The organism is Amycolatopsis sp. NPDC045836, from assembly GCF_056431745.1.
In genome coordinates, this window is record NZ_JBWKKF010000010.1 from 57,672 (window position 1) to 147,815 (window position 90,144).

Consider the following 90,144-nt stretch of genomic DNA (forward strand, 5'->3'; position numbering starts at 1 on the left):
CGCCTGCGCGCGGGCGATCGCTTCCTCGTCGCTCTGGCCTTCGACCGTCAGCTGGAGGACGTTGTTCGTCACCCCGAGCCCCTGGTAGGTCTCGAGGAACTCCTCCGGTGACTGCGTGCTGTTCAGCCGCTTGAGCGCCTCACCGGCGATCTTCGTGGTCTCCAGCACGGCGACGTCGGTGCGCATCAGCGTTCCGCTGTCGGTCGGCGAGTCGTCGGGGTGGATGACCAGCAGCTGCGCGACCGCGGTGGGCGGCGACGGCAGGAGCACCGCGACCAGCCCGCCGGCGAGCAGGCCCAGCAGTGCGGTGGCCAGCCAGAGCCGGCGCCGCCGCCGGACCGAGACGACCAGCCGGTGCAGGTCGATCAACGGCTCCGAATCGCGCACCGTGCTCACGGTGCTCACGGTGCGCCCGCCAGTGCTTCGTCCCCGGCGGTGACCGGGCGGGTGCGGGCGGGCCGCACCGGCCGGACCAGCGCGGCACCCACCACGGCGAGCCCGGCGTCGGCACACGCCTCGGCGATCCCGACCAGCTCCCACGCCGTCCGCGAACCGGGGCACAGCACCACGAGCACCCCTTCGGCGTCGGTGTCGCGGACGACGGGCCGGGCCGGGTTCACCGCCACCGCGGTGAACCGGCCGCCCGCCAGCTCGACGATCCGCTCGGCGGCCTTCTTCCCGGCGGGGTCGTCCTCGGCGGTCAGCACGCGCAGCCGTTGCGGCAGCCGGGCGACCAGCCGCTCGAAGTGGATGTCGCTCTCGATCTCGTCGGGGAAGACGTCGACCCGGGGCACGTTCCACGGCCGGTCGTCGTCGAGCAGCCTGGCTCGCCGGGACCGGGCTCCGCCCGGGGCTGGCGGCTCTTCGGCGACCTCCACGGTGGCCAGCACCGGCACGCCGATGGCCGCGGCGATCTCCCGCTCGTCCCGCGGCCTCGGGTCGATGCGGGCGGTGAACAGGTGGCCGAACAGGCCGAGCAGGAAGCACAGCGCCGCACCACCGAGGGTCAGCTGCGGCAGCGTGGGTGCGGCGGGTGACTCCGGCAGTTCGGCCGAGCCCAGCACGACCATGTCACCGAGCCCGCTGGCGGTGTCGGCCGCGTTCAGCGCGGACATCGCCTGCTCCAGCGACGAACGCAGCCCCTGCAGTTCGGTGCGGAGCTGGAGGCTTTCCACGGTCGTCCGGCCTTCGTCGACCTTCTCGGAGAGCTCGCTGATCCGCTGGTTTGTCTGCGCCACCTGCTGGCGCAGCGTTTCGCGGCGTTCCTGCGCCAGCTGCACCGCCGCGTCCCCGGAACCGGCGATGATCTGCGTGGAGTACTCGACGAACTCCTGCGCGAGGCGGTCGGCCGTCCGACGCGCCTGCTCGGCGGTGCCGCCGGTGGCTTCGATGGTCACCACGTTGCCCTGCGCCACCGACGTGGTCACCTTGTCACGCAGATCGGCACCGGCTTCGCCGAGTGCCGCGGCGGCGCGGTCGAGCACCACCGAGCTGGTCGCCACCTCGGCCTGGGTGAGCAGTTCGTCCGCCTCCCGCGGGCCCTGCAGCAGCACGCTGGCCGTGGTCCGGTAACCGGGGGACAGCACGACCGACGAGGCGGCACCGAGCAGCGCGCCGGCCACGGCGAGGGCCACCAGGGTCCGCCACCGCCCGCGCAGCACCCGTCCGAGCACGGACAGGCGCACCGTGTCGTCAGCCAAAACCAGGATCTCCCCTCGGTGCCCGCGGTCGTCCCCGTCAACTCCGTCGGGCAGCTCGCGGCTTTGGTTACCGGATCAGCCGGTTCTTGTCCGAAACGAAAGCCGATCAACGCACCGCCGCCGCATAGGCCGCGAGCAACGCCTTCTGGGAGTTCTCCCAGGAAAGCGGCCCGGCCACGCGGGCCCGGCCCAGCTCCCCCATCCGCTCCCGGTCACCGGGGGCATCCAGCAGTTGTGCGATCAACTTCGCGAATTCGGCTTCGTCGTTGGCCCTGGCGTACAGCGCGGCTTCGCCCGCGGAGACCCGGGCCTCGCGCAGGGCGAAGGAAACGATCGGGCGGCTCATCGCCATGTATTCCATGATCTTGTTCATCGTCGACACGTCGTTGAGCGGGTTCAACGGGTCGGGCGAAAGGCACACGTCCGCCGCGGAGAGGTAGCGCAGCAGGTCCTCGTCGGGGATCCGGCCGGTGAATTCGACCTGGCCGCCGAGCCCGAGTTCCCCGCTCAACGCCACCATCGCGTCGTAGGCGTCACCGGCACCGATGAACACGGCGTGCCAATCGGTGCGGCCGAGCTCGTCGCGCAGCGAAGCCAGCGCGCGCAGGGCGTAGTCGACGCCGTCCTGCGGGCCCATGACGCCGAGGTAGGCCAGCAGGTGCGGTTTGCCCCGCTTCAGTCCGGGCTCGACGGGGACCTGGTGGAACCGTTCGACCACCGGTGCGCTGCGCACCACGAAAACGTCCTCCGGCGCCTTCCCGCCGCGTTCCACCGCGACTTCCCGGTAGCTTTCGTTGGTGGCGATGACGACGTCGGCGGCCCGGTAGGTCCAGCGCTCCAGCGCGCGGACCGCGCGGTACAGCAGGTCTTCGCCGCGGCCGAACCGGGAAAGGTACAACTCGGGGCAGAGGTCGTGCTGGTCGAAGACGAACCTGGTGCCCCGCGGCTTGAGCAGGCGGGCCACCAGGAACAGCAGGTCCGGCGGGTTGCAGGCGTGCACGACGTCGATCCGGCCGCCGCGGGCCACCCGGCGGGCGAGCCGGAAGGTGTGCCACAGCGCGGAACCGTATTCCGCGACGTATCCCGCCGGGCCGCCGGTGGCGGCCTTGAGCGGGTAGCGGAGGATGCGCACCCCGTCCACGGTGGCCTCGGCCTCGGTGTCGCGGTTCGTCCCTTGTGGACAGATGACGTGCACCTCCCAGCCGGCGTCCCGCAGCGTGGTGCACTCCTGCCAGACCCGGCGGTCGAAGGGCACGGACAGGTTCTCGACGAGGATCAGCGCTCTACCAGGCAAGGCCGACGTAACCTCCTTCAACCCGGCGTCGCACGGCGTCGGGTACGCGGACGAGATCGATGATGTGGTGGCCGCGTCCCGGCGGCAGCGCCGCGAGCACGTCCGGATCGGTGCAGCCGATCAGGCAGACCTCGGCGTGGTCGAGCACTTCCTCGACCGAACCGGCCAGCAGCTGGCCGAGGTGCGGCAGCCTGCTCTCGATGTACTCGCGGTTGGCCCCCATCAGCCGGGACAGGCTGACGTTGGCGTCGTAGATGCGGAGCTCGTAGCCCTTGCCGTGCAGGCGTTCCGCGAGTTCGACCAGCGGGCTCTCGCGCAGGTCGTCCGTACCGGGTTTGAAGGACAGGCCGAACAGCCCGATCCGGCGCTTCCCGGCCCGCACGACCAGGTCCAGCGCCCGCTGGAGGTGTTCCTCGTTGGAGGGCAGCACGTGCGAGAGGATGGGGATCGCCACGTCCGCCCGGCGCGCGGCGTAGACCAGGCCACGCAGGTCCTTGGGCAGGCAGGAGCCGCCGAAGGCGAACCCCGGCCGGAGGTAGGCCGGGCTGATGTTGAGCTTGCGGTCGGTCAGGAAGACGTCGATCACCTCGTGCGAATCGAGCCCGAGCGCGCGGCAGATGGCCCCGAGTTCGTTCGCGAAGCCGATCTTGAGCCCGTGGAAGGAATTGTCGGCGTACTTCGTCATTTCGGCGACCGGGATCGAGACGCGGAAGACCTCACCGGGCAGCCCGGTGTAGAGTTCTGCCACGACGTCGCCGCTGGCGGTGTCCAATTCACCGATGACGGTCTTCGGCGGGTCGAAGAAGTCCTTGACGCTGGTGCCTTCACGCAGGAATTCCGGGTTCACCGCCACGCCGAAATCGGCACCGGCGCTGAGCCCGGATGCTTTCTCCAGGATCGGCACCAGCAGTTCGAGGCAGGTGCCGGGGAGCATGGTGCTGCGGAAGACGACGGTGTGCCTGGTGGCCTTGGCGGCCATGGCCTCGCCGATCTGCTCGGCCACGCGCTCGAGGAAAACCGTGGACAGGCTGCCGTTGCTGGAGGACGGGGTGCCGACGCACACCAGCGAAACGTCGCTGTCCGCGATCGCCTGCCGCACGTCGGCGGTGGCCCGCAGCGCTCCGCCGCCGACCACCTCGGCGGTCAGTTCGCCGATGCGCTCCTCCACCACCGGCGCTTTGCCGCGGGAAACGAGCTCGATCTTCACCGGGTTCACGTCGACCCCGACCACCTGGTGCCCGCGACCGGCCAAGCACGCCGCCGAGACACAACCGACGTAACCGAGCCCGAAGACGCTGATCTTCATGAAGGATTCCTCCAGCCGCGTTCCGCTGCCCGTTGTTCGCCGGGCACCGGGATTTTGTTACCGGCGACTGCATTTGGCGGAACCCGTTGCCTGTATCAGGTTAATCCATTCTACCGAGAAAAGAGACAATTTAAGATCAACCGAGAAACGGCGGCGCGCGTCGGCCCGCCGAAATGGATCTTCGAGCAAGCCGGAACAGTGATCGGCCGGGGACGGTCCGCCGGACCGTCCCCGGCCGCGTTCCCGGCCTCCCGGGTCAGTGGACCTGGTTGCCCGGCAGGCGCCACCGGTTGTCGGTGGTGCCGTTGTCGGAGTCCTGGACGGCGAAGGCGCCCGCACCCGTGGAGCCGTTTTCGATGCCGAGCAGCTTGCCGCTGTGGGCGTTGCGGATCTTGACGGTGCCGTCCCCCTGGTCGAGCAGCGTCCACCGGTGATCGGCGGTGCCGTTGTCCGACCACTGCAGGACGTGCGCGTGGTCCGCGGCCGACATGTCCCGCACCCCGAGCACCTTGCCGCTGTGGGCGTTGCGGAAGCGCACCGCGTCCCCGTCGGGGATCAGTTCCCAGTTGTGGTCCGCGGTACCCGAGTCGTGCCACTGGAGCGCACGGCCACCGTCGGCCGTGGACATGTCCTGGATGCCCAGCACCAGCCCGCTGCGCACGTTGACCAGGCGGGAGGTGCCGCCTGACTGGCCGCCGGTGTTCCAGTAGACGTTGTAGTTGTGGCCGTGGGCGTCGTGGAACGGGCCGAGGTCGACCGTCGAGCCGTTCGCGGTGGCGGTGAAGGCGAGTGAGCTGCTGCTGGTCCTGGTGATCGACGCCGGGTTCAGCGCCGGCGGGGAGCTGAGCGGGGTGTTCCCGTAGTTCCCGGACAGCACCGCCGGGCCGTAGGTGACCGCGGCGAGGTTCGGGTTGTCGTTGGCCGGGCGCAGGATGACGCGCATCGGCAGGCGCAGGGTGACCGTGTCACCCGGGCTCCACGACCGGGTCAGGGTGGCGTAGCTGCCCGGGGTGGTGGTGATGTCCTGGACCGCGCCGTTGACGCTGATGGTGGCGCCGGTGGTCCAGCCGGGAATGCGCAGGCGCATCGGCCACGTTCCGCCGACGTTGCCGGTGACCTGCAGGCTCGTCGTGTCGCCGACCGGGAACGACGTGGTCTGGGTGACCGTGATCCCCCGCTGGGCCCAGTTCAGCACCGAGGGCAGGAACATGTTCACGATCAGCGTCGTGCCGGTGTGGAAGTAGATGGAGTCCATCAACGAGGTGTGCACCTCCAGGCCCGTGCCCTGGCAGCACCAGAACGAGTCGTAGTCGGTGCTCCACGTGCCGCCGCCCCACGCCGGTCCCACCCCGCGGCGCCCTCCCGGGTTGAGCGGGGTGAAGTAGGTGACGTGCCCGCGGGGACTGGCCGGGTCCTGCTGGCCGATCATCTGGTTCAGCCACGCCCGCTCGTAGTAGTCGAACAGCTGGGCGCGCGTGGGGTCGAGCGCGAACAGCTCACGGGTCAGTTTGAGCATGTTGTAGGTGTTGCAGCTCTCGCAGGTGTCCTTGGTGAGGTACCCGGCGATCGCGTGGGGCGGCCGGAAGTGCTCGGCCTGGCTGTTGCCCCCGATGACGTAGGTGTGCGCGTTGACGCAGGTGTTCCAGGCGTTGCCGGCGATGTCGCGGTAGCGGGTGGTGCCGGTGGCCTTGTACTCCCTGGCCGCGCCGATCCACTTGGGCACCTGCGTGTTGGCGTGCAGCCCGCTGAGCTTGTCCTGGTTGGCGGCCAGCGGGTCGAACACCGCGGCGTGGTCGAACCGCTGGGCGGCGGTGAGCCACCGCTGGTCGCCGGTCTGCTGGTACAGGTCGGCCAGCACGGCGTTCATGCCGCCGAACTCCGTCTGCAACATGGTCTGCATCTGCTGGCCGGTCAGCCTGCCGGTGCGCCAGTCGACCCAGCCGGCCAGCCGCAGCAGCACGTCGCGCGCCTGCGTGCTCTCCATCAGGCGCCACACGTCCAGCAGGCCGGCCAGCGTCTTGTGGATGCAGTAGTACGGCACGTTGCCGTTGGTCAGCGTCCGCGCCTCCAGTGCGCTGAACTCCGACTCGGCGAAGCCGGACAGGTACCCGCTGTTGAACCCGGCGGCCCCGTTGTTGGCCTGGCACCTGGCCAGCTCCGCCACCACGTGGGCGGCCTTGTCCCGGCAGGTGGTGTCCCCGGTCACCGCGTACACCTGCGCCCAGGCCGAGAGGAAGTGGCCCTGCACGTGGGTGCGGAAGGGGAACGTCGGCGCGTCCCAGCCGCCGTTGGCGGCCGCGCCGTTGGTGGGGAGCCGGTGGTTGGCGCGGAAGTTGTACAGCAGCCGGTCGACGTCGACGAACCGCAGGTAGTTCACCGTGCGGTTCTGGTTGTCCAGCCACCGGCTCGCGGTCAGCCGCACCTCACCGAGCTGGAAGGGGTACGCGGACACCCCGGTGTCCGGGCGAACCGGCGGGACCGCCGCGTGGGCCGTCGAGCCGCCGGGGTGGTACCCCGCGGCGGAAGCGACCGCCGCGGCCCCGGTGGCTTGCAGGAGCCGCCGCCTGCTGAACGAGGAAGACATCCCGTACCCCTTCACTGCTTCGTCCACTTCGGATGCTGGGGGCGAGGCCCGGCTCCCGCCCGGAGCCGGGCCGGTCGATCAGCGTTGCAGGGTCAGCAGGCCCGGCCGGTAGGGCAGGAGACCGTAGTCCCCACCGGAGTTGGGATTGCGCCCCTGGTAGAGCAGCTGCAGGTGGCAGGGGTCGATGGTCTTGGTCTGGTCGGGATTGGTGCGGATCAGGTCGCCGTGGCTGATGTCGTTGGTCCAGGTGGCACCGCTGTTGGCCTTGCCGGCGAAGGGATTGCTCTCGGTGGCGGCCTGCGGGGTCCACGAACCGCTGAGGCTGCTGGAGGTGAACGAGCGGAAGTAGCGCCCGTTGTTCCCGATCGCCTCGACGATCATCAGGTACTGGTTCTGGCCCTGCACCTTGTAGACCTCGACGGCTTCGAACAGGTTGTTCGTCGTGTCGCTCATGATGGTCGTGTAGGACGAGCCGAAGTTGCCGGGGAAGTTCCCGATGGGCATGCTGGCGCGGTAGATCTTGCCGTTGTCCCCGGCGAAGAACAGGTACATGTTCGTGCCGTCGGCGATCAGGGTCTGGTCGATGGGGCCGGTGCTGGAACCGGTGATGCTCCCGGTGAACAGCGTCTGCGGTGCCGACCAGCCGTTCGGGTTGGTGGGATCGCTCGACGTCCGGTAGCTGAAGGCGGGCCCGCCCCACTGGTAGGCGAGCACCCAGATGTTCTTGGGGGCGAAGTACAGCAGCGTGGGCGCGACGGTGCCGGAGTTCATCGCGTTCTGGCTGGCCGAACCCATGTCGGACCAGTTGGTGAACGGGGTGAAGTTCATCGAGCCCCAGGTCGTACCCGTGTCGTGCGTGGTGCCGTAGACCAGGTGCTTGCCGTTGTGCACGACGTGGGTGAAGTCCTTGAGCGAAACCCAGCCCTGCTTCGGGTTCGCCAGCTGCCCCGTCGACGACCACTTGTACGTCGACGGCAGGGAGCACGTGCCGGGGGTGTCGTCCAGGCGGACGAGTTGCCACTGCTGGTTGGTCCCGTTCCAGTCGTCGTACTGCACGACGGCGGCTCCGTCGGCGGTCGACGCGCCGGTCACCTCCACGGCTTTGCCGCTGTTGCGGTTGATCAGCCTGACGTGACCGCCGTCGGAGTCGGCCAGCTGGAACTGCTGGTTGGTGCCGTTGAGGTCGGTCCACTGCTGGACCTTCCCGCCGGCGGCGGTCGAGAAGTTGGCGACGTCGAGTACCTTGCCGGAGTTCTTCGACTTCAGCCGGTAGTAGCCCCCGCCGGAGTCCACGAACTGCCACTGCTGGTTGGCTCCGTCGTGGCGGGCCCACTGGTGGATCACCGCGCCGTCGGCGGTGGACACCCCGGACACGTCCAGCGCCTTGCCGCTGTTGCGGTTGACCAGCACGTACCAGGCATTCGTGTCGACCGACGCCGCCGACGCCACCCCGGTGTGGAACGCCACCGCCGCGGTGCCCGCGAGGGCGGTCGCGAGCAGGGCGGCCAGGCCGCGCCCCCAGCGGCCGCGCCAGGCTCGGCCCGCCCGGCGGGGTGACCCGGCCGGGGGAGATTGGCCCATCGAACTCATCATGACTCTCCTTCGGACTCAGGGCCGCACGAGGGCCCGTGACGGGGTGCGCCGCTCCGGCCGGAATGGCGCTGTTCGAGGTGATCGCGTGGACGGCGGCGAAGCCGAAGCGCCTCCACGTCGCGGGCCCGCCTAGGCGGCCTCGTCGTTCCAGCTCATGGCAACTCCTCGTCGAGTCGAGCTTTGGTGTTAGCGCTAACATTTCGGCCCGCGAAGCAGGATTCGAGTGTCCGGAGCGGAACACGTCACCGCTTGGCGCGATTGCCGGATCGCGTCTTGAGCCACGCCGGCCGAAAGGGCCGACGGTCGATCGTTTCGAGCTGTTGACCTCAAGTTTCGGCTCAGTTTAGCCAGCCGTGTCGCCCCGGGTCAACGGGTCAATCACCGAGGCGACCGGCTGGATCACTGCCCGTGTCGAAGGCTCCTCGATCGAAAATTTCGGTCACGTGATCAGCACGAGCTTCCCCGTGGTCCGCCCCCGCGCGATCAGCCGGTGCGCCTCCGCCGCCCGCGCCAGGGGGAACTCGGCTTCGACGTGGACCGTCAACCTGCCCTTGCGCACGAGGTCGGCGAGCGCCACCAGTCCGGCATGGTCCGGCTCCACGAGGAAGTCGCTCGCGCGCACGCCCAGTTCGGCGGCGCGCCGGTTCATCCCCGGCGTCCACGCCGCCTGCCCGCTGACCAGGATTCCGCCCGGCCGCAGGGTTTCCAGCGCACGCAGGCCCGCCTCGCCGCCGAACAACTGGATCACGACGTCGATGTCCCGGACCGCCGTGGCGATATCGGTGGTGGTGTAGTCGATGGCCTCGTCCACCCCCAGCCCGGCCAGAAAGGCGTGCTTCCCGGCGCGGGCGGTGCCGATCACGTGGGCGCCGAAGTGCTTGGCGAGCTGGACGGCCAGGTGCCCGACGCCGCCGGCCGCCCCCGCGACCAGCACCCGGTCGCCCGGCCGCACCCCGGCCACGTCCACGAGCATCTGCCACGCCGTCAACCCGGCCAGCGGCAGGGCCGCGGCTGCGGCGAAGTCCAGTTCCCCGGGCATGGCGGCGAGATGCCGGGCGGGCGCGGTCACGTACTCGGCGTAGGCCCCGGCCGCACGCGGGAACCACGGCATTCCGAACACCCGGTCCCCCGGGCGGAACAAGGTCGTGCCGTAGCCGACGCGCTCCACCACGCCCGCCACGTCCCAGCCGTTGACGAACGGGAGGCTCAGCACGCGGTTGTAGGCCACGCCCTGCCGGGTGTAGGCGTCGACGGGGTTCACCCCGGCCGCGGCGACCTTCACCAGCACCTCACCGAAAACCGGCTCGGGCCGGTCCACTTCGGCCAGTCGCATGGTTTCCGGGCCGCCCCATTCCTCCTGCCGCACCGCTTTCATCCGCTCGGTCATCCCGGTTCCCCTTCCGCTCGGTCCAGCAGTGCGCTCGCCAGTGCGCCGGGTGCGTGCACCAGCACCTGGTGCCCGGCCGCCACCTCGGTCACCGGCCAGCCGAATTCCGCCGCCAGCGCGGCGAACGGCATCGGCCCGCCCGGCACGCACAGCACCGCGGGGGCCGGGATCCGTTCCACGGCACCGGTCAGCCTGGCCGGCTCCGAGAACGTGCGCCGCGGCTGCGGGGTCAGGCGTGGTTCGAGGAACGCGACGTCGGCCGGTTCGGTGAGGCCGAGCTCGGCCGCGGTCGGCGCGGCGATCACCCCGTCCACCGTCGCCGCGTCCACCCAGTCCAGAAAGGACCGCGGTGCCCGGCTGTCCGTCGATTCGCCGTCGTGGCCCGCCCAGGCGTCGACCATGACGATCCGCGCGATCCGGCCCCGGGCGCTCTCCGCCGCCTCGCGCACCACAAAACCGCCGTAGCCGTGCCCCACCAGGACGACGTCGTGCAGGTCCTCGTAGTGCAGCACCGCGACCAGGTCCTCCACGTGCTCCCGCAGCCCGATCTCCGCCACCGGACCGCGGGCGCGTTCGGCGATCCCGCTCAGCGTCGGCGTGAAGACCCCGTGCCCGGACCGCCGCAGCAGTTCCGCCACGCGCCGCCAGGACCAGCCACCCTGCCGGGCCCCGTGGACGAGTACGCAAGTCGCCACCTTGCCTCCTCCGCTCACCCCGAGGGTAAACTTCAAAAACAGGAAGTACAAGGTTCTTGTTTGCGAACTTCAAGGTCGGGAAGCGCGGAGTTTAGGATGAGGAAGTGGACCAGCGGACCTACAACCAGTACTGCGCCGTCGCGCGGACCCTCGACCTGGTCGGGGAGCGGTGGACGCTCCTGCTCGTGCGTGAGCTGCTGACCGGCCCCAAGCGCTTCGGGGACCTGCAGCACAGCCTGCGGGGCCTGGGCACCGGGCTGCTCGCGGCCCGGCTCAAGCACCTGGAACGGGAGGGCCTGGCCCGCCGGACGACCTTGCCGCCACCGGCTCGCACGCCGGCCTATGCGCTGACCGAGGCCGGTCAGGAACTCGGCCCGGCCGTGCTGGCGCTGTCCCGCTGGGGGATGAAGTGGGCGATGGGCGAGCGGCGCGAGACCGAGGTGTTCCACCCCGGCTGGGGACTGCTGGCCATGGAAGCCGCTTTCGACCCGGAAGCCGCCGCGGGCGTGCGGGCGGTCTACGAGTACCGCATCGACGAGGAGGTCTTCCACGTGCGCGTGGAGGACGGCACGGTCGAGGCCGCGCTCGGTCCCGCGCAACGGCCCGACGTGGTGATCGAAACCAGCGGTGACCGCTTCGCCGAACTGGCCGAGGGCCGCTGGCGGCTGACCGACGGCCTCAGGGACGGCACCGCCACCGCGACCGGCGACAAGCAACTGCTGCGGCTGCTGGGCAAGCTGTTCCGCCTGCCCCGGCCCGCCTCCCGCTGACCCCGGTGAAGCCGCAGGGCCGGGAGCGGGTGACCCGTTCCCGGCCCGATCAGCTCCAGCGGGCCTACTCGGCGGCCATCCGTTCCCGCAGGCTGCGGGGGCGCATGTCGGTCCAGACCCGGTCCACGTGGTCCATGCACTCCTGGCGCGTGCCGGTCGTGCCGTCCGGGCGCCAGCCCGCCGGGACCTCCTTGTCCGCCGGCCACAGCGAGTACTGCTCCTCGTCGTTGACCAGGACCTGGAAGGTGGTGTTCTCGTCCATCGTGTTTCCTTTCTCCGGAACTTACCGGCCGGGGGTCTTTTCGAGTTCGTGCGCCGCGAAGCCGCGGAGCGTGCCGCTGAAGGTGGTGAGCAGGGTGACCACCGCGATGGCGGCCGCGCAGGTGAGCACCGCCGGGTGCCCCGGCAGGACTTCGACCAGCCAGCCGCCGAGCGCCGGGCCGAGCGCGGCGGCCAGGCCACCGGTCACCCCGAGCACCCCGCCGAGGCGCCCGCGCAGTTCGTCGGGGGTGGCCAGCAGCTGGTAGGTGCTGATGGTGGTGTTGACCGCCGGGGGCAGGAAGGCGATGGCGGCGAACAGCACGCCCATCAGGTAGCCGCTGTGGATGAACACGGCCAGCGGGGTCAGCGCGGTCAGCGCCCAGAACACCCCGGTGACCAGCACGTACGGGCTCAGCCTGCGGTGCAGCCACGGCGCGGCCAGCGCCCCGAGGATGCCACCGGCGCCCAGCATCGCCGCCATCACGCCGATCTCCCCCGGTGGTACCCCGCGCTGGTTCGCCAGCACGATGATCACCAGGTAGTAGGCGGAGAAGAACAGGTTGAGGCCGACCACGCAGAAGGTGGTCACGCGCAACCGCGGCTGCTGCCACACCCAGCGCAGCCCTTCGGCGATCTCGCGGCCCAGGTGCGCCGGGGGCCGGTCCGCCGGGGCGCGTGCGGGCAGGCGGACGAACAGCAGCGAGACGAACGCGAAGACGTGTGCGATGGCGTCGAAGACGAACGGGACCACCCGGCCGACGGCGAACAGGAAGCCGCCGAGCGCGGTCCCCGAAAGCTGTCCCGCGCTGGTCCTCGCCGCGTTCATCGCCACCGCCGAGGAGACCTGCTCACCGGGGACCAGCCGGGGCAGGCTGGCGTCCTCCGCCGGTTCGAACAGGGCGCGGCACACCCCCATCACCACGGCCACGGCGACCAGCAGCCCGATCCCGGCCACCTGCCACCACAACGCGAGCACGAGCCCCGCCGCCGCCACCGCCTGCGCGGCTTCGCAGCCGAGCATGACCCGCTTGCGGGACCAGCGGTCCACCAGCGCCCCGGCGGGCAGCCCGGCCACCAGCTGGGCGATCGCGACGGCGCCGACGACCAGCCCCGACTGGGCCGCGGACCCGGTGATCGCCAGCACCAGCAGGGGGAAGGCGATCATCGTGGTGCTGAACCCGGCCTCGGAGACGACCTGCCCGGTCCACAGGAGCCGGTAGTCGCGGCCGAGCCGGGTCACGCCCGGTCTCCCCGGCAGTCGGCCGCGATGGCACGCAGCGCGTCGGCGAAGTCGGCGGCCACCGCCGTCACGGTGGTGCGCTCGTGCAGGTCGGGCCGGTAGAACCAGGAGAACTCCAGCCGCCCGTCCCGCACCCCGCCGACCACTTCGAGCACGTGCGGCGGCTGGTTCGCCGGATCCTGCTCACGCCCGATCGGCGCGTGCGCACGCAGGTAGAGCCCGGCCCCGTCGCCGGTGTGGCCACCCTGCCCGAGGTAGTTGAACGCGACCTCCGGCGTCCCGCCGGCCGGGTCGAGGTTCCGGTAGGTCCGCAGCGCGCCGTAGCCGAAACCGTTGCCCGGCACCGCACGCAGCTGCCGCCGGACCGCCTTGACCAGGTCCCGCCACCCCGCGTCCGGGTCGACCGTCAGCGCCACCGGGAACAGCGTGGTGAACCACCCGACCGTCCGGGTCAGGTCGACGCCGTCGAGGATCTCCTCCCGGCCGTGCCCCTCCAGGGCGACCGCGACGGCCTGCGCCCCGCTCCAGCGGGTCAGCGCGCGGGCCAGCGCGGCGAGCAGGACGTCGTTGATCCGCGTGCGGTAGGCGCCGGGGGCGGAGTGCAGCAGCGCGTCGGTGGCCCGTTCGTCCACGGCGACGGTCACCACGTCCGGCGGGCCCGGCGGTGCACCGGTCCGGTCGCGCGGGACCGCGAACCCGGGCAGTTCCCGCGCCCAGTGCGCGGCTTCGGCGTCCAGCCCGCCGCTTTCGGTGAACTCGCGCAGCCGCAGCGCCCAGTCGCGGAAGGAGGTCGTCTTCGGCCCGAGGTCGGCCTTCTCCCCCACCTGGGTCTGCCGGTACGCCCGTTCCAGGTCCTCCAGCAGGATGCCCCACGACACCGCGTCCACGACGAGGTGGTGCGCGGCGAGGAACAGCCGCGGGTTCTCGCCCTCGGCGGGTTCGGTCAGCAGTGCCCGCAGTTGCGGTGGGCGCGCGAGGTCGAAGCTCGCCTGCGCGTCGTCCGCGGCCCGCTCCAGGTCCTCGGCGGGCACCACCGCCAGCGGGACCGCCTGCTCGGCCGGGGCGTTGTCCTGCCGCCACCCGCTGCCGGTCCGCTCGAACCGCAGGCGCAGGGCGTCGTGGTGGGCGACCACGGCGTCGAGCGCCTGCCGCAGCGCTTCCTCCTCCACCGGACCGGCCAGCTCGACCAGCACGGACTGGTTGAAGTGCGCCGGATTGGCCGGGCCGGAGTCGAAGAACCACTGCTGGATCGGGGTCAGCGGTACCGCGCCGACGACGGTTTCGCGCTCGTCGCCGTCGGTGCCGGCCGCGGTGACCACGGTGGCCAGCTCGGCGACCGTCTGGTGCGCGAACAGGTCCCGCGAACGCATCGCCAGACCGGCCTGCCTGGCGCGGTGGACCACCTGGATGCTCAGGATCGAGTCGCCGCCGAGGTCGAAGAAGTTGTCGGTCACGCCGACGCTGTCCAGGCCGAGCACCTCGGCCCACAGCGCGGCCAGCAGCTTCTCCCGGTCCGTGCGCGGGGCCACGTGCTCCGCGGTGACCACCGCCGACGGGTCCGGTTCCGGCAGCGACCCCCGGTCCACCTTGCCGTTCCTGGTCATCGGCACCGCGTCGATGGGCACGAACACCGACGGCACCAGGTAGTCCGGCAGGGTGCCGGTCAGGTACGGGCGCAGTTCCAGCTGCCGGCCCGGCTCGCCGACGACGTAGGCCACCAGCCGGGCGTGGCCACCCGTTTTCCGCGCCACCACCACGGCGTCGCGCACCGCCGGGTGACGCCGCAGCACCGCCTCGATCTCACCGAGTTCGACGCGGAAGCCGCGGATCTTGACCTGTTCGTCGGTGCGCCCGACGAACAGCAGTTCCCCGCCTGCCGTCCAGCGGACCACGTCCCCGGTGCGGTACATCCTGGTGCCGGGGGCACCGAACGGGTCGGCGACGAACCGGTCCGCGGTCAGGCCCGGCCGGCGCAGGTACCCGCGGGCCAGACCGGCACCGGAGACGTACAGCTCGCCGGGGGTCCCGATCGGCACCGGCCGCAGGCCGGCGTCCAGCACGTGCACCGCGGTGTTCGGGATCGGGCCGCCGATGGGCGGGGGGCCGCCGGGGGCGAGCGGGCCGCTCCACGCGGTGACGACCGTGGCCTCGGTCGGCCCGTACGCGTTGATCATCCGGCGGCCGGGTGCCCACCGGCGCACCAGTTCGGCCGGGCACGCGTCCCCGCCGACGAGCACCGTGCGGAAGTCCGGCAACCCGGTCTCGGGCACCGTTTCCAGTGCGACCGGCGGGATCAGCGCGTGCGTGACCCGGTGCCGCCGCAGCACGCCGGCCAGTGCGGTTCCGAGCAGCGGCCCTTCGGGCGGCACGACGAGCGCCGCTCCGGCGGGCAGCGACAGGCACAGTTCCAGGACCGACGCGTCGAAGCTCGGCGAGCTGAACGCCAGGACCCGGTCCCCCGCCCGCACACCGCAGTGCTCGACCACGGCGGCGGAGAACGACGCGATGCCGCGGTGCGGGACGACCACGCCCTTGGGCCGCCCGGTCGAGCCGGAGGTGTAGATGACGTACGCCGGCTGGGCCGGGTCGACCGGCACGCCGAGGTTCGTGTCCTGGTGATCCGCCGCGTCGAGTTCGCGGTCGACCACGAAGATCGGGTCGGCGTCGGCCAGCATGAACTCGATGCGTTCGGCGGGGTAACCGGGGTCGACCGGCAGGAAGGCGGCACCGGTCTTGGCCACGGCCAGTTCGGTCACCACGAGCGCCGTCGACCGCGGCAACCGCACGGCGACGATCCGTTCGGGCGCGGCACCCCGCCGCACGAGCAGCCGGGCCAGCCGGTTCGCCCGCGCGTTCAGCTCGGCGAAGGTGATCGCGCCGTCGTCGGACAGCAGCGCCACCGCGTCGGGTGTGCGGACCGCTTGCGCCTCGACCAGCTGGGCCAGTGACGCGGGCTCGACGGGGCGTGCGGTGTCGTTCCAGGCGCGCAACCGGTCGAGTTCGGCCGCGGGTACCAGCGGCAGGGTGGCCATCGGCCGGTCCGGATCGGTGACCAGTGCGGTCAGCAGCGCACGCAGCCGGGCCGCCAGGCGGTCGATCGTCGCGGCGTCGAACAGGCCGGTGCTGTAGTTGATCGCCCCGTGCAACGCGCCGTCGTCCTCCTCGAACTGCACGAGCAGGTCGAACGGCGCCGACACGGCGGGCAGCGCGACCTCACCGGCCACCAGCGCGCCACCACCGGGCCGGTCGCCGGTGTTCTGCAGCACCACCATGGCCTGGAACAGCGGCGTCCGGCTCGGGTCGCGCACCGGGTCCACCGCGTCCACCACCCGTTCGAACGGCACGTCCTGGTGGGCGAACGCGTCGAGCACGGTTTCCCGGACCTGGGCCAGGAACTGCCGGAACGACCGCCGCCTGTCCACTGTGGAGCGCAGGGTCAGGGTGTTGACGAAGAAGCCGACGAGCCGGTCCAGTTCGGCCCGGTCGCGCCCGGCCGTGACGGTGCCGACGGCGACGTCGTCCTGGCCCGCCCAGTGGGCCAGCAGCACCTGGCACGCGGCGACCAGGGTCATGAACAGGGTGCCGTTCTGGGCCCCGGCCAGTTCCCGCAGCTTCGCCGCGACCCCCGCGGGGACCTCGAAACCCAGCCACTGCCCGTCCGTGGTGCGCTCGGCCGGGCGCGGCCGGTCGGTGGGCAGTTCGAGCGGGGCGAGCCCGGCCAGCCGGTCGCGCCAGTGGTCCAGCAGCCCGGCCACCTCGGCGCTGTCCAGGTGCTCGCGCTGCCACGCCGCGAAGTCCGCGTACTGCACACCCAGCGGGGGCAGTTCGGGTTCCACGCCCTGGCGGTGAGCCGCGTAGCAGGTGTCCAGTTCGGCGGCCAGGACCCCGGCGGACCAGCCGTCGGTGACGATGTGGTGCGCGGCGAGCAGCAGCACGTGCTCGGTGGCCGACCGCCGGTACAGCCGGGCCCGCAGGAGCGGGCCGGTGCGCAGGTCGAACGGCCGCAGCGCCTCCGCGGCCAGTGCGTCCTCGTCGAAGTCCTCGACCACGAGGTCCACCGAGAAGGGTTCGTGCACGTACTGCACACCGCGGCCGTCGACCGCGCCGAACGTGGTGCGCAGGGATTCGTGCCGGGCGACCAGCGTGTCCAGCGCCCGCCGCAGGGCGTCGAGGTCGAGGTCACCGCGCAGCAGCAACGCCGTGGGCGAAAGGTATTCGGTGCCTCCCGGGGAGAACTCGTCGAGGAACCACAGGCGCTGCTGGTTGAACGACAGCGGCAGCGCCCCCTCCCGGGCCACGACCGGGATGGGCTTCGCACTCGCCCGCCGGTCGGGCAGCGCGGCGGCGAAGCCCGCCGGCGTCGGTGCGGTGAACAGCGCTCGCGGGGACACCTCGACCCCGAACTCGGCCCGCACCCGCGAGGTGATCCGCATGCTCAGGATGGAATCGCCACCCAGCTCGAAGAAGTTGTCGGTCACGCCGACCCCGTCCAGGCCGAGCACCTCGGCCCAGATGGCGGCCAGCCGGCGTTCGGTGCCGGTGCGCGGTGCCACGTACTCGGCGGTGGTGTCCCGGCCGGGGGCGGGCAGCGCGCGCCGGTCGAGCTTTCCGTTGCGGGTCAGCGGAAGCGCGTCGAGGGTGACGAACGCCGTCGGCACGAGGTGGTCCGGGAGGCGCTCCCGCAGCCAGGCACGCAGCCCTTCGCTGTCCCCGACGACGTAGGCGACCAGCCTGCCGTCGCGGGCGGCCACCGTGGTGTCGGTGACCGCCGGGTGCTGCCGCAGCACGGTTTCCACCTCGCCGGGCTCCACCCGGAACCCGCGGATCTTGACCTGGTCGTCCACGCGGCCGAGGTAGTCCAGCCGCCCGTCCTCGGTCCAGCGGACGCGGTCACCCGTCCGGTACAGACGGCTTCCCGGCGGCCCGAACGGATTCGCCACGAACACGGTCGCGGTCAGGCCCGGCCGTCCGAGGTAACCCCGCGCCAGCTGGACACCGGCGAGGAACAACTCGCCCGGCATCCCGACCGGCACCGGCTCACCGGCCGGGTCCAGCACGTACGCCCGCAGGTTGGCCAGTGGCCGCCCGATCAGCGGCCGGTCCCCGGTCACCGGCGTGTGGACGGAGTCGACGGTCACCTCGGTGGGGCCGTAGTAGTTGTGGCAGGTGACCCCGGAGGCGGCCAGTTCCCGCCAGAGCGCCTCGCCGGTCGCCTCGCCGCCGACGAGCACGGTGCCGGGCCGGGCCGGGCCGGACAGCAGCCCGGCCGCGAGGAGTTGCTGCAGGTGCGACGGGGTCAGGTCGATCAGGTCGATCCGCTGGTCGCGGAGGTAGCGCACGGTGGCACCGGGATCGAGCCGGGTGTCCTCGTCGAGCACGTGCAGCTCGTGCCCGTCGATCAGCGCGAGCAGCCCTTCCCACGAGGTGTCGAACGACAGCGAGGCGGTGAGCCCGACGCGCTTCCGTGGTGGGCCGAGGAAAACGCGGCGGTGCGCGGCGAGCATGTTCACCAGGCCGCCGTGGTCGACGACAACACCCTTCGGCGTGCCCGTCGAACCCGAGGTGTAGATGACGTAGGCGGCCGAGTCGGCACGCGGCCGCCGCGCCTCCGGCACGGTGGCCGCCGGTGGTTCCAGTTCCCGGCCCAGCACGACCACCGGGCGCGCGTCGCCGAGCAGGAAGCGCACGCGTTCCTCCGGCAGGCCCGTGTCGATCGGCAGGTAGACCGCGCCCGCCTTGAAGATGGCGAGGATCGCGATCACGGCTTCGGCCGAGCGCGGCAGCAGCACCGCCACGACCCGTTCCGGCCCGGCCCCGCGCGCGAGGAGGTCCTGCGCGAGCCGCGTGGCACGCGCGTCGACCTCGGCGAAGTCGAGCACCGTGTCCCCGCAGACGAGCGCGGTCTCGTGCGGAATCCGGGCGGCGGTCGCCTCGAACACGTCCAGGACCGTGCCCGCCGGGACCTCGATCGGCTCACCGGTGCCCAGTTCCAGCAGGTCCTGCCGTTCCTCCGGGGTCAGCGGCGACAGCGCGTCGAGGCGGCAGCCCGGGTCGGCGGCGAACGCGCGCACGAGTGCGGCGAGCTGACCGGCCAGCCTGCGAGCCGTGGCCGGGTCGAACAGCTTCGGGTCGTAGGACAGTTCCAGCCCGAGCCGGTCGTGCAGGTAGGCGGTGAGGTTCAGTGGATAGCTGGTGGTGTCCAGCGAGTCGGACTCCAGCACGCGCACGCCGTCCTCGCCGCTGTCCTCGATCGGGTAGTTCTCGAACACCACGACGCTGTCGAACAGCGAGGTGCCCGCCGGCACGTCCGCGAACTGCCCCAGCCTGGACAGCGCGAGGAAGTCGTGGCGGCGCGCCTCGGCCTGGGCCGACTGCAGCTCCCGCAGCCACTGGCCCACCGCCTGCCCACTTCGGACTTCGACCCGGGTGGGCACGGTGTTGATGAACATGCCGATCATCGACTCGACCCCGGCCAGTTCCTCCGGGCGGCCGGACACGGTGGTGCCGAACAGGACGTCGGACTCCCCGCTGTGGCGCGCGAGCAGCAGCGCCCACGCGCCCTGCACGACGGAGTTGACCGTGAGCGCGGCCCCCTTCGCCGCCTCGTGCACCCGCGCGGAGTCCTCCGGGGACAGCTCGACCAGCACCGCTTCCGCGGATTCGGCGCGGTGGGCCTCCTGCGGCCTGCGGTCGTAGGGCAGCGGGGTGGGGGTGGTGAACCCGTCCAGCACGCGCCGCCAGAACCGCTCGGCCCCGGCGTGGTCCTGGTCGGCGAGCCAGGCCAGGTAGTCGCGGAAGGGTCGCCGGGGCACCAGCCGCGCGGCCCGGCCGCCGACGATCGCCGCGTACTGCTCGCAGACCTCACCGAAGACCTGCGCGGTGCTCCAGCCGTCCAGCAGCACGTGGTGCGAGGTCCACAGCAGCTGCACCTCGTCGTCGGTGAGCCTGCCGATGGCCAGGCGCATCAGCGGCGGCTCGGTCAGGTCCATGCCCGCCGCCAGGTCGGCGGCCATCAGCGCGGCCAGTTCCGCCCGCTGCCCGGCCGCGTCGAGCCCGCGCCAGTCGTACTGCCCGATCGGCACGCGCACGTCGTGGTGCACCCGCTGGACCGGCTGCTCGACGCCCTCCCACACGGTGCTCGTGCGCAGGATCGGCGTGCGGTCGACGACGCGCTGCCACGCCTCGGCGAGCGCACGCGGATCACGCACCCCGGCCAGCCGCAGCCGGAACTGGTCGAAGTAGGCGTTCGAACCGTGGTCGACCAGGCTGTGGAAGACCATGCCCGCCTGCAGGGGCGTGAGCGGGTAGATGTCCTCGACGGTCCGGCCGTCCCCGGCCAGCCGGTCGACGCCGGCCTGGTCGAGGCGCGCCAGCGGGAAGTCCGACGGCGTGCGCCCGCCCGCCCCGGCGCAGTGCTCGACGATGCCGCGCAGCGCGTCGAGCATCGCTTCGGCCAGCGCCTCGATCGTGGCCCGCTCGTGCACCTCGGCGGAGTACTCCCAGCTCAGGTGCAGCCTGCCGCCTTCGACGACGCCGACGACGTCGAGCAGGTACGGCCGGGTGCTCTCCGGGTCCAGGTCGTGCCCGAGTTCCTCACCGCGGCCCCGGTACCAGCCTTCGCCGGGCGCGCCGACGTCCCAGCGGCCGTGGTAGTTGAAGGAGATCCGCGGCGCGGGGTCCTCGCGCAGCGCGGCACCCGGTGCGTCCGGCCGGCTCAGGCTGCGCAGGGCTTCGTAACCGGCGCCCTTGTCCGGCACGGCACGCAACTGCTCCTTGACCGACTTGAGGACTTCGCCCCAGTCCCCGTCCGGCACCGTCAGCGCGAGCGGGTACTGGGCGGTGAACCAGCCGATCGTGCGGGACAGGTCCAGCGGGCCGGTGAGCTCTTCACGGCCGTGGCCTTCCATCGCGACGAGCACGCGAGACCGGCCCGTCCAGCCGGCGAGCACCCGGCCGAGCGCGCTGAGCAGGACGTCGTTGACCTCGGTCCGGTAGGCCGGTGGCACGTCCTGCAGCAGCGCGGCGGTCTCGGCCCGGCCGAGGGACGCCGAGACCACGCGCGCCGTTTTCGCCGCGTTGTGGCCGGGGCGGTCGAACGGGATTTCCGGACGTGCCTCGCGGAGTGCGGTCTTCCAGTACTCCACCTGCTCGTCGAGGCGCCCCGTTTTCACGTGCTCGTCCAGTGAACGCGCCCAGTGCGTGAACGACGTGCCCACCGGGGCGGGCTGCTCGCCGTGGTAGGCGCGCTCCAGGTCGGCCAGCAGCACGCGCCACGACACCCCGTCCATGACCAGGTGGTGCGCGGTGAGGAAGAGCTGGGGCGGGCGGCCGGCGAAGGTGAACAGCACCGCACGCCACACCGGGCCGCCGACGATGTCGAGCGATTCCTGCGCCCGCAGCGCCTCGGCGTGCAGAGCCGCGCTCACGTCGTCCGCATCGGACAGATCGACCTGGCGGAGCAGGGTGGCGGACTCCCGGCCGGCCGGTTCCTGCTGCCAGCCGCCGCCGGTGGCGGAGAATCGCATGCGCAGTGCGTCGTGCCGCTCCGCGACACGGTACAGCGCCGCGTGCAGCGCTGGTACGTCCACCGAGGACAGTATGAGGTGGACGGACATGGTCAGCCGCCACGGCCGGTCGAGCCGCTCGAACAGCCAGGACTGGATCGGCCCGAGCGGCGCCGGCCCGGCGGGTTCCACCGGCGCGGGTGCCGCGGGCTGGGCGGCGGTGACCACGCGGGCCAGTTCGGCGACGGTCTGGTGCTGGAAGAGGTCCTTCGACGACAGCGTCAACCCCGCCTGCCGGGCGCGGGCGACGACCTGGATGCTGAGGATCGAGTCACCGCCGAGGCCGAAGAAGTTGTCCTCGACGCTGACCCGGTCGAGCCCGAGCACCGCCGACCACACCTCGGCGAGGGCGGTTTCGACGTCCGTGCGCGGGGCCACGTAACGGGTTTCCGGCCGGGCACCGGGTTCGGGGAGCGCCCGGTGGTCGAGCTTGCCGTTGGCGTTGAGCGGCAGTTCCTCCAGCGGCACGAACATCGCGGGGATCATGTGCGACGGCAGCGAAGCGGCGAGGAACTCGCGCAGCGCGGTGGTGCCCGGCACGGCTCCGGTCAGGTACGCCACGAGGCGCCGCGCGTCGCCGGTCCCGTGGGCCACGACGGCGGCCCCGGTGAGGTCGGGGTGCGCGATCAGCGCGGCCTCCACCTCACCCGGTTCGATCCGGAAACCGCGGATCTTGAGCTGCTGGTCGGCGCGGCCGCGGTACTCCAGCTCACCGCCCGCGGTCCACCGCAGCAGGTCGCCGGTGCGGTACATCAGGGTGCCCGCCGCGCCGAACGGGTCGGCGACGAACCGCGACGCGGTCAGCCCCGGCCGGTTCAGGTAGCCGCGTGCCAGGCCCGCGCCCGCCACGTACAGCTCACCGGTCACCCCGGGCGGAACCGGCTCGAGATCGGTGTCCAGGACGTAGGCGCGCAGGTCCGGGATCGGCACGCCGACGGTGCCGGTGCCGCTGCCGTCGAGGACCCGGTGGGTCACGTGCACCGTGGTCTCGGTGATGCCGTACATGTTCACCAGCCGCGGGCCGTCCGGGTGGCGCCGCAGCCACCCGGTGAGCCGGGACGGGTCCAGCGCCTCCCCGCCGAAGATCACGTACCGCAGGCTCAACGGCGGGGACGGCAGGGCGCTGAGCTGGTAGAACGCCGACGGGGTCTGGTTGAGCACGGTCACCCGCTGCTCGGCCAGCAGGGCGAGGAAGTGCTCCGGTGAGCGGGTGACCTCCTGCGGCACGACCACCAGCCTGCCGCCGTGCAGCAGCGCGCCCCACAGCTCCCACACCGAGAAGTCGAAGGCGTAGGAGTGGAACAGCGTCCACACGTCCTGCTCGCCGAAGCCGAACCAGGGTTCGGTGGCGGAGAACAGCCGGGTCACGTTCGCGTGCGGGATCAGCACGCCCTTGGGCACCCCGGTGGACCCGGAGGTGTAGATGACGTAGGCGGTGTTGCCCGGCGCGGCCCGCACCCCGGGATCGGTGTCCGGCCACTGCCCGGCGGCCACCTCGTCGACGACGCACACCGGGCGCGCGTCGGCCAGCGTCGCCTCGATCCGCGCCGCCGGGTAGGCGGGGTCGATCGGCAGGTACCCGGCGCCCGTCTTGAGCACCGCGAGCACCGCCACCACGAGGTCGGCCGAGCGGGGCAGCCGCAGGGCGACCAGCCGTTCCGGGGCCGCGCCCTCGGCGATCAGCCGGTGGGCGAGGCGGTTGGCGCGCCGGTCCAGCTCGCGGTAGGTCAGCTCGGTGGTCCCGCTGGTCACGGCGATCGCGTCCGGAGCAGCCGCCACGCGCTCGGCGAACAGCTCGGTCAGGGTCGGCGCGGGCTGGGGCGCGGCGGTGCCGTTCCACTGCTTCACCACGAGCTCGCGTTCGGCGGCGGTGATCCAGGGAAGCCGGCTCAGCGGCCGCTCCGGGTCGGCCGCGATGCCGTCGAGCAGGGTGGTCAGCCAGCCGGTGAGCCGCTCGACGGTGGCGGTGTCGAACAGGTCGGTGTTGTAGTTGACCAGGGCGTCGAGCCGCCCGCCGGTCTCCTGGAAGTGGATCGTCAGGTCGAACCCGGCGGTCACCACCGGCGGTGCCAATTCCTCGGCGGTGAGCCCCGGCATCACCGGCCGGGCGTCCGGGGTGTTGTGCAGCACGACCAGCACCTGGCACAGCGGGGTGCGGCTGGTGTCGCGTTCGGGCTGCAGGTCGTCGACGATGCGGTCGAACGGGACGTCCTGGTGGGCGAACGCGTCGAGCACGGTGTCGCGCACTTCACCGAGGAAGTCGCCGAAACCGCTTCGGAGGTCCACTGTGGACCGGATGACCAGCGTGTTGACGAAGAAGCCGATCAGGTCCTCCAGTTCGGTGCGTTCGCGCCCGGAGACGACGGTGCCCACGGCCACGTCGCGCTGCCCGGACCACCGGGCGAACAGCAGCTGGCAGGCCGCGAGCAGCGTCATGAACAGGGTGCCGCCGTGCCGGTGGGACAGCTCCTTGAGCCGCGCGGCGGTGCCCGCCGGAACGCTGAACGCGTGCAGCGCGCCGTTGGTGCTGCGGACCGCCGGACGCGGGCGGTCGGTGGGCAGGTCCAGCACCGGCACGCCGTCGAGCCGGTGCCGCCAGTAGCTGAGCTGCTCGTCGAGTTCGCTGCCTTCGAGCCGCTGCCGCTGCCAGACCGCGTAGTCGGCGTAGTGCACGGGCAGCGCGGGCAGCACCGGCTCGTCTCCGCGGGTGAAGGCCGCGTACAGGGCGGCCAGTTCACGCAGCAGCACACCCGTCGACCAGCCGTCGGTGACGATGTGGTGCAGCACCAGGCTGAGCACGTGGTCGCCGGGGGCGAGCCGGGTGAGCGCGAGCCGCAGCAGCGGGCTGGTGTGCAGGTCCACCGGACCCGAGGCGCCGGCCAGCGCGGTGGCCAGGTCGCCGTCGGTGACGGGGACCTCGACGGCGTAGGGCGGGTGCACGACCTGCACCCCGTGGCCGTCGACGGTGGCGAAGGTGGTGCGCAGGGACTCGTGCCGCGCCACCAGCGCGGTGAGGGCCCGGTTCAGCGCACCGGTGTCCAGCTCACCACGCAGGCGCAGCACGGTCGGTGAGACGTACTCGGTGCTGCCCGGTTCGAACTCGTTGAGGAACCAGAGCCGTTGCTGGGCGAAGGAAAGCGGCGCTTCGAGTCGGCCGCCGTCGCGGGGCAGCACGGAAATCGCCGTGCGCGACGCCGCCGCGTCGGGCAGCCCGGCGGCGAGCTGGGCCGGGGTCGGCGCGGTGAAGACGAGACGGGCGGGCACGTCGGCGCCGAGCGCGTCCCGCAGGCGCGCGACCACGCGGATGCCGAGCAGGGAATCGCCGCCGAGGTCGAAGAAGTTGTCCTCCACCCCGACGCGCTCGACGCCGAGCACCTCGGCCCAGACGTCGGTCACCAGCTGCTCGCGCTCGTCGCGGGGGGCCACGTACCGGGCGGAGGCGGCCGGTCCGGGTTCGGGCAGGGCACGCCGGTCCAGTTTGCCGTGCCGGGTCAGCGGCAGCCGGTCGAGCGCGACGAAGGCCGACGGCACGAGGTGGGCGGGCAGGGTTCCGGTCAGCGCGGCACGCAGTGCGGCGGGGTCCGCGCCGCCGACGACGTAGGCGACCAGCCTGCCGTCACGGGCGGCCACGGCGGCGTCGGTGACACCGCGCTGGCCCCGGAGCGCGGCTTCGACCTCACCCGGTTCGATGCGGAACCCGCGGACCTTCACCTGCTCGTCGGTGCGGCCGAGGTGCTCCAGCTGCCCGTCTGCGGTCCAGCGGACCCGGTCGCCGGTGCGGTACAGCCTCGCGCCGGGCGCGCCGAACGGGTCGGCGGTGAACCGGTCCGCGGTCAGGCCGGGGCGGCCGAGGTAACCGCGGGCGAGCTGGGCCCCGGCCAGGCACAGCTCCCCCGGCAGGCCGGGCGGCACCAGGCGCAGCTCCTCGTCGAGCACGTAGGCGGTCACGCCACCCAGCGGGCGGCCGATCCGCGGCCGGTCACCGGTCACCGGGGCGCGGGTGGCGTCCACAGTGGATTCGGTGGGCCCGTAGTAGTTGTGCGCCGCGGTACCGGCGGCGGCCAGCTCGCGCCACAGGTCCGCGTCCAGCGGCTCACCGCCGACCATCAGCGAGCGCGGGCGGTGGGCGCCGGACAGGAGTCCGGCGGGCAGCAGCTGCCGCAGGTAGGACGGCGTGACGTCGAGGAAGTCGATGCGCTGCTCGCGTACGTAGCGGGTCAGCGCGGCCGGATCGAGGCGGGTTTCGTCGCCGATCAGGTGCAGTTCGTGCCCGTCGGCCAGCAGCACCGGGCCTTCCCACGAGGTGTCGAACGACAGGGTGGCGGTGAGCGCGACGCGCAGCCGGTCGCGGCCGAACACCTCGCGGTGGTTGGCGAGCAGGTTCACCAGTGCCGCGTGCTCGACCACCACCCCCTTCGGCGTCCCGGTGGAACCGGAGGTGTGGATGAGGTAGGCGGCGTCCGACGGGTGCGGCCCGGCGGGACGCGCGCCACCTGCCGTCACGGTGGTGTCGTCCAGCACCAGGTGCGCGTCTTCCAGCAGGATCCGGATGCGGTCCGCGGGCAGTCCCGGATCGACCGACAGGTGAGCCGCACCGGCCTTGAGCACGGCGAACAGCGCGACGATCGCCTCGGCGGTGCGGGGCAGCAGCACCGCGACGACCCGGTCCGGGCCCGCACCACGGGCGGCCAGCTCCGCGGCGAGGGCGTCGGTGCGCGCGGCCAGTTCGGCGAAGGTGAGCCGGGTGCCACCGCAGACCAGCGCGGTGGCACCCGGCCGCGTTCTGGCCTGGTGGTCGAGCAGGTCCACGATGGTCCCGCCGGGCACGTCCAGGGTGCTGCGCCCCCACGCCAGCAGCTGCCGCTCGTCCGCGGCGGAGGGCGGTGCGAGGTCGGCGATCCGCCGGGACGGGTCGGCCGCGATGCCGGCGAGCAGCCGCCGCAGGGCCTCGACCAGCCGGTCGATCGTCGCCTGCTCGAACAGTTCGGTGCTGTACTCGACCAGCCCGGCCAGCTCGCCGCCGGATTCCTCGAACTCCACGGTGAGGTCGAAGTTGGCCGAATCACGCGCGACCGGAGCCGGTTCCACCGCGAGCCCGGGCAGCGACGGACCACCGCCGGTCGCGGTGTGCAGCAGCACCATGACGTCGAACAGCGGGTTGCGTCCGGGGTCGCGCCCGGCCTGCACGGCGTCGACCAGTTCGTCGAAGGGCACGTCGTCGTGGGCGAAGGCGTCCAGCACGGTCTGCCGCGCACCGGCCAGGTGCTCGGTGAACGGCGCCCGCTGGTCCACGGGCGAGCGCAGCACGACGGTGTTGACGAAGAACCCGACGACGCGCTGCAGCTCCGGGCGGTCACGGCCCTGCACGACGGTGCCGAGCGCGATGTCCTCCTGCCCGGTGTACCGCGCGAACAGCGCCTGGCAGGCGGCCACCAGCACGGTGAACAGCGTGGTCTCCGACGTCCGCGCCAGCTCCGCCAGCCCGCGGGCGACGCCGGCGGGCACGGTGAACTCGGTGACGGCCCCGGCGGTGCCGCGGGCCGCCGGGCGGGGCCGGTCGGTGGGCAGCTCCAGCGGTTCGATCCCGGCGAGCTGCCGCTTCCAGTGCTCCAGCCCCGCCTTCCGGGTCGGGCGACCGTGCTGCCAGGCGGCGAAGTCGGCGTACTGCAGCGGCAACGGCGGCAGGGCGGCGTGCTCGCCGTCGCGGTAGAGCAGGCCCAGTTCCTCGGTGAGCACGCCCATCGACGCGCCGTCGGTGGCGATGTGGTGCACGCTCACCAGCAGCACGTGCTCGGCCGGGCCGAGGCGGGCGAGCAGCGCCCGCAGCAGCGGCCCGCGGGTGAGGTCGAAGGGCCGCGCGTACTCGGCTCCCAGCACCGCGTCCAGGTCTTCGGCCGCGACGTCGACGACCGGCAGCGCCACCTCGTACGGCGGCCCGACGAGCTGCACGGGCTCCCCGCCTGCCTCGTCGAAGGTGGTGCGCAGGGGTTCGTGCCGCGCGACCAGCGCACGCAGCGCAGCCGCCAGTGCCGCGGTGTCCAGTTCGCCGCGCAGCCGCAACGCGAACGCGCTGTTGTACTCCGGGTCGTCCGGCCGCAGCCGGGCGAGGAACCACAGCCGTCGCTGGGCGGCGGACAGCGGCAGCGGGCGGGAACGGTCGGCGGCCGGGATCTCCGGTGCCGCGCCCGCCGTTCCCGCCATCCGCGCCCGCAGCACGTCCCGCAGGTGGGCGGGCAAGGCCGCGATGCGGTCCTGTCTGGAGGAGGTCATGGTGTGCGTCCTCACGATTCCTGGTCGGAGGCGAGGCTTTCGAGCTCGCCGAGGATGAGTTCTTCGACTGTTCCGGCGAGCCCGGCGACGGTGCGCGCGGTGAGCACGTCGGCCGGGGTGATCCGCACGGTGAACAGGGCGCTGGCCTTGGCCGCGATGTGCAGGCCCTTCAGCGAATCGCCGCCGAGGGCGAAGAAGCTGTCTTCGGCGCCGATGGGGGTCACGCCGAGCACGTCGGCCCAGATCGCCGCGAGCGCCCGTTCGGTGTCGGTCTCCGGCTCGACGTGCCCGGTCTCCGGCACGACGGGCGCGGGCAGCGCTCGCCGGTCCAGCTTCCCGTTGGCGCTCAGCGGAAGCCGGTCCATCGCGACGAACGCGGACGGCACCAGGTAGTCCGGCAGTTCCCCGGCCAGGAACGCGCGGAGCGCGGCTTCGCCGGTGCCCGAGACGACGTAGGCCACCAGCTGCTTGACCCCCGGCTGGTCCTCGCGCACCACGACCGCGGCCTGCCTCACCTGCGGGTGCCGGGCCAGCACGGCTTCGACTTCACCGGGCTCGACCCGGAACCCGCGCAGCTTGACCTGGTCGTCGGCGCGGCCGAGGAATTCGAGGGTGCCCTCGCCGGTCCACCGCACGATGTCACCGGTGCGGTACATCCTCCCACCCGTCACCCGGCCACCACCCCCGGAGGAGGCGCTTCGCGCCACAGCATCGTCTGTCCCAGTGGGATCGGCGAGGAACCGGTCGGCGGTCAGCCCGGGGCGGTCCCGGTACCCCCGCGCCAGTCCGGCACCGGCGAGGTACAGCTCACCGGGCACACCCGGCGGCACCGGGCGCAGCTCGGCGTCCAGCACGCGGGCCCGCATCCCGTCCAGCGGCCTGCCGATCGGGATCCGGTCCGGCACGGTGACGTCCATGGCGTCCATGGCGTCCATGGCGTGCGCGGTGGCGAAGGTGGTCGTCTCGGTCGGCCCGTAACCGTCGACGACCCGCAGTCCGGGGCAGGCGTCGAGCACCCGCCGCACCGCGGCCGCCGGCACGACGTCCCCGCCCGTCCACACCTCACGCAGACCGGCGAAGCAGTCCGGCGCTTCCTGGGCCAGCACCCGGAACAGGCCCGCGGTGCACCACATCGCGGTCAGGCCGTGCCCGCGGACCAGTTCCCGCACCGCCACCGCGTCGAGGTCGGCGTCCGGCGCGGCGACCACCCGGCCGCCGGTGAGCAGCGGCACCCACAGCTCGTAGGTGGTCGCGTCGAACGCCAGCGGCGAGTGCAGCAGCACCCGGTCGTGCGCACCACCGCGGAACCGGGTGTCCGCGGCCAGTGCGGCGACGTCGCGGTGGCGGACGGCGACCCCCTTGGGCTTCCCGGTGGAACCGGAGGTGTGCATGACGTACGCCAGCTGCTCGGGATCGACGGCGACCGCGGGATCACCGTCGGGCTCGTCGGCCACGGAGGACATCAGGATGGTGCCGGCGAAGGGCTGCTCCACCTCGGCCACGACGAACCGGACGCCGTCGAGCAGCGACCGCTGCCGTTCGGCCGGGGCGCGGGTGTCCAGCGGGAGGTAGGCGCCACCCGCCTTGACCACGGCCAGTTCGGCCACCACCGCACCGGCCCGGCCGACGGCGAGGCCGACCGGTTCCTCCGGCCGCAGCCCGAGCCCGACCAGCCGGTTGGCCAGCCGGTTGGCCCGGCGGTCCAGCTCGGCGTAGGTGAGCTCCTCACCGTCGAGCACGGCCGCGACCGCGTCCGGGCGGGCCCGGACCTGGTCGGCGAACAACCCGGGCAGCGAACGCGCCGGGGGTGCCGCGGTGGTCCCGGTCCACTGCCGCAGCAGCCGGTCCTCGGCCGGGGTGCTCATCGGGACCGCGCCGAGCACCCGGTCGCCGTCGGCGGTCAGCTCGGCCAGCAGGGTCAGCAGGTGCCCGCCGAGCCGTTCGGCCGTCGCGGCGTCGAACAGGGCCGGGTCGTAACCCAGGTCGACCGTCAGCTCGGGGCCCGGCGAGGCGACCACGGTGATCGGGAAGTTCGTCGTCTCCCGTGCCGACAGCTCGCGCACGGTCAGGCCGTGCGCGGCCTCGGCGGCGGTGATCGGGTAGTTCTCGAACACCACCAGGCTCTGGCACAGGTCCACCCCCTCGGGCAGCCCGGCCCAGCGCTGCACCTTGGCCAGCGGCAGGTGGCCGTGCCGGCGGGCCAGCGCCTGCGCGGCCTGGAGCCCGGCCAGCCAGTCGGCCACCCGGGCCGCCCGGTCCGGGGCGACCCGGACCGGCAGCGTGTTGATGAAGATGCCGGTGATGTCGTCCACCCCGGGCACCTCGGCCGGGCGACCGGAGACGGTCGAGCCGAACACCACGTCCTCGTGCCCGCTGTAGCGGGACAGCAGCAGTGCCCACGCGCCCTGCAGCACGGCGTTGTGGGTCAGGCCGTGCCGTCTGACGAACGCGTCGAGGCGGGCGGTCGCGGTTCCGTCCAGCCGCAGCGGCAGCCAGTCGGCCGAGCACGCGGTGTGCCCGGCGGCCGGGGCCCGGTCGCCGGGAACCGGCGTGGGGGCGTCGATCCCGGCGAGCGCGGCACGCCAGAAGCGTTCGGCCTCGGCGGGATCCTGCCCGGCGAGCCAGGCCAGGTAGTCGCGGAACGGCGGCCGGGCGGGCAGCGGCTGACCGGCGTAGGCGGCGCAGACGTCGGAGAGCACCTGGAAGACGCTCCAGCCGTCGAGCAGCACGTGGTGGAAGGTCCACAGCACCTGGACCTCCGTGGCCGACACCCGCGCCAGCACGACGCGCATCAGCGGCGCCGCCGTCAGGTCGAGGCCCTGGCCGCGGTCCTCGGCCAGCAGCTGCCGCAACCGCTCGTCCCGGTCGGCGCACCCGGTCCAGTCGAGGTGGCGGACCGGCAGCCGGGCCGCGCGGTGCACGAGCTGCACCGGCTCGTCGACCCCGGTCCAGACGAACCAGGTGCGCAGGACGGGGTTCCGGTCGACGACCAGCTGCCACGCTTCGGCGAGCCGGTGCGGGTCGGTGACCCCGTCGAGCACGAACGTGGCCTGCTCGACGTACATGCCCTGGCCGGTCTGCGAAAGCCCGTGGAAGACCATGCCGCCCTGCATCGGCGTGAGCGGGTAGATGTCCTCCACGTCCGGACCGGCCAGCACGTCCACCGTGGCCTGGTCGAGGTTGACCAGCGGGAAGTCCGACGGCGTGCGGCCACCGGCGCCCGGCTGGGCGCAGTGCTCGATGATCTCCCGCAGGGCGGCGACCATCCGGTCGGCCAGCTTCTCGACGGTGCCGCGGTCGTGCCGTCCGGTGGCGTGGCTCCAGGTCAGCTCCAGCGTTCCGGCCACGACCCGGCCGACGACGTCGAGGTCGTGGGCCCTGGGGGCTTCGGGGTCGACGTCGGCAGCCAGCCCTTCGGACCGGAACAAGCCGTCGCCGGGTTCCTCGAACTGGCCGAGGTAGTTGAAGCTGACCTGCGGATCGATGACCGGCGCCGCACCGGTCAAATACCGCAGCGCCCCATACCCGACGCCACGCCGCGGCACCCCCCGCAACCGCTCCTTCACCACCTTGAGCGCAGCACCCCAATCCTCAGGCACCTCCAGCGCCACCGGGAAGATCGTGGTGAACCAGCCAACCGTACGAGACAGATCGACCCCGCCGAACAACTCCTCACGACCGTGCCCCTCGACATCGACCACCGGCACGACACCGGCCCACTCCCCCAGCACCCGGCCCAGCGCAGCCAGCAACACATCGTTGACCTGAGTCCGGTACACCCCCGGAACCTCCCGCAGCAACGCCCGCGTCTCCTCGGCGGTGAGCCGGGTGGTCACCTCGCCGGTGTCCGCGATCGTGGCGGGCCCGGTGCCGTCGGCGGGCAGCGGCCGCACGGGCGGCAGGCTGCGCCAGTGGTCCAGTTCGTCGTCGAAACCACCGGCGGCGGCGTGCTCGGCCAGCTGCCGCGCCCACACCAGGTAGGCGGTCGTCTTCGGTTCGAGCTCCCCGCCGCGGTAGGCGGTTTCCAGGTCGTCGAGCAGGATCCGCCACGACACCCCGTCGACGACCAGGTGGTGCGCGGCGAGCAGCAGCCGCCGACCGTCGAGCACGGCCGCCAGCAGCGGCCCGTGTTCCGGGTCGAAGGCGACATCGGCGACATCACCAACCAGCAGCTCGACCGGCGTGACCGCGTCGCCGTGCTGCAGGTCATCGGTGCGCGGGAACCGGAGCCGGAGGGCGTCGTGGTGGGCCCAGACGGCCGCCAGCGCGCGGCGCAGCGCCGCTTCGTCGACGTCCTCGGTGAATTCGAGCACCACCCGCTGGTCGAACCGCTGTGGCTGGGTTTCGCGGTACCAGCGCTGGATCGGGGTGAGCGGTGCCGTTCCGGTGACCGGGCCCTGGTCCGCGGACGTGCCGGTCGCCGTGCCCGCGTGGGCAGCCAGTGCGGCGAGCGTCGGGTGCCGGAACACGTCGTGGGGCAACAGGGTCAGCCCGGCCCGGCGGGCCCGGGACACGACCTGGATGCTCAGGATCGAGTCACCGCCGAGGGCGAAGAAGTTCGCTTCCGCGCCGATGTCCCCGACGTGGAGCACCTCCGCCCAGATCGCGGCCATGGTCCGCTCGGCTTCGGTGGTCAGCGCCGTTCTGGCACCGGTCGCGCCGAAGTCGGGGGCGGGCAGCGCGTGCCGGTCGAGCTTTCCGTTGACGGTCAGGGGGAAGCGGTCGAGCCGGACGAAGGCGGCGGGCACCATGTAGTCCGGCAGCGTGCGGCCGAGGAATTCGGCGAGGTCATCGGCGTCCCCGGTGTGGTAGGCGACGAGCCGCTTGATGCCGTGGTCCTGCCTGGCGAGCACCGCGACCTGGCCGACCCCGGGGTGCGCGGCCAGCGCGGCCTCGATCTCCCCCGGCTCGATCCGGAACCCGCGGACCTTGACCTGCTCGTCGGCGCGGCCGGTGTACTCCAGTTCCCCCCGCGAGTTCCACCGGACGAGGTCACCGGTGCGATACATCTTCCCGCCCGGCGGCCCGAACGGATCGGCCCGGAACCGGTCCGCGGTCAGGCCGGGGTCGCCGTGGTAACCGCGGGCCAGTCCCGCCCCGGCCAGGTACAGCTCTCCCGGCGCACCCGGTGGCACGGGGCGCAGGTCGGCGTCGAGCACGTAGGCACGCATGTTGTCCAGGGGCTTCCCGATCGGAACGGCCTCGGGAACCGCGCCGGAGATCGGGTGTGAAGTGGCGAAGGTGGTGGTCTCGGTGGGGCCGTAGCCGTCGACGACGGTGGTACCGGGACAGGCGTCCACCACCCGCCGCACAGCCGCCGCCGGGACCGCGTCGCCCCCGGCCCAGACCTCGCGCATACCGCGGAAGGTTTCCGGGGCTTCCTGCGCGATCAGGCGGAACAGGCCGGCGGTGACGAACGCGCCGTCCACCCGGTGCCCGGCGATGACGCGGCCGAGGGTGTCCACGTCGAGGTCGCCGGGTGGGGCGAGCACGACCGTGCCGCCGTTGAGCAACGGCACCCACAGCTCGTAGGTCGAGGCGTCGAAGGCCGGGGACGCGTGCATCAGCACCCGCCGATGCGCGGTGAACCGCCGGTCGGCCGCCAGCGCCACGACGTCGCGCTGGCGCACCGCCACGCCCTTCGGCTTGCCCGTCGAACCGGAGGTGTACATCACGTACGCGAGGTTGTCCGGATCGGCTTCGCCGACCGGCGCGCCGGGCCCCGGCTCGCCGGGCACGACCACGGGTCCGCTGTGGAGCGACCTGGCGAGGTCGGCCCGGCCCTCGTCGGTGATCAGGATCGGCACACCGGACAGCAGGGTCTTCAGCCGCGGCCCGGGAGCGCGGGTGTCCAGCGGCACGTAGGCCGCACCGGCCTTGGTGACGGCGAGTTCGGCGACGACCAGGCCCGGCGCCCGGTCCATCAGCACCCCGACGAGCGTTTCCGGCCCGGCGCCGAGCGCGGCCAGCTGCCCGGCGAGCCGCCCGGCCCGCTCGTCCAGTTCCGCGTAGGTCAGGTGGACCTCGTCGCCGGTGAGCGCCACGGCGTCCGGCGTGCGGGCCACCTGGGCGGCGAACAGCTCGGCGACGGCGCCGTCCGGAACGGGGTGGGCGGTGTCGTTCCAGCCGACGAGCACCTGGTGGCGTTCGCCCTCGGTGAGCACGTCGATGCCGTCGAGCGGGCGGTGCAGGTCCTCGGCGAAGGCGCCGAGGACGCCGGTGAGCTGCCGGGCGATCCGCTCGGCCGTCTCGGTGTCGAACAGCTCGGGGTCGTAGCCGACGTCCAGGGTGATCGGCTCACCCGGCGAGGCGACCACGGTGAGCGGGTAGTTCGTCGTTTCGGCGGCGTCGACGTCGCGCAGCCGGAGCCCGTGCGCCCCTCGCGCCGCCTCGTCGACCGGGTAGTTCTCGAAGACCACCAGGCTGTCGAACAGGCTGCCGGTGACCCCGCTGTAGGACTGGAGCCTGGTCAGCGGCAGGTGCCCGTACCGCCGCGAGCGCACCTGGCGTTCCTGCAGCGCGGCCAGCCAGTCCGCGACGGGTGCACCGGCCGCGGTGACCCGCACCGGCAGCGTGTTGATGAAGATGCCGGTGATGTCGTCGGCGCCGGGCAGTTCGACGGGACGGCCGGAAACGGTGCTGCCGAAGCAGACGTCACGGTCACCGCTCAGCCGTGACAGCAGCAGCGCCCACGCCCCCTGCAGCACGGTGTTCATCGTCAGCCCGGCCCGGCGGGCGGCTTCCCGCAGCCGCGCCGACTGCTGGACCGGCACGCGCAGCCACCGCGACGAACGGCTGGTGTGCGCCTGGGCGGGCACCCGGTCGAAGGGCAGCCGGGCGGGCGCGGTGAGGTCGCCGAGTTCACCCCGCCAGTGCTGTTCCGCGTCCGCGTCGTCCTGGCGGGCCAGCCACGCCAGGTAGTCGCGGAACGGCGGCCGCTCGGGCAGCGCCTGCCCGGCGTGGGCGGCGAAGACGTCGGAGAGCACCCCGAAGACGCTCCAGCCGTCGAGCAGCACGTGGTGGAACGTCCACAGCACGCGGACCTCGGTGTCCGACAGCCGCGCCAGGGTCAGCCGCAGCAACGGGCTGGCGGTGAGGTCCAGGCCCTCGGCGCGGTCGGCGGCCAGCACGTCCTGCCAGGCCCGGTCCTGCTCGGCGGCGCTGTGCCCGCGCCAGTCGTGGTGGGTGACCGGCACGCGCACCTGCCGCCGCACGACCTGCAGCGGTTCCGGGACGCCTTCCCAGACGATCCGCGTGCGCAGCACCGGGGTGCGGTCGACCACCCGCTGCCAGGCACCGGCCAGCGCGTCCGGGTCGCGCACCCCGTCGAGCACGAACGCCACCTGCTGGAAGTAGACGCGCTCCTCGCGCTGGGACAGGGCGTGGAACACCATGCCCGCCTGCATCGGGGTGAGCGGGTAGAGGTCCTCCACATCGAGGACGTCACCGCCGTTGCCGACCAGTTCGTCCACGGTGGCCTGGTCGAGGCGCGCCAGCGGGAAGTCCGACGGCGTGCGCCCGCCCGCTCCCGGCCGGGTGCAGTGCCGGATGAGCTCGCGCAGCGCGGCGACCAGATCGGCGGCCAGCCGGTCCACTGTGGACCTGTGGTGCACGCCCTCGGTGTAGTACCAGGTCAGTTCCAGCCGGCCGGCCGTCACGCGGCCGACCACGTCGAGCAGGTGCGCCCGGTTCGCGTGCGGGCTCTCGTCGGTTTCCAGGCGGTGCGAGCCGAACTGCCCGAGGTAGTTGAAGCTGACCCGCGGGTCGATCGACGGTGCCGTGCCGGCCAGGTACCGCAGGGCGCCGTAGCCGATCCCGCGCCGCGGCACCGCGCGGAGCTGTTCCTTGACCGACTTCAGCGCCGTGCCCCAGTCGTCGTCGACCTCCAGCGCGACCGGGAAGACGCTGGTGAACCAGCCGACCGTGCGGGAGGTGTCCACCTTGTCAACGCCGGGGAACAGGTCCTCGCGGCCGTGCCCTTCCAGGTCGACGACGGGCACCTGACCGGTCCAGTCCCGCAGCACGCGGCCGAGCGCGGTCAGCAGCACGTCGTTGACCTGCGTGCGGTAGGCCGCGGGCACGTCCCGCAGCAGGGCGGCCGTCTCCGCCGCGGGGAGTCCCACCGTGACCGAGCGCATCGACGCGACGGTGGCGTCGCCGTCGCCGTCGACCGGGATCGCGGTGCTGCCGGACAGCCCGCGCCAGTGACCGAGTTCGTCGTCGAAGCCACCGGCGGCGGTGTGCTCGGTGAGCCGGGTGGCCCACTCGCGGAACGAGGTGGTGCGCGGCCCGAGGTCGATCGGCTCACCACGCAGTGCCTGGTCGTAAGCGCGGTCGAAGTCCTCGGCGAGCACGCGCCACGAGACGCCGTCGACCACGAGGTGGTGCACCGCGAGCGTCACGCCGTGTTCGGCCACGTCGAGGCGGACCAGCGGGGCTTCGGCGCCGACCGGGCCGTTTTCCTGCTGCCATCCGCCGTTCCGGTGGAACCGCATCCGCAGGGCGTCGTGGTGGGCCAGCAGCGCCGCCACGGCCTCGGCCGCCGCGCCGGTGTCCACCCGCTCCGGCCCCAGCCGGAGGTACTGGTGGCAGTGCCAGTGGTCCGCGGTCCTGGTGTCGAAGAACCACCGCTGGATCGGGGTGAGCGGCACCGGGCCGCTCACCGGACCACGGTCGGCGGTGGCCGTGGCGGTGCGGGCCGCGGTGGCGAGCGCGGCCGGGGTGCGGTGGGTGAACAGGTCGCCGGGCAGCAGTTCGAGCCCGGCGCGCCGGGCCCTGGACACCACCTGGATGCTCAGGATGGAATCGCCGCCCAGTTCGAAGAAGTCGTCGGTGATCCCGACGCGGGCGACGCCGAGCACCTCGGCCCAGATGCCGGTGAGCACGCGTTCGGCGTCGGTGCGCGCGGGCACGTGTTCGCGGACGCCGAACTCGGGCGCGGGCAGCGCGGTGCGGTCCAGCTTGCCGTTGACGTTGACCGGGAAGCGGTCCAGCTGGACGAACGCGGCGGGCACCATGTAGTCCGGCAGCGTCCGCCCGAGGAATTCGGCGAGCCCGGCGGTCTCGCCGACGATGTAGGCGACCAGCCGCTTCACGCCGCCGTCCGCGCGGGCGAGCACGGCCGCCTGCTCGACGCCGGGGTGCTCCCCGAGCGCGGCTTCGATCTCGCTCGGCTCGACGCGGAAGCCACGCACCTTGACCTGCTCGTCGACCCGGCCGACGAACTCCAGCGCGCCGTCCTCGTTCCACCGCACCAGATCACCGGTGCGGTACATCCTCCCGCCCGCCACCCGGCCACCACCCCCAGCGCAGGCGCTTGGCGCCGCTGCGTCGTCTGCCACCCCGAACGGGTCGGCGACGAACCGGTCGGCGGTGGCGCCGGGGCGCCCGAGGTAACCGCGGGCCACCCCGGCTCCGGCGATGTGCAGCTCACCGGGTGCACCCGGCGGGACCGGCTGGAGGTCCTCGTCGAGCACGTAGACGCGGGTGTTGTCCAGCGGCGCCCCGATCGGCACCACGTCCGGTACCGCACCGGGCAGCGGGTGCACGGTCGCGAAGGTGGTGGTCTCGGTGGGGCCGTAGACGTCGGCGACCAGGGTGTCCGGGCAGGCTTCGCGCACCCGCCGCAGCGCGGCCGCGGGCACGGCGTCGCCGCCGGTCCACACCTCGCGGACGCCGGCGAAGACCTCCGGCGCTTCCTGGGCGACCAGCCGGAACAAGCCGGTGGTGAGGAACGCCCCGGTCACGCCGTGGGTGGTGAGCGCCCGGCCGAGGGTGTGCACGTCGAGGTCGCCGGGCGGGGCGAGCACGACCGTGCCCCCGTTGAGCAGCGGCACCCACAGTTCGTAGGTGGAGGCGTCGAAGGCCTGCGGTGAGTGCAGCAGCACGCGGTCGTGCGCGGCGAACCGCCGGTCGGCCGCCAGCGCCACGACGTCGTGGTGCCGCGCGGCCACGCCCTTCGGCGTCCCGGTGGAGCCGGAGGTGTAGATGACGTAGGCCAGTTGCTCGGGATGGGTCACCACGTCCGGCGAGGTGGCGGGGGCCCTGTCGTCGCTGTCGTCGTCCTCGACGAGGACCGCTCCACCGTGGACCTCTTCGGCGGTGGCCAGCCACTTCCGGTCGGCCAGCAGCACTTCGGCACCGGCTTCCCGCAGGAGCAGCCGCAGCCGCTCGGCCGGGGCACGCAGGTCCAGCGGCAGGTAGGCGCCCCCGGCCTTGACGACGGCGAGTTCGGCGACGACGAGTTCGGGTGAGCGGTCCACCAGCAAGCCGACGCGGTCCTCCGGCCGGACCCCGAGGGCGAGCAGCCGGTGGGCCAGGCGGTTCGCCCGCGCGTCGAGTTCGCGGTAGGTCAGCGATCCGTCGTCGGACACCACCGCGATCGCGTCGGGGTCACGGGCCACGGTAGCTTCGAACAGTTCCGGCAGCGCGCCACCGGGGATCGGGTTCGCGGTGTTGTTGCGCCCGTCGATCAACTCCCGGGTTTCGGCGGGTGAGAGCATCGGTACCCGGGTCACCGGCTGGTGCGGTGCGGCGGCGAACCCGCGGACCAGCGCGGCGAGGTGGTCCGCGAGCCGCTCGGCGAGCGGCTGGCCGATCAGCTCGGGGTCGTGGGTGAGCACCATCGACAACCGGCGGCCCGGATAGGCGACCACGCCGAGCGGGTAGTTGGTGCGTTCCGCCGCGCGGACGTCACGCAGTCCGGCGACCTCCCCGATCGGGTAGTTCTCGAACACCACGATGCTGTCGAAAAGGCTGTCGCCGGAACCGGCGAGCGCCTGCAGCCGGGGCAGCCCGAGGTGCCCGAACCGGCGCGCCTCCGCCTGGTCGGCCTGCAGGTCCCGCAGCCAGTCCGCGACACCGCGGTCGCGGTCGAGCCGGACCCGCACCGGCAGGGTGTTGATGAACAGGCCGGGGATGTCGTGCGCACCGGGCAGTTCGGGCGGGCGGCCGGACACCGTCGCGCCGAAGCACACCTCGGCTTCCCCGCTGTAGCGCGCCAGCAGCGCCGCCCACGCGCCCTGCACCACGGTGTTCACGGTCAGGTGGTGCCGCCGCGCGAACGCTTGGACCGCGGCGGTTGCTTCGCCGTCGAGTTCGACCGGGACGCGGCCGGTCGAACTGGCCGTGTGGGTGCGGGTGGCGGCCCGGCCGCCGGGCAGCGGGGTCGGCGCCACGCCGGCGAGGCGGTCCCGCCAGTGGGCCTCGGCGAGGTCGTCGTCCTGGGCGGCGAGCCAGGCGGCGTAGTCGCGGAACGGGCGGCGGGCGGGGGGCTCCTCGCCGCGCAGCAGCGCCAGCAGGTCCGAGAGCACGCCGAACACGCTCCACCCGTCGAGCAGCACGTGGTGGAAGGTCCACACCACCCGCACCGAGGTGGCCGAGTCCTTGGCGATGGCCAGCCGCATCAGCGGTGCTCGCGTCAGGTCCAGCCCTTCGGCGAGGTCCTCGGCCAGCAGCCGCCGCATCGCTTCCTCGGCGTCCTTTTCGGACCAGTCCAGATAGGACACCGGAACTTCGGCGGTGCGCTGGACGATCTGCACCGGCTGGGGTACGCCGTCCCAGACGATCCGGCTGCGCAGCACCGGTGTCCGGTCGACGAGCCGTTGCCAGAGCTCGCCGAGCTTCGCCGGGTCCGGCACGTCTTCGACGGTGAACGAGAGCTGTTCGACGTACACGCCGTCGCCGGCCTGGGCGAGGCCGTGGAAGACCATGCCTGCCTGCAACGGGGTCAGCGGGTAGATGTCCTCCACGTCCGGACCGGCCAGCACGTCCACCGTGGCCTGGTCGAGGTTGACCAGCGGGAAGTCCGACGGCGTGCGGCCACCGGCGCCCGGCTGGGCGCAGTGCTCGATGATCTCCCGCAGGGCGGCGACCATCCGCCCGGCCAGCTCCTCGACGGTGCCGCGGTCGTGCACCCCGTCGGCGTAGTGCCAGGTGAACCGGAGCGCGTCGGCCTCGACGTGCCCGACCACGTCGAGCAGGTGCGGCCGGAGGTCGCCGGGATCGGCATCCAGGGTCAGGCCGCCGCGCGTACCCGCGTAGAGCTCGCCGGACAGGTCGAACTGGCCGAGGTAGTTGAAGCTGACCTGCGGATCGATGACCGGCGCCGCACCGGTCAAATACCGCAGCGCCCCATACCCGACGCCACGCCGCGGCACCCCCCGCAACCGCTCCTTCACCACCTTGAGCGCAGCACCCCAATCCTCAGGCACCTCCAGCGCCACCGGGAAGATCGTGGTGAACCAGCCAACCGTACGAGACAGATCGACCCCGCCGAACAACTCCTCACGACCGTGCCCCTCGACATCGACCACCGGCACGACACCGGCCCACTCCCCCAGCACCCGGCCCAGCGCAGCCAGCAACACATCGTTGACCTGAGTCCGGTACACCCCCGGAACCTCCCGCAGCAACGCCCGCGTCTCCTCGGCGGTCAGCTGCGCGGTCACCGTGCGCGCCCGGGCGACGGTGTTGACCTCAGCGCTTCCGTCGACCGGGATCGGCTGGACGGCGGGCAGGTCGCGCCAGTGGCTCAGTTCGTCGTCGAAGCCGCCGGCCTCCGCGTGCTCGGACAGCCGCGCCGCCCACTCGCGGAACGAGGTCGTGCGCGGGCCGAGGTCGACCGGGTCGCCGTGCACGAGCTGCCGGTACGCCCGGTCGAGGTCGTCGAGCAGAATCCGCCACGACACCCCGTCGACGACGAGGTGGTGCGCGGCCAGGTGCAGCACCCGCCCGGACAGCCGCCAGCTCAGCAGCGAATGCCCGTCGCCGGGTGGCGCGTTGTGCAGCCGCCACTGGCCGCCGTCGCGGGTGAAGCGCGTCCGCAGCGCGTCGTGGTGCTCGATCAGCGCGGCCACAGCGGCGGTGATCGCCACCTCATCGACGTCGTGGGCCAGTTCGACCGCGATGGCCTGGTCGAACCGCTCCGGCACCCGCGTGGTGCCGAAGAACCAGCGCTGGATGGGGGTCGGCACGATCTCCCCGGACACCGGCCCGCGGACCGGGCCGGCCCCGGCGTCGGCGATCACCGGGGCCAGCGCCGCGATCGTCTGGTGCCGGAACAGGTCGGCCGTGGTCACCGCGAGGCCCTCGCGCCGGGCGCGGGCGCTGACCTGGATGCTGAGGATCGAGTCGCCACCGAGGGCGAAGAAGTTGTCGTCGACCCCGACCCGGGCGAGACCGAGCACGTCGGCCCAGATGGTGGCGAGGGCGGCCTCGCGTTCGGTGCGCGGCGCCACGAACCGGTCGCCGGACTCGAACCGCGGCTCCGGCAGGGCACGCCGGTCGACCTTGCCGTTGGTGTTCAGCGGCAGGGCGTCGAGCACCAGGATCGCCGAGGGCACCAGGTAGTCGGGCAGGGTGCGCGCCAGTTCGCGGCGCAGGTCTTCGGTGTCCACGGCGGGCCCGCCGGACTCGCCGGCCGGGACCACGTAGGCGACGAGCCGGTTGCGCCCGCCGCCGGCCCGCACCACCACCACGGCCTGCGCCACCGCGGGCGCCGCCGACAGCGCCCGTTCCACCTCCGCCGGTTCCACCCGGAAACCGCGGATCTTGACCTGGTCGTCGGCGCGCCCGGCGAATTCGAGCGTGCCGTCATTGCGCCACCGGCCCCGGTCGCCGGTGCGGTAGAAGCGCGTCCCCGGGGGACCGAACGGGCAGGCGGTGAACCGGTCGGCGGTCGCGCCGGGCTGCCCGGCGTAACCGCGGGCGAGCCCCGGACCGGCGATGCAGAGCTCACCGAGCGCGCCGCGCGGCACCGGCCGCAGTCCGTCGTCGAGCAGGTACACCCGCATCCCCGTCAGCGGGGTGCCGATCGGGACCACGGCGGGAACGGCCTCCGCCGAGTCCATCCGGAACGAGGTGGCGAACGTCGTGGTCTCGGTCGGGCCGTAGCCGTCGACCACGGCGAGGTCCGGGCAGTGACGCAGCACCCGCCGCACGGCTTCCGGCGGAACGACGTCACCGCCGGTCCAGACCGCGCGCAAGCCCGCGAAGCAGTCCGGAGCGTCCTCGGCGAAGAGGCGGAACAACCCCGCCGTGAGCCACAACGCGGTGACTCCGTGCCGCTCGGTGAGCCGCCGGACGGTGTCGGCGTCCACGTCACCGGGGGGCGCCACGACCACGGTTCCCCCGTTGAGCAGCGGAACCCACAGCTCGTAGGTGGAGGCGTCGAAGGCCAGCGGCGAGTGCAGCAGCACGCGTTCGTGGTCACCACCGGAGAAACGCGGGTCCGCGGCGAGCGCCACCACGTCGGCGTGCCGGACCGCCACGCCCTTCGGCACCCCGGTCGAACCGGAGGTGTACTCGACGTAGGCCAGGTTGTCCGGGGCGAGTTCGGGTGCCGGTGCCGGTTCCCCGGCATCGTCGGCCACCACCAGTGTCTGTCCGCTGTGGACTCTGCTGGCGGTGTCGTGCCACCGGTCGTCGGTGAGCAGGATCTCGGTCCCGTCGAGCAGCCACCGCAGGCGGTCTTCGGGCGCACGCAGGTCCAGCGGCAGGTAGGCGCCACCGGCCTTGAGGATCGCCAGCACGGCCACGACCAGGTCGGCCGAGCGGTCCATCAGCACACCGACCCGGTCCTCGGGGCGGACACCGAGCCGGACCAGCCGGTGCGCGAGCCGGTCGGCCCTGGCACGCAGTTCCCCGTAGTCCCAGCGCACCTCGCCGCAAAGCACGGCGGGTGCGTCCGGGTGGAGCTCGGCCCGGCGATCGAACAGTTCGGGCACCGTCGCCGCCGGTGCCTCTTCGGGCTCACCGAGGAGGAACCGGCGGTCCTGCTGGGTGAGCACCGGGAGATCACCCACCGGCTGGGCCGGGTCGTCGGCGATACCGGTGAGGAGGACTTCGAGGCTTTCGGTCAGGCGCCGGATCGTCGCCGCGTCGAACAGGGCGGTGGCGTACTCGACGGTGACCCGCAGCCCGTCCGCACGCGGCCAGAACTCGATGACCAGGTCGAACCGGGCCGATGGGCGCGGCAGGTCGTACTCGCTCACCCGCAGCCCGGCGGCTTCACGCGGCCGGACCAGCGGGGTCTGCAGCACCACCACGGCCTGCACCAGCGGGGTTCTCGACGGATCGCGGTCGGGCTGGACCTCTTCGACGACGCGGTCGAACGGGACGTCGCCGTGCGCGAACGCGTCCAGCACCGTCTCCCGGAAGGCCGCCAGGAACCCGGCGAACGGCTCGGCACCGTCCACCCGGGACCGCAGCACCAGCGTGTTGACGAAGAACCCGGTGAGGGATTCGAGTTCGGGGCGATCGCGGCCGGCCACCGCGGTCCCGACGGCGATGTCGCGCTGCCCGCCGTACGCGGCCAGCACCAGTTGCACGGCCGCGGTCAGCGTCATGAACGGCGTGGCACCGAACCGGCGTCCGACATCGGTGACCCGGCGCACCAGGCCGGCGGGCAGGTCGTGGTGGTGGAGGGCGCCTTCGGTGGTGCGCTGCGGTGGTCGCGGCCGGTCGGCCGGCACGGCGAGCGGTTCGAGCCCGTCGAGCCGCTCGCGCCAGTACGGCAGCTGGTCGTCGTGTTCGGACTGCTGGCGCCACAGCGTGTAGTCGCGGTAGGACACCGGCAGCGGCGGTGGTGTGGCTCCGGCGTAGAAGTCCAGCAGTTCACCGGTCAGGATGCCGATCGAGCGGCCATCGGTGACGATGTGGTGCTGGCACAGCAGGAGCAGGTGCTCGTCCGGGCCCTGCGGGAACAGCACCGCCCGGGTCAGCGGGCCGGTGCGCAGGTCGAAGGGCGCGCTCAGCTCGGCCGCGAGCACGTCGTCGTCCGCGGGCGCGGCCGCGAGCCGCAGTGGGATTTCGCCGGTGGGCGCGATGCGCTGAACACCCCGCCCGGCCACCGAATCGAAGGTCGTCCGCAGTGATTCGTGCCGGGCGCACAGGGAGGCGAGCGCACCACGCAGGGCGTCGAGGTCGAGCGGCCCGGACAACCGCAGACCGGCACCGGTGTTGTACTCGGCACTGCCACCGGCGAGTTCGTCGAGGAACCACAGCCGCCGCTGGGCCGGGGACAGCGGCAGCACCTCCGCGACCGGCGTCACCGGGATCGCGGTTTCGCTGACGCGGGGTGCCTCGTCGAGCAGCAGGGCCAGCCCGGCCACGCTCGGCGCGTCGAAGATCGCCCTGGCCGGCAGCCGCACGCCGAATCTTCGGCGCAGCCGGGACAACGCCTGAACGGCCAGGACCGAGTCGCCGCCGCGGGCGAAGAAGTCGTCGTCGGCACCGATGCCGGGCACCCCCAGCACCTCCGCCAGCAGCTGGGCCACCTCGCGTTCGGTGCCGGTCCTCGGTTCGGCACGGCCGTCCGCCGGTCGGACCGGGGGTGCGGGCAACGCGCGACGGTCGACCTTCCCGTTGCCGCTCAACGGAAGTACGTCCAGTTCGACGAACGCGGACGGCACCATGTAGTCCGGCAGGGAGGCGGCGGCGACCTCCGCCAGGTCGCCCAGCCGGGCACCCGGGGCCGCCACGACGTAGGCGACCAGGCGCTTCACCCCCGGCTGGTCCTGCCTGGCGACCACCACGGCCTCCGCCACCCCGGCAGCCGCGGCGAGCACCGACTCGATCTCGCCGGGTTCGACCCGGAAACCACGGACCTTGACCTGGTCGTCGGCCCGGCCGAGGAACTCCAGTTCGCCGTTCCCGGTGTCCCGCACCAGGTCCCCGGTGCGGTACATGCGCTCGCCCGGCTCACCGGACGGATCGGGCACGAACGCGTCCGCGGTCGCCCCCGGCCGGGCCCAGTACCCCCTGGCCAGTCCGGCCCCGGCCAGGTGCAGCTCACCGGGTTCGCCCGGCGGGACCGGGTTCAGCGCGCTGTCCAGCACCCGCACGCCGACCCCGTCCAGTGGCCTGCCGATCGGCACGACGTCGGCGACCCGATCCGCCGAAGGCATCCGGTGGCTGGTGGCGAAGGTGGTGGTCTCCGTCGGCCCGTAGCCGTCGACCACGGTCAGGCCGGGGCAGCTGCGCAGCACCCGCCGCACCGCTCCGGCCGGGACGACGTCGCCGCCGGTCCACACCTCGCGCACACCGCGGAAGCAGTCCGGCGATTCCTGCGCCACCACGCGGAACAGGCCCGCGGTCAACCACAGCGAAGTGACCGAGTGCCGCACGAGCAGGCCGCGCAGCACTTCGACATCCAGCTCGCCGGGTGGCGCGAGCACCACGGTTCCCCCGGACAGCAACGGAACCCACAGCTCGTAGGTCGTCGCGTCGAACGCCGCCGGCGAGTGGAGCAGGACCCGGCGGTGCGCGCCTCCGGCGAAACGGCTGTCCGTGGCCAGCGACACCACGTCCCGGTGGCGGACCGCCACGCCCTTGGGTGTTCCCGTCGAGCCCGAGGTGTGCATGAGGTACGCGAGCTGGTGCGAATCCACGTGCGGTGGCGCGAAACCCGTGCTCGGTGGCACGTCCCCGGCGACGACGACCGGGCCGTCGTGGATCCGCGCGGCCCGCACCGGGTCGTCGGTCACCAGCACCGACACCCCGGCCGTGGCCAGCACCAGCCGCAGGCGCTCGTCCGGGGCCCGGTGGTCCAGCGGGACGTAGGCCCCGCCCGCGGTCACGATCGCCGGCTCGGCGACGACGAACTCGGCCGACCGGTCCAGCAGCACGCCGACGCGGTCCTCGGCGCGGACGCCGAGCGCGGCCAGGTGGGCGGCGAGACGCTCGACGCGTCCGGCCAGTTCGGCGTAGGTCAGGCGGGCGTCGTCGCCGTCCACGGCGATCGCGTGCGGCGTCGCGCGCACCTGGGCGGCGAACAACTCGGGCAGGGACATCGTCTTTTTCGCACCTTCCGGGCACAACGGACAGACCCACCGGAGGCGGGCGGGAGGGAGGGGGGAACGCGCTCAGCGGCGCCGGGCGAGACGCCCGCCGATTTCGACCGCGGTGGCCGCACCGGGCTCGCCGTGGAACCGGCCACAGGGGGTCGCGCGGCCGGTGGCCGGGTCGCGGACGGTGAACGTGCCGTCGTCGTACCGTTCGAGGCCGGGGAAGACTTCGCCGTCGGCCACCAGCGCGACGCCGGTCCCGTCCGGCTGGACGGTGAAGTCGACCGCGCCGTTGCGGTAGGTGCCGAAGTCACCCTCGGGCAGCGGCACGGGGCGGGCACCGGCCCCGGCGGTACCGCGGGCCGGGAGGGCGACCCCCAGCGCTCGCAGCTCGTCGACCAGGTCGTGCCAGAGGTCGGTGCCGGCCGCGCTGTTCGTGGTCAGCGCCACCACGCAGGCGCCTGCCTGGTCGACGCGCAGGTGGCAGGAGGTGCCGTCGGCGTTGCCGTCGTGGCCGAGCCAGACCTCGTCCCCCGCACCGTAGTGCGCGATGCCCAGCCCCCAGCCGTCGGCGAGGCCGAACGGTTCCGCGACGGCGACCGGGCGGTGCATGTCGGCCGCGGTCACCACGTCGAGCAGGCCCGGCTTGCCGAGGTGGACCCGGCCCAGCTCGACGAGGTCACCGGCGCTCAGCGCCAGTGCTCCCGCGGGGTCGAGCATCGGCGGCAGGAACTGCTCGACCGGCCGGGCCGCCCTGGTGTGGCCGGACACGGCGCGCGGGTCCCCGACGTGCACGGGCTCGATCCCCAGTGGACGCAGGACGATCGCCTCGGCGGCTTCGCGCCAGGTCATGCCCGTGACCGCTTCGATCACCGAACCGACCAGCGCGTAACCGAGGTTCGAGTAGGAGAACGCGGCACCGGCGGGGCACACGGGTTCCGCGCCGCGCACCTCACGCAGGCAGTTGCCCGCCACGTCGGCGGGGTCGGACGGCAGGCCGCTGGTGTGGCTGAGCAGGGTGCGCGCGGTGAGCGAACCGTCGAGGCCGGCCACCCCGAGCACCTCCCCGGCCGGTTCGTCCAGTCCGAGGTCGTCGTCCGCGACCAGCGCCAGCACCACGGTGGCGGTGACCAGCTTGGTGATCGACCCGACCGGCACCGGGGACGATGCCGTCATCGGTGGTCCAGACCGGTGCGTGACACCGGTCTGGACCACTGTCTTCTCACCGTCGCGGAGGAGCGCGAGCTGCGCCCCCGGCACCCGGTGTTCGCGCACCAGGCGCGTGAGCGCCGCGGTGAGGTCTTCCGGGGCCACGGGGGGTCTGTCCGCCCCTTCGCGGCCGTCGTTCACGCCCTGCATGACCAAAGCCTCCGAAAAATAGCCGAACCCGCAAGTCAGTGGAAATCGTGAACTGTGGACGTGCCCCCACGGCACCGATTGTTCCGTCCACAGCCGGCAACCGGAAACAAAGGCTGCCGGGCACCGGAGATCTTCTGTACCGCCAAATGCGGGAATCCCACACTGTGGCGGAGCGGTTCAATGCTACCCAACGTGGCGACCTTTCCGGAACGGTTCCAAAGCCTGAACACCATTGCGCCAAGCCACTTCTTCCGGTTACGCGTGCATGAACGAACACACGGGCGACGACAAAAGGGCGTCGTCGGCCGCACCGGGGTGGCGCAACGGTGAACAGAACCTCCCATCAACCAGGCCTTCGCCGGGCAGTACAACCTGTTCGCGTCGCCAAGAACCCGAGCTCGCCGCAGCTCCGCCAGGTGGCGGTCAGCGGGAACCGGGTGACACGAAGCGATGTTTCCCGCCTCCACCCCGTCCCAAACATCGGTTCCGCAGCCGATCTTCGAACCTGTGATCATTTTCCCGCCCGAACCGCGCCCAACTGCGGAAACAATATGTGGATCTTGAATACGAACAATCTACTGGCGGGTCAAGCAGCACGTTCGCCTGCACGTGCATACGGCTGTGCACGCCGCGCCCAACAGAGAATTGACTTCAGCTGTCGATTCCGATATCACCCGAATGGACAGTAACGGCATCGATTCTCGATATTCCGGACTAGTTCGCCACCACGATCGAAAAAAGGTCGGTCGCCTGTGGTGACCATTCGATGAACCACCACCCGCCACCCGGTTAACCATTGAACGACGTACAATCCGGCCGGGCGCCGGGGAATTGTGTCCACTTTGGAGTCCGCCACCCCGCCGCCGGACCACGACGTCCGTTTTCCGCCGGATCCACGCCCGGCGGGCGGCCATAGTCGTGGCAGCGAGAACTGCACCCGCGAAGGAGAGGGATGACCAGCCGACACCCGCTGCTGACTCGAACGGCCGCCCACGCCGGGGCATATCTGGACGGGCTGTCCCAGCGCCCGGTGTCGGCGACCGCGTCACTGACGCAGCTGCGGGCCGCGCTGGGCGGCCCCCTCCCGGAACGGGGCGCGGAGGACGCCGCGGTCATCGACGAACTGGTCCGCGGGGTCGAGCCCGGTTTGCTGGGCAGCGCCGGTGGCCGGTTCTTCGGCTGGGTGATCGGTGGTGCGGTGCCCGTCGCGCTCGCCGCCGACTGGCTGACCTCCGCGTGGGACCAGAACGCGGCGCTGTTCGCCTGCGGGCCCGCCGCGGCCGTCGTCGAGGAGGTCACCGGGGAGTGGCTCAAGCAACTGCTCGAACTCCCGCGGCACGCCTCCTTCGCGTTCACCACCGGGGCGCAACAAGCACACGTCACCGCCCTGGCCGCCGCGCGCTCGAAGCTGCTCGCCGAGCACGGCTGGGACGCCGAGCGGCAAGGACTGGCCGGTGCACCGGCGATGAGGGTGCTCACGGCAGGACACCACCACGCCTCTGTGGAGCGTGCCGTCCGCCTGCTCGGCCTCGGTACCGACTGCATCCAGCGAGCAGCTGCCGACGACCTCGGGCGCATCGAGCTCGCCTCGCTCCAGCGCCTGCTGGCCGAACGGGACGCGCCCACCGTGGTCTGCCTGCAAGCCGGGGACATCAACACGGGCGCGTTCGACCCCTTCGCGCAGGCGTGCCGGATCGCGCACGAGCACCGGGCCTGGGTCCACGTCGACGGCGCGTTCGGGTTGTGGGCGCGGGTGAGCCGGCACCACCGCCACCTGCTGGCGGGCGTGGAAGACGCGGACTCGTGGACCACCGACGGCCACAAGTGGCTCAATGTGCCGTTCGACTCCGGTTTCGCGTTCGTCCGGCACCCGGTCGCGCACCGGACAGCCATGTCGGCCCGCGCCAGCTATCTGGTGCACGCCGAGGGCACGGCCAGGGACCAGCTCGACTGGACCCCGGAGTGGTCGCGGCGCGCACGCGCCCTGCCGGTCTACGCCGCCATCCGCTCCCTGGGCCGGGACGGGATCAGGCACCTCGTCGAAGCGTGCAGCAGGCACGCGCACCGCCTGACCACCGAGATCGGCGCGCTGGACGGCGCCGAACTGCTGGTGGCGCCGATCATCAACCAGGGCTTGGTCCGCTTCCTGGCCGCGGCAGGAGACCACGACGCCTTCACCGACCGGGTGATCGACCACCTCCAGCGCGGTGGCGAAGCCTGGTTCGGCGGCACGACCTGGCGGGGCCGGCGGGCCATGCGCGTCTCGGTGGTCAACTGGCAGACCGCCGAGGACGACGTCACCCGCGCGATCACCGCCGTCCGCCACAGCCTGGCGGCACTGAGCTGATGAGGCGCCTGGCCTCCGCCAGGACTTCGGCGTCAAGATCGTCGGTCGAGCGCCGGTCGTAGTCCGCCATGTCGTAGGCGTCGTCCAGTTCGGCCAGCGGTTCGGCGAGTTCGAGCGTGTGGTGCCCGAAGGTGCGGTGCACCCAGGCCGCCAGCTGCCGAGGGGTGACCGCCTGCGACAGCGCCCGGGCGGCCATCGCCCGCAGTGCCGCCTCGCGCGCCGGGGGCGTGTCCCGCTCGTGGAAGTCGAGACCGACCTCGCGCAGGGCAGCCGCCAAGTACGCCGGGGCTTCGTCGTCGGCGTTCCTCACCGACACCGCGGCGAGCATGCACAGCGATGGCCCGTCGACCCCGGCCACCAGCAGTTCGCACGCCGCCCGGACCAGGTCGGCCGCCCCGACCTGGCCGACGTACCACAACCCGACGGTGTCACGCAGGTTGGACCGGGCGATCTCGGCACTCACCCGCCCATTGTGACCGGCGATTCCGCGACAGTCGCGCGCTTTTTCGCCAGACCCGTGCGGACGACCTAAGCCCGCCCGCCTTCGACGGCGTCGGTGATGAGGTCGTGCAGTTCATAGCTGGCGTCGTAGATCCGCTGCTTGACCGGCTCGGGATACGCCTCGGCCGCGGCCTGCGTAGCCGTCACCAGCTCAACCAACACCCCCACCGCAGCCCGCGGCAGGTCCTCGGCCCCTTCCCACGCAACAGCGCAATCCCGCAGCGCGGCGGTGAGCGCGTCGTAGCGGTCCTGCCGGAAACCCTCGTTGGCCCGCAGGGCCACCAGGAAGTCGCCGGAGGTGTTCTCCAGCCGCCGGATTTCGGTACTCACGGTCACTTCCTCCTGCGGGACGACAACGACTGCAGGGTAACCACACCGCCGAGGGCGAGCACGGTCACGCCGATCACCCGCAGCCCCGAACCCGTGCCCGCGACGAACGCCGCGACGACCTCCTGGGGGCGATCGGTGGCCGCGAGGGCTTCGGCCACGGTGTGCGCCGAACGCAGGCCGGGGGGCAGCGCATCGACGAAACGGGCGGTGGACACCGTGCCGACCACGGCCACCCCGAGTGCGCTGCCGTACTCCCGGGTGGTCGCCTGCAAACCGGCACCGACCCCGGCCTGGGCGGGCGGCAGCGAACCGGCGATCACACCGGACAACGTCGGCAGCGCCAGCGCCACCCCGGTCCCGGTGACCACCAGCCACGCCGCATAAACCGGGTAGGCGGTCCCGGCGTCGCTCGTGGACAGCCCGAGCAAGCCACCGCCGACGCAGGCGAAGGCGAGCGCGATCGTGGTGTCGAGGCCGATCCGGCTGCTCAGGCGTCCGGCGTGCCGCGCGCCGAAGATGATCGGCAGGGTCAGCGGGATGATGCCGAGCCCCGTCCCCAGCACGCTGAACCCCATGCCGTACTGCAGGAAAGACGCGTTGAGGTAGAACAGCGCGAACATGCCGAAGAAAACCGCGGTCATGCCGAGGCAGGCGTTGCGCAGCCCCGCGATCCGGAACAACCGCGGGTCGAACAACGGCTGCTCGGTCTTCAGTTCGACGAAGGTCCACACGGTGAACAGCACCGCGGCCCCGGCGAACCCGCCGACGACGACGGGACTCCCCCAACCGGCCTCCGGACCCTCGACGATGCCGAGCAGCAAGGCGACCGACGCCGCGACGAGCAGCAGCGTGCCGGGCAGGTCGAGACGGCGGTCGTGCCGTGGTGACACCGGTGCGGTCCGGCCTGCCAGCGCGGCGAGCAGCAGCGCCAGCGGGACCGCGGCGGCGAACAGCCAGCGCCACGACCCTCCGGAAAGGACGGTCCCGCCACCGGCGTTGCCCGCCACCCCGCCGATTCCGGTCATCGAAGCCCAGGTGGCGATCGTGGCGGTCCGGCGCTCGGCGGGCACGGCGTGCAGCAGGATGGCGAGCGTGTTCGGCAGCACGGCGGCGGCGCCGATCCCGGTGACCGCCCGGCCGGCGAGCAGCACGGGCACGTTCGGCGCCACCGCCGAAACCAGCGCGCCCGCGGCGAACAACACCAGCCCGGCGAGCAGCACGCCCTTGCGCCCGAAGCGATCCCCCGCCGCGCCACCCGGGATCACCAAGCAGGCGAACACGATCACGTAGGTGTCGACGATCCAGACCAGGGCCGAGGCCGACGGGTGGAGCGCGCTCGCGGCCAGCATCGGCACGGCGAGGTTGATCGCGGCGACCATGCCGACGACGAGCACCACGCAGGCGCACATCACCGCCGTCAGGCCGCGCCGTGGAGCCGTAACCCGCGCTCGTTCGTGAAGAAGGTTTTCCAGCGCCATGTCCACGACGGTAGGAACGCCGAGGCTGTGCTTGCCACGCAACTTCGGCAACAGGTAGTTGCGTACGATGCAAACATGGCTGACACGCTCGACCTGAACCTGCTGCGGGTGTTCGACGCGCTGCTCGCCGAAGGCAGCGTCACCGCGGCGGCCGAGCGCCTGCACCTGTCCATTCCGGCCACCAGCCGGGCGCTGGGCAGGCTGCGGCGGGCGATGGGCGACCCGATCCTGGTGCGGGCCGGGCGTGGCCTGGCCCCGACCCCGTTCGCGCTCCGGACCGCACCGCGGGTGCGGTCGCTGCTGGACGAGGCGTCGGCCCTGATCAGCGCCGACCGCGAGGTCAGGGTGGCCGAACTGGAGCGCACCTTCACCATCCGCATCAACGACGGGGTGGCCGCGACCCTGGCCACGGCGGCGGTCGAGGCCACGGCCGCGGTCGCGCCCGGGGTGGTGCTGCGCTTCGTCACCGAGGGCAGTGAAAGCACCGAAGCCCTGCGCGACGGCTCGATCGACCTCGACATCGGCGCCGGCGACCACCCCGCCCCCGACATCCGGACCACCGCGCTCTACGCCGAGCGCGTGGTCGGCATCGTCCGGGCGGACAGCCCGCTGGGCCGCCACCGGCGCCCGACCCCGGCGCAGCTGTGCCGCCACCCCCACGTTTCGGCCTCCCGCCGCGGCCGGGCCCGCGGACCGCTGGACGACGCGCTCGCCGCCGCGGGCCTCAGCCGCCGCGTGGCCGCCGTGGTGCCCAACTCCGCCGTCGCCGCTTTCCTGGTCGCGTCCAGCAACTACGTCGGGCTGGTGCCCCAGCGCCTCGCCGAGCAGTACGGCCCGGCACTCGGCCTGCGCTGGTTCCCGATGCCGGTCGACCTGCCGGAACTCGAGGTGCGGCTGCTGTGGCACGCCCGGCTCGACGCCGATCCCGCCCACCGCTGGCTGCGGGAAACGCTGCTGGCGGCGTTCAGGGCTCCGGCGGGCGGGGCACCGGCAGCCCGCGGTTGAACGCCTCGGCGACCGCGGCGGCGCGATCGCCCACGCCGAGCTTGCCGTAGCTGCTGAGCAGGTGGGACTTGACCGTGGCCTCGGTGATGAACAGCTTCGCCGCCGCGTCGCGGTTGGTGGCCCCGGCCGCCACCAGCCGGAGCACCTCGAGTTCCCGGGGGCTGAGCGGCCCGGTCGCGGCCGAGCGCACCCGTTTCATCAGCGACGCCGCCGCCGACGGGGCGAGCACCGCCTCCCCGCGGGCGGTGGCCCGGACCGCCCGCAGCAGTTCGTCACCGGGTGCGTCCTTGAGCAGGTAGCCGGTGGCACCCGCCTCGATCGCGGGCAGCACGTGGCTGTCGGTGTCGTAGGTGGTGAGCACCAGCACGCGGGCCCCGAGGCCGGCCAGTTGCGATGAGGGTGAGCCAGCTTCTGGGAAACCGTCATTTCATCGTGGTTCTCCACCACGCGTCACCGGTAGAAAGCGGCCAGCAGCTCCGCGTTGTTGTTGGCGACCACGTTGCGCTTGACCTTCATCGACGGTGTCAGTTCACCCGACTCGATGCTCAGGTCGTGGTCCAGGATCTCCCACTTCTTCACCGTCTCCCAGCGGTTGAGGCCGGAGTTCAGCTGGTCGACGTACTCCCCGACCATCGCGCGCACCTCGGCGGAGCGGACCAGTTCGCCGTAGTCCTTGCCCGCCATGCCGTTCTCCGCCGCCCAGGAAGCCATCGCGTCGGCGTCGAGGGTGATCAGGGCGACCACGAAGTTCCGCTCCGCCCCGAAAACCAGGAACTGGCTGGCGTACGGGCAGATCGCGGCGAACTTCGATTCGATCGACGACGGGGCCACGTACTTGCCGCCGGAGGTTTTGAACAGGTCCTTCAGCCTGCCGGTGATGGTGAGGTAACCGTCCTCGTCGAGGCTGCCCTGGTCACCCGTGCGCAGCCAGCCGTCCTCGGTGAACGCCGCGGCCGTTTCCCCCGGCAGGTTGTGGTAGCCCGCCATGATGTGCGGGCCGCGCAGCAGCACCTCGTCGTTCTCGCCGATCTTGACCTCGGCGCCGGGCAGCGGCCGCCCCACGGTGCCGAACCGGTTGGTGTCCGGGTGGTTCACCGCCGCCCCGGCGGTGTTCTCGGTCATGCCGTACCCCTCGAGGATCAGGATGCCCGCGGCGCCGAACCACTCGGCGATCTCCCGGTTCAGCGCCGCCGAGCCCGAGATGAAGAACCGCACCCGGCCACCGAACCGGGCCCGCACCTTGCTGAAGACGAGCTTGTCGGCCAGCGCGTGCCGCAGCTTCAGCGGCAACGGCACCGGCTCGCCCCGGCGCTTGAGTTCCTCGACCCGCAACCCGGTTTCGAACGCCTTCTGGAAGATCTTCTCCTTCGCCCCGCCCTCGGCGGCCTGCATGGTCTGGATGCGCGCGTACGCCTTCTCGAAGATGCGCGGGGCGGCCCCCATGAAGGTCGGCTTCACCTCGGCGCAGTTGTCGACGATCTTGTCCACCCGCCCGTCGATGGCCGAGGCGAACCCGCACGCCAGCTGCGAGGACAGCAGCACCTTGCCGAACGCGTGCGCCATCGGCAGCCACAGCAGCTGCAGGTCCTCCTCGCCGAGGATGTGCTGCGCCTCGATCGCCGCGCCCTCGTAGACCCAGCCCTGGTGCCGCAGCCGGACGCCCTTGGGCTTGCCGGTGGTGCCGGAGGTGTAGATGAGCGTGGCCAGGTGGTCCGGCTGGATCGCCTCCGCCGTGGCCTCGATGACGCCGGGGTGTTCGGCGAGGTAGGCGTCCCCGAGTGCGCCCAGTGCGGCCAGGTCCAGCACGAACTCGCCGTCGGCGGTGCCGTCGAAGGTGATCACCTTCGTCAGGTTCGGCAGTGACTCACGGGGCACCTTCGCGATCTGCTCGTCGTCCTCGGCGAAGAGCACGCGGCACTCCGCGTCGCCGAGGATGTAGGCGGTGTCGGTGGCGTTGGTGGTCGGGTAGACCGTGGTCGTCGCCCCACCGGCGCACATCACCGCCAGGTCGGCGAGCACCCACTCGTAGCGCGTACCCGACGCGATGCCGACGCGCTGCTCGGACTCGATGCCGAGCGACAGCAGTCCGGCGGCCAGCCTGCGGACCTCGTCGCTGGTCTGCCGCCAGGTCACCGACTCCCACCCGCCGCCGTCGCGGGGGAAGCGGAACGCTTCGAGGTCCGGGGTCCTGGCGACCCGCTTGAGGAACTGGACGGCCACGTTGGGCTCGAGGTGATCGACGAAGCCGGTGTCGACGGTCATGGTGCTCCTCATTCGTTCGCTGGGGTGGTTCAGCGGCCGGTCCAGACCGGGGACCGCTTTTCGGCGAACGCCGCGACGCCTTCGCGCGCGTCCTCGGAAAGCAGCACCGGACTGGCCAGTTCACTCTGCCGTGCGAAAGCCTCGGCGGCATCCCAGCCGGCCGCGGCGTCGATCACCTCCTTGCCCACGCGGACCGACAACGGTGCGTTCGCCGCGATCCGGGCCGCCATCGCGAGCGCCGCGTCGAGCGCGGTGCCGCGGGGCACGACCTCGTTGACCATTCCCAGCCGGGCGAGCCGGTCGGCGGGCAGCGGCTCGGCGACCAGCGCGAGTTCGAGCGCGACGGCACGCGGCAGGCGGGCCGCCGTGCGCCAGAGCCCGCCCGCCGCGGCCAGCAGCCCGCGCTTGGCCTCGGGCAGCCCGAACTTCGCGTCCTCGGCGGCGACGATGAAGTCCGCGCAGAGCGCCAGTTCGAAACCACCGGCGAGGGCGGCGCCTTCGACCGCGGCGATGGTGGGCTTGATCGGTGGTCCGGCGGTCAGGCCCAGCGGCCGCGGCGGTCGGTGACGGGCACGGAACCGCGGTTCGCCTCGGCCAGGTCCATGCCCGCGCAGAAGGTCTCCCCCGCCCCGGTCAGCACCAGCACCCGCACGGCCGGGTCGGCTTCGGCGTCGTCGACCGCCTGTTCGAGGGCGAGGGCCATGCGCCGGTCGACCGCGTTGCGGACCGACGGCCGGTTGAGCGTGATCACCGAAATCGCCCCGTCCGGCCCTCGGCGTTCGGTGCGCACGGGCGCGTCCGGTGGCGGTGGCAGTTCCTGGCGAGCCCGGTCGACGACCTCGATCCGGCCGTCGGTGGCGCGGACGCGACACCGCAGGAAGTCCGTCTCGGCGGACGGATCTTCCTGACGCAGCAACACCCGGGTGCCGTGGTCGTCGAGCACGCTCAGCAGCCACGCCTCCGGCTCGCCGTCGCCGCGGTGGACCAGGGTGGCCGCCTCGACCACACCGGTGCCGGGCAACTCCGTCGACACCGGGCGCGTCGCCGGCCGCGAGAACGCCGGGCGCAGGTGCGCGAACGCCTTCTCCGGCGGGGTGGCGGAGTAGACGCCGACGGAGTGCTTGGTGGCGTACCAGCCCAGCGAAGTGGTGAGGCCGACCTCGGCCGGAGCGTCCCTGAGCCGCGGCACCATCGTCGCCACCGCGTGGGTCCCGTAGTTGTTGCCCGGCCCGCCCGCCGACGTGAGCCCGCCGGTGACGCTCAGCGGGCGCGACGGGTCGTCCCACGGCAACCCGAGCGCGTTCGCCGCGAGCTGGACCGCCGAGGGGAAGCACGAGTAGAGGTCGACCGGCCCGAGGTCCGCCACGGACACCCCGGCGTGCCCGAGGGCAGCCGCCCCGGCCGCGGCGATCGCCGGGGACTCGGCGAGGTCGGCGCGCTCGGAGACGAACCACTCCTCGGTGGCCGACGCCCCGGCGTGCACGAACACCCAGCGGTCCTGCGGAACACCCGCCGCCCGCGCCGCCGCGACACTGGTCACCACCAGTGCGGCGGCCAGGTCGACCTGGAGGTTGGCGCACATCAGCTTGGTGTACGGCTCGCTGACCCAGCGGTTCCGCTCGCCCGGCGTGGCGATCTCCTCGGCCGTGCGCGCGGCCGGGTCCCACGCGTACGGGTTCCCGGCGGCCACCTCGGACATCCGCGACCAGAGCGCGGCGATGCGCTCGCGGTGCTCGCCGGGTCCGCTCCCGGCGCGTCCCCGCAACGCCGATTCCAGCAGCGGGTAGACGAAGATCGGCGCCCCGAGCCCCACGGCGGTCTCGGCTTCGTTGTTGGCGGGCCGGTCCTGCCCGATCTTCCGGTCGGGCGCGGCCGATCCCGGTTGCCGCCTCCACCCCGGCTCGCGGCCCCGGCGTTGCAACGCGGCCATCGTGGCACCGGCTTCGGCTCCCGAGATCAACGCGATCGCGGCGCGGCCGTCGACGATTTCCTGAGCCGCGTCGTTGACCGCGAGCTGACCGCCGTCCCCGCCCTGGGCGCTGGTCTGCACGGTCGTCGCCCGCGTGGCGCCGACGAGTTCGGCGACCGCGCCCGCCTGGTCGGCGTAGCTCCAGGAAGCGCTCGGCACCGCGTAGACCAGGTCGGCCTGGGACAGCAGGTCGATTCCGGCGCCGGAATCGGCAGCCGCCGCCCGCAGCGCCTCGGCCGCCAGCTCGGCCGGTTCCCGGGGTGCGGCCAGGTCCGGCCGGCGCTGCACCACCTGCCCGACGCCCACCACCACCGGGGTGCGCGGGTCGAGCAGCCTGCCGGTCCGCTCGTGGCGGACCGGTTCGCCCGGTACCGGCAGCCGCCGCCCCGGCGCGCCCTCCGCCAGGCCGCTCAGCGCGGTGACCGAATCGGCGAGCGCCTGCTCGACGCTGCGCACCGCCGTCGCCCCGACCGGCCCGCGCACCGGCGAACCGTCCAGTGCGGCGTCCAGCCGGATGACCGCGCCCCCCGGCGACGGCCGCACGGTGCACCACAGGCCCAGCGTGATGCCCATCGGCCCGGTGCCGCGCAGGGCGAACCCGTGCTCGTCGGCCCGCTCGGCCACCCACCTGACCTGGGCGGGGACGTCCATCAGCCGGATCTGCTGGGTGAACTCCGCCCCCGGTTCGATCCGGCCGGGCCGTTCTCCCCGCCACGCCGCGTGCAGGGTCAGCCATTCGTGGGCCCGGTCGAGGTCGCGGGCGAGGTCGACGACCACGGTGGGGCCGGCCGAGACGGTGCCCAGTGCGGTCACGTGGCGGGCGTAGCCGTCCACCCCGGCCGGAGCCGGCACCTCCGGCAGGTCCGGTGACGGCACCTGCTCGGTACGCGTGAAGCGGTCACGCACCAGCGCACGCAGCACGGGCACCAGGGAACGCAGCGCGGCTCGGGCCTTCATGCACGCACCTTCCACAAAGCAGTCCGATCAGACTGTTTCGCGATCGTGCCACTACAGTGGCCCCGTGTCCACAGTGCAGCCCCCTCGGCAGGACCGCTCGGCGGCGACCCGCGCGCGGTTGATCGAGGCGGCGTACGCCTGCCTGCTGGACGGCGGCTACGCGGCCACCACGGTCGGCGCGGTGCAGCAGCGGGCGGGGGTGGCGCGCGGCACCCTGCTGCACCACTTCCCCACCCGCGCGACGCTGATGGCCGCGGTGGTCGACGACATCGCCGACCGGCGGCTCGAGGTGCTCGACGGGGCGGCACCCACCGGCGGCGGCTGGGACGCCGTGGTCGACCTCGTCTGGCGTGACCTGCAGAGCCCGGTGTTCGCCGCGGCGCTCGAACTGTGGGTCGCCTCGCGCACCGACGCCGAGCTGCGGACCGCGCTGGCCCCGGTGCAGCGGCGGGTGTTCACCTCGATCCGGCGCGCCATCACCGCGTTCGTCGGCGAGGACGACCCGCGGGTGCCGACGCTGGCGCAGTTCACCATCGACCTGCTCACCGGCACCGCGATGAGCCGGGTGGTCGATCCCGATGCCGACGTCTCGGTGGTCGTGGAGCGCTGGAAGCAGACGCTGGCCGCCCTCACCGCTTCACCGGAATTTCCTCGCTGACGCCTGATCCCACGCGCTGTGGCGGAAACCGGGCCCGCACCCAGCGCACCGGCGGCGCTCGCCGCGGAACGCGCGCTGGGCGTCGGCTTCGGTGCCATCGAGCCCAGCGCCCAGGGCGTCGCCTTTCGAGCACCCCGGCGGCGGCTCACCTTGCCCTTGGTGCCGCTGCACGAAATCGCCAACCTGGGCTTTTTGCTCGCCCCCTGCCGCCGATTCGGCAAGTAGCCGCTCAACGGCGCCGGACCGGGGAACCCCGTCAGGGCTTGCGGCCGACCGCCGCGACGATGCAGTTGCCCGCGGCCGGGCGCGGGGTGGTGCGCGGGCCGGTGGGGTACCACTCGTCGTTGACCACCAGGCCGGGTGGGAGCAGGTCCAGGCCGGTCAGCATCTCCTCGATCTGCGCCCGGGTGCGGAAGAAACCCCGGCTGATGCTCGAGTTGAGGATCGACTGCACCCGGTGGGCGACCGGGCTGTTTTCGTTTTCGGGGTCGAAGAAGTGCGAGAACACCACGTACGAACCCGACGGCAGCGCCTCGACGTACTCCCGCATCACCTCCGCCGGGGCGAGGCCCTCGTCGGCGGAGTGGTGGTGCAGCGTGGCGACCTGCAGCAACGCCAGCGGGCGCTGGAAGTCCAGGTGCCGCAGCACCGTCTCGTGCTTGAGCACCGCGGGCGGGTCGAAGATGTTCGCGCCGACCAGGTAGGTCTTGTCGTTGTCCTCCAGCAGCGCCCGGCCGTGCGCCAGCACCACCGGGTCGTTGTCCACGTAGACGACGCGGGAGTCGGGGTTCTCGCGCTGGGCGACCTGGTGCGTGTTCTCCGCGGTCGGCAGGCCGGAACCGCAGTCGAGGAACTGGTCGATGCCGGCCTTGCGGGCCAGGAAGCCCACCGCCCGGATGAGGAACTTCCGGTTGCTGACCGCGATCTCGTTCACCTCGGGCACGGCGGCGTTGAGCTGGGCCAGCAGCTGCCGGTCGACCTCGTAGTTGTCCTTGCCGCCCAGCGCCGCGTCGTACGCCCTGGCCACGCTCGGCGTGGTGGTGTCGATGCCGGCCGAAGGCAGCTCTTGCGCGGCGGTGTCGTCGGCCATGAATACCTCGCAAATCGGATCACCGGATGGCTTGGTGCCGGTACCTTACCGGGCACCGGCCGCACCCGGCTCGGCGCGCCGCACCTTTCCCGTGGCGTTGCGGGGCGGCGGCGAGGTGGTCAGCGGCCAGCGCGAAGGCACCTTGTAGTACGCCGGGTGCCCGGCGGTGTCCCCGCCGCCGGGCACCCGGCGGCACGACCGGTGCGCACACCTCCTGCCCCAGGTCGTCGTGGTCGAGGCCGAACACGGCCGATCCGGCGGCGCCCGGGTGTTCGGCAGCACCACGGTCCCGCCGGTGGCCAGCCGCGGCACCGGCAGCCCGGATGGTGGCCCAGCACGCGACTATCCACTCCGGACAGTTGGCGGCCGAGACCAGGTACTCCCGGTCAGCCGGTGCGGGTGCCGCCGCCGGCAGCGCGGCCGGGTTCGGCGCGCGGCGGCGAACACCGGGACCGCGACCGGTTCCGCGCCAAGGCAGCGGGGCTGCGCGCTCAGGTCGTCAGGTCGAGGGCCGCCCGGACGAAGGCGTCGGTGTCGAGGCCGTGGTGGCGGTAGACGTCCTCCAGCGAACCGGACTGGCCGAACCGGGTGACGCCCAGCGCGGTGGTGGCGACGCGGTTGACCGTGGCCAGGAACGACAGCGTGTGCGGGTGGCCGTCGAGCGCGGTGACCAGCGGTGCCGCGCGGTCGGCGGGGAACACCTGGTCGAGGATCCAGGTGTCGGCCGGTTCGTGCCCCTGCCGCGCCCTCACGGCCCGGTAGAGCAGGTCGGGACTGGTCACGCACACCACGTCGGCGGCGATGCCGACCTGGTCGAGGCGCTCGGCCGCGGCGAGCGCCTCGGGCACGACGGCGCCCATCGCGGCGATGGTGACCCGCGGTGCCGCCGAGCGGCGCAGGAGGTAGGCACCGGCCACCACCTGGCGGCGGCGGCGGTCACGGGCAGCCGGATCGGCGGGCACCGCCGCCAGCTGCTGCGGCACCGGCCGGGTGGACAGGCGGAGGTAGGCCGAGGTGCCGTCCGGGCGGCCCAGCCGGGACAGGCAGGCCAGCAGCGCCCACTCCGTGTCGATGGCGAACGCGGTCTCGTAGCTCACGCAGCCGGGTTGCTCCAGCCCGATGGACGGGGTCTTGATCGACTGGTGCGCCCCGCCCTCCGGGGCCAGCGACACCCCGGACGGCGTGCCGATCAGGATCGACTGGCCACCGGCGTAGATGCCGTAGGACCACGGTTCCAGCGCGCGTTCGACGAACGGGTCGTAGAGCACGCCGATCGGCAGCAGCGGTTCGCCCCAGCGGCTCCAGGTGGCCCCCAGTTCCCCGAGCATGCTGACCAGGTTGACCTCGGCGATGCCGAGTTCGATGTGCTGGCCGGTCGGCTTCTCCCGCCAGTGGAGGATGGTCTCGGCGTCGTCGGCGAACCAGTCGGTGCGTTCCCGTGACGACCAGACGCCGACCTTGTTCACCCAGCCGCCGAGATTGGTGGTGGAGCTGACGTCGGGGCTGACCGTCACCACCCGCCGCGCGGCCTCGGGTGCCTCCCGGCTGAGGTCGAGCAGGGCCCGGCCCAGCGCGGCCTGCGTGGTCGCCGTGCCCGACGGGGTGCGCCCGAAGTCGGCGGGCACCTCGGGCGGGGTGCGGTGCGCCACCCGCGGCCGGCGCAGGCGCGCCGCGGTCTCGGCGCACATCCGCTGCTCGGCGCTGCCCGCTTCGAACGCCGCCCACGGGTCGTCCGGGTCCGCGCCCACCCGGGCCGCCAGCTCGCGCAGCTGCGCGTCGGTCAGCAGCGCCGAGTGGTTCTGCGGGTGGCCCCTGGTGTCCAGGCCGTAACCCTTGACGGTGTAGGCGAAGATGACCGTCGGCCGGGTGTCGTCGATGGACTCGAAGGCCCGGTCGAGCGCTTCCTGGTCGTGGCCGCCGAGGTTGCCGAAGGCCGCCACCAGCGTCGCGTCGTCCACTTCGGCCTGCAGCGCGGCGATCCGGTCGGCGCCGGGGCCGTCGCCGGGCAGGCGGCGGCGGAGTTCGGCGGCGTCGCACCGCAGCAGCCGCTGGTACTCCGGGTTGGGCATGGCGTCGATCCGGCCGCGCAGTTCCTCCCCGCCGGGGCGGGCGAACAGCTCCTCGATCAGCCGCCCGTACTTCACCGTGACCACCTGCCAGCCCGCCGCGGCGAACATGTGCTGCAGCTTGGCGGCGGCGATGTTCGGCACCACCCGGTCCAGCGACTGGCGGTTGAGGTCGACCACCCAGACGATCTCCCCCAGTTCGGCCACGGCCGGGTCGAGCACCGTCTCCCACACCGCACCCTCGTCCAGTTCGGCGTCGCCGACCAGCGAGTACTGGCGCCCGGACCCGGCGGTGCCGAACGCCGAATCGACGTACCGGCGCGAGATGGCGCCCCAGATCGGGGCGGTGGCGCCGATGCCGACCGAGCCCGTCGAGTAGTCGACCGGATCGGGGTCCTTCGCCCGGCTGGGGTAGCTCTGCAGGCCGCCGAACTCGCGCAGCCGCGGCAGGTAGGCGGCGTCGAGGTCGCCGAGGAGGTAGTTGATCGCGTGCAGCACCGGTGAGGCGTGCGGCTTGACCGAGACCCGGTCCTCCGGCCGCAGGTGCCGGAACCACAGCGAGGTCATCACCGACACCATCGAGGCCGAGGACGCCTGGTGACCGCCGACCTTCAACCCGGACGGGTTCGGCCGCACCCGGTTGGCGTGGTGGATGACCGCCGACGACAACCAGAGCAGCCGGTCCTCGATCCGCTTGAGGGTGTCGACGTCGGCGGTGGCCGGGCTGGTCATCTGTGGGGTCCTCCTCGACCGGGCAGCAGCCCACAGCTCAGCAAGCGCCCGGCCGTCCGCGCAAGATCCGGCGGGCAGACTGGGCAGATTGCCCAATCCGCGCCGGCGCCGGGCGGACCGGCGGGACAACCTGCGCAGTCCGCGCCGCGACGGGACGCATATTCTAGTGCTAGAGTAACCGCCGTGAAGCCGACCTTGACCGACGCGGAGTTGACCGTGCTCGGCCTGCTGGCGGAGCAGCCGCGGCACGGGTACGAGCTGGAGAAGGTGATCGAGGAGCGCGGGGTGCGGGCGTGGACCGCGCTCGGCTTCTCATCCATCTACTACGTGCTCGACAAGCTGGCCAAACGCGACCTGATCGAGGCGACCAGCGCGCCGGGGCCGGCGAAGTCGCGCACCACCTTCCGCGTCACCGAGGCCGGTCACGCCCTGTGCGCCGCCGCCACGCGCGAGGCGCTGGCGACGCTGACCCCGGTGCGGGCCCGCGTGCTGATCGGGCTGGCGAACAGCCCCGGCCTGCCGGAGGCGGAGGTGGTGGTCGGGCTGACCCGGCGCCTGGCCGCCCTGCGCGAACAGCTCGCCGAGGTCCGGGCGGCCCGCGCCGGGCAGGAACCCCTGCCCCCGGCGGCGCACGCGATCTTCGGCCACAGCGAGGCCATGCTGGCGGCCGACACCGCCTGGACCGAGTCCACACTGGACGAGTTGACCAAGGGATCAGCGATGGACAAGTACGACATCAAGAAGGCCCACCGCGCGCTCTACGCGCCGCCGTCGGCGGAGTTCACCGTGGTAGAGGTGCCGCCGATCCGCTACCTCGCGGTCGACGGGCGGGGCGACCCGAACACGGCACCGGCGTACGTGCACGCGGTCGAAGCCCTGTACGGGGTGGCCTACTCGCTCAAGTTCGCCGGGAAGAAGGCCGACGGCCGCGATTTCGTGGTGGGCCCGCTGGAGGGCCTGTGGCGAGCCGATGACCCCGGCTCGTTCCTCGCCCGGCGCAAGGACGAATGGCAGTGGACCATGCTGATCAGCCAGCCGGACTGGACCACCGAGGAGCAGGTTCAGGCCGCCGTCGACAGCGTCGCGAAGAAGAAGGAGAACCCCGCACTCGCCGACCTCCGGCTGATCACCCTCGCCGAAGGGACCTGCGTGCAGATCCTGCACCTCGGTCCCTACGACGACGAAACCCCGGTGCTGGAGCGGCTGCACCACCACTACCTGCCCGAGCACGGCTTGACGTACAACGGCGACCACCACGAGATCTACCTCAGCGACCCGCGCCGGACGGCCCCGGCCAAGCTGAAGACCGTCCTGCGGCAACCGGTCAAACCCGCTTAGCTCAGCCGAAGCGCCCGGCGATCAGGACAAGGGCGGTCCGCGGGGCGGCGGGACGGGCATAATGGCGGCGTGGACGCCAAGCAGCCAACGGTGCCGGAGCGGTTCGCCGACCCCGATGTGTCGTTGTACGCCTTGGCGGAGGACGCCATCCAGGTGGTGTGCCCGGTGTGCCGGGCCCGCGCCGAAGTGGTGCCGTGGCTCGACGGGAAACCGCGTGGCACCCCCTCGATCGGCCGGCCTCGCCGGCTGGTGTGCCGCGCCTGCGGCCACGTCAGGAAATGGCCCGGTGAAGCCAGGGACACGACGTCGTACTGGGGCGGCCCGGTCGACCCGTACTTCCGCCTGCCGCTGTGGCTGCGGGCGGATTGCTGCGGCAACCGGACCCTGTGGGCGTTGAACGAACGCCACCTGGACATCCTGGCGGGGTACGTCGGTGCACGGCTTCGCGAACGCGCCGAGCAACCCGGGCTGACCATGCTGGCCCGGCTTCCGGCGTGGCTCAAGTCGGCCAAGCACCGCACCGAGGTCCTGCGGGTCCTCGGCCGCCTGCGAGCGTCCCTCTCACCGTGACGCAGGCAGCGCAGTTGCGGGAGGTCCACCCGTGAGCCAGAACCCGGTCCGCCGCCGGATCCCGCGCTGGGGTGACGTGGCGCCGTTCCTGCGCCGCCCGGATTCCGCGGGGGTCCGGCCCGACGCCGTCGATCGGCGCCTTGCCCGCTGCGTGACCATCGGCGACCTGGAACGACGGGCGAAGCGCCGGGTCCCCCGCCCGGTCTGGGACTACGTGCACACCGGCTCCGAGGACGAAATCACCCTGCGCCGCAACCGGGAAGCGTTCGAGCGGGTCGAATTCAGCCCGCGTGCCTTCGAGCAGACCGGCGAACCCGAGCTGACCACCACGATCCTCGGCGAACCGGCTGCCTTGCCGTTGCTCCTGGCGCCGACCGGGTACAGCCGGATCAGCCACCACACCGGCGAGACCGCGGTGGCCTCGGCCGCGGCCGAGGCCGGGGTGCCGTACACGCTGTCCACCTACGCCACCACCGCGATCGACGCGGTCGGCCGGGCGGCACCCGGTGGGCGGAACTGGTTCCAGTTCTACGTCATGCGCGATCGCGCGGTCAGCCGGGCGCACGCCGAGGAAGCGCGGCGGCAGGGTTACGAAGCCGCGGTGATCACCGTCGACACGGCGCTCACCGGGCTGAAGGTCAGCGATCTGCGCAACGGTTTCTCCGTCCCGCCGCGGTTGACCGCGCGCGGGTTCGCGGGTTTCGCCCGCCGCCCGGCGTGGGTGGCGAACCTGCTGACCACCGATCCGCTGCGGTTCGCCACCTTCCCGCCGGACTCGGAGTACGGCGTGTGGGGCGCGGCGGACCACCTGCGCGAGCCCCGGCTGAAACCGGCGGACATCGCCTGGCTCAAGGAGCTGTGGGGCGGCCCGGTGGTGGTCAAGGGCGTCATCTCGGTCGAGGACGCGATCACCGCGGTGGACGCCGGTGCCGACGCCGTGCAGCTGTCCAACCACGGTGGCCGCCAGCTCGACCGCACGCCCGCCCCGCTGGAACTGCTGCCGCGGGTGGCCGACGCGATCGGCGACCGGGCCGAGGTGTACCTCGATTCGGGCGTGCGCAGCGGCGCCGACGTGGTGGCCGCGCTGGGACTGGGCGCCCGCGCGGTGGGCATCGGCCGTCCCTACCTCTACGGCCTGATGGCGGGCGGACGGCGCGGGGTCGCCCGCTGCCTGGAGATCTTCGCCACCGACCTGCGGCGGACGATGGCGCTGCTCGGCACGTCGAGCGTCGAGGCCATCGGCCCGCAGCACGTCCGCCTGCGCGGGGAACCCGGCTGAGCTCATCCCACCGGGGGCACTGTGGCGCGGCCCCGGATGATGGCCGAGTGCATGCCGTCGGCGACCGGCTGCGCCGGGGTGATCTCGATGTCGCTGAACCCGGCTGCCGCCAGACCGGCCCGGTATTCGCTGAACGAGAGCGCTCCGGCGATGCAGCCGACGTGGTCGCCGCGTTCGGCGCGCTGGGCGGGGGACAGTGAGTCGTCGGCGACGACGTCGGAGATGCCGAGGCGGCCGCCGGGCTTGAGCACGCGGAAGGCTTCCGCGAACACGGCGGGCTTGTCGGTGGACAGGTTGATCACGCAGTTCGAGATCACCACGTCGATGGTGCCGGCGGGCAGCGGAATCGCTTCGATGGTGCCCTTGAGGAATTCGACGTTCGTGACACCCGCCTTCGCGGCGTTGGCGACGGCCAGTGCCAGCATCTCGTCGGTCATGTCCAAGCCGTAGACACGACCGGCGGGCCCGACCCGGCGAGCCGACAGCAGCACGTCGATCCCCCCGCCGGAACCCAGGTCCAGCACGCGTTCGCCGGGGTGCAGCTCGGCCACGGCGGTGGGGTTGCCGCAGCCGAGGGAGGCGGCGACGGCTTCGGCGGGCAGGGTTTCGCGCTCGCTGTCGGAGTAACCGATCGAACCGAAGTTCTCGTCGGCCGGGCCGCAGCAAGCCGAGCCGCCCGAGCTGACCTGGAGGGCGGCCTCGGCGTAACGCTGCCGCACGGTTTCCCGCAGTTCGGTCATCGTCCGCTCCCATCTGCTTGTATCGACGTCCGTTGATGCAAGCTTGCGGGTTGGATCGAAGAACGTCAAGATAGAAGGATGTCGATGCAAGAGGCGGGCGGGTGCTGCGCGGGGCTGTCGTCGGCGCCGCTGCAGGAGGCCGAGGCCGGTGAGCTGGCCAAGGTGTTCAAGGCGCTCGGCGATCCGGTGCGGCTGCGCCTGCTGTCGATGATCGCTTCCCGCGAGGGTGGCGAGATGTGCGTGTGCGAGCTGACCCCGGCGTTCGACCTGGCCCAGCCGACCATCTCGCACCACCTCAAACTGCTGCGCCAGGCCGGGCTGATCGACGGTGAACGGCGCGGGACCTGGGTCTACTACTGGGCCGTCCCGGCCACGATGGATCGGCTGGCGGGCTTGCTGCGGTCCCCGGCGCGGCGGTGAGCGCCGCGCCGGGGGAGCGCTTTCACCGCACCCGCGTCATGGTGGAGGCGTAGCCGCCGCCTCCCGGGTAGGTCCACTCACCGGTGACCAGGTCGCCTTCGGCGTTGAAGGTGCCCCGGTAGTGGGCCGGGCTGCCCTTGGCCCCGCCCCAGATGGTGAGCACGTCCCCGTCGAGTTCGTAGACGTAGTCGAAGGTGTTCCCGGCCGCGTCGTAGAACCGCGAAACCACGTCGGTGCCGACCGGCTCGCCGAACGGGTGCAGGTGCCCGATCACCTCGATGCCGGTCACCGCTTCACCGGCCTGGCTGAGTTCGATGTGCTGCAGCAGGAAGAACCCGCCGCGCAGCCACTCGTACCGCACGGTGCCCTCGGCGCCGCCGGTCACCGTCCAGGTGCCGACCAGGCGGTCGAGTGCGGTCACCGCGGCGCTGGGCTGGATGGTCTCGGTCATCGTGTCCTCCTCGGCAGTGGGTGTTGATGCCGGTACCTCGGAGCCGCCGGACCCCCTTCGACACCTCTTTCATGTGGCCTGGATCACTCCGCGAGCCGGTCGAGATCGTGAGTTCGGCTCCGAGGTGACGGCAGGGGGCCGCCGTACGGTGGCCCGGACGAAGTTCGAGGAAGAGGAACCACGATGAAGTACCTGCTGCTCAGCTACACCCCCGCCGCCGCGTGGGACGCCGCGACCGCGGACACCCCGTCGGAGGACGCGCTGGCCGCGTTCGCCTTCTACCAGGAGTTCGAGCGCGAACTGGTGGAGAGCGGCGAGTTCGTCACCAGCTCGGGCCTCGGGCACCCGGCGGTCAGCACCACGGTCCGCCCCGGCGCGAACGGTGCGGTCGCCACCGACGGGCCGTTCGCCGAGCTGAAGGAGGTCCTGGCCAGCTTCGCCGTGATCGACGTGGTGAGCCACGAACGCGCGGTCGAGATCGCCGCGCGCATCGTCGGCGCGCTCGGCGAGCCGATCGAGGTCCGGCCGATCATGGGAGAGGACTTCGGGGGTTGAACGTCGACATCGAGCACCTGTTGCGCACCGAGGCACCGCAGGTGCTCGGCGCGCTGGTGCGCCGACTCGGCCGGTTCGACCTGGCCGAGGACGCGGTGCAGGAGGCGCTGCTGGTGGCGAGCCGGGCGTGGCCGGTCGACGGGGTGCCGGAGAACCCCCGGAGCTGGCTGATCCGGATCGGCTACCGCAAGCTGATCGACCTGCTCCGCGCCGACCAGGCCCGCCGCCGCCGGGAAACCGAAGCCGGAGTGGCCGAGATCGCCATGGCCGAACCGGCCCGGCAGGTCTCGGTGCGGGACACCGACGACAGCCTGACCCTGCTGCTGCTCTGCTGCCACCCGGCACTGAGCAGCACCTCGCAGGTGGCGCTGACCCTGCGGGCCGTCGGCGGCCTGACCACCGCCGAGATCGCGCACGCCCACGGCACCACCGAGGCGACCATGGGCACCCGGATCAGCCGGGCCAAGCAGCAGCTGGCCCGGGCGGGTGCCCGGTTCACCCCACCGGCCGGCGCCGATCGCGACAGCCGGATGGCCGCGGTGATGCGGGTGCTCTACCTCGTCTTCAACGAGGGCTACACCGCGAGCGCGGGCCGTGAACTGGCCAGGGTGGACCTGACGCGGGAAGCCATCCGGCTCACCCGCATGCTGCACGGCCAGCTGCCCGGCGACGCCGAAGTCACCGGGCTGCTGGCGCTGATGCTGCTCACCGAAGCCCGCCGCGCGGCCCGCACCGACAACGGGGCGCTGGTCCCGCTGGACGAGCAGGACCGGACGCGGTGGACCCCCGAGCTGATCCGCGAGGGCACCGGACTCCTCGACGCCGTCTGGCCGCGGCGGGAGATCGGGCCGTACCAGCTGCAGGCGGCGATCGCCGCGGTGCACGCCGCCGCCGAAACCGCGGAGCAGACGGACTGGCCGCAGATCGCCGCCCTCTACCTGTGGCTCGAACGGCTCACGCCGACCGCCCCGGTGCGGCTGAGCCGGGTGGTGGCGGTGGCCAAGGCGTACGGGCCGGACCGCGGCCTCGCCCTGCTCGACGATGTCAACCGGCGGTACCGGCTCGACCAGGAAACCCTGACCAGGCAACGGGAACGGGCCGTGCGGGCGCACCTGCTCCAGCTCACCGGTGACGACGCCGGTGCTGCCGAGTTGTACCGGGAGGCGGCGGCGTTGACCGGCAACGAGGTGGAGCGGCGGTATCTGCTGGGCAAGGCCGAACGCCTCCGTTGAGTTATGCGGGTTCTGCCTGGCTGGTGGGGTTGACCGGGAACGAGGTCGAGCACGGCACGCCTAGGACGGAATGGTGGCGTCCAGGTGGGTGGCCAGTTCGGCGGGTGAGGGGTGCGCCCAGATCTCGGCGGAGGTCAGCGGGAGGTCCAGGTCGGTCTGCAGGCGGCGCGTCAGGGCCACCGCGAGCAGCGAGTCCAGGCCGAGGTCGGTGAACTTCGCGTGGGCCGGGACGGCGGAGGGCTGGGTGCCGATGAGGGCGGCCAGCGCGGCGACCACCACCTGCTGCACCAGCTGGGTCCGCGCCGGGCCGGGTTTTTCGGCGTGCACCTGGGCGGCCGGGGCTTCACCGCTGGTGGCGGGGCCGTGGGTCAGTTCGGCCAGCAGCGGCGCCTCGACGGCGTGCGGGAAGGCGTGGAACAACGTGTCCGGCTGGTAGTCGAAGACGCCGGTGTTGACCCGCTGGTGCCGCAGGAGCGCTTCCAGGGTGGCGAATCCGTCGGCGGTCGAGATGGTGTCGAAGCCGCGGTCGGCGAAGTCGGTGGCGCGGCCGGCTTCACCCCAGGCGCCCCAGTCGACCGAGAGCGTGGGCAGGCCCTGGTCGTGGCGCCACCGGGCGAAGGCGTCGACCCAGGCACCGGCCGCGGCGTAGTTGGCCTGACCGGCGTTGCCCAGCAGCGCCGACATCGACGAGAACACCACGAACCAGTCCAGCGCACGCCCGCTGACCGCCTCGTGCAGGTTCTGCGCGCCGGTGACCTTGGGCCGCCACACGCGTTCGAGCTTTTCCGCGGTGAGCCCGGCGATCGGGGTGTCGTCGAGCACGACGGCGGTGTGCAGGACGCCACGCAACTCCTCCCCCGCCGCGGCGACCAGGCGGCGTGCGGTGTCCGGGTCGGTGATGTCACCACGGACCACCTCGACCGAGCACCCGCGTGCCACGGCGTCGCGCAGCACGTCGGCGGCCTCTGGCGCCGGGTCCCCCCGCCCGCCGACGACCACGCGGGCCGCTCCCCCGGCAGCCAGCCACCGCACCGCTTCCAGTCCGAGCCCGCGGGTGCCCCCGGTGACGACGTAGGCCCCACCGGCCCGCACCACCTCCTCCCCGGCCACCGCGGGCAGGCGCAGCCGGTGCCCGGCGGGCGGGAACTCCAGCACCAGCCGTCCGATGTGGTCACCGGAGGCGAGCTGCCTGAACGCCTCCACCGCCTCCGGCAGCGGCACGACCGTGCTGGGCAGCAGCGGCAGGCGCTGCTCCCCCAGATCGGCGACCACCTTCAGCATCGCTTCCCGGAACACCGCCGGCTGCTCGGCGGCGGTCAGCACCAGATCCAGGGCGGCATAGGTGACGCCGTGCCGGAACGCGCCGAGGTCGACGCGGGCGCCGTCGTAGAGGTCGCGCTTGCCGATCTCCACGAAACGCCCGGTGGGCGCGAGCAGCGCCAGGGACGCCCGCATGGCCGCGCCGGTCAGCGAGTTGAGCACCGCGTCGACGCCCCGCCCGCCGGTCACTTCCCTGACCTGGTCGGCGAAATCCAAGGTGCGGGAGTCGAAGACGTGCTCGACGCCCAGGTCCCGCAGGTACTGGCGCTTGGCTTCGGTGCCCGCCGTGCCGATCACCGTGGCCCCGAGCGACCGGGCCACTTCGAGCGCGGCCAGCCCGGTGCCACCGGCGGCCGAGTGCACCAGCACGGTCTCCCCGGCCCGCAGGTGCGCGAGGTCGTGCAGCGCGTGCCAGGCGGTGAGGTAGGTCAGCACGGACGCGGTGACGCCGAGCAGCGGCAGCCCGTCCGGGACGCGGGCGGTGAAAGCGGCCGGCACCAGGCACGCCGACGCCATCGTCCCGGTGCCGCCGGGCACCACGCCGACGACCTGGTCCCCCGGCAGCAGGTCTTCGACGCCTTCGCCGACGGCGAGCACCACCCCGCCGACGTCGGAACCCAGCCGCGGCACCGATCCGTCGTCGGTCGGGTAGATGCCGAGCGCGATCAGCACGTCGCGGAAGTGGACGGTGGCCGCCTCGGCCCGCACGAGCACCTGACCCGGGCCCGGGGCGGGCAGCGGCTCCCCGGTGGCGATCAGCCGGATGCGTTCGAGGCCACCGTCGGCGTCGGCCTCCAGCACGTACTCGTCGGTTCCGGCGACCACGTCCACCTCACCGGCCGTGCGGGGGGCGCGAGGGGGCAGCGGCGCGCCGGTCAGCCGCGCCACGTACCGCTCGCCCCCGCGCCAGGCCACCTCCGTCTCGGGGGAACCGGCGAGCACTTCGGCGGCGATGTCCTCGGCGTCGGTTCCGGCGTCGATCCAGGTCACCTCGGACTGCGGTTGCTCGATGGACGCCACGCGGAGCAGCCCCCGCAGCGCCCCCACCCCCGGTGAGGTCGGTTCTCCGTCCAGCACCGGCCGTGCGCCGGCGCTGACCAGCCAGACCCGCGGCGGCGAAGCCTGTTGTGCCTGGGCCCGCAGCAATTCCGCGAACCGCGTCACCCGCTCGAGGTCGTCCAGCTCACCGGTGGCGCACCAGATGACACCCGCACCCCGCGCGTCCACGGGCAGGTCCGTCCGGACCCGGGCGCCGGGCAGGAGCGCGGCCAGGCGGCCGGGCAGTCCCGTGCGGTCGCCCGGTTCCTCGAACAGCACCCAGTCACGGCCCGGCGTCCGCTCCGGCGGCAGGGGCTCGGGGCGCCAGGCGAGCTCGTGCAGCCTGGTGTTCATCCGTGCCCGCGCCGGGGGCACGCTGGTGCTGCGGACCAGCTCCACGCCTTCCAGCGCGCCCAGCCACGTCCCCGCCTCGTCGTAGAGGTCGGCGCGGCCGGTCGCGGTGCCGGTCCCGTCCCAGTCCACTTCGGACCGCACCCAGGTGATCCGGCCGGGGTCGCCGGGCAGCACCACCTCGGCGATCCGGGCGGGCAGCCACGGCACGTCCACGTTGTCCGCGATGAACCCGTCCTGGCTGATCAGCCGCGCGGCCACGGACAGCACGCAGCCGTCGAACAGCACCGGGTGCACCTTCGGCGCGCCGGTCAGGATCGGTGCTTCCAGCGGCACGAGCAGCCGGGTCACGCCGTCGCCTGCCAGTGCCGAGATGGAGTGGAAGGCCGGGCCGGTGTCGAGGCCGATCCGGCGGAACCCTTCGTACACCTCGTCGGCCGGCCGCGTCGTTCCGGGAACGGGCAGGGCGTCACGGGGTTCGGCGGCTTCTTCGCACCGGGTGGCGGCCGCGGTGGCGACGCTTTCCCAGCCACCGCCGCTGTGCTGCAGGATCTCCAGCTCCACCCGCAGCCCCGACCGCGTCGCCGCGACCTGCACCGGCAGCGAACCCGCCAGCGGCAGCATGCGTTCGAAGCGCACGTCCTGCAGGCACACCTCGTCCAGCGCGCAGTCCAGCACCTCGGTGGCCGCGGCCAGGACCAGCTCGGCGTACACCGCGCCCGGCACCAGCGGGGTGCCGCGCAGGGTGTGCTCCCGCAGCCATTCGACCTGCTCGGCTCCGAGATCGGCGCTCCAGACGTGACGGGTGCGGTCCCCGGCGTCCGGGTCCGGCACCAGCGCGCGTTCCCCCAGCCACAGGTGACCGGCCAGGCCACGGGACCCGCGTGGCTGCTCCAGCCAGTAGCGCGAGCGGTCGAACGCCGTGGGCGGGAGCTGCGTGCGCGCCCCGCCGCCGTTGACCGCGGCGAGGTCCACCGGCACGCCGGCCACGTGCAGCGACGCGGCGGCGCGGCACATCGACGCCAGGCCGTCCTGGTCGCGCACCAGGGACGGCACCGCGGTCACCGGCGTGCGCAGCGCCGCCGCGGTCTCCTCCACCGCCTGGGTCAGCAGCGGGTGCGGGGACAGTTCCAGGAACACCTGGTGCCCGTCCTCCACCAGCGCCCGGCTCGCCAGGTCGAACCGCACCGGTGCCCGCAGGTTCCGCGCCCAGTACGCGCCGTCGAACACCACCGCCGCCCGTGGCTCGCCCGCGGTCGAGTAGAACGGCACCTCCGCCGGCGCCCCGTGCAGCCAGGACGCCCGCTCGGTGATCTCGGCGAGGATCGGCTCGACCTGCGGTGAGTGCGCCGCGACCACCACGGCGAGGCGCTTGCCGAACACCCCCCGGTCCTGCCACCGCCGGAGCAGTTCCCCGATCACCTCCTGGTCACCGGCCACCACCGTCGACGCGGGTGCGGTCACCACCGCCACCGACGCGCCGGGGACCCCGGCGATCTCGTGTTCGACCTGCTCCACCGGCAACGCCACGAGGGCCATGCACCCCCCGGCCACGCGCTGGAGCAGCGACGACCGCAGCAGCGTGATCCGCATGCCCTCCTCCGGGGTGAGGATGCCCGCGGCCACCGCCGCCGCGGCCTCCCCCATCGAGTGCCCGACCACGGCGGCCGGGCGCAGCCCCCACGCCCGCCACAGCTGCCCGAGCGCGGTCTGCACCGCGAAGACCACCGGCTGCACCAGGTCCATGCGTTCCAGCCGCGCCCCGGTTTCGATCAGCCGCCGCAGCGGCACGCCGTCGCGCGCGGCCACCGCGTCCAGCCGGTCGATCACGCCGGTGAACACGGCTTCCCGGTCGAGCAGGTCCCTGGCCATGCCCGGCCACTGCGAACCGTGCCCGGAGAACACCCACACCGGCATCCCGGGATCGCCGGTGGTCCCGCCGAGCACGGCCGGGTGCTCCCGCCCTTCGGCGAGCGCGTGCAGGCCGCCGGTGAGTTCCTCGTGGTCCCCCGCGAGGACGCAGGCGCGGTTGGTCAGGTGGCTGCGGTGCACGGCCAGCGTGTGCGCCACGTCGCCGACCCGGGGGCGTTCCGCTTCGAGGTGCCGGGCGAGGCGGGCGGCGGTGGCCGCCAGACCGCCCGGTGACGCCGCCGAAAGCGCGTGCACGGCGGGCCTGCCCGGGGCCGGGCGGCGGCCGGCCGGGGCCGGCGCGGGTGCCTCCTCCACGATGGCGTGCGCGTTCGAGCCCGTCACGCCGAACGCGGAGACCGCGGCGCGGCGCGGTCCGCCGTCGCGGTCCCAGGTCGTGGTCCCGGTGGGCACGAAGAACCTGGTGCCCTCGGCGTCGATCTCCGGATTCCACCGGGTGAAGTGCAGGTTCGCCGGGATGAGCCCGTGCCGGACCGCGAACGCGGCCTTGATCAGGCCCAGCACCCCGGCCGCGCTCTCCGGGTGCCCGATGTTGGTCTTCAGCGCACCCAGCGCACACGGCACGCTCGACGAGCCGTAGGCGTCCGAGAGCGCGCCGAACTCGATCGGGTCGCCCACGGGTGTGCCGGTGCCGTGTGCCTCGACGTAACCGATGGCGTCCGGCGTGGTTCCCGCGGCCCGCATCGCCGCCGTCACCACGTCGCGTTGCGCGGTGCGCGAAGGCTGGGTGACCCCCTGCACCCGGCCGGCGTGGTTGATCGCGGTGCCGGTGACCACCGCCAGCACCCGGTCACCGTCGCGCTGGGCGTCGGGCAGCCGCTTGAGCACGACCATGCCGCAGCCTTCACCCCGCACGAACCCGTCCGCGCTCTCGTCGAAGGCGGCGCACCGGCCACGCGAGGACAACGCCCCGGCGCGGGCGAACCCGACCAGGCCACCCCACTCCAGCTGCACGGTCACCCCACCGGCCACCGCGAGATCGGTTTCCCCGTCGTGCAGCGAACGGCACGCCAGGTGCACGGCGATCAGCGAGGAGGCGCACGCGCCGTCGACGGCCAGGGACGGCCCGTTGACGTCGAGGATGTAGGAGATGCGGCCCGGTGCTCCCGAGGGGATCGCGGAGATCCCGTGGTAGATGTTGAACTCGGCGAGGGTGAACCGCTTGGCGTAGTCGGCGCCGGAGATGCCGATGAACAACCCGGTCCGCGACCCGGCCAGCGACCGCGGTGGCACCCCGGCGTCCTCCAGCGCTTCCCAGGTCGTCTCCATCAGCAGGCGGTGCTGCGGGTCGACGCTGCCCGCCTCCTGCGGGGGCACGCCGAAAAAGCCGGGGTCGAACAGGTCGACGTCGTCGAGGAACGAGCCGCTGCGCAGCGTGCCCGAGCCGGCCAGGTCCGCCGGGACCACCCGCTCCTCGTCGCGCCAGCGCCGTCCGGGGTCCGAACCGGCCACCACGTCACGGCGGTCCAGCAGGAGCTGCCACAGCTCCCGCGCGGAGGTCACCCCGCCGGGCGCGCGGCAGCCCGTGCCGACGATCGCCACCGGGACCTGGGTTCGACTGGCCATTGCGGAGGTGCCTTTCTCGAGCTGGTTCACGGGAGCGCGCCGGCGACCTTCAGCGCGGCGCGAGCCGTGCGGGTGCCCAGCAGTTCGGGGATGGAGGTGGTGCCGGTGAGGTAGGTGTCGACCCGGCGCCACACCGGCGGGACGGCGGTCAGCGCGGTGTGCAGCACCGCGGGCCGCCGGGTGAAGATGTTCATGATCTGCCGCGAGGCGCGCATTTCGGCGCCCAGGGTTTCGTGCAGCGCGGTGGTGTAGTCGTTCCGCGCCCTGGCCAGCTCGGCTTCGTTCCCGGCCCGGGCGAGGTGGACGGCGGCCCGCCCGGACCGCACCCCGGAACGCAGGGCGAACGAGATCCCTTCGCGTGACCAGGGGTCGCACAGCCCGGCGGCGTCCCCGGCCAGCAGCACGCGGTCGCGGGCCAGCGGGGAATCCGGGTGGCGGCACCGGGTCAGGTGCCCGGTGTCGTGCAGCGGCGTCAGGTGCGCCAGCCCGTGGCGGCCGAGGAACTCGCTGAGGTAGGCCCGCGTCGCCTCGCCGTTCCCCTTGGCCGCCACCACACCCGCGGTGCAGACCTCGTCCTTGGGGAAGACCCAGCCGAAGGAACCCGGCAGCGGTCCCCATTCCATCAGCATGCGGCCACGCCACCGGCCCGCCACCCGCCGGTCGACCGGCACCTCGACTTCCAGTGCCAGGTCCACCTGCTCGCAGCGCACCCCGACGTGGCGGCCGATCCGGCTCGCGCTGCCATCGGCACCCACCAGCGCGCGGGCCCGGACGACCTCGCCCGCACCGGTGCGCACCGAGACCACGCCCGCGCCGTCCCGCACCGCCATCACCGGCGTCCGATCCCGCACGGTGGCACCCGCATCGGCGGCCGCCCGGGTCAGCGCGGCGTCGAGTTCGTCGCGGAAGACCATCTTCAGCGGCAGCGCCCCGTCCGACCGCATCGTGCGCTGACGGCGGCCACGCAGGCCGAAGGTCACGGCCTCGATCTCGTCGTGGACGGTCACCCCCAGCCCCGGCGGCAGGAACTCCTGCGAACAGCCGATCAGCCCGCCACCGCAGGTCTTGTACCGCGGGATCGCGGCGCGCTCCAGCAGCAGCACCCGGCAGCCCGCTTCGGCCGCCACCCGTGCCGCGCTCGCCCCCGCGGGACCCGCGCCGACGACCACGACGTCCCAATCCTGTTCGCTTCCCATCAACCACCGTTTTCCGAAGCCACCCCGCTTTTCGCGGCCGTTCGGAAATTAACAACCGCAGCCGGAGGCGGTGAAGCCCGAAAAGCCGAAGTCAGGCCGTTGGGAGCGCTCCGCCACCCACCGGAAAAGCGGCGGTGGCCGCCGGTGACGGAATTCCAAACATTTCCGCCGCGGCGCCACCGGTTCGAGTGGCAGATCACCTGGATGCCTTACCACCACGGGCGACGCTCCCGATTTCTCACCCGGTGAACCTCAGGTGGTCACCCGTACGGGTCGCGACTCGACCCGGCCACGGCACCTCCGCGATGTGCGGAATTCCCTCTTCGAAACGAGGAATTCCGCTCGACGCCGGCATTCGGCTCCGCCGGTGCCGCTATGCATGAAGCATGGTGAAAACCCCAGAAAAGCCGCCGTTACGATCCGGGCAGACATTCCCCGGTCTCCCGGGGAACTGAGCCAGCGGAAGGAACGCGGTGCCATGCGCCAGGTACGACGGACGGCGGCTTTGCTCACCGTGTTCGCGGCACTGTCCGGATCGGCGGCCGCCCCGGCGGGAGCGGTGGAGTTCCGCCGCGCCGAGGTCTCGTTCACCAGCGCCGGCAAGACCATGCACGGGTCCGTGGTCGCGCCCCCGGCCGACGGGGTGCGGCGCCCGGCGATGGTGCTGGTGCACGGTTCCGGTGAGGGGAAACGGGAGGAACTGCGCAAGCAGGCGGAGGCTTTTGCCGCCCAGGGCGTGGTTTCGCTGATCTACGACAAGGACACCACCAACTATTCCCTGCTGGAACGGGATTTCTCCGGTCTGGCCGACGACGCGGTCGCCGCGCTCGACCACCTGCGCACCCGGCCCGAGGTCGATCCGGCCCGCGTCGGGTTGTGGGGTTTCAGCGAGGGCGGCTGGGTGGCTCCGCTGGCGGCCACCCGCACCCCGCACGCCGCCTTCCTGGTGGTGGTCGGGGCGAACGGGGTGAGCCCGGTGGAAGCGCAGTCGTGGAGCTACCGGCAGTGGCTGCGCAAACAGGGCGTGTCCGCCGATTCCGTGCTCGACCTCGCCTCGGTGACCGCTTCCCGGGTCGCGGCGGAGGCCGGGCTGTTCCCCGAAGCGAACTTCGATCCCGCGCCCGCACTGGAACAGCTGAACCTGCCGGTGCTCGCGATCTGGGGTGCGGACGACCGGCAGAGCCCGCCGCGGGACGCGGCCGCCCTGTTCGCCGAGACCCAGGCGGACAACCCCGCCTTCACCATGCGCACCTTTCCCGAGGCGCACCACGCCCTGGTGCGCACCACCGACGGCTTCGACCGCCTCGACGGCTTCGTCCCCGGTTTTCCCGAACTCGTCGGCTCGTGGGTGACCGGCAGCACGACCGGCGCCTCGGATCCGTTGCCCGCGCAGGACGAACCGGCTCCGCAGCTCACCCCGCTCGCCTGGTACGAATCGCTGTGGGTCCAGGGTTTCGCCCTGCTGGCACTGCTCGTGGCCTTCGCCGCCTACCCGCTCGCCGCCCTCACCGGGGCCGTCCGCGGCCGGGCCCGCAACCCGGTGGCCGCGCGGCCCGCGCACTGGGCCTCGATCACCGGGCTGCTGACCGTGCTCGGTGCCCTGAGCTTCGTGATGCTGATCCTCACCGGCGGCGGTGAGGGCATCGGGCCGGTGCTCTGGGGCAGGCCGGTCCTCTGGCTCGGCAGCCAGCTGCTCGCGCTGGTCACCCTGGCGCTGGCCGCGACCACCGCGGTCAAGTGGTGGCGGGCGAACCGGGTGCCGGAGGGCCGGACCAGCCTCGGGCTGCTGCTGGGCGGTGCGGTGCTGCTCGTCCCCTGGGGCCTCTACTGGGGACTCCTCCTGCCGTGACCGCGGCGGGCACCGAAGCGACGATCACCGGGAGGAACCCGAAAATGGCGGAAAAGAACGCCGGTCGCCCGCGCTTCTTCCGGGCGCTGGCCTTCTTGCTGATGAACCTCCCCGTCGGCACCGTGGCCTTCTCCACCCTGATCGCCCTGGCCTCGCTGGGCTTCTCCATGCTGGTGATCCTGGTCGGGCTGCCGCTGCTGGCCGGTGCGGTCCTGCTGGCCAGGGGTGCCGCGCAGCTGGAACGCGCGCGGGTGCACACGATGCTGGGCACGCACATCCCGGCGCCGTACGCACCCCTGCCCGGCGGCAGCCGGCTCCAGCGGTGGCTCGCGCCGCTGAAGGACCCCGCCACCTGGCGTGACCTGCTCTACGTCGTGGTCCTCTTCCCGCTGGGCATCATCCAGTTCTCCGTGGTGGTGGCGTTCTGGTCGCTGAGCCTGGCGCTGCTCGCCCTGCCGGTCTTCTACCGCTACACCGACGACGGTGCCTACCACTTCCCCAGCACCAGCTGGCACTGGGTGACCGTGGACTCGTTCTGGGACGCCCTGCCGTGGGCCGCGGCGGGGGTCGTGTGCTGCTTCCTCTCGGTGCTGCTCACCCGGGCACTGGCCGCCGCGCACGCCCGGTTCGCCAAGTCACTGCTCGGCCCAGCGGGCGAACGACAGGAAGCGGCCCCCGGCCTGCTCGGGGCGCGGTGACACTCGGGCACTCGCGCGGCTTCCGGGTAGCACGGCTTTCTCGGCGCCAAGTCCGGGTGCCGCTTCTCGGCAGCGCGGCGCCGGTCACCACGCGGCCCCGGACCGCCCAGCCGCGGCGGCGCTCAAACGCTCCCGTGCGTCCCCCGCGCCACCAGTTCCGGTGTGAACACCGCCTTCCTCGACGCCAGGTCCGGGTGGTCGATCCGCTCAGCCAGCATGCGGGCCGAAGCGCGGGCCATCTCGTGCAGGTCGTGGCGGACCGAGGTCAGGTCGAACGACTCCCAGCCCGCCATCGGGATGTCGTCGAAACCGATCAGCGTCAGGTCCTCCGGGATCCGGATCCCGTGGCGCAGTGCGGCGTTCAGCGCGCCGATCGCGATGACGTCGTTGCCGCAGAACACCGCCGTCGGCCGCGGCCGCTCGGCCCACAGCAGCGGTAGCGCCCGGTACCCGGTGTCGAAGTCGAACGGCCCCCGCCGGATGTGCTGCTCGGTCAGCGCGATGCCCGCCTCGGCCAGCCCGAGCCGGAAGCCCAGTTCGCGGTCCCGCCCGGTGGAGGTGTCCTGCGGGCCGCTGATGGTGGCGACGTGGCGGTGGCCGAGGCCGGCCAGCTCCGCGGCCACCAGCCTGCCGCCCTTCTCGTTGTCCACCACGGCGCTGTCGGCGTGCGCGTTGGCCACCTCGCGGTTGAGGAAGACGAACGGCAGCCCGCGCCGGGCCAGTTCGTCGGGCAGCGCGGAATCCAGCGTGGCGGTGGCCAGCACGACCCCGTCGATGGAGCGGTCGAGCAGCCGCTGCGAGGCGATGGCCGATTCGGACCGCTCGGTGAACAGCATCATCCGGTAGTCGAGCCGCTCGAGTTCGTCGTGCAGCGGCCCGACCAGGTGCGGGTAGAACGGGTTGGTCAGGTCCGAGATGACCACGCCCACCCGGCGGCTGCTGCGGGTGGACAGGCTGCGGCCGGCCTCGCTGGGCACGTAGTTCAGCGCCTCCGCGGCCCGGCGCACCCGCTCCAGCGTGGCCGCGGTGACCCTGGGGTCGCCCCGCAGCGCCCGCGACACGGTCGCCTGGCTGACGCCGGCCAGCCTGGCCACGTCGTGGCTGGTGATCGCCATAACCGTCCCCTCCCGGTGCGGATGCATACGCATCGTAGAGCACTTGACCACTGTTCGGCGGGGAATTCCACGCCGACACCCTTGAATCCGTCATTGACATCGAGCGGCCCGATTGCTTCAGTACATACGTATGCACAATCAGGAGGTGGCCATGACTGGCGCAGAGCAGCGCGTGTCCGAAGCGGAGTTGCGGCGGCGGACCATCCGGCGCAGCGACTTCGTGTCCTGCAACCAGGCGTTCATCGACTGCCGGACGCCGGGCTCGGACCGCAAGGAGAACTACTCGATGATCGGCCCCGGGGTCACGCAGAGCGCGGACCAGGTGGTCAACCTGCGTGAGGCACACGGGTTCAACATCGGGGCCGCGGCGATGCCCAGCGGCATCACCAACAACCTGCACCTGCACTTCACCGCCGAGGTGTTCCTGTGCTTCCGCGGCGAGTTCCTGCTGCGCTGGGGCGCGGACGGCAAGGACGGCGAACTGGTGCTGCGCGAGGGCGACATCGCCTCGCTGCCCCCCTGGATCTTCCGCGGCTTCACCAACATCGGCCCGGACGACGGCTGGCTGTTCACCGCGCTCGGCCACGACGACACCGGTGGCATCATCTGGGGCCCTTCGGTGCTGCGTGAAGCCGAGGGCCACGGGCTGTACCTGACCGCGGACAACCGCCTGGTCGACACGGTGGCGGGCGACCAGCCGCCGCCCGAGGACGAGCTGGTCAAGCCGCTGACCCAGGAGCAGATCGGCGGCCTGCGCAGCTATTCCGCCGAGCAGATGCGGTCGCGGGTGGCCACCACCGAGGACCTGGCCTGGTCGCCGGAGCCGTTCCTGGACAGCAGGCTGCCCGGCGGCGGGGCCCAGCTGGCGCTGGTGATCGGCTTCGGCATGACCGAGGACCGCGAGCAGGAGCCGCGGATCCACAACCCGCACGGGCACAACATCGCCTGGCTGCGGGCCGAACCCGGCCAGGGCATGCGGGCGCACCGGCACGCGCAGACCCAGGTGCTGATGGTCAAGGACGGCGAGTGGGAGGTCACGCTCAACCTGCACGACGAGGTGTCGGTGCGGCTGGGCCCGTGGGACCTGCTCTCGGTGCCCGCCGGGGCGTGGCGCTCGCTGCGCAACGCCGGCGAGGGCACCGCCACCATGGTGGTGGTCAACGGCGGTGACGGCCGGGTGCGCCTGGAGTGGGAGGACGAGGTGGTCAAGGCCGCCGCCGACGAGGGCGTCGCCGTGGACCACAACGGTTACCTGGCCCCCTACGCGCTGGTCCCCCGGCCGATCGGATGACCGCGCCGATCGTGCTGGTGCCCGGCATGCTCTGCGACGCGGCCCTCTGGCACGGCGTGCGCGAGCGGCTCGGCCCCGGGGCGGTGGACGTGGCGATCACCGAGGCCGGGATCGGGGCGATGGCCGAGCAGGTGCTCGCCGCGGTGGACGGCCCGTTCCACCTGGTCGGGCTGTCGCTCGGGGCCATCGCCGGGTTCGAGGTGCTCCGCCGCGCACCCGGGCGGGTGCGCTCGCTGTGCGTGATCTCCACCAACGCCGGTGCACCCCGGCCCGACCAGTACGAGAGCTGGCGGGAAATGGCCGCCGGGGAGTTCGGCGCGGTGGTGCGGGAACGGATCCTGCCGACGATGTTCGCCGAGCCGGAGCCCGCCGGAGCCCACGCCGAGGCGTTCCTGGCGATGGCTCACCGCGTGGGGCCCGAGGTCTTCCGGAACCAGCTCGCGGCCCAGGCGACCCGGGTCGACCAGTACGGAGAACTGTCCCGGCACCGAGTCCGGACCCTGGTGGTCTGCGGTGAGCGGGACGCGCTGTGCTCGCCCGCGCTGCACCGGCGGCTCGCCGACACGATGCCCGCGGCCCGGCTCGAGGTGCTGGCGGGCGCCGGTCACCTGCTGCCCTGGGAAGCCGGGGCCGAGCTGAGCTCGCTGCTGCAAGCGCACTTGAACGACAACACCGGCCAAGGAGGCCAGTAGGCATGCCCGAAATCCTGAAAGCCCCCGCTCCGGCGGAATCGGCGCCGGGTGGCGACCCCGGCGTGAAGACCCGGGTCGCGCAGATCATCGACGACATCCGCCACCGGGGTGACGCGGCGGTCGCGGAGTACTCCGCGTTGTTCGACAGGTGGTCACCGGAGTCGTTCCGGCTCTCCCCGGAGCAGGTCGACCGGATCGTCGACGGCGTGCCCGAGCAGGTGCTGGCGGACATCCGCTTCGTCCAGGACCAGGTCCGCACCTTCGCCGAGCACCAGCGGCGCTCGCTCGGCGAGTTCGAGGTCGAGACGCTGCCGGGGGTGCGCCTCGGCCAGAAGCAGATCCCGGTCGCCGCCGCCGGGGCGTACGTGCCGGGTGGCCGCTACCCGCTCACGGCCTCGGCGCACATGACCATCGTGACCGCCAAGGTGGCCGGGGTGCCGCGGGTGGCCGCGTGCACGCCGCCGATCCGCGGGGCGGTCCCGGCTGCCACCGTCGCCGCCATGCACCTGGCCGGGGCGGACGAGATCTACCTGCTCGGCGGGGTGCAGGCGGTGGCCGCGCTGGCCGTGGGCACCGAGTCGATCCCGCGGGTCGACCTGCTCGCCGGGCCGGGCAACGCCTACGTGGCCGAAGCGAAGCGGCAGCTGTTCGGTGAGGTCGGCATCGACCTGTTCGCCGGCCCGACCGAGGTGCTGGTGGTCGCCGACGAGACGGCCGATCCGTTCGTCGTCGCGGTGGACCTGCTCTCCCAGGCCGAACACGGCCCCGACTCCCCCGCTGTGCTGATCACCACCAGCCGGGACCTGGCCACCGCCGCCATGGAGCACGTCGAGGCGCTGCTGCCCGGGATGCCCACCCGCGACTTCGCCGAACCGGCGTGGCGCGACCACGGTGAGGTCGTCGTCGTGGAGACCCTCGACGAGGCGTTCGCCCTGGCCGACACCCACGCCAGCGAGCACGTGCAGATCCTGACCGCGGAACCGCGGCAGGCGCTGGAGGAGATGACCCAGTACGGCGCCCTGTTCCTCGGCTCGGGCACCTGCGTTTCCTACGGCGACAAGGTGATCGGCACCAACCACGTGCTGCCGACCCGCGGGGCCGCCCGCTACACCGGCGGGTTGTGGGTGGGCAAGTACCTCAAGACCGTGACCTACCAGGAGGTCACCGATCCGGCGTCGAGCGCCCGGCTCGGCGAGGTGTGCGGACGCGCGGCCCGGGTCGAGTTGTTCGAGGGCCACGCGCGGTCCGGTGACGTCCGCGTCGCGGCGGCCGGTGGACCGCGACCGGCCTGGGCGGGCCGGTGAGCCCCGGCCTGGCCGGGCGGACCGCGCTGGTCACCGGCGGCGGCTCGGGACTGGGCCGGGCGATGTGCCTGGCACTGGCCGAAGCCGGGGCGCGGGTGATCGCCACGGGACGGCGCCGGGACGCGGTGGAGGAGACCGCCGGGCTGCTCGCCACCCCGGGACGGGCCGAGGTCGTCGATGTCAGCGACCCGGAATCGGTGCGGGCGCTGGTGGCCACCCTCGCCGACGAGCAGGTCGACGTGCTGGTGAACAACGCCGGTGTGCCCGGCCCGGTGCGGCACCTGGTCGACGTCGAACCCGCCGAATGGGACGACGTCTTCGCGGTGAACGTCCGCGGGACCTACCTGGTGTGCCGCGCCTTCCTGCCGCCGATGGTGGCGGCGGGGCGCGGCGACGTGGTCAACGTGGCCTCGGTCAGCGGGAAGCGGCCGCTGACCGCGCGGACGCCGTACTGCGCGTCGAAGATGGCGGTGCTCGGACTGACCACGACGCTGGCGGCCGAAGTCGGCCCGCACGGTGTCATGGTCAACTCGCTGTCACCGGGGCCGGTGCGGGGACCGCGGATGGAGCGGAACTTCCGGCTGGAGGCCGAGCGGACCGGAACCTCGAGCGAGCAGGCCGAGCAGGCGTTCGTCGCCCGTGCCGCCCTCGGGCGCATGGTCACCGAGGCCGAGGTGGGCGCGGCGCTGGTCGCCATGCTCGGCATGCCCGGCCTGTGCGCGGCGGACATCGACCTGTCGGCGGGGATGGTGGCCCGGTGACCCCGCTGAAGCAGGAGCTCGCCGAGGGCGGACGGGCGACCGGGGTGCTGCTGCGCCTGCCCGCGGTGGGGCTGGTGGAGCTGGCCGGGGTGGCCGGCCTGGACTTCGTGCTGCTGGACTGCGAGCACGGCCCGGCCGACACCGAGCAGGTCCAGCACCACCTCAACGCCGCCGACGCACACGGACTGGCCACGCTGGTGCGGGTGGGCAGCGCGGAGCCCGCGCTGATCCTGCGGGTGCTCGACCTCGGGGCGCAGGGGGTGGTGGTCCCGCACGTGGACACCGCCGAGCAGGCCGCGGCCGTGGTCGCCGCGGCGCACTACCCGCCGCTGGGTGAGCGCGGTTTCGCCAACTACACCAGGGCCGCCCGCTTCGGCAGCCGCTCGCCCGCCGGCTACCTGGCGCACGCCGCAGCCACCACCATGGTCATCCCGATGCTGGAAACGGCTCGGGCGTGCGAGAACGCCGCGGAGATCCTGGCCGTGCCGGGGGTGGACGCGGTGATGCCCGGCCCCGCCGACCTGGCGGTGTCGATGGGCGCACTGGACGACCGGCAGGCGGTGGCCGGCGCGATCGCCGCCGCCGGTGCCGAAGCGGCCGCCGCGGGCAAGCCGGTGCTGCGCATCGCCGGGGACGCCGCGGCGGCGCGGGCCACCGGATCCCGGTTCGTCGTCTACAACCTGACCCAGGTGCTGCTGGACGCCTTCCGGGCGCTGACATACGAATAACGGCCGGCTCGAAAGGCACAGGAACACCTATTGCAGGATCTGTGAATACGCATACACTCAGCCAACCGACCACCGGAGCGCCCTCATCGAGGAGGTCACCGTGACGACAACCAAGAGCCCGCCCGCCGCCGGCCGCGCCCGGCGGTGGCGCGGGCACGCGGTCGCCTACCTGCACCTGGCCCCCGCCCTGCTGGCGATCGTGCTGACCACGGTGTACCCGCTGGTGTCGGCGCTGATCACCAGTCTGCGGCACTGGCGGCTGAACGAGACCAGGGAGCCCGGCGAGTTCGTCGGCCTCGACCAGTACCGCCGGGCGTTCACCGACGACACCTTCTTCAACAGCGCCTGGGTGACGCTGCAGTACGTGGTGCTCTCGGTGGGGCTGTCGGTGGGCCTCGGCCTGCTCATCGCGCTGGTGCTCAACCGGCCGGGCAGGCTCAGCGCGCTGACCAAGGCGCTGCTCATCCTGCCGTTCGCGGTCGCCCCGGCGCTGAAGGGCTTCTCCTGGCGGTTCATGTTCAACCCCGACTACGGCGTCTACGACCGGATGCTCAGCACGGTGCTGCCGTTCACCGACGGCATCAACTGGCTCGGTGACCCGTTCTGGGCGCTGGTGGTGCTGGCGATGACCGAGGTGTGGGGCTGGGCGCCGCTGATCGGGCTGATGCTGCTCGGCGGGCTCGGCTCGATCTCCCCGGAGGTCCGCGACGCGGCCAGGGTGGACGGGGCCACGCCGTGGCAGGAGTTCTGGCGGGTGACCTTCCCGCTGCTGCGCCCGCTGCTGCTGATCATCGTCTTCCTCAAGGCGGTGTTCTCGGCGAAGGTGTTCGACCAGGTGCTCACCACCACCGGCGGCGGGCCCGGCCGGGCCACCGAAACGCTGAACTTCTTCGCCTACGCCCAGGGTTTCTCCTTCCTCGACATCGGCTACGCCTCGGCGATCTCCTGGATCATCGTGCTCGTGCTGGGTGTGCTGGCGGCGCTGTACCTGATCTCCATGACCCGGCAGGAGGCGAAATGACCGACGTCAGCGACCGCACGGTGCGCGCCGCGCGTCCCGCTCCCCCGGCCGCGGCCACCCCCGCCCGGCCGCGGCCCCGGCACCGGTCGCCGTGGCAGCGGGCCGGCCGGGTCCTGCGGACCCTGGCCACGCTGGCCATCCTGTTCTTCGTCCTCTTTCCGGTGCTGTGGCTCGGGCTGACCGCCTTCAAGCCCGCCGCGGAGGTGTTCTCCACCTCGGTGGTCTTCGCCCCGACCATGGCCAACTTCGCCGAAATCCTCGGCGGGGCCAGCGATCTGAGCGGCGCGCTGCTGAACAGCGTGCTGATCGCGGTGGCCACCACGCTGATCTCGATCCCGCTGGCGCTGCTCGCGGCCTACGCGTTCTCCCGGTTCCGCTTCCCCGGTCACCGGGCGATGCTGCTGGCGATCGTGGCCACGCAGTTCATCCCCGGGGTGGCCATCGCGCTGCCGTTCCTGACCCTGTTCCGCGCGCTGGGCCTGATCGACACGCACGTCTCGCTGATCGTGGTCAACCTGTCCCTGGTGGTGCCCTACATCACCTGGCTGCTCAAGGGTTTCGTGGACGGGCTGCCGATCGAGATCGAGGAGGCCGCCCGGCTCGACGGGTGCGGGCAGCTCACCCTGCTGTGGCGGGTGATCACCCCGCTGGCCGCGCCCGGCATCTTCGTCAGCGTGGTGTTCTCGTTCCTGTTGTCCTGGAACGAGTTCCTCTTCCCGACCTTCCTGTCGCGGACCGAGGCCAGCACGCTGCCGGTGGCGCTGATGACGCTGGTGCAACCCGAAGGCGTGGCGTGGGGGCCGATGGCCGCGGCCGGCCTGCTGGTGATGGTGCCGATGCTGGCGCTGTCGTTGCTGGTGCGCAAGCACTTCGCGCAGGGCATGACGATGGGAGCGGTGAAATGAGCCCGATCCGCAAAATCGCGGTGCTGGCCGCGGCCGGACTGCTGGCGCTGAGCGGCTGCACCGGCACCCCGGCCACGGTGGACCTGGTCTCGCAGCTGAAGACCGGCCCGGTGGACGAACTGGGCCTGGTCACCGGCAAGCCCTACGACGGCACCCGCATCCGGCTGCTCAGCTGCTGCAAGACCGCCGCGCAGTTCGCCGCGCTGCAGAAGCGCACCGCCGGCTTCACCGCGCGCACCGGCATCGAGGTCGAATGGGCCAACATCCCGTACGAGTCGTACCTGCAGAAGATCGTCGCCGAGAGCGCGGTCGGCGGCGGCACCTATGACCTGATCGTCTGGCCGGACGCCTACGGGGCCTCGGCCAAGGTCGGGCTGCAGCCGCTGGACGCCGCGCTGGCGCAGGCCGGCCGGTCGATCGGCGACTTCCCGCCGCCGTTCCAGCAGGCCGCCCGCGCCGGGGACGCGAGCACCGTCTACGGCATCCCGTTCCGGGGTTTCTCCTACAACTACTTCTACCGCAAGAGCGACTACGAGAAGCTGGGCGCGGCCCCGGCCACGACCTGGGCCGAGCTCGACGGGCAGCTCGCGGCGCTGGGCCAGGTGCAGGACAAGTACCCGGTGGCCGGGCAGTACGGCCGCAACGGCGGGCAGAACCTGTACACCTGGCTGTCCATGCTGTGGAGCAACGGCGCCGACGTGTTCGACGCCACCGGCGCCCCGGCGTTCGACACACCACAGGGCGTCGAGGCCACCGAGCAGTACATGTCGCTGCTGCGGCGCGGGCACAGCCCGCCGGAGTCGGCGAACTGGTCCGAGACCGACTCCACCCAGTCCTTCGAGCAGGGCGGCAGCGCCTCGGTGTTCACCTGGGCCTGGCAGATGGACGACTTCACCGATCCGGACAAGGTCAAGCCGGAGGTGGCCGCGGACGTCGGGGTGGCACCGATGCCGGGCTGGCCGGGCCGGACCACCGTGTCCTACGGCTACACCTGGCTGATGGGCGTGCTCAACACCTCGGAGAACCAGGGCGCGGCGTGGGAGTACCTGAAGTGGGTGACCCATCCGGTCACCGAGCGGGAGGTCGCGCTGGACAAGTCGGACCCGGCCACCAGCAACAGCATCGTGGTGCACACCGCCAACATGCTCGACCCCGAGGTCAACGCGGCCAACTTCGGCCTGCCCCGGCTGCAGGAAGCCTCGTTGCGCACGGCGAGGACCGTGCCGATGACCATCGACTGGCCGCAGGTCCAGGACAAGCTCGAGGTCGCCATCAACGAGATGGCCCACGGCGCGCCGGTGCCCGCCCGGCTCGCGGCGCTGTCCGAGGAGATCCGCGACCTGGTCCAACGTTGAGGAGACACCCGCAGTGGAACTGGACAAAGCCGCCTACGCGCCCTACGACGGGCCGGCGGAGTTCATCACGGAGTGGACCGACCGCATCTGGGTCGGCCGCGGCATCGGCCTGATCCGGGAGAACTACGCGGCCGACGCGGTGGTGCACGGCGCGAACGGCACCGTCCGCGGTGCCGAGCAGGTGGTGCGCTCGACCCTGATGAAGATCAACGCCTTCCCCGACCGCGTCGGCCAGGCCGCCGACGTGGTGTGGGAGGCGCGGGGACCCGAGGCGTTCCTCAGCTCGCACCTGGTGCTCAGCGCCGGGCGGCACACCGGCCCGGCCGCCTACGCCGCGCCCACCTTCCGCGAGTTCAACTCCTACACCATCGCCACCTGCCTCTACCGCCTCGGCGTGATGGAGCACGAGTGGGTGGTGCGGGACGAGGGCGCGGTGGTGCAGCAGCTCGGCCTCGACCCCGAGGAGGTCGCGCGCCAGGTCGCCTTCGGCGGCTGGGCCGACGAGGCGCTCCAGCCGCTGGCGCGGCCGGTCCTCGAAGCCGGGGACACCGGGCCGCGCCCCGACCAGCACCGCGGTGAGTGCGAATGGGTGCTGGAACTGGTCGAGCAGGTGTGGAACCAGCGGATGCTCCACGAGACCGAGAAGTACGTCGCCCGCGACGTCACCTCGCACCTGCCCCGCCACCGCAGTCTCGTCCGGCCCGGCGGTTACCAGCGCGGGCTGCTCGAACTGCTGGCCCCGATGCCGGACGCGCGGTTCGAGGTGCGCGAGGTGATCGCCCACGAGGACCCCGCCCGCGGCGGCGTGCGCGTGGCGCTGGTGTGGTGGCTGCGCGGGACCTACTGCGGCACCCCGGTGCACGGCCCGCTGACCGGTGCCCCGGTCACCGTGCTGGGTTCGTCGCAGTTCCACTTCCGCGACGGGCGCATCGTCGCCGAATGGCGCGTCTACGACGAAATCGCCGTGCTCGCCCAGATCGCCCGCGCCCGCGGCGACGAGCCGGCCTGAGCCCCGAGGAGTTCCCATGGCACCGGTCACCTACCACCGAGTCACCCGCCGCTACCCCGGTAGCGAACTGGCCGCGGTCGACCGCCTCGACCTCGACATCGCCGACGGCGAGTTCCTGGTCCTGGTCGGCCCGTCCGGCTCCGGCAAGACCACCGCGCTGCGCATGCTCGCCGGGCTCGAAGAGGTCGACGACGGCGAAGTGGCCATCGACGGCCGGTCGGTGACCCGGCTGCCGCCGAAGGACCGCGACATCGCGATGGTGTTCCAGTCCTACGCCCTGTACCCGCACATGACCGTGCGGCAGAACATGGCGTTCGCGTTGAAGCTGCGCCGCACCACCGCGGCCGAGGTCGACAGCCGGGTCGCCGAGGCGGCCCGGCTGCTGGACCTGACCCCGTACCTCGACCGCAAGCCGAAGCAGCTCTCCGGCGGGCAGCGCCAGCGGGTGGCGATGGGCCGGGCCATCGTGCGCGAGCCCGCGGTGTTCCTGATGGACGAGCCGCTGTCCAACCTGGACGCCAAACTGCGGGTCGAGACCAGGGCGGGGATCGCCGCGCTGCAGCAGCGGCTGGCCACCACCACGGTCTACGTCACCCACGACCAGGTCGAGGCGATGACCATGGGACACCGGGTGGCGGTGCTCAAGGACGGGGCGCTGCAACAGGTCGACACCCCGGCGCGGCTGTACGCGCAGCCCGCGAACGCCTTCGTCGCGAGCTTCATCGGCTCGCCACCGATGAACCTGCACACGGCGGCTGTCGAAGGAGGTCACGCTTCGCTGGCGGGGTTGCCCATCGCGCTGCCGCACGGGCACGCCGGGAACGAGGTGACGGTCGGCATCCGCCCCGAGGCGCTGCGGCTGGCCGGCGCCGGCGAAGCCGGGTTCGAGGCCACTGTGGAGCTGGTGGAGGAGCTGGGCGCCGATGCCTTCGTGCACGCCAAGGCGGAGGACGTGCGGATGGTGGTGCGCGTGGACGGCCGATCCACCCCGGCCATGGGACAACGGGTGCGAATCGCCCTGCGAGACCTGAGCGAAGTCCACCTGTTCGACCCGGAAACCGGCGAACGCCGCTGAGGTTCCAGTGCTGGCGCAGCACATCCGCTGCGCCAGCCCGGGCAACTCCCGGCTGGCCCCGCACCACACCCCCGCCCGCCAAACCGCCCAACACCACACCACCCACCAACCAGCGCCTCAACACTGGTCCAACAACACCCGCTGCACCAGCC

Annotated in this window: 48 protein-coding genes and 3 pseudogenes (1 of these 51 cut by a window edge); 23 read left to right on the forward strand and 28 right to left on the reverse strand. The window is 72.7% G+C overall.

What is annotated here, in order from left to right; genetic code table 11:
* The 8 genes from AC07EG_RS20595 to AC07EG_RS20630 all read right to left on the reverse strand — a co-directional run.
* Positions 1-396, reverse strand: the 5' portion of a protein-coding gene (locus tag AC07EG_RS20595; RefSeq protein WP_478254743.1) for a Wzz/FepE/Etk N-terminal domain-containing protein. 1,089 nt of this gene lie to the left of the window's left edge; only the first 396 of its 1,485 coding nucleotides appear in the window; the start codon lies at positions 394-396; the stop codon falls past the left edge of the window.
* 5 nt (positions 397-401) lie between these two features.
* Positions 402-1,700: a GumC domain-containing protein gene (locus AC07EG_RS20600; protein ID WP_478254744.1), complete on the reverse strand. Its 1,299-nt coding sequence runs from the start codon at positions 1,698-1,700 to the stop codon at positions 402-404.
* A gap of 106 nt (positions 1,701-1,806) precedes the next feature.
* Complete coding sequence (locus tag AC07EG_RS20605) at positions 1,807-2,994, reverse strand: glycosyltransferase family 4 protein (protein WP_478254745.1); 1,188 nt, start codon at positions 2,992-2,994, stop codon at positions 1,807-1,809.
* Positions 2,984-4,300, reverse strand: a complete 1,317-nt coding sequence (locus AC07EG_RS20610; protein WP_478254746.1) for a nucleotide sugar dehydrogenase — start codon at positions 4,298-4,300, stop codon at positions 2,984-2,986. The genes AC07EG_RS20605 and AC07EG_RS20610 overlap by 11 nt, the downstream gene beginning before the upstream one ends.
* A gap of 256 nt (positions 4,301-4,556) precedes the next feature.
* Positions 4,557-6,884: a beta-L-arabinofuranosidase domain-containing protein gene (locus AC07EG_RS20615; RefSeq protein ID WP_478254747.1), complete on the reverse strand. Its 2,328-nt coding sequence runs from the start codon at positions 6,882-6,884 to the stop codon at positions 4,557-4,559.
* A 78-nt stretch (positions 6,885-6,962) separates the two neighbouring features.
* Positions 6,963-8,474 carry a non-reducing end alpha-L-arabinofuranosidase family hydrolase gene (locus tag AC07EG_RS20620; RefSeq protein ID WP_478254956.1) on the reverse strand — a complete coding sequence of 504 codons (1,512 nt, stop codon included), beginning with the start codon at positions 8,472-8,474 and terminating at the stop codon, positions 6,963-6,965.
* A gap of 442 nt (positions 8,475-8,916) precedes the next feature.
* Positions 8,917-9,864 carry an NADP-dependent oxidoreductase gene (locus AC07EG_RS20625; protein ID WP_478254748.1) on the reverse strand — a complete coding sequence of 316 codons (948 nt, stop codon included), beginning with the start codon at positions 9,862-9,864 and terminating at the stop codon, positions 8,917-8,919.
* Positions 9,861-10,559 carry an alpha/beta fold hydrolase gene (locus AC07EG_RS20630; protein ID WP_478254749.1) on the reverse strand — a complete coding sequence of 233 codons (699 nt, stop codon included), beginning with the start codon at positions 10,557-10,559 and terminating at the stop codon, positions 9,861-9,863. The genes AC07EG_RS20625 and AC07EG_RS20630 overlap by 4 nt, the downstream gene beginning before the upstream one ends.
* Before the next feature lie 104 nt (positions 10,560-10,663).
* Between AC07EG_RS20630 and AC07EG_RS20635 the strand changes: the two genes are divergently transcribed.
* Complete coding sequence (locus tag AC07EG_RS20635; protein WP_478254750.1) at positions 10,664-11,329, forward strand: winged helix-turn-helix transcriptional regulator; 666 nt, start codon at positions 10,664-10,666, stop codon at positions 11,327-11,329.
* Positions 11,330-11,393: 64 nt separating this feature from the next.
* Here AC07EG_RS20635 and AC07EG_RS20640 read toward each other — a convergent pair whose 3' ends face one another.
* The 5 genes from AC07EG_RS20640 to AC07EG_RS20660 all read right to left on the reverse strand — a co-directional run bounded on the left by AC07EG_RS20640 (position 11,394) and on the right by AC07EG_RS20660 (position 46,809).
* Positions 11,394-11,591, reverse strand: a complete 198-nt coding sequence (locus AC07EG_RS20640; protein ID WP_478254751.1) for an MbtH family protein — start codon at positions 11,589-11,591, stop codon at positions 11,394-11,396.
* A gap of 21 nt (positions 11,592-11,612) precedes the next feature.
* The gene (locus tag AC07EG_RS20645) at positions 11,613-12,830 is read right to left on the reverse strand and encodes an MFS transporter (RefSeq protein ID WP_478254752.1); all 1,218 of its coding nucleotides are present in this window, start codon (positions 12,828-12,830) and stop codon (positions 11,613-11,615) included.
* Positions 12,827-27,664 (reverse strand): non-ribosomal peptide synthetase, encoded by a 14,838-nt coding sequence (locus AC07EG_RS20650; protein ID WP_478254753.1) that lies wholly within the window; start codon positions 27,662-27,664, stop codon positions 12,827-12,829. Before AC07EG_RS20650 ends, AC07EG_RS20645 begins: the two co-directional genes overlap by 4 nt.
* A gap of 11 nt (positions 27,665-27,675) precedes the next feature.
* The gene (locus AC07EG_RS20655) at positions 27,676-45,456 is read right to left on the reverse strand and encodes a non-ribosomal peptide synthetase (RefSeq protein WP_478254754.1); all 17,781 of its coding nucleotides are present in this window, start codon (positions 45,454-45,456) and stop codon (positions 27,676-27,678) included.
* A gap of 72 nt (positions 45,457-45,528) precedes the next feature.
* Positions 45,529-46,809: a serine hydrolase domain-containing protein gene (locus tag AC07EG_RS20660; RefSeq protein ID WP_478254755.1), complete on the reverse strand. Its 1,281-nt coding sequence runs from the start codon at positions 46,807-46,809 to the stop codon at positions 45,529-45,531.
* A gap of 952 nt (positions 46,810-47,761) precedes the next feature.
* On the opposite strand from AC07EG_RS20660, the gene AC07EG_RS20665 reads away from it, so the two are divergent.
* The gene (locus AC07EG_RS20665) at positions 47,762-49,156 is read left to right on the forward strand and encodes a pyridoxal phosphate-dependent decarboxylase family protein (protein ID WP_478254756.1); all 1,395 of its coding nucleotides are present in this window, start codon (positions 47,762-47,764) and stop codon (positions 49,154-49,156) included.
* On the opposite strand, the gene AC07EG_RS20670 is transcribed toward AC07EG_RS20665, so the two are convergent.
* The 3 genes from AC07EG_RS20670 to AC07EG_RS20680 form a co-directional block, all read right to left on the reverse strand.
* The gene (locus AC07EG_RS20670) at positions 49,119-49,619 is read right to left on the reverse strand and encodes a hypothetical protein (protein WP_478254757.1); all 501 of its coding nucleotides are present in this window, start codon (positions 49,617-49,619) and stop codon (positions 49,119-49,121) included. The two genes, AC07EG_RS20665 and AC07EG_RS20670, sit on opposite strands and share 38 nt — an antisense overlap.
* Positions 49,620-49,684: 65 nt before the next feature.
* Positions 49,685-49,987 carry a hypothetical protein gene (locus AC07EG_RS20675; RefSeq protein ID WP_478254758.1) on the reverse strand — a complete coding sequence of 101 codons (303 nt, stop codon included), beginning with the start codon at positions 49,985-49,987 and terminating at the stop codon, positions 49,685-49,687.
* 2 nt (positions 49,988-49,989) lie between these two features.
* Positions 49,990-51,396, reverse strand: coding sequence for an MFS transporter (locus tag AC07EG_RS20680; protein WP_478254759.1), 1,407 nt, complete (start codon positions 51,394-51,396; stop codon positions 49,990-49,992).
* A 144-nt stretch (positions 51,397-51,540) separates the two neighbouring features.
* Between AC07EG_RS20680 and AC07EG_RS20685 the strand changes: the two genes are divergently transcribed.
* Complete coding sequence (locus AC07EG_RS20685; RefSeq protein ID WP_478254760.1) at positions 51,541-52,470, forward strand: LysR family transcriptional regulator; 930 nt, start codon at positions 51,541-51,543, stop codon at positions 52,468-52,470.
* On the opposite strand, the pseudogene AC07EG_RS20690 reads toward AC07EG_RS20685, so the two are convergent.
* The 4 genes and pseudogenes from AC07EG_RS20690 to AC07EG_RS20705 all read right to left on the reverse strand — a co-directional run.
* Positions 52,430-52,852 (reverse strand): annotated as a pseudogene (locus tag AC07EG_RS20690) (LuxR C-terminal-related transcriptional regulator); the annotation flags it as partial. The gene AC07EG_RS20685 and the pseudogene AC07EG_RS20690 sit on opposite strands and share 41 nt — an antisense overlap.
* 68 nt (positions 52,853-52,920) lie before the next feature.
* Positions 52,921-54,732, reverse strand: coding sequence for an AMP-dependent synthetase/ligase (locus AC07EG_RS20695; RefSeq protein WP_478254761.1), 1,812 nt, complete (start codon positions 54,730-54,732; stop codon positions 52,921-52,923).
* A 29-nt stretch (positions 54,733-54,761) separates the two neighbouring features.
* Positions 54,762-55,522, reverse strand: a pseudogene (locus AC07EG_RS20700) (crotonase/enoyl-CoA hydratase family protein).
* Between the two features lie 1,599 nt (positions 55,523-57,121).
* Positions 57,122-57,658 (reverse strand): annotated as a pseudogene (locus tag AC07EG_RS20705) (type II toxin-antitoxin system Rv0910 family toxin); the annotation flags it as partial.
* 64 nt (positions 57,659-57,722) lie between these two features.
* Here AC07EG_RS20705 and AC07EG_RS20710 point away from each other — a divergent pair.
* The gene (locus AC07EG_RS20710; RefSeq protein ID WP_478254762.1) at positions 57,723-58,316 is read left to right on the forward strand and encodes a TetR/AcrR family transcriptional regulator; all 594 of its coding nucleotides are present in this window, start codon (positions 57,723-57,725) and stop codon (positions 58,314-58,316) included.
* A gap of 18 nt (positions 58,317-58,334) precedes the next feature.
* Complete coding sequence (locus AC07EG_RS20715; RefSeq protein ID WP_478254763.1) at positions 58,335-58,541, forward strand: hypothetical protein; 207 nt, start codon at positions 58,335-58,337, stop codon at positions 58,539-58,541.
* A gap of 31 nt (positions 58,542-58,572) precedes the next feature.
* Here AC07EG_RS20715 and AC07EG_RS20720 read toward each other — a convergent pair whose 3' ends face one another.
* From AC07EG_RS20720 to AC07EG_RS20730, 3 genes are all read right to left on the reverse strand, one after another.
* A complete protein-coding gene (locus AC07EG_RS20720; protein WP_478254764.1) occupies positions 58,573-59,406 on the reverse strand; it encodes an SAM-dependent methyltransferase in 834 nt (277 codons plus the stop codon).
* A gap of 45 nt (positions 59,407-59,451) precedes the next feature.
* On the reverse strand, positions 59,452-59,718 hold the full coding sequence (locus AC07EG_RS20725; protein WP_478254765.1) for a hypothetical protein: 267 nt from the start codon (positions 59,716-59,718) through the stop codon (positions 59,452-59,454).
* A 179-nt stretch (positions 59,719-59,897) separates the two neighbouring features.
* Positions 59,898-62,204 (reverse strand): transketolase-like TK C-terminal-containing protein, encoded by a 2,307-nt coding sequence (locus AC07EG_RS20730; RefSeq protein ID WP_478254766.1) that lies wholly within the window; start codon positions 62,202-62,204, stop codon positions 59,898-59,900.
* A gap of 183 nt (positions 62,205-62,387) precedes the next feature.
* Here AC07EG_RS20730 and AC07EG_RS20735 point away from each other — a divergent pair, with 183 nt between their 5' ends.
* The 3 genes from AC07EG_RS20735 to AC07EG_RS20745 all read left to right on the forward strand — a co-directional run bounded on the left by AC07EG_RS20735 (position 62,388) and on the right by AC07EG_RS20745 (position 65,391).
* Positions 62,388-63,542, forward strand: coding sequence for a GyrI-like domain-containing protein (locus tag AC07EG_RS20735; protein ID WP_478254767.1), 1,155 nt, complete (start codon positions 62,388-62,390; stop codon positions 63,540-63,542).
* Positions 63,543-63,611: 69 nt separating this feature from the next.
* Positions 63,612-64,112, forward strand: coding sequence for a TFIIB-type zinc ribbon-containing protein (locus tag AC07EG_RS20740; RefSeq protein ID WP_478254768.1), 501 nt, complete (start codon positions 63,612-63,614; stop codon positions 64,110-64,112).
* 31 nt (positions 64,113-64,143) lie between these two features.
* Complete coding sequence (locus tag AC07EG_RS20745) at positions 64,144-65,391, forward strand: alpha-hydroxy acid oxidase (protein WP_478254769.1); 1,248 nt, start codon at positions 64,144-64,146, stop codon at positions 65,389-65,391.
* Between the two features lie 2 nt (positions 65,392-65,393).
* Here AC07EG_RS20745 and arsM read toward each other — a convergent pair whose 3' ends face one another.
* A complete protein-coding gene (gene arsM / locus AC07EG_RS20750) occupies positions 65,394-66,131 on the reverse strand; it encodes an arsenite methyltransferase (RefSeq protein WP_478254770.1) in 738 nt (245 codons plus the stop codon).
* 78 nt (positions 66,132-66,209) lie between these two features.
* Here arsM and AC07EG_RS20755 point away from each other — a divergent pair, with 78 nt between their 5' ends.
* Entirely contained in the window at positions 66,210-66,551 is a 342-nt protein-coding gene (locus AC07EG_RS20755) for an ArsR/SmtB family transcription factor (protein WP_478254771.1), read from the forward strand.
* 22 nt (positions 66,552-66,573) lie between these two features.
* Here the strand turns inward: AC07EG_RS20755 and AC07EG_RS20760 are convergent, their stop codons facing one another.
* Positions 66,574-67,002: a hypothetical protein gene (locus AC07EG_RS20760; RefSeq protein ID WP_478254772.1), complete on the reverse strand. Its 429-nt coding sequence runs from the start codon at positions 67,000-67,002 to the stop codon at positions 66,574-66,576.
* 183 nt (positions 67,003-67,185) lie between these two features.
* Between AC07EG_RS20760 and AC07EG_RS20765 the strand changes: the two genes are divergently transcribed.
* Together AC07EG_RS20765 and AC07EG_RS20770 are read left to right on the forward strand one after the other, a co-directional pair.
* On the forward strand, positions 67,186-67,557 hold the full coding sequence (locus tag AC07EG_RS20765) for a YciI family protein (RefSeq protein WP_478254773.1): 372 nt from the start codon (positions 67,186-67,188) through the stop codon (positions 67,555-67,557).
* Positions 67,554-68,789, forward strand: a complete 1,236-nt coding sequence (locus AC07EG_RS20770) for an RNA polymerase sigma factor (RefSeq protein ID WP_478254774.1) — start codon at positions 67,554-67,556, stop codon at positions 68,787-68,789. Before AC07EG_RS20765 ends, AC07EG_RS20770 begins: the two co-directional genes overlap by 4 nt.
* A gap of 60 nt (positions 68,790-68,849) precedes the next feature.
* On the opposite strand, the gene AC07EG_RS20775 is transcribed toward AC07EG_RS20770, so the two are convergent.
* Together AC07EG_RS20775 and AC07EG_RS20780 are read right to left on the reverse strand one after the other, a co-directional pair.
* Complete coding sequence (locus AC07EG_RS20775) at positions 68,850-74,993, reverse strand: type I polyketide synthase (RefSeq protein ID WP_478254775.1); 6,144 nt, start codon at positions 74,991-74,993, stop codon at positions 68,850-68,852.
* Between the two features lie 26 nt (positions 74,994-75,019).
* Positions 75,020-76,189, reverse strand: a complete 1,170-nt coding sequence (locus AC07EG_RS20780; protein WP_478254776.1) for a geranylgeranyl reductase family protein — start codon at positions 76,187-76,189, stop codon at positions 75,020-75,022.
* A gap of 478 nt (positions 76,190-76,667) precedes the next feature.
* On the opposite strand from AC07EG_RS20780, the gene AC07EG_RS20785 reads away from it, so the two are divergent.
* Together AC07EG_RS20785 and AC07EG_RS20790 are read left to right on the forward strand one after the other, a co-directional pair.
* The gene (locus tag AC07EG_RS20785) at positions 76,668-78,038 is read left to right on the forward strand and encodes an alpha/beta hydrolase family protein (RefSeq protein ID WP_478254777.1); all 1,371 of its coding nucleotides are present in this window, start codon (positions 76,668-76,670) and stop codon (positions 78,036-78,038) included.
* Between the two features lie 44 nt (positions 78,039-78,082).
* Positions 78,083-78,736 (forward strand): sensor domain-containing protein, encoded by a 654-nt coding sequence (locus tag AC07EG_RS20790; protein ID WP_478254778.1) that lies wholly within the window; start codon positions 78,083-78,085, stop codon positions 78,734-78,736.
* Between the two features lie 122 nt (positions 78,737-78,858).
* Here AC07EG_RS20790 and AC07EG_RS20795 read toward each other — a convergent pair whose 3' ends face one another.
* Positions 78,859-79,851 (reverse strand): LacI family DNA-binding transcriptional regulator, encoded by a 993-nt coding sequence (locus tag AC07EG_RS20795; RefSeq protein WP_478254779.1) that lies wholly within the window; start codon positions 79,849-79,851, stop codon positions 78,859-78,861.
* Positions 79,852-80,002: 151 nt separating this feature from the next.
* On the opposite strand from AC07EG_RS20795, the gene AC07EG_RS20800 reads away from it, so the two are divergent.
* The 10 genes from AC07EG_RS20800 to AC07EG_RS20845 all read left to right on the forward strand — a co-directional run bounded on the left by AC07EG_RS20800 (position 80,003) and on the right by AC07EG_RS20845 (position 89,992).
* Entirely contained in the window at positions 80,003-81,142 is a 1,140-nt protein-coding gene (locus tag AC07EG_RS20800; protein WP_478254780.1) for a cupin domain-containing protein, read from the forward strand.
* The gene (locus AC07EG_RS20805) at positions 81,139-81,834 is read left to right on the forward strand and encodes an alpha/beta fold hydrolase (RefSeq protein ID WP_478254781.1); all 696 of its coding nucleotides are present in this window, start codon (positions 81,139-81,141) and stop codon (positions 81,832-81,834) included. The genes AC07EG_RS20800 and AC07EG_RS20805 overlap by 4 nt, the downstream gene beginning before the upstream one ends.
* A 2-nt stretch (positions 81,835-81,836) precedes the next feature.
* On the forward strand, positions 81,837-83,138 hold the full coding sequence (gene hisD / locus AC07EG_RS20810) for a histidinol dehydrogenase (protein ID WP_478254782.1): 1,302 nt from the start codon (positions 81,837-81,839) through the stop codon (positions 83,136-83,138).
* Positions 83,135-83,899: an SDR family NAD(P)-dependent oxidoreductase gene (locus tag AC07EG_RS20815; RefSeq protein WP_478254783.1), complete on the forward strand. Its 765-nt coding sequence runs from the start codon at positions 83,135-83,137 to the stop codon at positions 83,897-83,899. The genes hisD and AC07EG_RS20815 overlap by 4 nt, the downstream gene beginning before the upstream one ends.
* Positions 83,896-84,627: an HpcH/HpaI aldolase family protein gene (locus AC07EG_RS20820; RefSeq protein ID WP_478254784.1), complete on the forward strand. Its 732-nt coding sequence runs from the start codon at positions 83,896-83,898 to the stop codon at positions 84,625-84,627. The genes AC07EG_RS20815 and AC07EG_RS20820 overlap by 4 nt, the downstream gene beginning before the upstream one ends.
* A 100-nt stretch (positions 84,628-84,727) precedes the next feature.
* Positions 84,728-85,648: a carbohydrate ABC transporter permease gene (locus AC07EG_RS20825; protein WP_478254785.1), complete on the forward strand. Its 921-nt coding sequence runs from the start codon at positions 84,728-84,730 to the stop codon at positions 85,646-85,648.
* Entirely contained in the window at positions 85,645-86,553 is a 909-nt protein-coding gene (locus AC07EG_RS20830; RefSeq protein ID WP_478254786.1) for a carbohydrate ABC transporter permease, read from the forward strand. Before AC07EG_RS20825 ends, AC07EG_RS20830 begins: the two co-directional genes overlap by 4 nt.
* Entirely contained in the window at positions 86,550-87,908 is a 1,359-nt protein-coding gene (locus AC07EG_RS20835) for an ABC transporter substrate-binding protein (protein WP_478254787.1), read from the forward strand. The genes AC07EG_RS20830 and AC07EG_RS20835 overlap by 4 nt, the downstream gene beginning before the upstream one ends.
* A gap of 13 nt (positions 87,909-87,921) precedes the next feature.
* Positions 87,922-88,917: a nuclear transport factor 2 family protein gene (locus tag AC07EG_RS20840; protein ID WP_478254788.1), complete on the forward strand. Its 996-nt coding sequence runs from the start codon at positions 87,922-87,924 to the stop codon at positions 88,915-88,917.
* Positions 88,918-88,933: 16 nt separating this feature from the next.
* Positions 88,934-89,992: an ABC transporter ATP-binding protein gene (locus AC07EG_RS20845; protein ID WP_478254789.1), complete on the forward strand. Its 1,059-nt coding sequence runs from the start codon at positions 88,934-88,936 to the stop codon at positions 89,990-89,992.
* The last annotated feature ends 152 nt before the right edge of the window (positions 89,993-90,144 follow it).

Bases quoted from the DNA above. Each gene is read 5' to 3' on its own strand.
- AC07EG_RS20610 (WP_478254746.1), bottom strand. From the start codon at position 4,300: ATGAAGATCAGCGTCTTCGGGCTCGGTTACGTCGGTTGTGTCTCGGCG.
- AC07EG_RS20615 (WP_478254747.1), bottom strand. From the start codon at position 6,884: ATGTCTTCCTCGTTCAGCAGGCGGCGGCTCCTGCAAGCCACCGGGGCC.
- AC07EG_RS20620 (WP_478254956.1), bottom strand. From the start codon at position 8,474: ATGAGTTCGATGGGCCAATCTCCCCCGGCCGGGTCACCCCGCCGGGCG.
- AC07EG_RS20625 (WP_478254748.1), bottom strand. From the start codon at position 9,864: ATGACCGAGCGGATGAAAGCGGTGCGGCAGGAGGAATGGGGCGGCCCG.
- AC07EG_RS20640 (WP_478254751.1), bottom strand. From the start codon at position 11,591: ATGGACGAGAACACCACCTTCCAGGTCCTGGTCAACGACGAGGAGCAG.
- AC07EG_RS20650 (WP_478254753.1), bottom strand. From the start codon at position 27,664: ATGACCTCCTCCAGACAGGACCGCATCGCGGCCTTGCCCGCCCACCTG.
- AC07EG_RS20655 (WP_478254754.1), bottom strand. From the start codon at position 45,456: ATGTCCCTGCCCGAGTTGTTCGCCGCCCAGGTGCGCGCGACGCCGCAC.
- AC07EG_RS20660 (WP_478254755.1), bottom strand. From the start codon at position 46,809: ATGCAGGGCGTGAACGACGGCCGCGAAGGGGCGGACAGACCCCCCGTG.
- AC07EG_RS20665 (WP_478254756.1), top strand. From the start codon at position 47,762: ATGACCAGCCGACACCCGCTGCTGACTCGAACGGCCGCCCACGCCGGG.
- AC07EG_RS20680 (WP_478254759.1), bottom strand. From the start codon at position 51,396: ATGTGCGCCTGCGTGGTGCTCGTCGTCGGCATGGTCGCCGCGATCAAC.
- AC07EG_RS20685 (WP_478254760.1), top strand. From the start codon at position 51,541: ATGGCTGACACGCTCGACCTGAACCTGCTGCGGGTGTTCGACGCGCTG.
- AC07EG_RS20695 (WP_478254761.1), bottom strand. From the start codon at position 54,732: ATGACCGTCGACACCGGCTTCGTCGATCACCTCGAGCCCAACGTGGCC.
- AC07EG_RS20720 (WP_478254764.1), bottom strand. From the start codon at position 59,406: ATGGCCGACGACACCGCCGCGCAAGAGCTGCCTTCGGCCGGCATCGAC.
- AC07EG_RS20730 (WP_478254766.1), bottom strand. From the start codon at position 62,204: ATGACCAGCCCGGCCACCGCCGACGTCGACACCCTCAAGCGGATCGAG.
- arsM (WP_478254770.1), bottom strand. From the start codon at position 66,131: ATGACCGAACTGCGGGAAACCGTGCGGCAGCGTTACGCCGAGGCCGCC.
- AC07EG_RS20755 (WP_478254771.1), top strand. From the start codon at position 66,210: ATGTCGATGCAAGAGGCGGGCGGGTGCTGCGCGGGGCTGTCGTCGGCG.
- AC07EG_RS20760 (WP_478254772.1), bottom strand. From the start codon at position 67,002: ATGACCGAGACCATCCAGCCCAGCGCCGCGGTGACCGCACTCGACCGC.
- AC07EG_RS20765 (WP_478254773.1), top strand. From the start codon at position 67,186: ATGAAGTACCTGCTGCTCAGCTACACCCCCGCCGCCGCGTGGGACGCC.
- AC07EG_RS20775 (WP_478254775.1), bottom strand. From the start codon at position 74,993: ATGGCCAGTCGAACCCAGGTCCCGGTGGCGATCGTCGGCACGGGCTGC.
- AC07EG_RS20780 (WP_478254776.1), bottom strand. From the start codon at position 76,189: ATGGGAAGCGAACAGGATTGGGACGTCGTGGTCGTCGGCGCGGGTCCC.
- AC07EG_RS20785 (WP_478254777.1), top strand. From the start codon at position 76,668: ATGCGCCAGGTACGACGGACGGCGGCTTTGCTCACCGTGTTCGCGGCA.
- AC07EG_RS20790 (WP_478254778.1), top strand. From the start codon at position 78,083: ATGGCGGAAAAGAACGCCGGTCGCCCGCGCTTCTTCCGGGCGCTGGCC.
- AC07EG_RS20795 (WP_478254779.1), bottom strand. From the start codon at position 79,851: ATGGCGATCACCAGCCACGACGTGGCCAGGCTGGCCGGCGTCAGCCAG.
- AC07EG_RS20800 (WP_478254780.1), top strand. From the start codon at position 80,003: ATGACTGGCGCAGAGCAGCGCGTGTCCGAAGCGGAGTTGCGGCGGCGG.
- AC07EG_RS20805 (WP_478254781.1), top strand. From the start codon at position 81,139: ATGACCGCGCCGATCGTGCTGGTGCCCGGCATGCTCTGCGACGCGGCC.
- hisD (WP_478254782.1), top strand. From the start codon at position 81,837: ATGCCCGAAATCCTGAAAGCCCCCGCTCCGGCGGAATCGGCGCCGGGT.
- AC07EG_RS20830 (WP_478254786.1), top strand. From the start codon at position 85,645: ATGACCGACGTCAGCGACCGCACGGTGCGCGCCGCGCGTCCCGCTCCC.
- AC07EG_RS20835 (WP_478254787.1), top strand. From the start codon at position 86,550: ATGAGCCCGATCCGCAAAATCGCGGTGCTGGCCGCGGCCGGACTGCTG.
- AC07EG_RS20845 (WP_478254789.1), top strand. From the start codon at position 88,934: ATGGCACCGGTCACCTACCACCGAGTCACCCGCCGCTACCCCGGTAGC.